This window comes from Janthinobacterium sp. FT14W, assembly GCF_009208755.1.
Lineage (GTDB): Bacteria > Pseudomonadota > Gammaproteobacteria > Burkholderiales > Burkholderiaceae_D > Janthinobacterium > Janthinobacterium violaceinigrum.
Map to the genome: position 1 here is coordinate 54698 of NZ_WFLL01000004.1, position 115343 is coordinate 170040.

The 115343-nt window shown below is 63.2% G+C and carries 91 protein-coding genes, 1 tRNA gene and 1 pseudogene (2 of these 93 running past the window's edge); 44 read left to right on the forward strand and 49 right to left on the reverse strand.

Annotated elements, in window-relative coordinates; translation table 11 throughout:
• Window positions 1-24, forward strand: partial view of a DUF418 domain-containing protein gene (locus GCN74_RS04795; RefSeq protein ID WP_152255584.1) — the final stretch only. It extends 1158 nt beyond the left edge of the window; 24 of the gene's 1182 nt are visible here — the last part of the coding sequence; its start codon lies off the left edge, out of view; its stop codon occupies window positions 22-24.
• A 1-nt stretch (window position 25) separates the two neighbouring features.
• Here the strand turns inward: GCN74_RS04795 and GCN74_RS04800 are convergent, their stop codons facing one another.
• Window positions 26-742: an SOS response-associated peptidase gene (locus GCN74_RS04800; RefSeq protein WP_152255585.1), complete on the reverse strand. Its 717-nt coding sequence runs from the start codon at window positions 740-742 to the stop codon at window positions 26-28.
• A gap of 143 nt (window positions 743-885) precedes the next feature.
• Between GCN74_RS04800 and GCN74_RS04805 the strand changes: the two genes are divergently transcribed.
• The gene (locus GCN74_RS04805) at window positions 886-1107 is read left to right on the forward strand and encodes a hypothetical protein (RefSeq protein WP_152255586.1); all 222 of its coding nucleotides are present in this window, start codon (window positions 886-888) and stop codon (window positions 1105-1107) included.
• Between the two features lie 13 nt (window positions 1108-1120).
• On the opposite strand, the gene GCN74_RS04810 is transcribed toward GCN74_RS04805, so the two are convergent.
• From GCN74_RS04810 to GCN74_RS04835, 6 genes are all read right to left on the reverse strand, one after another.
• Window positions 1121-1366, reverse strand: coding sequence for a hypothetical protein (locus GCN74_RS04810; RefSeq protein ID WP_152255587.1), 246 nt, complete (start codon window positions 1364-1366; stop codon window positions 1121-1123).
• A 73-nt stretch (window positions 1367-1439) separates the two neighbouring features.
• Window positions 1440-1757 (reverse strand): hypothetical protein, encoded by a 318-nt coding sequence (locus tag GCN74_RS04815; protein WP_152255588.1) that lies wholly within the window; start codon window positions 1755-1757, stop codon window positions 1440-1442.
• 232 nt (window positions 1758-1989) lie between these two features.
• On the reverse strand, window positions 1990-2196 hold the full coding sequence (locus GCN74_RS04820; protein ID WP_152255589.1) for a hypothetical protein: 207 nt from the start codon (window positions 2194-2196) through the stop codon (window positions 1990-1992).
• 104 nt (window positions 2197-2300) lie between these two features.
• The gene (mntP, locus tag GCN74_RS04825) at window positions 2301-2870 is read right to left on the reverse strand and encodes a manganese efflux pump MntP (protein ID WP_152255590.1); all 570 of its coding nucleotides are present in this window, start codon (window positions 2868-2870) and stop codon (window positions 2301-2303) included.
• A gap of 203 nt (window positions 2871-3073) precedes the next feature.
• The gene (locus GCN74_RS04830) at window positions 3074-3928 is read right to left on the reverse strand and encodes an undecaprenyl-diphosphate phosphatase (RefSeq protein WP_152255591.1); all 855 of its coding nucleotides are present in this window, start codon (window positions 3926-3928) and stop codon (window positions 3074-3076) included.
• Window positions 3929-4039: 111 nt separating this feature from the next.
• On the reverse strand, window positions 4040-4660 hold the full coding sequence (locus GCN74_RS04835) for a LysE family translocator (RefSeq protein WP_152255592.1): 621 nt from the start codon (window positions 4658-4660) through the stop codon (window positions 4040-4042).
• A gap of 171 nt (window positions 4661-4831) precedes the next feature.
• Between GCN74_RS04835 and GCN74_RS04840 the strand changes: the two genes are divergently transcribed.
• A complete protein-coding gene (locus tag GCN74_RS04840) occupies window positions 4832-5719 on the forward strand; it encodes a LysR substrate-binding domain-containing protein (protein WP_152255593.1) in 888 nt (295 codons plus the stop codon).
• A gap of 9 nt (window positions 5720-5728) precedes the next feature.
• On the opposite strand, the gene GCN74_RS04845 is transcribed toward GCN74_RS04840, so the two are convergent.
• The 5 genes from GCN74_RS04845 to GCN74_RS04865 all read right to left on the reverse strand — a co-directional run bounded on the left by GCN74_RS04845 (window position 5729) and on the right by GCN74_RS04865 (window position 10243).
• Window positions 5729-6607 (reverse strand): alpha/beta hydrolase, encoded by an 879-nt coding sequence (locus GCN74_RS04845; RefSeq protein ID WP_152255594.1) that lies wholly within the window; start codon window positions 6605-6607, stop codon window positions 5729-5731.
• Between the two features lie 88 nt (window positions 6608-6695).
• Window positions 6696-7337 carry a hypothetical protein gene (locus GCN74_RS04850; protein WP_152255595.1) on the reverse strand — a complete coding sequence of 214 codons (642 nt, stop codon included), beginning with the start codon at window positions 7335-7337 and terminating at the stop codon, window positions 6696-6698.
• 93 nt (window positions 7338-7430) lie between these two features.
• A complete protein-coding gene (locus tag GCN74_RS04855) occupies window positions 7431-7757 on the reverse strand; it encodes a hypothetical protein (protein ID WP_152255596.1) in 327 nt (108 codons plus the stop codon).
• A gap of 25 nt (window positions 7758-7782) precedes the next feature.
• Complete coding sequence (locus GCN74_RS04860) at window positions 7783-8475, reverse strand: hypothetical protein (protein WP_152255597.1); 693 nt, start codon at window positions 8473-8475, stop codon at window positions 7783-7785.
• Window positions 8476-8572: 97 nt separating this feature from the next.
• Window positions 8573-10243, reverse strand: coding sequence for a DUF6138 family protein (locus tag GCN74_RS04865; protein ID WP_152255598.1), 1671 nt, complete (start codon window positions 10241-10243; stop codon window positions 8573-8575).
• Window positions 10244-10676: 433 nt separating this feature from the next.
• On the opposite strand from GCN74_RS04865, the gene GCN74_RS04870 reads away from it, so the two are divergent.
• Window positions 10677-11369, forward strand: coding sequence for a DUF3334 family protein (locus GCN74_RS04870; RefSeq protein WP_152255599.1), 693 nt, complete (start codon window positions 10677-10679; stop codon window positions 11367-11369).
• Window positions 11370-11428: 59 nt separating this feature from the next.
• Here GCN74_RS04870 and GCN74_RS04875 read toward each other — a convergent pair whose 3' ends face one another.
• From GCN74_RS04875 to GCN74_RS04890, 4 genes are all read right to left on the reverse strand, one after another.
• Complete coding sequence (locus GCN74_RS04875) at window positions 11429-11887, reverse strand: GNAT family N-acetyltransferase (RefSeq protein ID WP_413541527.1); 459 nt, start codon at window positions 11885-11887, stop codon at window positions 11429-11431.
• 63 nt (window positions 11888-11950) lie between these two features.
• Window positions 11951-12619, reverse strand: coding sequence for a hypothetical protein (locus GCN74_RS04880; protein WP_152255600.1), 669 nt, complete (start codon window positions 12617-12619; stop codon window positions 11951-11953).
• Between the two features lie 105 nt (window positions 12620-12724).
• A complete protein-coding gene (locus GCN74_RS04885; RefSeq protein WP_193316969.1) occupies window positions 12725-13273 on the reverse strand; it encodes a DUF2939 domain-containing protein in 549 nt (182 codons plus the stop codon).
• 153 nt (window positions 13274-13426) lie between these two features.
• The gene (locus GCN74_RS04890) at window positions 13427-14521 is read right to left on the reverse strand and encodes a hypothetical protein (RefSeq protein WP_152255602.1); all 1095 of its coding nucleotides are present in this window, start codon (window positions 14519-14521) and stop codon (window positions 13427-13429) included.
• Between the two features lie 375 nt (window positions 14522-14896).
• Between GCN74_RS04890 and GCN74_RS04895 the strand changes: the two genes are divergently transcribed.
• The 5 genes from GCN74_RS04895 (at window position 14897) to GCN74_RS04915 (ending at window position 20694) form a co-directional block, all read left to right on the forward strand.
• Window positions 14897-16495 carry an ABC-F family ATPase gene (locus GCN74_RS04895; protein ID WP_152255603.1) on the forward strand — a complete coding sequence of 533 codons (1599 nt, stop codon included), beginning with the start codon at window positions 14897-14899 and terminating at the stop codon, window positions 16493-16495.
• A gap of 249 nt (window positions 16496-16744) precedes the next feature.
• Window positions 16745-17878 carry a quinolinate synthase NadA gene (nadA, locus tag GCN74_RS04900; protein WP_152255604.1) on the forward strand — a complete coding sequence of 378 codons (1134 nt, stop codon included), beginning with the start codon at window positions 16745-16747 and terminating at the stop codon, window positions 17876-17878.
• A complete protein-coding gene (gene nadC / locus GCN74_RS04905) occupies window positions 17875-18741 on the forward strand; it encodes a carboxylating nicotinate-nucleotide diphosphorylase (RefSeq protein ID WP_152255605.1) in 867 nt (288 codons plus the stop codon). The genes nadA and nadC overlap by 4 nt, the downstream gene beginning before the upstream one ends.
• The gene (locus GCN74_RS04910) at window positions 18741-19505 is read left to right on the forward strand and encodes a substrate-binding periplasmic protein (protein WP_152255606.1); all 765 of its coding nucleotides are present in this window, start codon (window positions 18741-18743) and stop codon (window positions 19503-19505) included. The genes nadC and GCN74_RS04910 overlap by 1 nt, the downstream gene beginning before the upstream one ends.
• A 109-nt stretch (window positions 19506-19614) precedes the next feature.
• Window positions 19615-20694: a TIGR03118 family protein gene (locus GCN74_RS04915; protein WP_152255607.1), complete on the forward strand. Its 1080-nt coding sequence runs from the start codon at window positions 19615-19617 to the stop codon at window positions 20692-20694.
• A gap of 78 nt (window positions 20695-20772) precedes the next feature.
• On the opposite strand, the gene GCN74_RS04920 is transcribed toward GCN74_RS04915, so the two are convergent.
• The gene (locus tag GCN74_RS04920; RefSeq protein ID WP_152255608.1) at window positions 20773-21666 is read right to left on the reverse strand and encodes a neutral zinc metallopeptidase; all 894 of its coding nucleotides are present in this window, start codon (window positions 21664-21666) and stop codon (window positions 20773-20775) included.
• Window positions 21667-21820: 154 nt separating this feature from the next.
• On the opposite strand from GCN74_RS04920, the gene GCN74_RS04925 reads away from it, so the two are divergent.
• Entirely contained in the window at window positions 21821-22714 is an 894-nt protein-coding gene (locus tag GCN74_RS04925; RefSeq protein WP_193316970.1) for a GNAT family N-acetyltransferase, read from the forward strand.
• Between the two features lie 9 nt (window positions 22715-22723).
• On the opposite strand, the gene GCN74_RS04930 is transcribed toward GCN74_RS04925, so the two are convergent.
• Window positions 22724-23428: a DAPG hydrolase family protein gene (locus GCN74_RS04930; protein ID WP_193316971.1), complete on the reverse strand. Its 705-nt coding sequence runs from the start codon at window positions 23426-23428 to the stop codon at window positions 22724-22726.
• A 107-nt stretch (window positions 23429-23535) separates the two neighbouring features.
• Here GCN74_RS04930 and GCN74_RS04935 point away from each other — a divergent pair, with 107 nt between their 5' ends.
• Complete coding sequence (locus tag GCN74_RS04935; RefSeq protein WP_152255610.1) at window positions 23536-24210, forward strand: TetR/AcrR family transcriptional regulator; 675 nt, start codon at window positions 23536-23538, stop codon at window positions 24208-24210.
• On the opposite strand, the gene GCN74_RS04940 is transcribed toward GCN74_RS04935, so the two are convergent.
• The 7 genes from GCN74_RS04940 to GCN74_RS04970 all read right to left on the reverse strand — a co-directional run bounded on the left by GCN74_RS04940 (window position 24173) and on the right by GCN74_RS04970 (window position 29718).
• Window positions 24173-24853: a DNA alkylation repair protein gene (locus tag GCN74_RS04940; RefSeq protein WP_226938867.1), complete on the reverse strand. Its 681-nt coding sequence runs from the start codon at window positions 24851-24853 to the stop codon at window positions 24173-24175. The two genes, GCN74_RS04935 and GCN74_RS04940, sit on opposite strands and share 38 nt — an antisense overlap.
• A 211-nt stretch (window positions 24854-25064) precedes the next feature.
• Entirely contained in the window at window positions 25065-25841 is a 777-nt protein-coding gene (locus tag GCN74_RS04945) for a peptidylprolyl isomerase (protein WP_034756072.1), read from the reverse strand.
• 115 nt (window positions 25842-25956) lie between these two features.
• Window positions 25957-26736 (reverse strand): peptidyl-prolyl cis-trans isomerase, encoded by a 780-nt coding sequence (locus GCN74_RS04950; protein WP_152255612.1) that lies wholly within the window; start codon window positions 26734-26736, stop codon window positions 25957-25959.
• Between the two features lie 112 nt (window positions 26737-26848).
• Window positions 26849-27151, reverse strand: a complete 303-nt coding sequence (locus tag GCN74_RS04955; RefSeq protein ID WP_413541525.1) for a BolA family protein — start codon at window positions 27149-27151, stop codon at window positions 26849-26851.
• On the reverse strand, window positions 27148-27777 hold the full coding sequence (locus tag GCN74_RS04960; protein ID WP_046682773.1) for a septation protein A: 630 nt from the start codon (window positions 27775-27777) through the stop codon (window positions 27148-27150). Before GCN74_RS04960 ends, GCN74_RS04955 begins: the two co-directional genes overlap by 4 nt.
• Before the next feature lie 87 nt (window positions 27778-27864).
• Window positions 27865-28266 carry a peptide-methionine (R)-S-oxide reductase MsrB gene (gene msrB, locus GCN74_RS04965; RefSeq protein ID WP_070218372.1) on the reverse strand — a complete coding sequence of 134 codons (402 nt, stop codon included), beginning with the start codon at window positions 28264-28266 and terminating at the stop codon, window positions 27865-27867.
• Between the two features lie 9 nt (window positions 28267-28275).
• Window positions 28276-29718 carry a protein adenylyltransferase SelO gene (locus tag GCN74_RS04970; RefSeq protein ID WP_152255677.1) on the reverse strand — a complete coding sequence of 481 codons (1443 nt, stop codon included), beginning with the start codon at window positions 29716-29718 and terminating at the stop codon, window positions 28276-28278.
• A gap of 298 nt (window positions 29719-30016) precedes the next feature.
• Here GCN74_RS04970 and GCN74_RS04975 point away from each other — a divergent pair, with 298 nt between their 5' ends.
• Window positions 30017-31654: a 3-(methylthio)propionyl-CoA ligase gene (locus tag GCN74_RS04975; protein WP_319633447.1), complete on the forward strand. Its 1638-nt coding sequence runs from the start codon at window positions 30017-30019 to the stop codon at window positions 31652-31654.
• A 135-nt stretch (window positions 31655-31789) separates the two neighbouring features.
• Here the strand turns inward: GCN74_RS04975 and GCN74_RS04980 are convergent, their stop codons facing one another.
• The 4 genes from GCN74_RS04980 to GCN74_RS04995 are packed head-to-tail and all read right to left on the reverse strand — an operon-like array spanning window position 31790 to window position 36667.
• Entirely contained in the window at window positions 31790-33316 is a 1527-nt protein-coding gene (locus GCN74_RS04980) for a chemotaxis protein CheW (RefSeq protein WP_226938869.1), read from the reverse strand.
• A complete protein-coding gene (locus GCN74_RS04985) occupies window positions 33303-33842 on the reverse strand; it encodes a chemotaxis protein CheD (protein ID WP_152255614.1) in 540 nt (179 codons plus the stop codon). Before GCN74_RS04985 ends, GCN74_RS04980 begins: the two co-directional genes overlap by 14 nt.
• Window positions 33839-34663 (reverse strand): CheR family methyltransferase, encoded by an 825-nt coding sequence (locus GCN74_RS04990; RefSeq protein WP_152255615.1) that lies wholly within the window; start codon window positions 34661-34663, stop codon window positions 33839-33841. The genes GCN74_RS04985 and GCN74_RS04990 overlap by 4 nt, the downstream gene beginning before the upstream one ends.
• 3 nt (window positions 34664-34666) lie before the next feature.
• The gene (locus GCN74_RS04995) at window positions 34667-36667 is read right to left on the reverse strand and encodes a methyl-accepting chemotaxis protein (RefSeq protein ID WP_226938870.1); all 2001 of its coding nucleotides are present in this window, start codon (window positions 36665-36667) and stop codon (window positions 34667-34669) included.
• 615 nt (window positions 36668-37282) lie between these two features.
• On the opposite strand from GCN74_RS04995, the gene GCN74_RS05000 reads away from it, so the two are divergent.
• Window positions 37283-39370, forward strand: a complete 2088-nt coding sequence (locus tag GCN74_RS05000; RefSeq protein ID WP_152255617.1) for a 3-hydroxyacyl-CoA dehydrogenase NAD-binding domain-containing protein — start codon at window positions 37283-37285, stop codon at window positions 39368-39370.
• Between the two features lie 84 nt (window positions 39371-39454).
• Here GCN74_RS05000 and GCN74_RS05005 read toward each other — a convergent pair whose 3' ends face one another.
• From GCN74_RS05005 to GCN74_RS05015, 3 genes are all read right to left on the reverse strand, one after another.
• The gene (locus GCN74_RS05005) at window positions 39455-40291 is read right to left on the reverse strand and encodes an alpha/beta fold hydrolase (RefSeq protein ID WP_193316972.1); all 837 of its coding nucleotides are present in this window, start codon (window positions 40289-40291) and stop codon (window positions 39455-39457) included.
• 116 nt (window positions 40292-40407) lie between these two features.
• Window positions 40408-40797 carry a VOC family protein gene (locus GCN74_RS05010; RefSeq protein WP_152255619.1) on the reverse strand — a complete coding sequence of 130 codons (390 nt, stop codon included), beginning with the start codon at window positions 40795-40797 and terminating at the stop codon, window positions 40408-40410.
• Between the two features lie 157 nt (window positions 40798-40954).
• Window positions 40955-41263, reverse strand: a complete 309-nt coding sequence (locus tag GCN74_RS05015) for a DUF2798 domain-containing protein (RefSeq protein ID WP_152255620.1) — start codon at window positions 41261-41263, stop codon at window positions 40955-40957.
• Between the two features lie 112 nt (window positions 41264-41375).
• Between GCN74_RS05015 and GCN74_RS05020 the strand changes: the two genes are divergently transcribed.
• On the forward strand, window positions 41376-42281 hold the full coding sequence (locus tag GCN74_RS05020) for a LysR family transcriptional regulator (RefSeq protein WP_152255621.1): 906 nt from the start codon (window positions 41376-41378) through the stop codon (window positions 42279-42281).
• On the opposite strand, the gene GCN74_RS05025 is transcribed toward GCN74_RS05020, so the two are convergent.
• Complete coding sequence (locus GCN74_RS05025) at window positions 42191-43108, reverse strand: nucleotidyltransferase domain-containing protein (RefSeq protein ID WP_226938871.1); 918 nt, start codon at window positions 43106-43108, stop codon at window positions 42191-42193. The genes GCN74_RS05020 and GCN74_RS05025 overlap by 91 nt on opposite strands.
• A gap of 130 nt (window positions 43109-43238) precedes the next feature.
• Here GCN74_RS05025 and GCN74_RS05030 point away from each other — a divergent pair, with 130 nt between their 5' ends.
• Window positions 43239-43442 carry a hypothetical protein gene (locus GCN74_RS05030; protein ID WP_152255622.1) on the forward strand — a complete coding sequence of 68 codons (204 nt, stop codon included), beginning with the start codon at window positions 43239-43241 and terminating at the stop codon, window positions 43440-43442.
• 109 nt (window positions 43443-43551) lie between these two features.
• On the opposite strand, the gene GCN74_RS05035 is transcribed toward GCN74_RS05030, so the two are convergent.
• Entirely contained in the window at window positions 43552-45252 is a 1701-nt protein-coding gene (locus tag GCN74_RS05035) for an MFS transporter (RefSeq protein ID WP_152255623.1), read from the reverse strand.
• Between the two features lie 253 nt (window positions 45253-45505).
• On the opposite strand from GCN74_RS05035, the gene GCN74_RS05040 reads away from it, so the two are divergent.
• The 4 genes from GCN74_RS05040 (at window position 45506) to GCN74_RS05055 (ending at window position 48704) form a co-directional block, all read left to right on the forward strand.
• The gene (locus GCN74_RS05040; RefSeq protein WP_152255624.1) at window positions 45506-46684 is read left to right on the forward strand and encodes an acetyl-CoA C-acyltransferase; all 1179 of its coding nucleotides are present in this window, start codon (window positions 45506-45508) and stop codon (window positions 46682-46684) included.
• A gap of 127 nt (window positions 46685-46811) precedes the next feature.
• Complete coding sequence (locus tag GCN74_RS05045; RefSeq protein WP_099377195.1) at window positions 46812-47114, forward strand: Dabb family protein; 303 nt, start codon at window positions 46812-46814, stop codon at window positions 47112-47114.
• An 85-nt stretch (window positions 47115-47199) separates the two neighbouring features.
• Complete coding sequence (locus GCN74_RS05050) at window positions 47200-48201, forward strand: NADP-dependent oxidoreductase (RefSeq protein WP_152255625.1); 1002 nt, start codon at window positions 47200-47202, stop codon at window positions 48199-48201.
• 77 nt (window positions 48202-48278) lie between these two features.
• Window positions 48279-48704 carry a GNAT family N-acetyltransferase gene (locus GCN74_RS05055; protein ID WP_152255626.1) on the forward strand — a complete coding sequence of 142 codons (426 nt, stop codon included), beginning with the start codon at window positions 48279-48281 and terminating at the stop codon, window positions 48702-48704.
• A 74-nt stretch (window positions 48705-48778) separates the two neighbouring features.
• Here the strand turns inward: GCN74_RS05055 and GCN74_RS05060 are convergent, their stop codons facing one another.
• The 6 genes from GCN74_RS05060 to GCN74_RS05085 form a co-directional block, all read right to left on the reverse strand.
• Window positions 48779-49789, reverse strand: coding sequence for an ABC transporter permease subunit (locus GCN74_RS05060; protein ID WP_152255680.1), 1011 nt, complete (start codon window positions 49787-49789; stop codon window positions 48779-48781).
• Between the two features lie 98 nt (window positions 49790-49887).
• Window positions 49888-51387: a sugar ABC transporter ATP-binding protein gene (locus GCN74_RS05065; protein ID WP_152255627.1), complete on the reverse strand. Its 1500-nt coding sequence runs from the start codon at window positions 51385-51387 to the stop codon at window positions 49888-49890.
• Window positions 51388-51460: 73 nt separating this feature from the next.
• A complete protein-coding gene (locus tag GCN74_RS05070; RefSeq protein ID WP_152255628.1) occupies window positions 51461-52396 on the reverse strand; it encodes an ABC transporter substrate-binding protein in 936 nt (311 codons plus the stop codon).
• 64 nt (window positions 52397-52460) lie between these two features.
• Window positions 52461-53411: a transaldolase gene (tal, locus tag GCN74_RS05075; RefSeq protein ID WP_152255629.1), complete on the reverse strand. Its 951-nt coding sequence runs from the start codon at window positions 53409-53411 to the stop codon at window positions 52461-52463.
• A gap of 6 nt (window positions 53412-53417) precedes the next feature.
• Window positions 53418-54899 (reverse strand): xylulokinase, encoded by a 1482-nt coding sequence (gene xylB / locus GCN74_RS05080; RefSeq protein WP_319633450.1) that lies wholly within the window; start codon window positions 54897-54899, stop codon window positions 53418-53420.
• 31 nt (window positions 54900-54930) lie between these two features.
• Window positions 54931-55938: a LacI family DNA-binding transcriptional regulator gene (locus GCN74_RS05085; protein WP_152255631.1), complete on the reverse strand. Its 1008-nt coding sequence runs from the start codon at window positions 55936-55938 to the stop codon at window positions 54931-54933.
• On the opposite strand from GCN74_RS05085, the gene GCN74_RS05090 reads away from it, so the two are divergent.
• Window positions 55937-56152, forward strand: coding sequence for a hypothetical protein (locus GCN74_RS05090; protein WP_152255632.1), 216 nt, complete (start codon window positions 55937-55939; stop codon window positions 56150-56152). The genes GCN74_RS05085 and GCN74_RS05090 overlap by 2 nt on opposite strands.
• A 54-nt stretch (window positions 56153-56206) precedes the next feature.
• Here the strand turns inward: GCN74_RS05090 and GCN74_RS05095 are convergent, their stop codons facing one another.
• From GCN74_RS05095 to GCN74_RS05105, 3 genes are read right to left on the reverse strand one after another with little or no spacing between them, the layout of a single operon-like run.
• Window positions 56207-56944, reverse strand: a complete 738-nt coding sequence (locus tag GCN74_RS05095) for an NRDE family protein (RefSeq protein WP_152255633.1) — start codon at window positions 56942-56944, stop codon at window positions 56207-56209.
• A complete protein-coding gene (locus GCN74_RS05100) occupies window positions 56935-57225 on the reverse strand; it encodes a DUF4936 family protein (RefSeq protein WP_152255634.1) in 291 nt (96 codons plus the stop codon). Before GCN74_RS05100 ends, GCN74_RS05095 begins: the two co-directional genes overlap by 10 nt.
• A gap of 7 nt (window positions 57226-57232) precedes the next feature.
• Entirely contained in the window at window positions 57233-58348 is a 1116-nt protein-coding gene (locus GCN74_RS05105) for a YgfZ/GcvT domain-containing protein (RefSeq protein WP_152255635.1), read from the reverse strand.
• A 176-nt stretch (window positions 58349-58524) separates the two neighbouring features.
• Here GCN74_RS05105 and mltG point away from each other — a divergent pair, with 176 nt between their 5' ends.
• The 10 genes from mltG to GCN74_RS05155 all read left to right on the forward strand — a co-directional run bounded on the left by mltG (window position 58525) and on the right by GCN74_RS05155 (window position 65899).
• Entirely contained in the window at window positions 58525-59511 is a 987-nt protein-coding gene (gene mltG / locus GCN74_RS05110; RefSeq protein ID WP_152255636.1) for an endolytic transglycosylase MltG, read from the forward strand.
• Window positions 59512-59546: 35 nt separating this feature from the next.
• A complete protein-coding gene (gene tmk, locus GCN74_RS05115) occupies window positions 59547-60188 on the forward strand; it encodes a dTMP kinase (protein WP_152255637.1) in 642 nt (213 codons plus the stop codon).
• Between the two features lie 15 nt (window positions 60189-60203).
• Complete coding sequence (locus GCN74_RS05120) at window positions 60204-61232, forward strand: DNA polymerase III subunit delta' (protein WP_152255638.1); 1029 nt, start codon at window positions 60204-60206, stop codon at window positions 61230-61232.
• 157 nt (window positions 61233-61389) lie between these two features.
• Complete coding sequence (locus GCN74_RS05125; RefSeq protein WP_152255639.1) at window positions 61390-61776, forward strand: VOC family protein; 387 nt, start codon at window positions 61390-61392, stop codon at window positions 61774-61776.
• Window positions 61777-61833: 57 nt separating this feature from the next.
• Window positions 61834-62466: a carbonic anhydrase gene (locus GCN74_RS05130; RefSeq protein WP_152255640.1), complete on the forward strand. Its 633-nt coding sequence runs from the start codon at window positions 61834-61836 to the stop codon at window positions 62464-62466.
• A 92-nt stretch (window positions 62467-62558) separates the two neighbouring features.
• Complete coding sequence (locus GCN74_RS05135; protein WP_152255641.1) at window positions 62559-63338, forward strand: TatD family hydrolase; 780 nt, start codon at window positions 62559-62561, stop codon at window positions 63336-63338.
• 16 nt (window positions 63339-63354) lie between these two features.
• On the forward strand, window positions 63355-64005 hold the full coding sequence (locus GCN74_RS05140) for an ankyrin repeat domain-containing protein (RefSeq protein ID WP_152255642.1): 651 nt from the start codon (window positions 63355-63357) through the stop codon (window positions 64003-64005).
• Between the two features lie 260 nt (window positions 64006-64265).
• Window positions 64266-65189 carry a methyltransferase domain-containing protein gene (locus GCN74_RS05145; RefSeq protein WP_152255643.1) on the forward strand — a complete coding sequence of 308 codons (924 nt, stop codon included), beginning with the start codon at window positions 64266-64268 and terminating at the stop codon, window positions 65187-65189.
• Window positions 65190-65289: 100 nt separating this feature from the next.
• A complete protein-coding gene (locus GCN74_RS05150; RefSeq protein ID WP_152255644.1) occupies window positions 65290-65538 on the forward strand; it encodes a hypothetical protein in 249 nt (82 codons plus the stop codon).
• Window positions 65539-65701: 163 nt separating this feature from the next.
• Complete coding sequence (locus GCN74_RS05155; RefSeq protein ID WP_034784591.1) at window positions 65702-65899, forward strand: hypothetical protein; 198 nt, start codon at window positions 65702-65704, stop codon at window positions 65897-65899.
• Window positions 65900-65964: 65 nt separating this feature from the next.
• On the opposite strand, the gene GCN74_RS05160 is transcribed toward GCN74_RS05155, so the two are convergent.
• Window positions 65965-67083, reverse strand: a complete 1119-nt coding sequence (locus GCN74_RS05160) for a phospholipase A (RefSeq protein WP_319633448.1) — start codon at window positions 67081-67083, stop codon at window positions 65965-65967.
• A 254-nt stretch (window positions 67084-67337) separates the two neighbouring features.
• On the opposite strand from GCN74_RS05160, the gene fusA reads away from it, so the two are divergent.
• The gene (gene fusA / locus GCN74_RS05165; RefSeq protein ID WP_152255645.1) at window positions 67338-69446 is read left to right on the forward strand and encodes an elongation factor G; all 2109 of its coding nucleotides are present in this window, start codon (window positions 67338-67340) and stop codon (window positions 69444-69446) included.
• A gap of 83 nt (window positions 69447-69529) precedes the next feature.
• On the opposite strand, the gene GCN74_RS05170 is transcribed toward fusA, so the two are convergent.
• From GCN74_RS05170 to GCN74_RS05185, 4 genes are read right to left on the reverse strand one after another with little or no spacing between them, the layout of a single operon-like run.
• On the reverse strand, window positions 69530-70699 hold the full coding sequence (locus tag GCN74_RS05170) for an HlyD family efflux transporter periplasmic adaptor subunit (RefSeq protein ID WP_152255646.1): 1170 nt from the start codon (window positions 70697-70699) through the stop codon (window positions 69530-69532).
• Between the two features lie 20 nt (window positions 70700-70719).
• A complete protein-coding gene (locus tag GCN74_RS05175) occupies window positions 70720-72171 on the reverse strand; it encodes an efflux transporter outer membrane subunit (RefSeq protein ID WP_152255647.1) in 1452 nt (483 codons plus the stop codon).
• 17 nt (window positions 72172-72188) lie between these two features.
• Window positions 72189-73763, reverse strand: a complete 1575-nt coding sequence (locus GCN74_RS05180; RefSeq protein WP_152255648.1) for a DHA2 family efflux MFS transporter permease subunit — start codon at window positions 73761-73763, stop codon at window positions 72189-72191.
• Window positions 73760-74194 (reverse strand): MarR family winged helix-turn-helix transcriptional regulator, encoded by a 435-nt coding sequence (locus GCN74_RS05185; protein ID WP_152255649.1) that lies wholly within the window; start codon window positions 74192-74194, stop codon window positions 73760-73762. Before GCN74_RS05185 ends, GCN74_RS05180 begins: the two co-directional genes overlap by 4 nt.
• A gap of 130 nt (window positions 74195-74324) precedes the next feature.
• Between GCN74_RS05185 and GCN74_RS05190 the strand changes: the two genes are divergently transcribed.
• The 7 genes and pseudogenes from GCN74_RS05190 (at window position 74325) to GCN74_RS05220 (ending at window position 81288) form a co-directional block, all read left to right on the forward strand.
• The gene (locus GCN74_RS05190; protein ID WP_152255650.1) at window positions 74325-74855 is read left to right on the forward strand and encodes an SRPBCC family protein; all 531 of its coding nucleotides are present in this window, start codon (window positions 74325-74327) and stop codon (window positions 74853-74855) included.
• A gap of 500 nt (window positions 74856-75355) precedes the next feature.
• Window positions 75356-75780: pseudogene (locus GCN74_RS05195) on the forward strand (IS6 family transposase); the annotation flags it as partial.
• A 154-nt stretch (window positions 75781-75934) separates the two neighbouring features.
• Window positions 75935-76008 (forward strand) — tRNA-Cys (locus GCN74_RS05200).
• A gap of 138 nt (window positions 76009-76146) precedes the next feature.
• Window positions 76147-77271, forward strand: coding sequence for an ACP S-malonyltransferase (gene fabD, locus GCN74_RS05205; protein ID WP_152255651.1), 1125 nt, complete (start codon window positions 76147-76149; stop codon window positions 77269-77271).
• Between the two features lie 78 nt (window positions 77272-77349).
• Entirely contained in the window at window positions 77350-77640 is a 291-nt protein-coding gene (locus tag GCN74_RS05210) for a hypothetical protein (protein ID WP_152255652.1), read from the forward strand.
• A gap of 47 nt (window positions 77641-77687) precedes the next feature.
• Window positions 77688-78629: an acyltransferase domain-containing protein gene (locus GCN74_RS05215; RefSeq protein ID WP_152255653.1), complete on the forward strand. Its 942-nt coding sequence runs from the start codon at window positions 77688-77690 to the stop codon at window positions 78627-78629.
• Between the two features lie 46 nt (window positions 78630-78675).
• Window positions 78676-81288 (forward strand): 50S ribosomal protein L11 methyltransferase, encoded by a 2613-nt coding sequence (locus GCN74_RS05220; protein ID WP_152255654.1) that lies wholly within the window; start codon window positions 78676-78678, stop codon window positions 81286-81288.
• Here the strand turns inward: GCN74_RS05220 and GCN74_RS05225 are convergent.
• Window positions 81285-82004 (reverse strand): 4'-phosphopantetheinyl transferase family protein, encoded by a 720-nt coding sequence (locus GCN74_RS05225; RefSeq protein ID WP_193316973.1) that lies wholly within the window; start codon window positions 82002-82004, stop codon window positions 81285-81287. The two genes, GCN74_RS05220 and GCN74_RS05225, sit on opposite strands and share 4 nt — an antisense overlap.
• Before the next feature lie 663 nt (window positions 82005-82667).
• On the opposite strand from GCN74_RS05225, the gene GCN74_RS05230 reads away from it, so the two are divergent.
• The 6 genes from GCN74_RS05230 to GCN74_RS05255 all read left to right on the forward strand — a co-directional run.
• Window positions 82668-84059: a TolC family outer membrane protein gene (locus GCN74_RS05230; RefSeq protein WP_152255656.1), complete on the forward strand. Its 1392-nt coding sequence runs from the start codon at window positions 82668-82670 to the stop codon at window positions 84057-84059.
• Between the two features lie 330 nt (window positions 84060-84389).
• The gene (locus tag GCN74_RS05235; protein WP_152255657.1) at window positions 84390-85601 is read left to right on the forward strand and encodes a hypothetical protein; all 1212 of its coding nucleotides are present in this window, start codon (window positions 84390-84392) and stop codon (window positions 85599-85601) included.
• On the forward strand, window positions 85598-86890 hold the full coding sequence (locus GCN74_RS05240; RefSeq protein WP_193316974.1) for an FAD-dependent oxidoreductase: 1293 nt from the start codon (window positions 85598-85600) through the stop codon (window positions 86888-86890). The genes GCN74_RS05235 and GCN74_RS05240 overlap by 4 nt, the downstream gene beginning before the upstream one ends.
• 84 nt (window positions 86891-86974) lie before the next feature.
• A complete protein-coding gene (locus GCN74_RS05245; RefSeq protein ID WP_152255659.1) occupies window positions 86975-87721 on the forward strand; it encodes an START domain-containing protein in 747 nt (248 codons plus the stop codon).
• Window positions 87722-87913: 192 nt separating this feature from the next.
• Entirely contained in the window at window positions 87914-103558 is a 15645-nt protein-coding gene (locus GCN74_RS05250; RefSeq protein WP_152255660.1) for an SDR family NAD(P)-dependent oxidoreductase, read from the forward strand.
• 16 nt (window positions 103559-103574) lie between these two features.
• On the forward strand, window positions 103575-115343 hold the 5' portion of the coding sequence (locus GCN74_RS05255; RefSeq protein WP_152255661.1) for an SDR family NAD(P)-dependent oxidoreductase. The gene runs 1863 nt beyond the window's last position; 11769 of the gene's 13632 nt are visible here — the first part of the coding sequence; its start codon is at window positions 103575-103577; the stop codon falls past the right edge of the window.

A 115343-nucleotide genomic window follows, 5' to 3' on the forward strand; every position in this document is an offset into this window, starting at 1 on the left:
CGGCTGGCGCGGCTGCCTCGCTGAATTAATCGCTGCCCCAGTCGAAGGCGCTCTGCGCGGCGGCCGGTGGCGGCGCCTTCGCCTTGGCGGACGGCACCAGCGGATTGTCGACGGCATGCCATTCGAACAAGTCCACGTCGAGCATGCAGGTGCGCGCCAAATGCAGCGCCTGCTCTGGCGTCGATGCGGGGTCCAGCCAGCGGCGGGCGTCTTCCAGGCTGACGGCCACGGGGCGGCGGTCGTGGATATCGACCATGCCGCCCATGCTGTCGGCCGTCACCAGCACGAAGCCCGCTTCCTCGCGGCTGTGCTTCCAGGGGCCGAACTGGGCCAGCACCAGCAGGAACAGGCGCGCGCGGTCCTTGCGGTGGATGTGCCACGGCTGCTTGCTGCCTTTTTCTCCCGTCCATTCATACCAGCCATCCACGCAGACGATGCCGCGGCCCCCGCGCAGCAGCGCTTTCCAGTAGGCGCCGGCCAGCTTTTCCAGCCGTGCGTTGATGGCGATGGGAATTTTCTTCTTGCCGGACGCGGGCGTGGCCTGCGCCGCCCAGGCGGGACGGTAGCCCCAGAACACATCGTCGACCCGCCGCACGCCGTCCTGTATGTGCAGCACGGGCCGGTAGGTGCCGGGCGACACGTTCAGGTGCGGCTCGGCCTCGCTGTCGAACAGCGCGTCGGTCCAGCCGAAGGACGACGCCAGCACGCGCGCCGTGTCATTTTGATCGAATCGTCCACACATGGCGAAATCATACCCGAACGCCACGGCGCACGGGGGCAGGCGCGCGCATGGCGCCGGTGTGGGCCAGCGTACAGACCTTGCGCGGCGCCGGGCGCATAGTGGAAGCCAGTCAGGTCCCTGACGCTTCTGGCATCGGAGGAATTATGCATTTTGAAAATCCCACCATCCACAAAGGCTTTACCATCAGCGCCACGGCCTGCCAGCGCCGCGATGGCCGCTGGGTCGGCTCGTACATCAGCGAGAACCAGGCGTGCGGCGCGTATGCGGACACCTGCGATTACGATGACTGCAGCAATGAAAAAGAAGCGCAGCAAGTGGCCTTGTCCGTGGGCTGGCGCCTGGCGGACGGCGTGCCGGCGCGCTGAAGCTGCCCGCTGCTCAGTTTCTGCGCCGCAGGGCCAGCAGCAAGCCTGCCACGGGGAAGAACAGGGCGGTGCCCAGCCGTACGGAAGTCAGTGTCGCGGCCTGCGCGCCTACCACATGGGGCAAGGCCAGCAGCAACAGGGGCGCAGGCACGGCGATGGCGAAGAAGAACAGGTACCACGAGTAGCCATTTCTCTTGGCCAGCAAGGCGATCAGGGCGCAGCCGATCAGGAAGACCAGCGGTAAATTCACAAATTCCATGGTTCTGAGTTTTCATCCGGGAAAGCGCGTCATTATACGCGCCGCCCGGGGTGGGCGGCCCCGCTTGCCGCCCTCAATTGCCAACGAAATCGGGCGGCTGCGGCGCCTGTGGATTCGTCTGTGCACCCGCCGGCGGCGCATCGGCCGGCAGCAGCGCCTTGATGGCGCCGTTATAGATGAGTTCCTGGGCATACGCCGACGCTTCGATCAAGGCCGCATGCACGGACTTGAAACTGCTTGGCGTTTCAATCAGCACGGGCTTGGCGTACACCTGCTGCGTATCGCCGCGCTTGGTGAGCAAGATCATGCCCCGGTAGCGCCCATCCTTCTCCAGCGCCCCCGCCACATGAAATTCATAACCCCTGATCTGGTGTTTTTGTTGCTGATCCATGTCTCCCGCCTCCAATTCCATTGTCACGGCATTGGGCCATCAACTCGATAGGAACGGCAGAGTGTTTGATCTGGGTCAATACGTTCCTTGAAAGCGTCCAACTAGCGTATCGACGCTTGCCCCAAGCGTAGCGAGCGGAGGCGATGTGCGGCCGAGAAGCGCAACCGCACTGACGTGCGGTGAGCATCGCAGGCCGCACAGCGCCCCGCGCAGTAGCTTGCGGCAAGTGTCATCACCCCGCGCGGATGGCGCGCAGTTGCTGGGCCGTTTCCTCTATCTCTCGATACGCTTCCTGGATATAGCCATCGATCGGGTGCCCATCCATCCACTCGAAATAGGCGCGTTCATCGTGTTTGATGGCGAAAGGGACATGGTGGTCGCGTATCGACTCGGCCGTTTCGCGCACCAGCGAGGCAAAAAGCAGCTCCAGAGTTTCCATGATGGTCACCTTGCGAGACATGAATGCAGAGTACTGAATGTAGCACAAAGCGGCCCGCCGCCATGGCGCCTGGCGTGCCGTGCGCGCCTCCAGCGGTCCCGTCCTCAGGCCGGATGGCCGATATGCTCGTACAGGATCACGCAGCCGATGACGATCAGCACCAGGCCGCCCGCCAGTTCGGCGCGCCGGCCCGCGATCGTGCCCAGCACGCGGCCCAGCATCACGCCCAGGGTGACCATGACGAAGGTGGAAAAGCCGATGGCGGCGGCCGTGACGACGATGTTGGCACCCAGCAAGGCCAGGCCCGCGCCCACCACCATGGCGTCGATGCTGGTGGCCAGGCCCGTGACGGCCAGCACCCAGAACGAATGCGACTGGGCCGGCGCTTCTTCCTCGTCCGCGTCCGACAAGGCATTGCGTATCATTAACAGGCCGATGATGCCCAGCAGGCTGAAGGCGATCCAGTGGTCCCACGCTTCCACATAGGGTGCGGCCACGCTGCCCAGGGCCCAGCCGATGACGGGCGTGATCGCCTCGATGACGCCAAAGATCAGGCCCGTGCGCAGCGCTTCGCGCCATTGCGGCTTGTGCAAGGCGGCGCCCTTGCCCACGGCGGCCGCGAAGGCATCGGTGGACATGGCAAGGGAAAGGGCGGCGGTGGCGGCGAAATTCATCGTTGGCTTCCTGTAAAACCTGGCTGGATAATAAAGCAACAACGCCGAAGAACACCGTAGCGAGCGGAAGGGAGGTCCGGCGCCCCGTTGGCCCGAGAAGCGCAACTGTACGGAGTACGGGGCCGCCGAGGCAGTGAGCATCGCAGGCCGTCAATCACGACGCGCAGCAGGTTTTATAGGCGTTTAATGCAAACCCGGCGATTTTACCCTACGTACAGCACCACCAAGGAGGCCAGCAGGCAATATGCGCCAAAGAAATGCCAGCGGCCCTGTTCCAGCCAGCGCGACAGCCAGCGCAGGGCCAGCAAGCCGGCCAGGAAGGACAGCAGCATGCCCAGCAGGCTGGGGCCGATCAGCTGCAGCAGGCTGTTGCCGTGTTCCAGGTGGTCCAGGCTGCCATTCGCGACGGCCTGGTAAAAGCGCCAGCCTTCCTTGACCAGCACGGCCGGCGTCAGCACCACGGCCAGGGCAAAGCTGAATTCCTCGGCGCGGCGCTGCGGCACGCCCATGGCGATGCCGGCTGAAATGGTGGCGCCCGAGCGGGAAAAGCCCCGGAAGGGCAGACACAGTCCCTGCACGGCGCCGATCACCATCGCCTTGCCGATGGACAAGGTGCCGCTTTCCCGCGCCTGCAGGCGCGACGAGACGATGATCAGCACGCCGGCGGCGGCCAGCGCGGCGGCCATCAGCTGCGCGTTGCCGAACAGGTGTTCGATTTCAAAGCCGGGCGCATCCTTGCTCATGATGTGCGTAATGCCCTTCAGCAAGCCGAAGCCGACGATGCCCGTCAGGGCCGTGGCGGCCACGAGCAGCAGCGCATTGTTGCGGAAGGCCGTGGCCGAGCTGAAATACGTGGCGCGCCAGGATTTCCAGAAATACACGATGACGGCAAACATGGTGCCCGTGTGCAGCATCACCAGCAGCATGGTCAGCTCGGGCGACGTGGGGTCCAGGCCCATCAGCTTTTCCGCCACGATGACGTGGGCGGAGCTGGACACGGGCAGCAGTTCGGCAAAGCCCTGGACGACGGAGAGGATGAAAAGTTGTAGGAAATTCATGGGCGATATGGTCGGGATGGTAGACGGGCGGGAAAATTGTCACGTCGGAAACAGAATGATCCGGCAGCGCAATTTTACAGGCCAGTTCCTGGCGGGCCGCCCCGCATACCATTACAGTTTGTCCATGTTGGCGCAGGCCAGCAGTACGCCCAGGGCGATCAACAGCGTGCCGATCAGCCGGTCTATCGTGCGCTGGCGGCGGATCATGCGGGAACGGAACGCGGCTTTTGAAAACAAGAGGGCGACCAGGGCGAACCACAGCAGATGGATGGCGGACATGCATAACCCATAGCCAAACTGGACTGTCAATGGCGTGCCGGCCTGCACCGCCTGGGTATAGGTGCTGATGACAAACAAGGTCGTTTTCGGGTTCAGGGCATTGGTCAGGAAGCCGCTGAGGAAGACCGTATGGCGGGGCGCGGCTGCGCCGTCTTGCAGGTCGAGCACGACGGCGCTGCGGCTGGCAAAGGTTTTCCAGCCGATCACGACCAGGTACATGGCGCCTGCAAACTTGATGGCAGTAAATAAGAGCGGTGAATTTGCGATGATCAGCCCGATACCGAACATGGTATAGAACACGTGGACCTGCACCCCCGTGGCGATGCCGAGCGCGGCCAGCAGGCCGGCGCGGCGCCCATGCAGATAGCTGTTGCGCGTGACCATCGCAAAATCGGGGCCGGGCACGATGGAGGCCAGCAGGGTAATGAGTGCAACGGCAAGCAATTCGATCATGCGTTTTCCTTCAATAGTGGTGGCGCCGTATGGCAATCGGCGAGTATTCATCGCCTGTTTGGCTGGCGTTGTGTACCCATCCCGGCGACCGGAAACGCAATTATCCCTATAATGGCGGACGGTGAAAAACGATGATATCTTGCGATTATGTGTGATAAAAAATGACAGATCATGACTAGACAGGTGGCGCTCGGAAGCTTGCGTTTCTTCGAGGCGGCGGCCAGGCTGGGCAGCTTTGTCCGGGCGGCCGATGAATTACATGTCACGCACGGGGCGGTGAGCCGGCAAATCCGGCTGCTGGAAACGTCGCTGGGCACGGCCCTGTTCGAACGCCGCAACCGCGGCGTGTTTCTCCTGCCCGCGGGCGTGCAGCTGCGCGATGCCGTCCAGCAAGCGTTCGACCGGCTCGATGCCGCCATCGAGGCCGTGCGCCAGCCGGCGCCGCAGGCGCCATTGGTGGTGTCGTGCGAGCCGACGATCGCCATGAAGTGGCTGATACCGCGCCTGGGCGACTTTTACCAGCGGCACCCCGAGGTGCCGCTGCACCTGTTTGCATCGGGCGGAGCGGTGGCGTTCCAGCGCGACGCGGTGGACGTCGCGCTGCGCCGCAATGATTTTTTGTGGGATGCGGGCCTGCATGCGGAAAAGGTGTGCGACGAATGGATTGCGCCCGTCTGCGCGCCGGCCTTGCTGCGGCATGGCCGGCTGGAGCTGTCTGCGCAAACGCTGTTGCACACGGCGTCGCGCCCGTCCGCCTGGGCACACTGGCGCGCCGCCGGCACGGACGAGGGCGGCTGGGGCCAGGGCCACAGCCAGACCTACGAGCATTTCTACCTGAGCCTGCAAGCGGCCTGCGCCGGCCTGGGCGTGGCCATCGGTTCCGTGTTCATGACGGCGGAAGACATCGACAGCGGGCGCCTGGTGGCGCCGTCGGGATTCCGGCGCGACGGCACAGGCTATTTTTTGCTGTCGCCGCTGCCATTCGACGGCGACGCGCGCCGGACCGCACTGCTGCACTGGCTGCGTGAGCAGATGGCGCAGGCGCTGCCAGCGCCGTAGCCGTCCCGCTTACTGGGCCGGCGTGGCCGGCTTGAAGACGTCGCGGAACGCTTTCAGGGCGGCCGGGTGATAGATGGTGCCATGGGTTTCGGCCGGCATCTTTTCCTGGTGCCACTGCAGGCCGGGCGGCGCCTGTTTTTCCAGCACCTCGGACAGGCGCTGCACTTCGACGGCAATGCCCGTTTCGCTGCTGGACGCCAGGTACAGGCTGCGCTTGCCCGGCTTGCCCTTGGCCAGCAGGGATGCCGCCTGGCGCGGCAGGGCGCCATGGTTCCACCACAGGCTGGGGTCGAACGCCAGGTAATGGTCGAACAGCTGCGGTTCCAGCAGATACGTTTCCACCACGAACAGGCCCGCCAGCGATTCGCCGACGATGGCCGTCTCGCCCGTCGTGCGGTAGCGCCGTTTGACTTCCGGCATCAGTTCATCGCGGATGAAATCGCGGTAGGCGGCCGCGCCGCCCAGCACGGGGGCGATCTTGCGGTCTTCCGCATTCTCCGTCGGCCCCGTCAGATCGCGCCGGCGCTGCGTGTTTTGCATGCCGACCAGCATGAAGGGACGCATCGTGCCATTGGCTACCGACACTTGCAGCAAGCCGGCCACGTGCAGGAAATCTTCCGCCACGCCCCCGTCCGGCATGTACAGCACGGGCAGCGGCGCATCGGGCGGGGTATCCCAGGCGCGCGCCATATACACGTTGATGTGGCGCTTTTCCTTCAGCGCCTTCGAATCGATGACAAAGCTTTCGCCGATGACCAGCGGCGTGGCCGCGCTGGCGGCGGCTGGCGCCGGTGTTGCGGCGCTGGCAAGCTGGAAGGCGGCGCTGCCGGACAGCAGCAAGGCGGTGGCGAGGTGCAGGCTGAGGCGGGTAGGGCTGAAACGGTGCATGGTGTCCTGTCAAAAAATAAAGGGATGGACGGCGTGCGATTTGTATAGACATGCCGTCCAGCAATTTTATCTTATCTTTGACGCAGCATTACTTGATCGTCAAGAGTTTTCGCTCGCGCACGATACCCGCCTTGTCGATCGTGTAGGCCACCAGCAGCGCGCCATCCTCGGCGCAGGCGTGGCAGGTGATCAGGGGCGTGGAAAACAGCACGCTCTGGCCGCCATCGCTGGTGGCCGTGCTGCCGACGAACTCGGCGGGCGCAAACGGCACGGTGTCCGGGTGGGCGGCGGCAAACGCTTGCCACGCAGGCGTGGCGCGGTCTTCCTCGCGCACGGCATCCTCGTCGACATCGATGGCCGCGCCATCGCTGCCGATCAGCAAGCTGCCTTCATTCGTGTTGGCGCGAAACGGATAGGTGACGGTGGCCAGCGCCGCCTTGCCCAGCGGGCGCCAGGCGGAGATGAAGCCCGCCTTGTTCGCCTTGACCAGCATCCTGGCGGCGGCGATGGCTTGCGGGTGCGCGCCGGAACGCTGCATGGTGCGCAGCAGGCAGACGTCGGGCGCGGAGGGCGATTGCCCGCTGCGGCAGGCGGACAGCGAGCGTTCCTGCCAGACGGCGCGCGCGTCGATGGGACCGATATGCCGGCCGCCGGCAGCCTGTGCGGTCGCCAGACCGGAGAGCGCAAGTACGGCGCAGCCGAGCAAGCGGCGGGAAAATCGTGTGGACATGGATGACGCCTTTCAAGAGCGGAAACGGAGAGCCTCCGATTATAGGAGGACGTCCGCGCACCTGCGCGCACGGCTGGCCGGCTTGCGCCTCGATTAACGCTTTTTTGCCGCCGCCTGGCGCAAGGCCTTGGCTTCCTGCTTGTTGGGCAGGTGCGGGCGCGTGGCCAGCTCGGCCTTGACGGCGGCGATGGCGGCGCCGAACAGCTGTTCGGCTTGCCCGACGCTGGCGCCCGCATAGTGCAGCTGGTTGGACTGGGCGGCACGCAGCCGGCGCAGCAGCGCCAGCAATTGCCTGCCGTGCAGGGCAGGCAAGTCTTGCGCCAGCACTTGCGCGCCCAACGTGACCTCCACATGGTCGGGGGCGAGCAGGCGCAGCAAGGCCAGGCCTGCGGGCTGCGGTACCGGAGTGACTTTGTTCATCCAGCCATTCTAAACGAGCCGTGGATTACAGGTAATCCCAGATTTCATCGAAGGTTTCGCGCGCGAAATCGTTGCGCCAGGCTTCCGAGTTCTTTTCTCGGCTGACTGCAAACACGGCGCGCCACGTCTGCTTCGGCGCGCTGGTGTAGGTCGCGGCGATCTTTTGCAGGCCCGCCTTGCATTGCTCGACCTTGCAGCCGCTCTTCGCCAGTTGCTGGGCGGCAGGCGCCCACGCTAGCGGTACCTTGACGACCTGGCATTCGAAGCTGACGGCGGCCGTCTGCATGCCGTTTTCCACCGTCACAGGGTCCGCCTTGGTGGCCTTGCAGGCGGCGCCATTCTTGGCGGCGATGACATTGGCGGCCAGCAGCTCGGCGGCCGGCGTCACGGCGGCGCGCATGGCGGCCGGGAACAGGTCGGCGATCAGCTTGCCGGTTTCGGTTGGGAACTGGGCGTCGGCTGCCTTCAAGTCGGTGTACGACGCGTATTCGGCGCTCTGGTGGCCGGCCAGGCGGGTGGGGCGCAGGTAGGCGTTGAGCTTGGCGACGCTGGCTTCATCCTGGTTGATGATGGTCTGGATGTACAGGTTGGCCACGTCGATGGGCGCCAGCTCCACGGCTGGCGCCTCGGCGGCGATGGCGGGCTGGGCCAGCGCCACGGCAGCCGTCAAGGCCGCTGCCAGCAGGGAGGCGCGCGATGTTTGTTGTGCTTGATGCATGTATTTTCTCCATGATTCGATGTCAGTCGCCAAAAGATGCTTTGAGGCAATTCTGGCGCGCGCATTATATATGGTGAAAGTCATAACGTTGCACACATTAGGCGTCTGTCTTGCTCGCCGCTTCAAGCAAGGCCAGCAGCAGTTCCTTGCGGGGCCCTTGCGCCTTGCGCGCCAGGGCCGCCAGTTTTTCCAGTCTGCCCCAGATGGGATACAGCATGTGTTCCACCAGATAGCCTTCCAGGCCCTGCAATTGCCGGTACAGGCAGTCGAGTTTTTCCACGTCCTCGAAGTCCGCCTGGATTTTCAGTTTCACGTTATCCGTGCAGGCGCGCAAACACGCCGTCAGCACGGGAATGGTGGCCGTCGTGACGCCGAAGGTGGCGGCGTAGGCCGTCGTGAACTGGTCCTGCACGGACTGGTGTTCTTCATCGACGTGCGCCATGTAGTGCTGCACCAGGGGGAAATGGCGGGCGTCGAGCAGGCCCAGGCCGAACACGGCATAGCTGCCGGGCATGCAATTCTTTTCGCCTTCCGTGTCGGCATAGAATTCGAATTGCTCGATGGCCGCGCGCGCATACGCTTCCAGTTGCGGCTGCAGGCTGGCATGGGCGAGGGCGTTGGCAAAGAAGCGGTGCGTATCGGATTTCGCCAGCCCCTTGATGGGCAAATATGTCTTGACCTTGGATTTGAGCTTGATCTGGTAGCTTTTAGGGAAACCGTTGTTCAGCAGGTGCGTGATGAAGGCCAGCGCCTGCGCATACGCGTCTGCTTCTTCCCGGGCGATGGCGATGGTGATGGTGGCAAACACATCGTTGGCACGGCATTCCAGCAGCGCATTTTTTACGTGGATGTCGGCGTCGGGGAAGGTGCCGCTGCCTTCCTTGAGCATGCGCACGGCCCGTTCGCTGCCCAGTTCGCGCGCGATTTCCAGGAATGTGAGGCCGCGGGACTTGGCGTAGCTGGGTTCGTATCGCAATATCATCACGGCGACGTACAGCAGCAGGTCAATCGGCTGCTGCGCCTGCCCATCGGGCAAGGCGCCCGCCTTCAGGGCGTATTCGGTGGCGCGGTAGGCGGACAGGCTGCGGTCGTAGTACAGGGGCAGGAAATCGTTTTCCGCCCATTGCGTGATGGCGCGGATGATGTGGTGGCGGTGCTCGGCCAGCGTGTCCGGGCGCGCCTTGTTCAAGGCCTGGATGCGCTCGAACTGCGCGATGATCCAGGCCACGTCCGCTTGCGGGAACAGCTGTTTGTCGAGCAGGTGGCGCGCCAGGAAGAACGTTTCCAGCGGTGGCGTCGGCTCGCTGCCTTGCGCCAGCGTGTGTCCGACGTATGCGTGTATATTCGACAGCAAGCTTTGCCGCTTGCCGTCGTTGACGTATTCCAGCAAGGTCAGGTGCAGCTTGCCCTGCGTCGTCTGGAACTTGCCGCGGAACGTGAAGCGGTAGTCGATCATCGGCGTGTCCACCAGCGGCGCCAGCCGGGCTTGCACCAGCGCCGTCAGCTGCGGCGCGATCAGCTCGCGCACTTGTGCATCGTCAAGGCGCGCCGGGGTCCTGGGGCGTTCCTCGTCGTCGTAGCCCAGGTCGAAATCGTCGGCCGTGGTACGGCCCGGCTTGTAGTCGAGGATGAAATCATTGAAGATACCTGCTTGCAAGGTCGTGCGCTTGATAGCCTGCTCCAGGTCCGTGCGCTGCAGGCGCTCATCGAACCAGGCATGGATGGCCGCGGTCATTTCGGCTGTTACCTGCTCTTGCAGTGTGCTCATCGTGTGTTGCCTCTCCATTCATGTTGCGTTTGCGCTATTGTTGCGCGGCAGTATAAAACATGCGGCGCCGGCGCGCCGTGCACAACGGTGTCCGGGGCGGGCGAAGAGCGTGATCTTTCGCGCAATGTTGCATGCCTGGCCGCTGTGCGGCGCATGGTGGCGCCATTTTTGTATTTCCGCACAGATCGTCAAGTAAATGCAGGTATGGCTGGACGGAAATGTTACATCTCGGTATTCTGCGCATCTGATACTTATTTCTATACAGAAAAAGGTAAGAGGGGGGCGAGCGGCCGCGGCAACGGGGCGCGCGCCGCCAGGCAAGGTCAGGCATGCAAAGGTGAAGTCGTCCGCTTGCCCAGCGATTTATCGTGGCGGGCCTCGCAGCGGGCAGGGAACAGTGCTGTCATCTTTAAAATAGTAGAAGAGGTTGCTCATGGATGCAGAAAAGGATGTTGTGTACGGTACAGAAGATTTGTTGATGAGTTTGTGCAACTCGGTGGTTCGGGTGCTCAACGTTGCAACGCAAAGTAAAGTCAATTATTCAGGCATGGTGCAGCGCATCACCAAGACGGGCCTGAAGCCGGACATCGGCTGTTTCGTCATGTTCGATGGCGGTTTCACGGGCCTCGTCGTGCTCAATTTTGCCGCCGATACGGCGATGGAAATCTACGAGCGCTACATGCTGCACATGGGCATGCCGAAGTCGGAGCTGGCCAGCTTCTACACGTCGGACGAAGTGTCGAACATCATGGGCGAGCTGATGAACCAGATCGTGGGCGATTTCACGGGCAAGGTGCGGCGCGAACTGCAAACGAATATTACCCAGAGCCAGCCGAAGATGCTGGTGCTGAACAAGCAGGTGATGCTCAGCGTCGACACGCCGCTGGACCGCCCGGAAATGCGCCGCGTCACCTTCTACACGGAAAAGAACAATATTTTCTATCTGGAACTGGCGATCGACCGCACCGAGTTCATCAAGCTGCACGATTTCGATTCGCGCGAAGTCGATGCCGACTCGCTGATGGATGGCGAATTTGCGAACCGCGAACGCGATGCCGCCCCGGCGCCTGCCGCGCAACCGGAAGACGACGACAACGCCGACCTGCTCAAGTCCCTGGGCATGTAAGCAACTGTTGCTGATAGCGGCCGGCGGCATGTGTGCTGCCGGCCGCTGTCGTTTACCGCCTACAATGCGGCCTGCAAGGTCTTGCTCATGAATACGCGGCTCGTCCCTTCGGGGCTGCAGGCAATCTCGCCGAAACGGCGCCAGCCCCGGCGCTCGTAAAATTCGGGCGCCTGGAAACTGATGGTGTACAGCACCGCCGAAGCGCAGCCGCGCCGGCGTCCTTCTTCCTCGAACTGTTCCAGTATCCGGCTGCCCAGGCCCCGTCCCCGCAAGGCCGCGGGCAAATAAAACAAGTCGAGAAACAGCAGGCCCAGCGAGGTCCGGCCCATGGCGCCGCCCAGCACCCGCTGGCTGTCGCGGTCGCGCACGACCACGCTCAATACCTGCCTGTCCTGGTATCCCGTGATGGCATCGTTGTAGGCATTCAAGCCCCCGAGGATGGTTTGCTCGACCTCCGCATCGATCATGTCGCTGACGCACATGGTGTAGGGGAGGTCGTTGGGCGGCGTGGCAGGCATGGCGGACAAGAAAAGAGTAAATAACTGTATGAATATACAGTATTTCAGCTGTTTGCGTCCATTTTATTGCGGCAACGTCAATGTTTCCATCCGGCGAGTGCCGACCATGCCCGCTTGCTGGCTGTCATCGAGCGACCAGTATTCGAGCGCATAGACATAATCGCCGTCGACAAAGGTCAGCGTTTCCTTCTGGCGGCCGCTGGGGGCCTTGTAATACAGGCGCCGCGCGGGCTTGCCAGCCACCGTCTGATGGAATGACTGGGGAGAAATGGTGACGCGCTTGCCCGTCTTGCCCGCCATCGACATGGCCGTGATCGTCACATAGGCCCGGTCCGGGCAGCGGGCCAGCAGGTGGGCGCCGCTCAGGACGGTAGGCTGCTTTTGTTCCAGCGGGAAGCCGAACGGTTGCACGCCGACGATATCGAGGCACCCCATCTGCTGCGCCAGGGCCGTCAGCGCGGCCGGATCGAGTGCGCTGGAAAAGTGCCTTGCTTCCGCCTGCGCCTGGCCCAGCGCCCAGCGGCGCTCCAGCTCGGCCAGCGAAATATCGCTGGGCACGGGCAAGGGCGCGGGGGCGTCGGGATCGGCGGCCCTGGACGTTTCCGCCCGCATGCGCGCGGCAATGGAGTGGCTGCGCTCGGCGGCAGTGGCCCCATCCAGGGCCTGGGCCTGGGCGAACGGCGCGGCGCTGGCCAGGCCGAGTGCCATGGCCAGCGATAAGTGTGTCAGCATGAAATCTCCTGCCATCTCCTAAAGATGGCACGCATTGTGTACCGGATTGCCTGCGCCTGCGCGCACGCGGTGCCGCGGCGTCGCATGTTCACGCGATGAGCACGATTAACGCGCGGCCATCGCCGACGCGATCTCGATCGAACTGAGTTTCCAGCCCCACACGCCATGGCGCTGCAGGACCAGCGCGCCATCCTGCGCATTGCCATCCTTCGCCCGCACGACGAAGGTGTTGACGCCCGTATAGCCTGCCGTATAGCTGGCCTTGTTCTGTGCGCCGCCGGCCGGGCCATCCGCACTGGCATCGGCTCCCCCTTGCGGGCTGACGGCGCTCTTGTTGACCAGCGCGACGACGCCGGCGGGCGAGACCATGGCGTCGACCATCTTGCCCAGCATGGCGCCGGCAATCGACTGGCCCAGGGCCGCCAGCGGGTTGTCGCTGCCGGCCGTCGCCTCGATGCTGCGGGCCATGCCCGCTTCCAGCTGCGTCTTGACGCTGGCGCGCAGGGCGGGGAAGTCCACGTGTCCGGCCAGGGCGTCGGCATTGCGTTCGGCCAGCGCGGTCTTGATCTGGTGCAAGGCATAGTACGGCGAAGCGTAGGCGGTGGCGGCGATGGCAATGGCGGCCACGGTGGCGGCGATGGTGATTTTTTTCAAGTGAAGCCTGGGATACTGAAATGGTTGAGAGGTTCCCGCACGGCGGCAATGCCGGGTACAGACGAGCACGCAGCCTACCTGCTAATGACGAATGCGGCAATAATTTATCGATCATTGCGCGATGTCCGGCGCCTGAACGGGTGCGTCGCCCGCCTATTGATGTGCACCCGACGTTGCCGCTTTGATCGCCGCATCGTTCAGATTGTCCTCCAGCGAAGCTGCGCTCTTGCCTGACTGGTTGGCCAGATCGAGGACCGCCAGGAATAGGCTGGCGCGACTTTGATAGCGCTGCACATCGGAAATTGCCTCGCTGATAGGGTAGGTATCTGTAGATTGCGTCATTTTCGAATTGATGACGGTCTTGTCGGAAGAGCGGCCTACTTCCATGGAGTTGATAATCGCCCGCATGGTTTGCTGGGCGAAGAAGTTCTTGTCTACCGTTGCGCGCGATCCCTTCAATAGCGTTGATGCGGCGCCCAGGTTGCTCTTGGCCATCAGCCCGCCGGTGAGCGTGGTTGCCGTGGATAAGAGGAGTTCAGAGATGTCGGCCGCCGTATCGCTGCGCACCCGTCCGGCCAGCAGATCGTTTTTGAACTGCAGGTAATTATGGTCCGCGATGGCCATGAAGTCCCGAACGATACCATTGCGTATGATTTTTCTTTTTGCTTCCGACGTGTCGTAAGTCTTCCCGTCTATCCTGTTGATTACCGACTTTTTTTCTTCGATGATCAGGCTTTGCAATGACTTGTCCGATTCCAGTTTTTTCAGGGTCGAGGCAATATCGGATAATTTTGTTTTTCTCGCATCGATTCTATCCTGTGCGGCAGCTATTTGCGCGTCGGGCGGCGAGGCTTTTCTGTTGAGCGCCAGAATCTCTTTTTCCAGGGATGCCAGGCGATTTTCTTCGATTGCCTTAAAGCTCAGGTATCTGGCGGTTTCAGCATCGATCGCCTGCAAGTCGCTGGTCAGTGAGCGGATGTCGGCATTGGCTTGCGCTCTGGCGAGCGCATCGTTTTTCCTGGCGTCCGTATCCAGGTCCACGCCCTCGAGGGCGTCGTATTCTTCCAGCCGTTGCCGCAGTTTCGGGCCCGTGGATTGATCGGCGGGTTGATATTTCTCTGTTAATGAATTCATGTAGGACGCGCCAAAATCGATTTGCGCCGCCTGATCTTTGGGGGTGGGGAGCATGCCTCCGCAGCCGGCCACGGAAAGCACAATGGGAAGCGCCAGGCGCACATGAAATTTCATATTCCCTCCCAATGGGTGAAATGGGTGAAATGAAAAGCCGGGGATTTTTTACTGCGTAGGATAATTCCTACTAATTGTAGTGTGTTTGATATTAATAATTCTCATCAATTGTCACGCATCGCGTGCGATCCCGGGGCGCGAGAGCGCGGCTGCCGCGTCTCGCGCCCGCCAGCACGGTAGTCGGCACTTGATGTGGGGCATCGCCAGGCGCCGCTCACCGGGCTGCCTGCCTGGCGCGCGCCGGTCCATCCACCGTTGAACATGCAAGCGGAATATGCAAGCGCCAGCAGGCGCTATACAGTAGCCCATGGCCGGTACTGTATAATGGGAGAAAAGTACTTAACTACCTGTTTTCACTGGATAAAGACCTCACTAATGCTTTCAACCGCAAATATTACGATGCAGTTTGGCGCCAAGCCATTGTTTGAGAATATCTCCGTCAAGTTCGGCGACGGCAACCGCTATGGCTTGATCGGCGCGAACGGCTGCGGCAAGTCGACGTTCATGAAGATCCTGGGCGGCGATCTGGACCCGTCGGGCGGCAACGTCATGCTCGATACCAACGAACGCCTGGGCAAGCTGCGCCAGGACCAGTTCGCGTTTGAAGACATGCGCGTGCTCGACGTCGTCATGATGGGCCACACGGAAATGTGGGCGGCCATCCAGCAGCGCGACGCGATCTACGCGAACCCGGAAGCGACGGACGACGACTACATGCAGGCGGCCGAGCTGGAAGGCAAAGTGTCCGAATACGACGGCTACACGGCCGAATCGCGCGCGGGCGAGCTGCTGCTGGGCGCCGGCGTCGCCATCGACCTGCATCAAGGCCCGATGAGCAATGTCTCGCCAGGCTGGAAGCTGCGCGTGCTGCTGGCCCAGGCGCTGTTCTCGAACCCGGACATCCTGCTGCTCGACGAGCCGACAAATAACCTGGACATCAACACGATCCGCTGGCTGGAAGACGTGCTCAACGAGCGCAACTCCACCATGATCATCATTTCCCATGATCGCCACTTCCTGAACCAGGTGTGCACCCACGTGGCCGACATGGACTACGGCACCCTGAAGATTTATCCGGGCAACTACGACGAATACATGTTCGCCTCGACCCAGGCGCGCAACCAGCAGCTGGCCAACAACGCGAAAGCGAAAGACAAGGTTGCCGAGCTGCAGGAATTCGTGCGCCGCTTTGCCGCGAACAAATCCAAGGCCCGCCAGGCCACGTCGCGCGCCAAGCAGATCGAAAAGATCAAGGTCGACGACATCAAGCCATCGTCGCGCGCCTATCCGTTCGTGCGTTTCGACGGCGAAAAGAAATTGCACCGCCTGGCCGTGGAAGTCGAGAACATCTCGAAAGGCTTCGACCGCCAGCTGTTCAAGAACTTCAGCATCCTGGTCGAAGCGGGCGAGCGCATCGCCATTATCGGCGCCAACGGCGCCGGCAAGACCACCATGCTGCGCTGCATCGCGGGCGACATCGCCGGCCTGCAGCCGGACCAGGGCCGCGTGAAGTGGGCGGAAAACGCCAACGTGGGCTACATGCCGCAAGATCCGACGGAAGATTTCGCCAAGGACACGAACCTGACCGACTGGATCGGCCAGTGGACGAAAGAGGGCGACGACGACCAGGCCGTGCGTTCCATCCTGGGCCGCTTGCTGTTCGGCGGCGACGACGTGAAAAAGGCCGTCAAGGTGCTGTCCGGCGGTGAAAAAGGCCGCATGATGTACGGCAAGCTGATGCTGGGCCGCCACAACGTGCTGATGCTCGATGAGCCGACCAACCACATGGACATGGAATCGATCGAATCCTTGAACATCGCGCTGGAAAAATACGCGGGCACACTGATCTTCGTGTCGCATGACCGCGAATTCGTCTCGTCGCTGGCCAACCGCATCATCGAGATCAAGGAAGATGAAGTGGTCGATTACCGCGGCAACTACGAGGACTACCTGAAGAGCCAAGGTATCGATTAAACACCTGATCAAACCTGCTGCGCGTCGCGCTTTGCGGCCTGTGATGCTCACCGTGCTTCAGCACGGTTGTGCTTCTCGGCCGCAAGGGGGCGCCGAGCCTCGCTGCCTCGCGCTACGGTTTTATCAGGCGTTTGGAAAGCTGGTGGTGTACTCTGGTATCACCACACCGACGCGCCGCGGTCCTTTCGTTCCGGCGCACCTGCTGTATTGCGTTCGTGCCGGTCTATCCCGTTTTTGTTTGACACAGCCATGCAAACTTTAGCCATCAAATCCGTCGAGTATGAACACCCGCAAGACGGAGCCAGCTGCACTGCCCACGCCTGGGCACGCACGCCAGCGACGCCGTCCCCGGCCGAAAAAGCCGAACTGATCACGCGCATCAAGCGCCTGCTGACCGAGCGCGAAGCCGTGCTCGTTGCCCACTACTACGTTGATGCAGACCTGCAGGACCTGGCGGAAGCCACGGGCGGCTGCGTCTCCGACTCCCTGGAAATGGCCCGCTTCGGGCGCGACCATCCGGCCAAGACCCTGGTCGTGGCCGGCGTGCGCTTCATGGGCGAAACGGCGAAGATCCTCAGTCCCGAAAAAACGGTATTGATGCCCGACCTCGATGCCACCTGTTCGCTCGACCTCGGCTGCCCGGCGGACGAATTCACGGCCTTCTGCGATGCCCATCCCGACCGTACCGTCGTCGTCTACGCCAATACCAGCGCGGCCGTGAAGGCGCGCGCGGACTGGATGGTGACGTCGTCCATCGGCCTCGACATCGTGGCCCACCTGCATGCGCAGGGCAAGAAAATCCTGTGGGCGCCCGATAAACACCTGGGTTCGTATATCCAGAAGGAAACGGGCGCCGACATGCTGCTGTGGCAGGGCAGCTGCCTCGTGCATGACGAGTTCAAGGGCATCGAACTCGATCTGCTCAAGGAAGAGTATCCGCAAGCCAAGGTGCTCGTGCATCCGGAGTCGCCCGCGAACGTGGTGGCGCTGGCCGACATGGTGGGTTCCACGTCGCAAATGATTGCGGCAGCGCAAACTATGGACACGGACACCTTTATTGTCGCCACCGACAACGGCATCCTGCACAAGATGCGCGCGGCCGCGCCTGGAAAACGCTTCATCGAAGCGCCCACGGCCGGCAACAGCGCCACGTGCAAGAGCTGCGCGCACTGCCCGTGGATGGCCATGAACGGCTTGCTGAACCTGGCGCAGACGCTGGAAAACATGCACAACGAAATCCACGTCGATCCCGCCGTCGGCCAGCTGGCCGTGCGCTCGATCAACCGCATGCTCGACTTCGCCGCCGCCAAGAAGGCGGGCCTCAAGCCGGGCGCGGACCTGGCAAAAGAAACTAAATTGTTCCAAGGAATCGGTCCAGCATGAGTACCCTCGTTAATTCTTTCGCTCCTTTCGATCCCGCCCTGGCGCGCGCGTTCGAAGGCAATTTGCTGGCCGCCTTGCTGGAAGACGTGGGCCAGTGCGACCTGACGGGCGAGCTGGTGCCGCCCGACCATCTCGTCACGGCCAGAGTCGTCGTGCGCGAAGCAGCCGTGCTGTGCGGCGCGCCATGGTTCGAAGGCATCATGAAAAGCCTGGACCGCAGCATCGACATCGCTTGGCATTACGCCGAAGGCGACATGATGACGGCCGACAGCGTCGTGTGCACGATCGAAGCGCCGGCGCGCGCCTTGCTCACGGCCGAGCGCAGCGCCCTCAATTTCCTGCAGCTGCTGTCGGCCGTGGCCACGGCCACGCGCCGGTATGTGGACGTGATCGCCGGCACCAGGGCATCCATTTTAGATACGCGCAAGACCTTGCCGGGCCTGCGCCTGGCGCAAAAGTATGCGGTGCGCGTGGGCGGCGGCAAGAACCAGCGCCTGGCCCTGTACGACGGCATCCTGATCAAGGAAAACCATATCGCGGCCGCGGGCGGCGTCAGCCAGGCCCTGGAAAACGCGCGCAAGCTCGACGCGGGCGTGCCCGTGCAGATCGAGGTGGAAACCCTGGCGCAATTGCAGGAAGCGCTCGATGCGGGCGCCGTTTCCGTGCTGCTCGATAACTTCAGCAACGATATGATGCGCGAAGCCGTGGCCTTGACGCATGGCCGCGCCTTGCTGGAAGCGTCGGGCGGCATCAATTTCGACACCGTGCGGGCCATCGCCGAAACGGGCGTGGACCGCATCTCGATCGGCAGCCTGACCAAGGACGTGCGGGCCACCGATTACTCCTTGCGCATCGTCGGCTGATGCGGCGGGCAGGGCGGCGCCTGCTGGCCTTGGCGCTGCTGTGGCCCGCGCTTGCCGCGCCTCTGCCGGCGCAGGCGCGCGAATTGCTGGCCGTGGGCGCCCAGTTTGCGCGCGTGTTCGAGTACCAGGATGGCGGCGAGTATGGGGGCCTGGGCGCGGAACTGCTGCGCCTGATGGCGGCGCGCACGGGCAATACCGTGCGTTTTCGCATGGTGCCGTGGGCGCGCGCGCAAGCCATGCTGGTGCAGGGGCAGGCCGATATCCTCATCGGCCCCTACAAGACGCCCGAGCGCATCGCCAGCATGGGCTTTTCCGACAAGCCGTTCTATCAGGACCAGATGGTCTTTTATACGCGTCAGGACGCCAGTTTCGCCTGGGATGGCGACTACGCGGCGCTGAAGAACCGCCGGGTGGTGCTGCTCAATGGCTGGGCCTATGGCGCGGACTGGGAACGCATGCGGCCCGGCTTGCAGGTCAGCGTGGCCAACAATGTGGAAAACGGCTTGAAGATGCTCGTGCATAACCACGTCGACGTGTTCGTCAGCAACCGCCGCAATACCGATCCCGTGATCGCCCGCCTCGGCTATGGGCGCCAGGTGAAACCCCTGCCCAGGGTCATCGAAGTGCAGAACGGCTACTTTGCCTTTCCCCGTTCGCCCGCCTTCGACAAGCTGCGCCTGCAGTTCGACCAGGAACTCAATACCCTGATCGAGACGGGCGAACTGAAAAGACTGGGCAAGCGCTACGACGTGGCCGTGCCCTGACACCTGCCTATCTTCGCCCCGTTTGACGCGCCTCAAGCGTCCGGTTAGGCCCGGTTATACCCTGATGACAGGCAGTGCAACGCTGCCCACCACGCGGAAGGGGAACGCCATGAGAACGCATACCAGCAGGCAGATCGTGTACGCCTGTCTCGCCGCGGTGCTGGCCGCCGTGCTGTTTGCCTGCGGCGGCCATCATCACCACAAGCCACCCGTGCTGAGCACGTATGCGGCGACCAGCCTCGTGTCCGATACGGCCGCCGTTCCCGCCGCGCACACGGACGCCAACCTCGTCAACGCCTGGGGCCTGGCTTTCAATCCCCGCGGCGTCGTCTGGGTGGCCGCGAACGGCACGGCGAAGTCCGCCTTGTACGACGGCAACGGCGTGCCCCAGGCGCTGGTGGTCAGCACGCCGGCGGGGCCGACGGGCATCGTATTCAACGGCACGCAAGACTTCAAGCTGAGCCAGAACGGCGTGACGGCGGCCAGTCCCTTCATTTTCGCCAGCGAGAGCGGCAGCGTTGCGGCGTGGTCGCCCACGCTCAGCCCGACGACCGCCGTGGTCGTGTACGATGGCAGCGGGGCCGGCAGCGTCTACAAGGGCCTGGCGATTGCCGCCTATGCGGGCGCCAACTACCTGTATGCGGCCGATTTCCACAACCAGCGCGTCGACGTCTTCGATGCCAGTTTCGCCAGGGTCAGCTGGTCTGGCGCGTTCAGCGATCCCGGCTTGCCGGCCGGCTATGCGCCGTTCGGCATCCAGGCCATCGGCGAGCGCATCTATGTCGCGTATGCCATGCGGCAGGCCAGCGGCGACGATGAACAGGCTGGCGCGGGCCTGGGTATCGTCAATGTGTACGACACAGGCGGCAAGCTGATCAAGCGGCTGGTGAGCGGCGGGGCCTTGAATGCGCCGTGGGGCATGGCGCTGGCGCCAGCCGGTTTCGGCACTGCCAGCGATATGTTATTGATAGGGAATTTTGGTGATGGCAGGATCAATGCCTATGACCCCGCCACGGGCGAGGCGTGGGGAGCGCTGCGCAAGGTGGACGGCACGCCGCTGGTGATCGACGGCTTGTGGGGCATTGCCTTTGGCAATGGGCTCAACAGCCAGCCCGTCAATACCCTGTTTTATGCGGCGGGCCCCAATGACGAGACGCACGGGCAATATGGGCGCATCGACCTGAAATAGGCGGCGCTCGCCGCCAGCCAGGTGACCCTGCGGCAGGCTGGCCTGCTGCAGGGAACGGTGCGCCGTCGCTACACGCCGTTACAGCTGGCGCGCTTCAAACGTGTTGCACTGGGAAATCTGGCCGCTCTCGATACCCTTGCTGAACCAGCGCACGCGCTGCTCCGAGGTGCCGTGTGTAAACGAGTCCGGCACGACATGGCCTTGCGACTGGCGCTGCAGCGCATCGTCACCGATGGCCGTGGCCGCCTTGAGGGCTGTTTCCACGTCGCCCTGTTCCAGGATCTTGCGGTCGGCATTGGCGTGATACGCCCACACGCCGGCAAAGCAGTCCGCTTGCAATTCCAGGCGCACGGACATGGCGTTGGCCTGGCGCTCCGATTGCGAGCGGCGTGCATTGTCGACCTTTTCGGACAAGCCCATCAGATTTTGCACGTGGTGGCCCACTTCATGGGCGATCACATACGCTTCGGCAAATTCGCCCGAGACCTTGAAGCGCTGTTGCATCAGCTTGAAGAAATCGAGGTCCAGGTAGACTTTCTGGTCGCCGGGGCAATAGAAGGGGCCGCTTGCGCTCTGGCCCGTGCCGCAAGCCGTCGGCGTGCTGCCCGAGTACAGGACCAGCTTGGGTTTCACATAGCTGCCGCCTTCCGCCTTGAACAGGGCGCCCCACGTGTCTTCCGTATCGGCCAGCACCGTTTTCACGAAGCGGGCCATCTCGTCCGATTCGGGCGGCTGGCGCGCGGGCGACTGGCTTTGCTGGGTGCTGATCTGGCCGCCACCGCCGCTGAGCATGTTGAGCAAGGTCAAGGGATTGACGCCCAGCACATACGAGCCGACGAGGGCGATGACGATGGTGCCGATGCCGACCGAGCGCCCGCCAAAGCCGAAGCCGCCCCCACCGCCGCCTCCGCCGCCATCTTCGCCACGGCGGTCTTCCACGTTGTCGCTTTCGCGATTGCCTTCCCATTTCATGATATTTACTCCTGCTGCGATTGTGCGATTGATTGTTGACGCCTCAAGATGCCTCTTGCGACGAATCTTGTTATTATCGCAGCAAACCGCGCCGCGACAGGGGCGACAATGTTACCCTTTGCAACTTTCCACCCACTCCACAACAGGTACACGCATGGCACTTGGCAACGATACACGCATTTCGCCCACGGCGGTGGTCCAGGCCCAACTGGACGCCTACAACGCCCACGATGTTGCCGCCTTGCTGGCCATCTATGCTGATGACGCGCAGCAATTCGAGCACCCCGATACCTTGCTGGCCACGGGCGGCGCGCAAATCGGTCCCCGTTTCACGGCCCGTTTCGCCGCCAGCCGGCCACGGGCGCAGTTGCTCAATCGCATCGCCTGCGGCAAGCTGGTGATCGACCATGAAATCGTCCATGGCGACACGCCGGACGGTGTTTCCGCGCAGGAGCTGGTAGCGACATATGAAGTGGTGCAGGGGCGCATCGCGCGCGCCTGGTTCAGCTTTGGTCCGCTGACGCGCTTGCGCGTGGCGCTGCCGGCCGATGTGCCGGGCATGAATGCGCTGATCGCCCGTTCCGGCGTGGAACTGAGCGCAGGGTTTTATACGCAGGAGCAGGCCCAGGCCGTCACGCGCCACGTGTTTGGCGTCGATACGCAGCTCGTTGCCGACCAGACGTATTTCGTGATCGAGCGCGATGATGCCATGCTGGCCTGCGGCGGCTGGAGCCGGCGCGCCACCCTGTATGGCGCCGACCGGGCCAAGAGCGGGCCGGACCCGCTGCTCGATCCGGCCAGCCAGCCGGGGCGCATCCGCGCCTTCTTTGTCGAACCGGCGGCCGCCCGCCAGGGATTGGGCAGCATGCTGATGCGCCATTGCGAGCGCCAGGCGCAGGCCGCCGGTTTCGGCGTGCTGGAACTGGCCGCCACCTTGCCCGGCGTGCCGCTATACCTGGCCTGCGGCTTTGCCGTGATCGAAGAGTTTCATCTGGACTTGCCTGATGACATCAAACTGCCGCTGGCGCGCATGCACAAGCGGCTGTAAGGACCTGCCTTACCAGGGCAACGGCGCCTTTTCGCCGTTGCCATGTTCGCCGTAGTACAGCGACGGCAAGAAGCGCGACAGATAGGTAAATTCGCTGTAGCAATGGCGCAGCAGGTTCAGGCCCAGCACGTCGGGCACGTCGCGCACGGGGTTCAGGCTGTTGCGGCCCAGCAGGAAGCGGCTGCGCAGCACGCAGCCCGTGGGCGTGTCGCGCGCCAGGTGCAGCATTTCGCCATCGAGCGGGTCGCCATGCGGGTCGAGCACCACATGGTCGCCAAAGCCGATGCGGGCGCAGACGGCCGCCGACAGGGCGCCGCTGTCCCTGGCCAGCTGCAGTTGCGCGGGATCGAACACGTGTTTCGGATCGTGGAACTTCAGCTTGGCCTTCACGGGTGGAATGTCGCCCAGCGATTCCACCGCCTCGATCGAGGCGCCGTAGTAACTCTCTCCTTTTTTCCACGCGCTGTTCCAGCCATGGTGCGCCACGTGGTCATGCGGATGCCACCATTTGATGTGCTGCGTCGTCTCGAAAAACGTAAACCACCAGTCCAGCATGCGCCCGCTGCAGCCGTGCAGTTCCGTGCGGGCCGCCACCAGCAGGCAGCCGTCGGGCAGGCGCGTGATGCCCGTTTCCAGGTGCAAGGGAAACGGGTCGAGCAAGTCGCCCGTGCCGGTGATGCTCCATGGGAATTGAATATGCGTGTAGCTCGTCATGTCGTTCTCCTTTGTTAGGGTGAGACAATTATATATTAAAGAAACGTTTAACGTTTCCAAAATATGTTTCAGTGTAAAATTGCCCATCGATCAAGATGGGAGCTGGCATGCAGCAAGAAGAGAGCAAGGCCGTGCGTGGACGGGGCCGCCCGGCGCGGCCGCCCGAGGAAGCGCGCGAGGCGGCCGTGCAGGCGGCCACGTGGCTGCTGCTGCACGAAGGCTATGCGGCCACCACCATGGAAGCGGTGGCACGCCACGCGGGCATGGCAAAGAAGTCGCTGTATCACTATGCGGCCAACCGCGAGGAACTCGTCGCCCTCGTGGTGCGGGGCTGGACGGATGGCTTCCTGCCGGCCATGGCGCACGACGCGGCCGCGCCCGGCGAGGTGCTGCCCTTGCTGAAGGAGATCCTGCAGGCGATGGCGGCGCGCGTGTTGACGGCCGATGCCGTGGGGCTGTTCCGCCTGCTGTGCACGGAGTTTCCCGCGCGCGCGGACTTGCTGGCCGTGTACCAGCGCAACGGCATCGAGCGGGGCACGGCCTTGCTGGCCGAGTGGCTGGGACGCCAGGCCGCGCGCGGCCACGTGACGGCCGGCAATGCGCCTGAGCTGGCCGGCTTGCTGCTGGCCATGGTGATAGCCGAACCGCTGCGGCAGATGGCGCTGGGTTTGCTGGCGCCCGTGCCGGCCTGGGATGCCGGGCCCCGCATCGATGCCGCGCTGCGCCTGCTGGGCGGTTCGGCGTTCAGCGCGGCTGGTGCTTCAGCGCCTCGCGGCGGGTGAGGGGAGACAGTTGCTGGCGGTGTAGGTCGGCAAACGCCGTCACGGCCTCGGGCGCGTGGCGTGCGTAGTCGCGCAAGGCCCAGCCGATGGCCTTGCGGATGAAAAACGCGTCTTCGTGGGCCAGCGCCAGCGCCGCGCCGAATAGCCAGGCCGCATCCGTGTCGCCGCGCCAGCCCAGCTGGTGCAGCATGGCGATGCGGCGCAGCCAGAAGTCGTCGTGGCGCAGGGCCGCATCCATGTGCGCATGGCCGTCGCCGCCGCGCCGCAACTCCGCCTGCAGCACGTCGCCGACGATGCCCGCCATGCCGTCGACGCTGTCCCACCACGCGCGCTGGCGCGCCAGAGCCAGCAGCGCGGGAATGTGTTCCGTCGTCAACTGTCGCCGGTGCAGGGCCAGCATGTCGAGCGCCACGTGCTGGTATTCGCGCTCCGGCTGCTGCCACAGCAGCTGCGCATGTGCCAGCAGCGCCCCCGCATCGATGCCCTTCAGGCCCGCCAGCAGGGCCCTGGCGGCCATCCGCCGCCGCGGCGCGGTCACGCCCAGGAAAACGAACTGGTCGCGCATATAGGCCTGCATGGGCGCCGCACGGCCCGGCTCGGCAGCCGCTTCCAGCGCGGCCTTCAGTGCTGCATGAAAGTCCATCGATTGGTCCATCGCATCCCGTTAAGTTTCAGACGTAAAAAAAGCGCCCCGAAGAGCGCTCTTGTCCAGCCATCCAAACGGCTGATAGAAGCGTAGCGAGCGGCAGCGATTTGTGGCCGAGACGCGCAACCGTACGAAAGTACGGGGCCGCCGAGGCGGTGAGCATCGCAGGCCGCAAAGCGCGACGTGCAGTAGCTTATATCAGGCGTTTTTACTGGATTTTGGCTTTTTTCATCAGTTCATCGCGGTAGGCGGCGAGTTTCTTCTGCTGCAGCGACTCGGCTACCTGGCCCTTGACTTCTTCCAGCGCCGGCAGCTTCGTCGGACGGGTTTCTTCCAGTTTGATCACGTGGAAGCCGAATTGCGATTGCACGGGCGTTTGCGTGACCTGGCCTGGTTTCAGGGCCACCATGGCGTCGGAGAATGGCTTCACGTACGACGCCGGGCTAGCCCAGTCCAGGTCGCCGCCATTGGCAGCGGAACCGTCTTTCGATACTTTTGCCAGTTCTTCGAACTTGGCGCCGCCTTTCAGCTTGGCGATGATGTCTTTCGCTTCCGCTTCGGTGGCCACCAGGATGTGGCGTGCGTGGTATTCCTTGTCGCCCGCCTGCGCCTTGAACTTGTCGTATTCGGCCTTGATTTCAGCGTCCTTGACGGGGTTCTTCTTCACGTAGTCGGCCAGCAGGGCGTTGATGATGATGCTTTGACGGGCATTGTCGATCTGCGATTTGACTTCCGGACGGGTGCCGTAGCCTTGCTTGTCGGCTTCCTGGATCAGCACTTCGCGGCCGATCAGGTCTTTCTTGATGGCTTCGCGCAATTGCGGCGAATCAGCTTGCTTGCCTTGGGCGACGACTTGCTTGACGACCTGGTCAACGCGCGACGATGGGATGGCCTTGCCATTCACGGTGGCCACGTTTTGCGCGAACGCAGGGATCGCGACAACGGCGACCAGGGCTAAGATCAGGCGGGCTGGCTTCAAAATCATGTTCATTCCTAATAAATATACAAAAACCGGTACGGAGAACGCGGCTGCCTTGCAGTTCGCATTCAGGCGCAGAATACACGACCGGCGCCGAAAAGGGCGCCGGGGAGGTCAGTTCTTATTGAACTTTCGCTTTTTTGATCATTTCTTCCTGATACGCTTGCAGTTTCTTTTGCTGCAGCGCTTCGGCGATCTGTGGCTTGACTTCTTCCAGGGTCGGCAGTTTTGCCGCGCGGGTGTCGTCCAGCTTGATCACGTGGAAACCGTTAGGCGTTTGCACCGGGGTCTCGGTGACCTGGCCTTTTTGCAGTTTCACGAAGGCGTCGGAGAAGACTTTCGGGAACGACGATGGGGCTGCCCAGTCCAGGTCGCCACCGTTGTCGGCCGAACCGGCATCTTTCGATTGCTTGGCCAGGTCTTCGAACTTGGCGCCGCCTTTCAGCTTGGCGATGATGTCTTTCGCTTCGGCTTCGGTGCCCACCAGGATGTGGCGTACGTGGTATTCCTTGTCGCCCGTCTGGGCCACGAAGCGGTCGTATTCCGCCTTGATTTCAGCGTCGTTGACGGGATTCTTTTTCAGGTAGTCGCCGACCAGGGCGTTGATGACGATGGCCTGGCGTGCGTTCTCGATTTGCTGTTTCACAGCTGCATCTTTACCGAAACCTTTGTTTTCCGCTTCTTGCATCAGCACTTCACGGCCGATCAAGTCCTTCTTGATCATTTCGCGCAACTGCGGCGAATCCGCTTGCTGGCCTTGGGCGACGACTTGCTTGACGACTGCATCAACGCGCGACGATGGGATAGGCTTGCCATTCACAACGGCAACATTTTGCGCAAAAACAGGTACCGCGACAACGGCGAGTAGTGCGATCAGCAAGCGGGCTGGCTTAAAAGTCATTATTAAATCCTGTTAGGGAAAGTTTCGTAAAAAACGCATGGACAGAAAACGCGTGCATGGCGTTTGCGGCCAGCGGCGTACCAAGTCGCCCCGGTACGCCAAAACGCCATCCTTACACTGCTTCGGACGGCGCCAAGGCCACAATCGCCAATGCATGTATCTCATTATGCATCATATCGTGCACGGAATCATACACCAGTCGATGGCGCATGACGAGCCTGAGCCCCTCAAATTGACTAGAAATAATGCGCAGATTGTAATGGCCACCGCCCGAGGCGGCGCCCGCATGGCCCCGGTGGCGCGCCGAGTCGTCTTCCAGCACGCATTCCAGAGGGGAAAGTGCCGTTTCCAGGCGGGTGCGGATGCGCTGCATGCGCGTTTCCGGCGAAGTATTTTCGGTTAGGGTATTCATCATGCGTCTTCCTTGATGTGTTTGGCCAGGAACAGGGTTTGCGCCACGATGAAGGCAAAGAAAATGCCCGTCGCGCCAAACGCCTTGAAGCTGACCCAGGCAGCCATGTCGCCCTTGTACAGCACGAAGGCCACGAACAGGTTCAGGGCGCCGATGGCGCCGAAGAAGATGATCCATGCGGCCAGCAACTGGTTCCATACGGCGTCGGGCAATTGCACCTGCGCTTCCATGGTCTTGCGGATCAGGTTTTTCTTGAAGCCCACGTGGGCGATCAGGAGGGCCAGGCCGGACAGCCAATAGATCAGGGTCGGTTTCCATTTCAGGAAGAAATCGTCATGCAGGTAAATGCTGGCGCCGCCGAAGACGACAAAGATGAACAGCGACAGCCACAGCATGCCGTCGACCTTGCGGCCGCGCAGCAGCAGATAGCTGACCTGGCAAGCCGTGGCGACGATGCCGACCAGGGTGGCGAGTATCCACGGGGCCTGGTCGGCCTTGATCAGGCCGCCAGACACGAAGCCGGACAGGTATTGCTGCACGAAATCATGCGTGGCCGCTTCATACATGCCGCCCAGCTTGAAGGCGGCGAAGAAGGCGATCAGGGGGAATAGGTCGAATAGAAATTTCATGGCGAGACTTTACTATGAGCGTGGTGTAAACATCTTAGGAATGACTTAGGAGCAACATCGCTGCTCCCATGCGTCATTCCCGTGCCATCAAGGCTGCGGATCGAAGCGCAGGGAGGCAGAATTGATGCAATAGCGTAAGCCGGTGGGCGGCGGACCGTCCGGGAACACGTGGCCCAGGTGGGCGTCGCAGACGGCGCAGACAATTTCCGTGCGCACCATGCCGTGGCTGCGGTCGACGATTTCCGTCACGTTGGCCGGGTCCAGCGCCTGGAAATAGCTGGGCCAGCCGCAGCCGGAATCGAACTTCGTGTCCGACGCGAACAAGGGCGTGTTGCAGCAGACGCAGGTGTAGATGCCGTGTTCGTGGTGGTCCCAGAACTTGCCCGTGAAGGCCCGTTCCGTGGCCGCGTGGCGCGTCACTTCGTATTGCATGGAATCGAGCATGGCGCGCCATTCGGCGTCCGTTTTCTTGACTTTATTCGTGGTCATAATGACTCCTTAGGATGAGCAGCTGACTTCAAGCTGGCTGGCCCAGTCGGGCGGCAGGGCCGCATAGTGCTGGTGTTCGGGCTGTTCGTCAAATGGCTTTTGCAATATTTCCAGCAGTTTCGCCACTTCCGTATAGTCCTGCTGCTGGGCTTTTTCGATGGACACTTGGGCCAGGTAGTTGCGCAGCACGTATTTCGGGTTGACCAGGTTCATGGCGGCGCTGCGCTCGGCATCGATGCTGTGTTCCTGCAGCAGGCGCGCGCGGTAGGCGGCGGCCCACGCATCGAATGCGGGGCGGTCGATGAACATGTCGCGCAGCATCGTGTCGCGTTCGGGGGCGGCCACCTGCAAGGTCGCCAGCGCGCGGAAAAAGTTGGTGAAATCCACGTGATTGGCTTGCATCAGCGCAAACATGCTGTCGAACAGGGCCGTATCGTCGTCTTGCGCCGTGCGCAAGCCCAGCTTGGCGCGCAGCAAGGCATTCATCTTGTCCGCAAAGGCGCCCTGGTAGGTGTCCAGCGCTGCCTGCGCCTGCTCCACTTCGCCGATCAGCGGCAGCAGCGCCTGGCCCAGCGCATAGCAGTTCCAGTGGCCTACCTGCGGCTGGTTGGCATAGGAATAGCGGCCCTGCTGGTCCGTGTGGTTGCAGATGTGTTCGGCGTCAAACGCTTCCATGAAGCCGAACGGGCCGTAATCGATGGTCAGGCCCAGGATGGACATATTGTCCGTGTTCATCACGCCATGCATGAAGCCCACGGCTTGCCAGTGCGCAATCATGTGCGCCGTGCGCACGCACACTTCGGCCAGCAAGGCCTGATATGGATTTGCCGCAGCGCGCAAATGGGGATAAAAGCCGTCGATGACGTAATCGGCAAGGATTTTCAGCTCGTCCGGCTTCTTGCGGTAAAACCAGTGTTCGAACGAGCCGAAGCGCACGAAGGAGGGCGCCATGCGCGTCACGACGGCCGCCGTTTCCACCGTTTCGCGCATGATGCCTTGCTGCGAACCCATGATGGCCAGCGCGCGCGACGTGGGAATGCCCAGCGCCGCCATGGCTTCCGAGCACAGGAATTCGCGGATGGACGAGCGCAGCACGGCGCGCCCGTCGCCCATGCGCGAATACGGCGTGGCGCCCGCGCCTTTCAGCTGCAGTTCCATCGGGCCATCGTCGGTGGCGATGTCGCCCAGCAAGATGGCGCGGCCGTCGCCCAGCTGGCCGGCCCAGACGCCGAACTGGTGGCCCGAATACACGGCCGACAGCGGTATCGAGCGCTCGGCAACCGTATTGCCGCTCAGCAGCGCGACGTAATCCGGCTCGGCCAGGCGCGCGGCATCGAGGCCGACCAGGCGTGCGGCCGGCCCGCTGGCAGCCACGAAATACGGGGCGGGCAGGGGCGTGGGCATCAAACGCGTATAGAACGCGGGCGGCAGGGCCGCAAAGGCATTATCCAGTGGTAAGGTAAGGGCGGTGATGGCAATTCCATTCAATAAGAGGTGCCGGCAGGAAAGGGAAGACAAGCGCCAGCCAAAATACGATTTTACCGCACAGCGCCAGGGCGTGCGCCGGGCGTCTTTCGGCCTGCCGCGGCGGGCGTGAACGCGAGGAAAAACGGAATCGAAAATTCCATGCTGCATTGCAATATCGAAATGCGTTGACGATTTCCGCACGACCGTACGAAACTAGGAAAAATCTTTAAATTCCAGCAATAAAATCCAGCATCCACTACCAGGAGACACGATGGCATTTCCCATGAGCCCAGTGATGGGCCAGATGATGAACCAGCCCCTGCTGATTTCCAGCATTATCGAGTTTGCAGCGCGTCATTATGGCAGCGGGGAAATCGTCTCGCGGCGCGTGGAAGGCGATGTGCACCGCTATACCTACCGCGATTGCCACCAGCGCACGCGGCGCCTGGCGAATGCCTTGCACGGGCTGGGCGTGGGCATGGGCGACCGGGTCGCCACGCTGGCCTGGAACGGCTATCGCCACCTGGAAGCGTACTATGCCGTGTCCGGCTCGGGCGCCGTGCTGCACACCATCAATCCGCGCCTGTTTCCCGAACAGATAGCCTACATCTCGAACCATGCGGAAGATCAGGTGCTGCTGTTCGACCTGACCTTCCTGCCCGTGGTGGAAAAGATCGCCGCCGACTGCACCTTTGTCCGCCATTTCGTGCTGATGTGCGACCGCGACCGCATGCCCGCCAACAGCAGCATCCCCGACCTGCTGTGCTATGAAGACTTGATCGACACGCATTCGGACGACTACACGTGGCCCCTGTTCGATGAAAACTCGGCCGCCGCCCTGTGCTACACCTCGGGCACGACGGGCAACCCCAAGGGCGCCCTGTATTCGCACCGCTCGACCGTGCTGCACGCGTATGCGTCGGCCATGCCCAGCGCCCTCAACGTGCGCGCCACCGACACGGTCCTGCCCGTCGTGCCCATGTTCCACGTGAATGCCTGGGGCTTGCCGTATTCCGTGCTGCTGTCGGGTGCGCGCATGGTGTTTCCCGGCGCGGCGCTGGACGGCAAGTCGCTGTACGAGCTGTTCGAATCGGAAAAAGTGACGTTCTCGGCCGGCGTGCCCACGGTCTGGCTGGGTCTGCTGAACTACGCCTTGCAGAATGATCTGAAATTTTCCACCTTCCGCCGCACGGTGATCGGCGGAGCCGCGTGCCCGCCGGCCATGATGGATACCCTGATCGACAAGTTCGACGTGGAAGTCATCCATGGCTGGGGCATGACGGAAATGTCGCCGCTGGGCACCACGGGCGGCTTGCAGACCAAGCACCTGGCCATGGACAAGGCGGCGCAGCGCGATATCCTGCACAAGCAGGGCCATGCGATCTATGGCGTGGACATGAAGATCGTCGATGACGACGGCAAGGAATTGCCGTGGGATGGCGCGGCCTACGGCCATCTGCTGGTCAAGGGGCCGTGGATCATCTCTTCCTATTACAAGAACGAGGGCGGCGAGGTGCTGCAGGATGGCTGGTTCCCCACGGGCGACGTGGCCACCATCGATGCGGACGGCTACATGCAGATCACGGACCGCAGCAAGGACGTGATCAAGTCGGGCGGCGAGTGGATCGGCACCATCGACCTGGAAAACCTGGCCATGGCCCACCCGGCCGTGCTGCAGGCGGCCTGCATCGGCGTATTCCACCCGAAATGGGACGAGCGTCCCGTGCTGGTGGTGGTGCTGCGCCCCGGCATGGAGGTCACGCGCGAAGCCTTGTTGCAGTTCTTTGAAGGCAAGATCGCCAAGTGGTGGACGCCCGACGACGTGCTGTTCATCGATGCCTTGCCCATGGGCGCGACGGGCAAGATCCAGAAGAACAAGCTGCGCGAGCAGTTCAAGGGGCACAAGCTGCCGGGGCTGTGATGCATCAGCGGGCCTGATCCAGCCGGCGGCAAGGACCCGGGGGCTGAGCTTCAGGGAACGCGACAGCAAGGGCCGGGGTCGGACCCTCAGGGTCCGACCCCGGTATTTTGATGCCGTTGGGTTAATGCTTGTTTGTCACGCCGCCTGCGGCAACGCCGAGCCCAGCTTTTCCAGCAGATGATCGCACTGGAAGACGGACAGGGTCTGGCGTTGCTCCTGCGTGCCGATATCGATCATTTCATCCATTTCGCTGCGCAAGTCGTCATGCGTGCCCGTGCGGATGATTTGCGGCGCCGCAAAGCGCTGGCTGTCGGAAATGGTCATGATGTTGTCGACATGGTCGACGAGGAAACCGTAGCGCTCGGCGCCCCGTTCCACGATGAGGATCTTGCCGGCGCCCGTGTCCGCCAGCGGCGGCATCGCATACAACTGGCGCAGATCGATGATGCTGATCATTTGCTGGCGCAGGTTCAGCATGCCGCGCATGCAGGCCGGCATGCCCGGCGGCGTGGTGATGGCGCCGCTGAAGTCGATGATTTCCCGCACTTGCCCGATTTCCACGGCGAACTGGGTTTCCACCGTAAACGTGATGTAGACGCGGCGCTGCGCCTTGCGCGTGGCGGCGGTGGCCGTTTCCGTGTCGGCCGGATACAGGCGCGCGTGGCCGTCGCGCATTTCGACGATCTCGGCTTGCGAGAGGATTTCCTTGTGGTCCAGAAAAATGATGTCGCCCAGGCCTTCCCTGGTGATGCAGCCGGCGAACATGGCGGCCCGTGCCTTGCTCAGCAGGGGAATCGGCAGCACTTCGTCGCCAAAGAAATGCACGATGCTGTCGACGGAATCGACGAGAAAGCCGATCGTCGTCTCTTCCAGGCGCACGACGATGATGCGCTGTTCGGGCGTGGCCGCCTTGCCGGAGCCGGCGGCCTGCAGCAGGGCGCCGAAGTCGACGACGGCCACCTGGCTGCCGCGGAAATGCATGCGTCCGAGGCACAGTTCGCTGTTCAGCAGAGAGCTGTGCAGTTCCGGCACCTTGATGATTTCCTGGATGGCCAGCATTTCGAAGGCAAACGTGGCGCCGGCCGCATGAAAGCTGACGCACTGGCGCCGCTCGCTCTGCGCATGGTAGCGGGCCGTGCTCAGCTTGGCGCCGCTCGCCTGCAGGGCCAGCACGTGCGGCACGTTCTCGATGCGCAGCAGCGCGTGCGGGTCGAGGATCTGCAGCAGGCGCGCGCCGCCGTCGAGCAGGATCGTGCCGGCGATGACGGCGTGCGCGTCGCCGGCCCCATACTGCAGCGCGCTGCGGGCGCTGGCGGGCACGCGCAGGATCTCGCCCGTGTCCTGGAACACGATGCCGATCAGCACTTGCTGAAAATCCAGGATGGCAATCTTGTCCGTGGCCACGGCGCGCGGCGCATCGGCGCGGAACAAGCGGCCCAGGTTGACCACCGGAATGACGCTGCCGCGCAAGGTGAACATGCCTTCCAGGTATGCGGGCGAGAGGGGCAGGGCCGTGACTTTCGCGGGGTAGTTCACCACCTCGCGGATGCAGCCGGCGGGCAGGGCGAATTCATCGCCGCCCAGCTGGAAGGAGCCGAACAGGTCGGCGGCCGCGTCGCCCTGGGCCTGGCTGTGCAAGCCCGTCGCTTCATGCATATCCATATGCGCCTTCCTTGCGTGGATTCAATCCGGGTTGCGCCACCACATCGGTGACGGCGTAGCTGTGGTGGGCGCAATCGATCAGCAGCTGGCGCCCGTGGCGTCCGCCCAGCGCGCAAAAACTCACGTGCAGGCCGCACTGGTCCAGGTATTTCTGCGCCGCTGCCGCATTTTGCCGCCCCACCTGCAGGCGGCCATTGCGGGGACCAAACATGCTGGCGCCGCCCGCCAGCACCACTTCGATATCGGCGTAGTCGGCCTGGCGCACGCCCATCAGGCGCAGCAGCGAGGGCACGGCCTGGCTCACATAACGCGCACCAGGCGCGCCCAGGCCCGCCTCGGCGCCGGGCGCTTCCGGCAGCAGGCAGTGGGCCAGGCCGCAGCAGGGGCCGTTCTTCCAGATGAAGCCGATGCCGATGCAGGAGCCCAGCAGCGCCTGCAGCTGTTCGCCGTGCATGCCCACGCTAAGTTGTCCCATGCCAACGTGGTGCAAGGGGGCGCCGTGTTCATTGAGCAGGCCGATGCTCATGCCGCGCCCGCCTTATAAATCATGGGAAACTCGAATTGGTAGCCGGTGCCCAGGCGGGCGATGGTTTCCGACTCGCCCAGGATCAGCCGGCCCTCGTCCTTCAGGCTCAGGCGCGCCTGGCGCAGCACGGTTTCCTGGTGTTCGGCGTCGAAATAGATGAGTACATTGCGCAGGAAGACCAGGTCGAAGCGCTGGGCCGGGCGCAGCGCTTCGAGCAGATTGTGCTGCGCAAAGCTGACGTGCTGGCGCAGTTCCTCGTTGACCTTGACGCCATACGGGGAGGGCGTGAAGTACTTGCGCAGCAAGTCCGGGTGCGACAGGCGGATGCGTTCGACGGAGCGGCCGCTGTACTGGCCGGCCCTGGCGGCGCCCAGGATCTGCTGCGAAATGTCGCTGGCCAGGATCTGGTAGCGGAAGGCCGGCGCCTGCAGCTTGAACTGCTCGCACAGCATGGCGATCGAATACAGCTCCTCGCCGCTGGCGGCGGCGGCCGACCAGATGCTCAGGCAGCCGCCCGGATGCGCGCGCGCCCAGGCGGGCAGGTAGCGGTCGCGGAAGTAATCCCAGATGGACGGCGTGCGGAAGAACAGGGTGTCGTTGGTGGTCACCAGGTCGATGAAATGGGCCACTTCGTCGCGGTCGCTGGCCACCCGGTCCAGGTAAGCCTGGTAGCTGGGCAGGGACAGCGCCTGCAGGCGTGGCTGCAAACGCCGTTCCAGCAAGACGCTCTTGCGCGCCGTCATGGCGATGCCCGTATGCTGGCGCACCAGTGCGATCAGGGTCATCAGCACCTCGGGCGTCAAGGTGGCCGCGTGGCTCATGGCCTACACCACGAAGCCGGAGACAGTCTGGTTCAGGCTGCCCGCGCGCTCGTTCAGGCCATCCGTCGAGCGGGCGATGCTGTCGCAGTTGGCGGCCGACTTTTCCGTTTCCTCGGCGATGTACTGGATCGCCGTCGACACTTCGCGCGCCGTCAGCAGCTGCTCGTTGGCCGCCTTCGAGATATCCGAGATGGCCAGGGTGGTCTTCGCCACGCCCGAGACGATCTTGTCGAAGGCGTCGCTGGCCTGGCGCGAGATTTCGCTGCCCGTGGAGACGCGCTTGACGGATTCGTTGATCAGCTTGGAGATTTCCTTGGTGGCCTGCGACGAGCGTTCGGCCAGCTTGCGCACCTCGTCGGCGACGACGGAAAAGCCCAGGCCGTGCTCGCCCGCGCGCGCCGCCTCGATGGCCGCGTTGAACGCCAGCATATTCGTCTGGTTGGCGATCTCGCTGATGACCTTGACGATTTCGCCGATGTCTTCCGACGAGCGGTTGATCAGGTCCATCGCCTCGATCGACTTGGCGACGGCGCGCGCGCCCGCTTCCGCTTCCTGCTGCGTGGCTTTCGCCAGGTAGTCGGCGTTCGAAGTGTTTTCCGCGATGGAATTGATGGAAAACGTCAGGCCGTCGATGGAGGCGTTCATTTCCTCCACCGTGGCGCCCAGCGCCTGCGTGCCCACGGCCACGCCCGTGGCCCGCTCGGCGATCGTATGCGAGGCGTCGGCAAAGCCGTTGGCCGCCGACACCACGTTGCCGATCACGCCGCGCAAGTCGACGATCATCTTGCTGATGCCGCCCGCCAGCAGGTCGATGGGCTCGTCGCCCTCGGGCACGATATTGCAGGTCAGGTCGCCTTGCGCCGCGCGCGCCACCGACTCGAGCAGGGCATTGACCTTGCGGCTGTCGTTGCTGGCCTTGGCCTGGATGCTGTTTTCCAGGTTCACCTGTTCGCTGATGTCGATGGCGAACTTGACCACCTTATAGGGCTTGCCGTTCAGGTCCAGGATGGGGTTGTAGGTGGCTTGTATCCACACCACCTTGCCATGGTTGCCCAGGCGCTTGTAGCGGCCCGCGTCGAATTCGCCGCGGTTGAGCTTTTGCCAGAATTTCTTGTACTCGGCACTGCTGGCGTATTCGGGCTCGCAGAACATGCGGTGGTGTTCGCCCTTGATATCGCTCAAGTCGTAGTCCATGACGGCAAGGAAATTCTCGTTCGCATCGAGCACATTGCCCTGCATGTCGAACTCGATCACGGCCTGCGCCTTGCCGATGGCGCTGACCTTGCCTTCGTATTCGGCGTTGCGCTTCTTCATGGCCGTGACGTCGCTGGCGAACTTGACCACCTTGAACGGCCGGCCCTCCGTGTCGAAGATGGGATTGTAGGTGGCGTTGAGCCAGATTTCGCGGCCGTCCTTGGTGACGCGCTTGTATTCGCCCGCGTCGAACTCGCCCTTGGCCAGTTTTTGCCAGAATTGCGCGTATTCCTCGCTCTGCGCGTAGTCCGCTTCGCAAAACATGCGGTGGTGCTGGCCTTCGATCTCGGCCAGCGTGTAGCCGACGGACTTGAGGAAGTTGTCGTTGGCGCGGATGACGGTGCCGTCGAGCCGGAATTCGATCACGGCCTGGGCCTTGCTGATGGCGTCGATCTTGCCTTCGTAATCGGCGTTGCGGCGTTTGCTGGCCGTGATGTCGGTGGCAAACTTGATCACTTTATACGGCTTGCCGTCGGCGTCGAGGATGGGGTTGTAGGAGGCGTTGATCCACACTTCACGCCCATCCTTGGCGCGGCGCTTGTATTCGCCCTGGTCGAACTCGCCGCGTCCCAGCTTGGCCCAGAAGTCGCGGTATTCGGCCGTTTTCACATACTCGGGATCGCAGAAGATGGCGTGGTGCTTGCCTTGCACCTCGGCAAGGGAATAGCCGACGACGCGCAGGAAATTGTCATTCGCATGCAGGATGGTGCCGTCGAGTTCGAACTCGATCACGGCCTGGACACGGTTCAATGCAGTATTTATCGCTTGTAAGTCCAGATCCTGGGAGTGGCTGACATGGCTGGCTGCGTCCATAGTATTTCCTTCAGTGTGGGAAGAGGAATGGGTGGCGCTAATACTGACAGGTAATGACGATATAAAATGCTTCTATAATTCCCCGCACATGATCCGCGTGATAATCGGTGAGAATCTGCGCGATATAAACGGGCGATAGCCGGCGGCACGGATCCCTGATAATAAATCAATTGCAGAGTATTGATTTGAATCAATAATTTTATTATTCCCCAGCCCCTGGCGAAAAACAAGGGGCATGAATAAATAATGTAAAAAGTGTCGTTATTGGCCCGCGCCCCCGATGGCGCAGAGCATTTCGCACATAATAAAACGGTGTTTTCCTTGTTATGTTTTAATTATTTAAAATGGATATGCATTCGATAGCTGCTGGCGCCTTCTGCCAGCGGTGCCACCGGCCGCAGCGGGCGATGTTGTACCATGGTGGCCGGCACCGGCGCCTGGCGCGCCGCGATAAAAATAATACGAGCGTTCTTTTATGCGGTATAGTGAAGCTTCATCCCTTGCAACCACCTCATCGCCAAGCAAAAACCGGTAAATCAATAAGGAAGAGACATGAGTGCTGAATATCAAGTGAACGGCGCCGTTGCCGTCATTACCCTGGCCAATCCCCCCGTCAACGGCCTGGGCCTGGCGACGCGCACGGCCGCCGTGGCCGGCATCCGCCAGGCGCTGGCGGACGAGGCCATCAAGGCCATCGTCATCACGGGCGCCGGCAAGGCGTTCTCGGGCGGCGCCGATATCAAGGAATTCAATTCGCCCAAGGCGCTCACGGAACCGACCCTGCATACCCTGATCAAGGTGGTGGAAAGCGCGACCAAGCCCGTCGTGGCAGCCATCCACAGCGTCTGCATGGGCGGCGGCCTGGAGCTGGCGCTGGGCTGCAACTACCGCGTGGCCGCGCCTGGCGCGCAAATGGCCTTGCCAGAAGTCAAATTGGGCATCTTGCCGGGCGCGGGCGGCACGCAGCGCCTGCCGCGGGTCCTGGGCCTGGAAACGGCGCTCAACATGATCGTCTCGGGCACGCCCGTGGCGTCGGAAAAGCTGGCCGGCACGGCCCTGTTCGACGAAGTGATCGCCCCCGGCGCCGACCTGCTGGCCGCCGCCGTGGCCTTTGCCACCAAGGTCGCCGACGTGCGCCCGCTGCCGAAAGTGCGCGAGCGCAAGGTCGACTACCCGAACCATGAAGCGTTCCTGCAGTTTTCGCGCAATACGGTCAAGGCCATGTCCGGCCCGTTCCCCGCGCCGCTGAAATGCGTCGATGCCGTGGCGGCCGCCGTGACGATGAAGTTCGACGACGGCTTGAAGTACGAGCGCGAACTGTTCATGCAGCTGGTGCAGTCGCCCGAGTCGAAAGCCCTGCGCCATGCCTTCTTTGCCGAGCGCGTGGCCAGCAAGGTGCCCGACGTGCCGGCCGACACGCCCGTGCGCGCCATTGCGACGGCGGCGATCGTGGGCGCCGGCACCATGGGCGGCGGCATCGCCATGAATTTCGCCAACGCGGGCATTCCCGTGATGCTGCTGGAAACGCAGCAGGAAGCGCTGGACAGGGGCCTGGCCACCATCCGCAAGAATTACGAGAACACGGTCAAGAAGGGCAAGTTGACGCAGGACAAGGCCGAGCAGCGCATCGCTCTCGTTTCCGGCACGTTGGCCTATGCGGACATCGCGCAGGCGGACATCGTCATCGAAGCCGTCTTCGAGGAACTGGGCGTCAAGGAAACCGTGTTCAAGCAGCTCGATGCCGTCATGAAACCGGGCGCCATCCTCGCGTCGAACACCTCCACCCTGGACCTGGACAGGATCGCCGCGTTCACCAAGCGCCCGCAGGACGTGATCGGCACGCACTTCTTCAGCCCTGCCAATGTGATGAAGCTGCTGGAAATCGTCCGCGGCAAGGAAACGGGCAAGGACGTGCTGGCCACGGCGCTGGCCCTGTCGAAAAAGCTGAAAAAGACGGGCGTCGTGTCCGGCGTGTGCGACGGTTTCATCGGCAACCGCATGATCGAACAGTACAGCCGGCAAGCCGGTTTCCTGCTGGAAGAAGGCTGCCTGCCCGAGCAGGTGGACAAGGCGGTGGAGAAATTCGGTTTCGCCATGGGCCCGTTCCGCATGGGCGACCTGGCCGGCAACGATATCGGCTGGGCCATCCGCAAGCGCCGCTACGTGGAAAAGCCGGAGGTCACGTATTCGAAGACGGCCGACTTGCTGTGCGAACTGGGGCGTTATGGCCAGAAGACGGGCGCCGGCTGGTATGACTACAAGCCGGGCGACCGCAAGGCCCATCCGTCGGAACAGGTCAACGCCATGATAGTCCAGCACTCGGCCGACATCGGCGTGGCGCGGCGCAAGATCGGCGACCAGGAAATCGTCGAACGCCTCGTGTATGCGCTGGTCAACGAAGGCGCGCGCATCCTGCAAGAGGGCATCGCCCTGCGCGCCTCGGACATCGACATGGTGTACTTGACGGGCTACGGCTTCCCCCTGTTCCGCGGCGGCCCCATGTTCTACGCGGACACGGTCGGCTTGCTGAACGTGCTCGATACGATCGCCGGCTACGCGAAAGGCCGCCACGGCGAAGCGTGGACCCCGGCGCCCCTGCTGGTGAAGCTGGCGGGCGAGGGCAAGGGTTTCAACAGCTAAGAAACCCAACGGCAGAGACCGGGGTCGGACCCTCAGGGTCCGACCCCGGATTTTGCTGCTGGGGTTAAATGCCAGCGATATTTATTACTTCTTCTTCGCCACCATCTTGACCGCCTCGTTGACGATGACGGGGTTGTCTTTCTGGATGTAATAGCCGGCGCCCGTGATGCGCTCGACGGCCGGCGCGCCGGACAGGCGCTGCCAATCCTTTTCCTGCGCCCGCACCACGTTCTCGAACGAGCCCATTTCCTCGATGCCGAACTTGTCGCGCACCAGCAGCATGGCGGGCACGCGCAGGGGGCTGGCCATGTCGACATGCTGCAGGCACTGTGCCTGGGCATCGAACTCGGCCGACTCCGCACTGTTGAACATCAGCTTGCGCCGCGTCTTGACGAGCATGGCGTAGGTGGAGGCGTCCGTCTGCAGGCGGCTCCATTGCTGCGGGTGCGTGGGGTCGAGCAGGACCAGTCCGGCCACGTCCTGCGGGTACAGCCTGGCATACACATACTGGTACAAGCCGCCCAGGCCTTGGCCGACCAGCACATACGGCGGTTTCAGGCCCGCTTGCGCCAGCAGCGCGCGCTGTTGCGCGGCAATGGTGCAGGGGTCGCGCGGCGTGGTGGTTTTCTGGCTGTCGCCGTAGCCAGGACGGTCGTACACGAGCACGCGGTGCTGTTTCACGACCTCGGGCACCACCTTGGCCCACACATCCTTGCCGTCGCCCATGGCCGACTGGAACACCACGGGCACGCCGGCCTGGCCGCTCACGGTGTAGGCGATGCTGGCGTCGGGCAGGGCCGCGGTGGCCGGTACGCCCGGCATCGCCGGGGTGGACGGCAGGAGGGAACAGCCTGCCAGCAGCAAGCCGGCGCTGGAGAGGAGCATGGTGCGCGCGGGGCGGCCGACGAATAGATGATGCATGAATCTCCTTCTTGGTGCAGGGACCGGGGACCGGTATGGCGTGCCAGCCATTATAGGCATTTCACGCAGAAGTGAAAATGCCGAACAGAGACGGATTTCCCGTCTTGCCCGCTGGCCTAGGCGCGATGGCAGACGGCTTCGATGCGGTTGCCGTCCGGATCGAACAAAAAAGCCGCGTAGTAGCTGGCATGATAGTGGCGCAGGCCGGGCGCGCCCAGGTCGATGCCCCCGTGCGCCAGTCCCGCGTGCCAGAACGCTTCCACGGCCGCGCGCGAGGGGGCCTTGAAGCAGCAATGGCGGCGCGGCGCATCGCCGGGCGCGGGGCCCAGGCGTACGGAAAAGTAGCTGCGTTCGGGGTGGCCGGCATCGCTGCGCTCGCCGTAGCCTATCCAGGCGTTGGCGTGGTCGCTGCCCACCTTGGGCACTGCCAGCGCGGCAAAGATGGCGTCGTAGAAGCGCTCGGCGCGTTCCAGGTCGGTAACGGTGAGGGAAACGTGATCGAGCATCGGCACTCCGCTGTAAAAACAAGGACGGCCATAGCATAGCCCGGATCGGGGCGGCTGTGGGCGCGAGTAACCGAGTGATACTGCCGATGGCCAACTGCCGGTTAAGGACGGCTGGGCGGGGAAGCGGAGAGAGGCGCTGGAAAGGGGCGGGCGCTGCTCAGCGGTTACACGAACAGGCGGCCGCCGGCGTGCCGGCCGGCGCAGCGGGCGAGCAGACGGGGCAGGCAGGCGCCGGGCGCGTCGTCCTGGCAACGATGGCGCGGCTGATCTGCTGCACGCGGGGCGCGAACAGCATCACGGCGCAAAAGGCCACGGGCCAGGCGGCAAAGAAGGCATGGCGCCAGCGGGGCAGGAAGTCCGCCTGCAGGCCGATATTGAGCCACGTGACCCAGGCGCTCATCAGCAAGGTCATGACCAGCGACATCAGGAAGGCAAATACGCAGCGCAGGCGCAGGGCTTCGGACATGGTGCACTTTCAGGAAAATTGAGAATAAGGCAGCGTAACGACTTGCAGCAATCTATACTAGCGCCATATTTTTAATTTCAAATTCCATAAATGCAATCATACATGACGCCCCATGCTCGATGACCTGGCCCTGTTTGTCGCCATCGTGGAGGCGGGCAGCCTGCATGCGGCAGCCGTCAAGGAAGAATTGCCGGCCGCCACCGTCACGCGCCGGCTGCAAAAGCTGGAAAGCCAGCTGGGCTACCGCTTGCTCAACCGCAGCGCGCGCCGACTGCAGCCGACGGCGGAAGGCTGGCAATACTACGAGCAGTGCCGTCCCCTCGTGCATGCGCTGCGCCAGGCGACGCAGCAGCTAGACGCCAGCCTGTCGGCCGTCTCGGGCAGCATCCGCGTGCTGGCGCCCGTCAACTTCGCCAGCGGCTTGCTGACGCCCGCCTGGATCAGCTTCATGCAGCGCTATCCGGATATCCGCCTGGAGCTGGAACTGTCGAACCAGCTGCAAGATCTGGTGGGCAGCGGCGCCGACCTGGCCATCCGCGTGGGGGCGCTCGACGATTCCTCGCTGATGCAGCGCCGCCTGGGCAGCGCTTCGCTGGTGATGGTGGCGGCGCCCGGCTACCTGGCGCGCGCGGGCGTGCCGCGCGACTTGCAGGACCTGGCGCAGCATGAGCTGATCGTGGCCGAGCCACTGCGCAGCTGGCGTCTGCGGCGGCCCGGCGACGGCGCCGACATGGCGATCGAACCGCAGGCGCGCCTGCGCGTCAATGAAATGCGCCTGGCCGTGGAGATGGCCGATGCGGGCATCGGCATCCTGCTGTGCCCGCTATTGCAGTGCCGCAAGGAAGTGGCCCGCGGTTCGCTGGTGCGCGTCTTGCCCGACTGGATGCCGCAGCCGCGCCACGTGTACGCCGTGTGGACGCAGCGGCGCTACCTGCCGGCCCGCGTGCGCGTGCTGCTCGAGCACCTGGCCGCGTTTGCGGCGGACAATCCCCTGTTGAACGAGGAACTGGACGTTTGATTCGCCTGCTGCTGCGCCAGCCACTGCGTGAACCGGCGCAGCGCCGGCGCAAAGCCGCTGGCCGGCGTGGCGCCGGGCCTGGCCTGGGCAAGAAAATAGGCCGCCTGCGCCTGCATGGCGGGATGGCGGCGCAGCAACAGCGTCACATGCTCGTCCAGGTCGGCGGGCCAGCCCGCCTCGCCATCGTGGCGCAGGATATTGGTGGAACGGATCAGCTTGCGCGACGCTTCCCTTTGCAGGCGGACGATGGCGCCAGGCGCGCGCTCCTCATCGAGGCGCCGCGCATAGTCTTCCAGCACGGGAACGAAGTCGCCGTTCACGGCCAGGGCGATGGCGCGCGACGGCGCGAAGGGCGCAAAGTGCGGGGCCAGGTCCTCGCCCCACACGCAGCGGCACTGGTGCTTGATCCAGTAGCCCCAGCTGTACAGGTTTTCCGGCGCCAGCACCTGGGCGCGGTGGCCGATATCGAAATCGATCTTGACCACCTCCCGGTGGCGCGCCTGCAAGGCCAGGCGCAAGGCCTCCAGTGCAGCCAGTTGCTGCGGCGCGGCTGGCTGGCGCAGCACCAGGGTCAGGTCCAGGTCGGACACGCCCGGCGTGGCGTCGCCGCGGGCGATGCTGCCGTACAGGTAAATGCCGCTTAGCAAGTTGCCGGCATGCGTGGACAGGCTGGCGCACACGTCCTGCAGCAAGGCGCCGAAGATGGCTTGCAGGGGGCCGTGCGGGGCGGCGGGCAGGGTGGCGGGAGCAATCGCGGGCATGCCTGGCATGAATCCGGTGGGAGAAACGTGCACCATAGCATGCGCCAGCGGGGCGTGCACGGTCATCCTTTCCATTAAGTAATACCGAGCGCTTGTACTTTCCGTCAAGATCGCGTTAAGATAAAGCTGCCCGTTTGTCGAGCGGGCAATCTGGTGTTTTTTTCGCGCAATTCCGTCCCTATCCATGAGAGTAGCAATGAAATATCTGATCGTTCCCCTTTTGCTGGCCATTACCGGCTGTGAAGTATTGTATGACGCGAACCGGGACAAGATCGGCGAGTATTGCAACAGCCTCAACAATTTCGACGACCGCAATGCCTGCCGCAAGCGCAACCAGACCAGCTACCAGGAATACATGCAGCAGCGCGACCAGCTGAAAAAGAGCAAGAGCGACAAATAAGCGCCGGCTCGCCACGCCATACGCCCTATAAATATAAAAAAACGCCGCTGACCAGTCAGCGGCGTTTTGCGTTGAACGCCCCGGCATGGCTGCCGGGGCATGCGCCAGATCAATCGTCGGCGTAGATATTGTTATCCTTGGTTTCCTTGACAAACAGGGTGCCGATCACGACGGTCGCCAGGGCGACGACGATCGGATACCACAGGCCGTAGTAGATGTCGCCCTTGAAGGCCACCAGCGCGAAAGCCGTGGTGGGCAGCAAGCCGCCGAACCAGCCGTTGCCGATATGGTAAGGCAGGGACATCGACGTGTAGCGTATACGGGTCGGGAACATTTCCACCAGCATGGCGGCGATCGGGCCATACACCATGGTGACGTACAGCACCAGGATGAACAGCAGCAGGACCACCATCGGCTTGTTGATCTGGTCCGGATCGGCTTTCGCAGGGTAGCCCGCTTCCTTGATGCCGGCGCCCAGTTCTTTCTTCAGTGCTGCTTCGTGGGCCTTGCTGTCCGCATCGAAGTTCAGGCCATCGGCCGTCATGACGGCGTTAAACGAGGAAAACTCCTTCGTGCCGATGCGTACCTTGGCGATGCTGCCGGCCGGCGCGTCTTCCTTCGTGTAGTTCACCGAACTGTTCGACAGGAAGCCCGTGGCGATGTCGCACGACGACGGGAACTTCTTGGTGCCGGTCATGTTGAACTGGAAGTGGCAGGATGCGGGATCGGCCACCACCACCACTGGCGAGTTCTTCAGTGCCGCTTCCAGCTGCGGATTGGCGAAGTGGGTCAGGCCGTTGAAGATGGGGAAGTAGGTCGCCGCGGCAATCAGGCAGCCGCCGAGGATGATGTACTTGCGGCCGATGCGGTCGGACAGGCTGCCGAAGAACAGGAAGAACGGCGTGGCCAGCAGCAGGGCGATGGCGACCAGCACGTTGGCCGTTGCCAGGTCCACTTTCAGGGTCTGGATCATGAAGAACAGGGCGTAGAACTGGCCCGTGTACCAGACGACGGCCTGGCCGGCGGTCAGGCCGATCAGGGCCAGGATGACGATCTTCAGGTTTTTCCACTTGCCGAACGCTTCCGTCAGCGGCGCTTTCGAGGTCTTGCCCTCGGCCTTCATTTTCGCAAATGCGGGCGATTCATTCATGGCCAGGCGGATCCACACGGAAATACCCAGCAGGATGACGGAGACCAGGAAGGGAATGCGCCAGCCCCACGCCTCGAAATCCTTCTCGCCGGTCGCCAGGCGGGTGCCCAGGATGACCATCAGCGACAGGAAGAAGCCCAGGGTTGCCGTCGTCTGTATCCACGCCGTGAACGCGCCGCGCTTGCCTTCAGGCGCATGCTCGGCCACATACGTGGCTGCGCCGCCGTATTCGCCGCCCAGCGCCAGGCCTTGCAGGATGCGCAGGATGACGAGAATGATCGGTGCGGCGATGCCGATGGACGCATGGCCCGGCAGCAAGCCGACGATGAAGGTGGAGCCGCCCATGATCAGGATGGTGATCAGGAAGGTGTACTTGCGGCCGATCATGTCGCCCAGGCGGCCGAAGACCAGCGCGCCGAACGGACGCACGATGAAGCCGGCGGCAAAGGCCAGCAGCGCGAAGATGAAGGTGGTGGTGGGGTCGCCGATGAAGAATTGCTTGGCGATGATGGAAGCAAGCGAACCGTACAGGTAAAAATCGTACCATTCAAAGACGGTGCCCAACGATGACGCAAAGATGACCTTGCGTTCCTCGGGCGTGATCGGCGTGCCCTTGGTGGATACTTTCCGTACGTCGGCCGGGCCGGATGATGATGCCATGGTTTGTCTCCCTATGTTTTATAGTGAACTGGTGCCGAGGTCTTTTTTGACCATTCTTGCAACAGCTTGGAGCCGAGTGTGTTCTCCGAACCTTACGTCATGCTTGCTTGAAACTTACACCAAGCTTACAGTGCGCGCCCTTTGTGCGGGGTAAAAAGACGGCGCAACTTTGCGAACGACCGTACTTAAATGTGCTATTCTGATTCCGTAGACCGACCACTGACCATACAACATTCCCACAAGGAGACACAGCATGAATGAAGCCGTCATCGTATCGACCGCCCGCACGGGCCTGGCCAAGTCCTGGAAGGGCGCGTTCAACATGACGCATGGCGCCACCCTGGGCGGCCATGTGCTGGCGGCGGCCGTCGAGCGCGCGCGCATCGAGGCGGAGGAAGTGGAAGACGTGCTGGTCGGCTGCGCCTTTCCGGAAGGCGCCACGGGCGGCAATATCGCGCGCCAGGTGGCGTTGCGGGGCGGCTGCCCCGTCACCACGGCCGGCATGACCGTCAACCGTTTCTGCTCGTCGGGCTTGCAGGCCATCGCCCTGGCCGCGCAGCGCATCATCGCCGGCGAAGGCGATATCTATGCGGCGGGCGGCGTGGAATCGATTTCCTGCGTGCAAAATGAGATGAACACGCATATGTACCGCGAGGTCTGGCTGCAGCAGCACAAGCCGGAAGTCTACTGGCCCATGCTGCAGACGGCCGAAACGGTGGCCAAGCGCTACCAGATTTCGCGCGAGCGCCAGGACGTGTATGGCGCGCAAAGCCAGCAGCGTGCCGCCGCGGCCCAGGCGGCCGGCCTGTTCGACGCGGAAATCGTGCCGATGACCACCGTCATGGGCGTGGCCGACAAGGCCAGCGGCATGCTGGTGTCGCGCGAAGTGACGATCTCAAGCGATGAAGGCATCCGTGCCGACACGACGTACGACGGCGTGGCCAAGATCCGCCCGGCCATCCCGGGCGGCGTCATCAGCGCCGGCAACGCCAGCCAGTTTTCCGATGGCGCCGCTATGGCCATCGTGATGAATGCGAAAGTGGCCGAAGCGAAAGGTCTGCAGCCGCTGGGCATTTTCCGCGGCTTTGCCGTGGCCGGCTGCGAACCCGATGAAATGGGCATCGGCCCCGTGTTTGCCATCCCGAAACTGCTGAAAAAAGCGGGGCTGACGGTGGCCGATATCGGCCTGTGGGAACTCAACGAAGCGTTTGCCGTGCAAGTGCTGTATTGCGCCGACACCCTGGGCATCCCCATGGACCGCCTGAATGTGAACGGCGGCGCGATTGCCGTCGGCCATCCGTACGGCGTGTCGGGCGCGCGCCTGACGGGCCACGCCTTGATCGAAGGCAAGCGCCGCGGTGTCAAATACGTGGTCGTCACCATGTGCATCGGTGGCGGGCAGGGCGCGGCCGGCCTGTTCGAAGTGCTGTGATGTTTGCGTGAACCCAGTCTGCGGGCGGCTTCCAGGGCCGCCCGTTTTACTTTCCGGCCCGCTTCCTGCAAGGCGCGCCGATAGCGGTTACAGTAATGCTTCATTGATAAACAACCAGCCTGCCACCATGATCAAGCACATCGTTTTCTGGAAACTGTTAGACCACGCCGAAGGTGCCGACCGCGCCACGAATGCCTTGAAACTGAAAGCCCTGCTCGATTCCTGTTCCGACCTGGTGCCCGGCATCCTGAAATTCGAGGCGGCAGTGGCCCAGCCGGGCCTGGAAGCCACCTACGACATCGTGCTGTACAGCGAGTTTGCCAGCCGCGAAGCGCTCGACGCCTACCAGAATCACCCCGAGCACGTGAAAATCAAGCCGTTCTTTGGGGCCGTGCGGGAAGCCAGGCAATGTATGGATTATGAGATTTAGTCGTTACGCAGCAGACACCCGGGGTCAGACCCGGCGGGTCTGACCCCAGCCTTCCGCTGATCCTATCTATTGATAAGGAGCATTCATGACCACCTACCAACGCATCGTCCTCGCCTCGCGCCCCGCCTCCAATGAGGAAGTGCAGCCGGCACATTTTCGCCTGGAAACCAAAGACATTCCCGCCATCGCGGATGGCCAGTTGCTGGTGCGCAACCAGTATCTGTCGCTCGATCCCTACATGCGGGGGCGCATGAGCGCCAATAAAAGCTATGCGGCGCCGCAGGCGCTCGATGAAACCATGATAGGCGGCACGGTGGGCGTGGTGCTCGAATCGAAGCATCCGAAGTTCGCCGCGGGCGATCTGGTGGTGGGCACCCTGGGCTGGACGGAAGTGGCCGTATCCGACGGCACCATGCTGCGCAAGGTCGACACGACGCACATCCCTGCCTCCGCCTACCTGGGCGCCGTGGGCATGCCGGGCATGACGGCGTGGTACGGCTTGAACCAGATCATGGCGCCGAAAGCGGGCGAAACGGTGGTGGTGTCGGCCGCCAGCGGCGCCGTGGGCAGCGTCGTGGGCCAGCTGGCGAAACTGAAAGGCTGCCGCGTCGTCGGTATCGCGGGCGGCGCGGAGAAATGCGCGTACGTGGTCGATGAGCTGGGTTTCGATGCCTGCGTCGACTACAAGGCGGGCAAGCTGGAAGCCGACCTGGCGGCGGCCACGCCGGATGGCATCGACGCCATCTTTGAAAACGTGGGCGGCGCCATCTTCGATGCGGCGCTGGCGCGCACCAATGCGTTTGGCCGCGTGGCCGTGTGCGGCTGGATCGCCGGCTACAACGGCGAGCCGACGCCGCTCGACAATGCGCGCCTGATCCTCACCAACCGCCTCACCGTGCGCGGCTTCATCGTTTCCGAGCAGCCGGACTTCTGGCCGCAGGGACTGGCGGAGCTGGGCAGCCTGGTGGCGACGGGCAAGCTGAAATTCCGCGAATCCGTGGCCGACGGCCTGGCCAGCGCGCCCGGAGCCTTCATCGGCCTGTTGAAAGGCCGTAACTTCGGCAAGCAGCTGGTGAAGCTGGCTTGAAGCGGCTGGGCTGAGTGCCCTGCTAAAGAAGGGCAGGCCGTGCGACAATAAGGGCCTGTCTTTTACTACTGCCTACCATGACCAAGCACACCATCCGCCTCGGCGACTGGGCCACCCTGGGCCCCGACGCCACCGCCATCCGTTTTGAAGTCTTCGTCGATGAACAGAAAGTGCCGGCCGAGATCGAACTCGACGACATGGACGCCGTCTGCCTGCACGCCGTCGCCTATGACGATGCCGGCAACGCCATCGGCACGGGCCGTTTATTGCCGGATGGCCACATCGGCCGCATGGCCGTGCGCCTGCCGGGCCGCGGCACGGGCGTGGGCGGCGCCATCCTGACCTTATTGATGGAAAAAGCGCGCGAACGGGGCGATGCCGCGGTGGTCCTGAACGCACAAAGCGTGGCCGCGCCATTCTATGCGCGCCACGGTTTCGTGCAGCAGGGGGAACAATTCGAAGAGGCGGGGATTGCGCATGTGGAGATGCGCTTGCGGTTTTAACTGCTGGGGTCAGACCCCCGATAACGTTGGCGCAGAGCTTTGCGTTAGCGGTGTTGAGGGTCTGACCCCGGATTTTAATTCTGCGCGTGCGACTGGCGCCATTTATCCAGAATCACGGCCAGCACGATCACGACACCCTTGGCCACATACTGCCAGAACGACGACAGCCCCAGGATCGTCAAGCCATTGTTCATCACGCCGATGATCAGGGCGCCGATGACGGTGCCCCAGACGGAACCCACGCCGCCCATCAGGCTGGTGCCACCGAGCACGACGGCCGCAATCGCGTCGAGCTCATAGCCCGTGCCCCAGTTGCCGTTGGCTGCATACAGGCGGCTGGCCGACATGGCGCCGCCCAGGCCCGCGAACAGGCCGCTGATCGTGTAGACAAACATCAGCACGAGGCCGACCTTGATGCCCGTCAGGCGGGCCGCCTGGATGTTGCCGCCGACGGCGTAGATATGCAGGCCCAGGGTGGTCTTGCGCAAAATAAACCAGGTCAGCAGCACCACGGCGGCCGCCAGCCAGATCAGCCAGGGCACGGCCAGGAAGCTGCCATTGCCCATCCATTCGAAGCTGGGGATTTCCGTGTTCAGCACGCTGGTGCCATCGGCCAGCAGATAGGCGGCGCCGCGCAGGGCCGTCATGGTGCCCAGGGTCACGACGAACGGGTTCAGGCCGACGAGGGCCACCAGCACGCCATTGAGCGCGCCCAGCAGCAGGCCCACGATCAGGAAGGCGGGAATCGAAAAGCCGGCGAACTGGGCCGACAGCGACATCAGCATGCCCGCCACGGCCGAGACGGCCAGCACGGAACCGACGGACAGGTCGATGCCGCTGGTCAGGATGACGAAGGTCATGCCGGACGCCAGCACGATGTTGATCGACACCTGGCGGAAAATGTTCATGGTGTTGTTGCTGGTCATGAAGGTGGACGTGCCGTCGGCCGAGAAATACACGGTCAGGCCGTACATGGCCAGGTACAGTACCACCAGCACGGGCAGCATGCCCAGGCGGCGCATCATATTCGAGGCATTGAAGGGTTCGCCGGCGCGCGCGGCGCCGCGGGTGGTGCTAGTTGTCATCATGAGTCTCCTGAATGATTATTTAAGACGTATTCTTGAAACGCCTGACAAAACCGTTGCGGGCGGCTGTGGGGCGCGGCAGGTTTTGACAGGTGTTTTTATGCCGCTTCCTGCAGGGTGGCATAGGCGAGGATGTTTTCCTGCGTGATGTCGTCGCCCGTCACTTCGCCCGTCAGGCGTCCCTCGCACATCACCATCACCCTGTCGCAGATGCCGACCAGCTCGGCCAGTTCGCTGGAAATGCACAGCACGGCCGTGCCCGCATCGGCCAGTTGGTGGATGATCTTGTAGATTTCGCTCTTTGCGCCCACGTCCACGCCCCGCGTCGGTTCATCGAGGATGAGGACCTTGGGCGCGATGGCCAGCCAGCGCGCCAGCAAGACTTTCTGCTGGTTACCTCCCGACAATCCCCCCACGATGCCTTCCGGCCCCGATACCTTGACGTTGAGGTTGCTGATCGCCTCGCGCGTGAGCTGCGTCAGGGCGCCGCGGTTGACCACGCCCGCCGTCGCATGCTGCGACAGGATATTCATCGACATGTTTTCCATGGCCGACAATTGCATGAACAGGCCCAGGCTCTTGCGGTCCTCGGGCAGGTAGCCGATGCCGTGGCGTATCGCCGCCAGGGGCCGCTGGATATGCACTTCCTGGCCGTCGAGCCAGACTTGCCCCGATGCTTTCTTGTCGGCGCCAAAGATCAGGCGCGCCAGTTCCGTGCGGCCCGCGCCCACCAGGCCCGCCAGGCCCGTCACTTCGCCCGCATGCAGGGAAAACGAGGCGGGCTTGACCTTGCCGCCGCCAACCTTGTCCACGCGCAGGCGCTCGGCACCCCGCGTGGTGCGCCGCTGGTGCGAATAAAAGTCGTCGGCGGGGCGGCCCACCATCATTTGCACGACTTTCTTTTGATCCAGTTCATCCTTGCCCAGCTCGCCCACGTAGGCGCCGTCGCGCAGTACCGTGATGCGGCGCGCCAGGCGCTCCACCTCGGCCATGCGGTGGCTGATGTACAGCACGGCCAGGCCCTTGTCGCGCTGCTCTTCGATGATGCGGAACAATTGTTCTGTTTCCCGGTCGGACAGGGCGGCCGTGGGCTCGTCCATGATCAGGATGCGGCTTTCGTGCACGAGGGCGCGGGCGATTTCCACCTGCTGCTGCTCGGCAATCGACAGGGTGGCCACCATGGTGTCCGCATCGAAGCGGGAACCGAGGTCGGCCAGGATGGCGTTCGTGCGCGCGCGCATCTCGCCGCCCCTGACGGTCCAGAACGGCCCCTGCGGCTCGCTGCCCATGAAGACGTTCTGCGCCACCGTCATGTTCTTGGCCACGCTCAGTTCCTGGTAGATCAGGTTGATGCCCAGCGCGCGGGCCTCGCCCGGGTTGCGGATCCTGATCGGCTTGCCGTCGAGGATGATCTCGCCCGCGTCGGGCGTGTACACGCCCGACAGGATCTTCATCAGGGTGCTCTTGCCGGCGCCATTCTCGCCCATCACGGCATGGATTTCGCCGCTGCGCACCGTCAGGTGCACGCCGCGCAGCGCGCGCGTGGCGCCAAAGCGCTTCTCGATGCCGCGCATTTCAAAAATAATATCGTCGCTCATGACTGTCCTTCCTTGCTGGTGAAACTGGCGCCGCCTGATCGCAGGCGGCGCCACGTGGTTCAGGTCAGGCAGATCAGTTCTTTACCCAGCCCGTGTAGGTGGCGACGTTTTCCTTGGTGATGGCCGGGGTCGGCAACAGCACCATCGTTTGCTTCGGCGTGCGGCCGTTCATGATGTCGTAGCCCATCTGCACGGCGTCCGTGGCCATGCGGTACGGGTTTTGCGCCGAGGTGGCGGCAAACAGGCCGGCCTTGTTTTTCAGGGCGTTCTGGCCATCGGGCGCGCCATCGACGGCCGTGATCAGTTTCACGTCCGTGCGCTTCGATTGCTTGATGGCCAGTTCGGCGCCGATGCCCGTCGGATCGTTGATGGCGAACACGCCGTCGATCTTCGGATGGGCCGTCAGCAAATTCGACATCACGGTCATGCCGCCGTCGCGGCTGCCGCCCGCGTTCTGGTTGTCGGACAGGATCTTGATATCCTTGAACGCGGCCAGGGTTTTCTTGCAGCCGTTGACGCGGTCGATCACGGACGTGACGGGCGGGCCGTTCAGGATCACCACATTGCCCTTGCCGCCGATCTGCTTGGCCAGGTAGGCGCACGACACGTCGCCCGCCATGGTGTTGTCGGACATCACGGTGGCCGAGGCGCCCACGGCGCCCACGTCGACGGCGATCACCACCACGCCCGCATTGCGCGCTTTCTTGATGGCGGGCGCGATGCCCTTGGAATCGACGGCGTTCAGGATGATGATGTCGGTCTTGTTGGCGATGAAGTTCTCGATCTGGTCCACCTGGGTGTTCAGGTCATACTTGCTGGAAACAGTCGTGACTTTCACGCCGGGGCCGCCCAGCTTTTTCGCGCTTTCGTCCGCGCCGCGGCCGATGGCGACAAAAAACGGGTTGGCCAGGTCGCCCACGCTGACGCCGATCGATTTCAGCGGTTTGTCGGCGGCGAAGGCGCCGCAGGCGGCGGACAGCAGCAGGGTGGCGGTAATGACTTTTTTCATGAGGATCTCCAAGGGTTTTTATTGTGAAAAGCAAAGGTGCTGCGGGTGAAACCTGAGTGAAAACTTAGTGACTGCGCAATTTCTCGATCATGGCGTCCAGCTTGCCCGCATCGACGGCAAAGCCGCGGATGCCTTCGGCCAGCTTTTCGGTGGCCATCGCATCGTCGTTCAAGGCGTAGCGGAAGGCCGCTTCGTCGTAGCTGACGGCCGGCTGCGCCGCGCCCAGGTCGCCGCCCAGCGCGCGCTCGAATGGCGCATCGAGCGTTTCGAGTTTCGCCAGCAGGTCCGGGCTGATGGTCAGCAAATCGCAACCGGACAGGGCCGTGATCTGCCCCGCGTTGCGGAAGCTGGCGCCCATCACTTGCGTGGCGATGCCATGTTGTTTGTAGTAATTGAAGATGCGCGTGACCGATTGCACGCCCGGATCGTTGGACAGGCTGCGCGCCGCTTCGTCCCATGCCGCACCTTGCGACTTCTTGTGCCAGTCGTAGATGCGGCCCACAAACGGCGAAATCAGGCGCACTTTCGCGTCGGCGCAGGCGACGGCCTGGCAAAACGCGAACAGCAGGGTCAGGTTGCAAAAGATGCCGTCCGCTTCCAGTTCGCGCGCGGCCTGGATGCCTTCCCAGGTGGCGGCGACCTTGATCAGCACGCGCTCGCGGTCGATACCTGCCGCTTCGTACAGGGCGATCAGACGGCGTCCGCGGGCCACGGTGGCGGCACGGTCAAAACTCAGGCGGGCATCGACTTCCGTCGACACGCGGCCCGGCACCACCTTCAGGATTTCCAGGCCGAAGCGCACCAGCACCTGGTCGACGATATCGTCGAGCGAGGCGCCCGGATGGGCGGCGACCGTGCTTTCCAGCAAGGGCGCGTAATCGGGCTGCAGCACGGCCTTTAAAATCAGCGACGGATTGGTGGTGGCGTCTTGCGGCGCGAAACGGGCCAGTTGCAGGAAGTCGCCCGTGTCGGCGACGACGGTGCTGTATTGCTTCAATTGTTGCAGTTGATTCATTGCTGCTTATCCTTCGCTAAGTTGGTGCAAGGCTTGCACGGCAGGAAACAGGCTACGGTATCGGCCGTAGCGGAGGCTCAAGGCTGCGCTGTGCGCGGCATCGGGCAGGAAAGTGTTTTTGATAGGCAAGCCGGTGGACAGCAGCTGGCGCTGGCCGATGGCGGCAAAGCCCAGCTTGGCAGCGCCCAGGCTGGCCGACAGTTCGCTGTTGTGCAAGGTGCGCATTTCGCAGCCCAGCACATTGGCCAGCAGCTGCGCCCAGTACTGGCTGCGTGCGCCGCCGCCCACCAGCATGCAGTGGGGTACGACGGCGCCTGTCGAGGTGACGGCCGCCATGGCGTCGCGCAAGGCAAAGGCCACGCCTTCGAGCACGGCGTAGCCCAGCTGCGCGGGCGTGCTGTCGTGGCCCAGCTGCAGGAAGGCGCCCCGCACTTGCGGGTCGTTGTGGGGCGTGCGCTCGCCCGACAGGTAGGGCAGGAACAGGGGCGCCGAGGGGGAAATGAGCGTATCGAGCGGCAAGCCCGCTTCCACCAGCGCCAGCAGGGACGCCTCGTCCGGCTGGCCCAGTATGCCAGTCGCCCAGCGCAGGCAGCTGGCACCCGACAGGATCGCCCCCATCGCGTACCAGCGGCCGGGCAGGGCGTGGCAAAAGCTGTGCACGCCGCCGGCCGGGTTGCCCTGCGGCGTTTCCGTCACGCTGACGATGGCGGCGCTGGTACCCAGCGAAATGAAACTGTCGCCGCCGTTGACGGCGCCGATGCCCACGGCCGAGACGGGATTGTCGCCGCCGCCGCCCGCCACCACCACGCCAGCGGGCAAGCCCAGCTGGTCGCCGATGGCGGCCAGCACGGTGCCCGTGGCCGCATCGCCTTCGGCCAGGGCCGGCATCTGTGCCATGGTCAGGCCGCAGGCGGCCAGCATGGGCGCGAACCAGGACCGTTTGGCCTCGTCCAGCCACAGGGTGCCGGCAGCGTCGGACATCTCGGTCACTTTGTTGCCCGTCAAGCGCAGGCGCAGATAATCTTTTGGCGACAGCACGCAGGCGATGGCGGCAAAGGCGGCCGGCTCGTGCGCTTGCAGCCACAGCAGTTTCGGCGCCGTCAATCCCGCCATGGGCAGGCTGCCCGTCACGTCCGCGTAGGCGGGATAGTCGCGCGCCAGGGCGGCCGCTTCGGCCTCGGCGCGTGCATCGTTCCACAGGATGGCGGGACGGATCACGGCCTGGTCCAGGTCGAGCAGCACGGCGCCATGCATCTGGCCCGACAGGCCGATGCAGGCGATCTGCGCATAGTCCTGCGGCCAGCCGGCGCGCAGCTGGCCCAGCGCCTTGACGCAGGCGTCCCACCAGTCCTGCGGCGACTGTTCGGACCAGCCTGCTTGCGGGCGGCTGGTGGCGATGCGCACGGAGGCCTGGCCGCGCACGCTGCCGGCGCTGTCCATCAGCACGGTTTTCAGTTCGGAGGTACCGAGGTCGATACCGAGGGAAATTGCTGGATGCATGTGTATGTACGGTAAAAGGTCAGGGGCAGCCGCAGGAGTTGCGCACGCGCAAGGCCGGCGACAGGCGCTGCACGTGCTGGGCGCGGCCCGGGTTGGCGATACGTTCGATCAACAGGTCGACGGCCATGGCGCCCAGCTCTTCCAGCGGCTGGGCCATCACGGTCAGGCGGGGGCTGAAATAATCGGCCCAGTCGAAATCATCGAAGCCCGCCAGCGCCACGTCTTGCGGTACCGCAATGTGCGCGTCGCGCAAGGCATGCATGGTGCCGATGGTCATCAGGTTATTGCCGGCAACGATGGCCGTCGGGCGCTTGTCCGATGGCAAGGCCAGCAATTCGCGCGTGGCCGCGCCGCTGCGCTCCAGGTTGGAGTCGCCCGAGCGCAGCAGCGCGGGATCAAAGACGATGCCGGCGCGCTGCAAGGCCAGGCGGTAGCCGTCGATGCGCTCGTCCGTCGTGGACAGGCCGGGCGCGCCCGCGATGAAGCCGATGCGGCGGTGGCCGTGGGCGGCGATCAGGTGGCTGACCAGCTGCGCCGTCGCCTCGATGTTTTCCACGCCCACCTGGTCGAACGGCTGGGGCGACATGCGGTCGACCAGCACGGAAGCGATCTTGTTGCTGGTCAAATAGTCGAGCGTGCGGTTGTGCACATCGCCCGACGGCGCCAGCACGATGCCGTCGACCCTGCGCTGGTGCAAGTTCTGCACCACTTTCAATTCCTGCTCGGGATCGTCATGCGTATCGGAAAACAGCATCATCAAGCCGTGGCGCGTGCAGGCTGCCTCGATGGCGCGCACGGTTTCGCTGAAGTAATGATTGGTGAAGGCGGATATGGCCACGCCGATGGTGCCCGACGACGAGCCGGCCAGCGCGCGCGCCAGCATGTTCGGCACATAGCCGATCTGCTGCATGGCTGCATTGACGGCGGCGACGGTTTTCGGGCTGACCTTGCGGGTGCCGTTGAGTACGTGCGAAACGGTCGACAGCGATACGTCCGCCGCCCGCGCTACATCTTCCATGGTGGCCATGGTGTCTCCTGATGGTGTTTTTATTTTTATGTGTTTGATGCACGGCTTTGTTGCCGCGTTTGCATGCATCGTAAACAAAAGAAAGCGCTTGCGCAAGCGCTTTCTTTTTTTGTGCGCCTGGATGATCGGTGATTTTTTTTATGGGGCAGGGAAGCTTGCGCAGGCCGGATCAGGGCGCCAATGGCGCGCTGATCCGGCATCGGGACGGCGGTGATGCCGCTGGAGTGTGGCGGGTGGTGTCGGCTTACGCGCTGCGCGCTAACCCGACCTACTGAATCACCAGTTCATGCAATTCCCCTGGAGAATCGGGGAACAGTTTCACGACGGTGGACGTGCGCGTGCCGTAGCCCGGCGTTTCGATGCAGACGGCGGACAGCACGCGCTCGAGGTCGAGCGGCACGCCCGTGTCCGGCAAGCGGAAGTCGGGTGCGCGCGTGGTGTCGGCCAGCATGTCGAAGTAGGCTTCGTCGGGCGCGCCCTGGCACAGCAGGCTGGCGAACTGGGCCTTGGTCTTCAGCACCTTCGGCCAAGGCGCGTCCAGCAGGGCGTTCGACAGGCCGTAGATGCCCGGCTCCAAAGGCTGGCCATTGCGCGCATCGCCATCGCCCCGGTTGGAAAACCAGATCAGGGTGTCCGCATCGCCCAGCACCAGGTTGAAACCGTTGTAGGCTTTGCAGCCGGGACGGATTTGCGCGATGTAGTCTTGCGGCGACATATTGCCTGCCAGATAGTCTGCCACCAGGGCGCCGCGCGAAGGGGCGTCCGGGTTGCGGTCTTGCGGGCTGCGGATATTCGTGATGGCGGCAAAGCGCGAACTGCCGCTGCCGGCCTGGGTGATGCCCATCCAGCTGCCGCCCGCCTGCAGGTCGCGGCCCGCATACACTTGCGGGTGCTCGGGCCAGGCGCCGGCGGGGGCGCTGGCGCGTTCATAGAATTCGTCGCGGTTGGCGGCGGCAATCAGCGGGACGTGCGGATTGACTTTCCAGGCAAAAACGATCAGGCACATGGAGGCAAATCCATGAACACTTCCGTATGGCGCGCGCCGGCCGTCAGGGCCAGCAAGCCTGCCTCGTCGGCGGCAGCGGCCAGCAAGTCCGCAAAACCTTCGCCCACGACGGGATAGATTTCCATCCACGTCTGCAAGCCGTCCTTGGCTTCCGGACGGCGCTTCAGTTGCGGCGCCACGCCGGAAGCGGCCGCCAGTTTCGCCTGCATGGCGCGGACCCTGGCTTCCAGCGCCTGGGCGTGCTCTTCCTTGACCTGATAGTAAATGTACAAATCTTTCATGGCATTCTCACAAGTCGAGTGCGTCGAGCACGTAAGGCATGGGCAGGAAATGCACGCTGGCGCCCTGGGGCGAGCCGTAGCGCACGGCACCGGCTGCGCTTGAACCTTCCGCTATCGCCCCCAGCTTCATCTCGACGAGAGCGTCGATGCCGCCGGCGCCGTTCGGCGCGGCGTTGACGACCATGCCGCAAGGCTGGTCCGGGTCGCTGACGGCAAACAGTTCGCCGCCCGCCGCGGCCGCCGCATCAGCGATGCTGACGAGCGTGGTGCGGCGCTTGAGCTTGCCCAGGTACTGGCTGCGGGCGACGATTTCCTGGCCAGGATAGCAGCCTTTCTTGAAATTGACGCCGCCCAGCAGTTCGAAATTGACCATCTGCGGCACGAATTGCTCCTGCGTGGCGGCCGTGATTTGCGGGATGCCCGCATGGATCTCCGACAATTGCCAGGCGTCGGAGCCGCCCTTGGCCAGCTGGGCCGTCAATTGCGGCCACGCGTCGCGCGCCGTGGCGGCCGACGTCAGCCATTCATAGCGGGCGCTGCCGAACGCGTCGGCCACGCGCAGCAGGGTGCCGGATGCATGCTCGACCTTGCTGAACGGCGCGGCGGGCAGCACGGGGAACCAGGCGGACAGGGCGGCGGTGGCTTGCTTGCCGCCCAGGCCCAGGATGACTTGATTGGCTTCATCGCCGGACGCATCGTGCAGCTTGGCCTTGGCGCGCAGCACGAACATCTGCAAGCGCTTCTGTATGGCGGGCTGTATGGCGTGCGGCAATTGCAGATAAATGGTGCTGGCATTGCGCCACATCAGGAAACTGGCCAGCAGCCGGCCTTTCGGCGTGCAGTAGCCGGCCAGGCGCACTTGCTCCTGGCTCAGGTGCTCCACATCGTTGGTCAGCTGGCCGTGCAGGAAACTGGCTGCATCGTCGCCATGGAGGCCGATCAAGCCCTGGTCCGTGATGGTCGCGACAAAACCGTCTTGCAGCTGGGGCACTGTCAGGGACTGGCCAAAATCATGGATGGGGGCGGCGGCGATGGGAGCGCCGCGGTCAGGCGCGCCATCGGTGGCAACGGGGCGGGCGCCTTGGGCGGTTAAAAATTGATTCCAGTTATTCATAATTTCCATTAGATCAGCGATTAAGCATTATCATTACGGGTTCATTATAGTGATGTCGCGCAGTTTGCGTCGGCAGCGGCAAGATTGCCAGTGTTGGCGCCGCTTTGCGCGCACTTGCTTCACAAATGAACGATCATAACAAGCGGGCGCTGCCCATCAGCGACCGCATCACAAGAATCGGAACAATGGCTTTCTTTAAAAAACTTGTAGTCAGTTCAGTCATCGCCGCCATCGGCGCCGGTGGTACTTTTGTGTACTGGGCGCAGCAGCCCATCACCACGGAAGGCGACGCGATCCCGTTTACGATCAGCCCGGGCAGCGGCGCGCATGCGGCCGGCCAGCAGATTGCCGATGCGGGCGTGCCCATCGTGCCCATCCTGTTCAACCTGCTGGCGCGCATCGAAGGCAAGACTTCGAAGATCAAGGCCGGCTCCTACGAATTGAAGCCCGGCACGACGCCGCAGCGCCTGATCACGCAGCTGGCGCGCGGCGAGTTCGCGCAGGAGTCGCTGACCATCATCGAAGGCTGGACGTTCAAGCAGATGCGCCAGGCGATGGCCAATCATCCGGGCCTCAAGCACGATACGGTGGGCTTGTCCGACAGGGAGCTGATGGCGAAGATCAGTCCCGAGTTCGTGCTGCCGGAAGGCCTGTTCTTCCCGGACACGTATCTGTTCGCCAAGGGCGCCAGCGAAATGCAGATCTTCAAGCAGGCGCACACGGCCATGATAGGCCGCTTGTCCGAAGCGTGGTTCAAGCGCGATCCGGCCCTGCCGTATAAAAACCCGTACGAGGCGCTGATCATGGCCTCCATCGTGGAAAAGGAAACGGGGCAAAAGTCCGAGCGGGCCATGATCGCCGGCGTGTTCGTCAACCGCCTGAAGACGGGCATGCTGCTGCAGACGGACCCGACCGTGATCTATGGCATGGGCGACAGCTACCAGGGCAAGATCCGCAAACGCGACCTGGAAGCGGACACGCCGTACAATACCTACACGCGCGGCGGCTTGCCGCCCACGCCGATCGCCCTGGCCGGCGCGCAATCGCTGACGGCGGCGCTGGCGCCGGCCCGCACGCAGGCCCTGTATTTCGTGGCGCGGGGCGACGGCACCAGCCAGTTCTCGGCCAACTTGCCCGACCATAACCGCGCCGTGAACCAGTATCAGCGCTAATCGCCGGCATTCATCATCACCAGATTAAGAGTTTCATGACACAACACTATCAACCCCGCTTCATCACCTTTGAAGGCATCGATGGCGCGGGCAAGTCGACGCATATCGGCTTTGTCGCCGACTACCTGCAGCAGCGGGGCGTGGCCCTCGTCTCGTCGCGCGAACCGGGCGGCACCAGCCTGGGCGAAAAGCTGCGCGAACTGCTGCTGCACGAAAAGATGCACCTGGAAACGGAAGCCCTGCTGATGTTCGCCAGCCGCCGCGAACACATCGCGCAAGTCATCGCCCCCGCGCTGGAGCGGGGCGAGTGGGTCATCTCCGACCGCTTCACCGATGCCAGCTTCGCCTACCAGGGCGGCGGCCGGGGCATGGACCTGGGCAAGATGGAGCAGCTCGAAGCGTGGGTGCACCCGCATCTGCAGCCGGACCTGACGTTCCTGTTCGACGTACCCCTGGAAGTGGCCCGCGCCCGCCTGGATGCCACGCGCGCGCTGGACAAGTTCGAGCAGGAGCGATCGGATTTCTTTGCCGCCACGCGCAACGAGTATTTGCGCCGCGCGGCCCAGTTCCCCGGACGTTTCCGCATCATCGATTCCACGCAAAGCATTGCTGACATTCAAGTACAACTGGCACACCTGCTTGATGTGTTACTTGAGCAAAGCGTCGCAACATGCTGATTTACAAAGAATAAAATGACAAGTTCCCTCTATCCTTGGCAGCAGGATGCCTGGCAGCAATTGCAAGCCCTGCGTCCGCGCATGCCGCACGCCATCCTGTTCCATGGCGCGCAAGGCATCGGCAAGGCCGACTTCATCGAGCACTTTGCGCAAGCGCTGCTGTGCGAAGACGTGCGTCCCGACGGCCACGCCTGCGGCGCATGCGCCTCGTGCGGCTGGTTTAGCCAGGGCAACCATCCCGATTACCGCCGGGTCCGTCCGGAAGCGCTGGAAGACGAGGTGGCCGATGACGGCGAAGAGGGCGAAGGCGCGAAGAAAAGCGCCAAGACCAAGACGCCGTCGAAAGACATCAAGATCGAGCAGATCCGCAACCTGGCCGACTTCATGAACATTTCCACGCACCGGCAAGGCTTGCGCGTGGTGGTGCTGTATCCGGCCGAGGCGCTGAACACGCCCGCCTCGAACGCCTTGCTGAAAACGCTGGAAGAGCCGCCGCCGGGCACCTTGTTCCTGCTGGCATCGAACAGCCTGGACCGGTTGCTGCCGACCATCCTGTCGCGCTGCCGCAAGTTCGCCTTGCCCATGCCCAGCCACGAGCAGGCCCTGGCCTGGCTCAAGGCCCAGGGTTTGAACGATGCGGACAGCTGGCTGCGCGAGCAGGGCGGCGCGCCGCTGGCCGCGCTGGCCCAGTCCGAGTCGGGCGGCCGCGAAGAAACGGAACAATTGCTGCAGGTGCTGGCCAATCCGGGCGTGGAAGCGGCCCTGAAGGCGGCCGACAAATTGCAGAAGGCGCCGCTGGCACCGCTGGTGGCGTCCCTGCAGCGCTGGCTGTACGATGTGTTTTCCGTCAAGCTGTCGGGCACCATACGCTACTATCCGCGCCACCGGCGCGAGCTGGAAGCGCTTGCCGGACGCATCAACGTCAGCCGTCTGATGGCGGCCATCAAGGCGGCAAACGAGCGCCGGGCCATTGCCGAGCACCCCCTGTCGCCCAAGCTGTTCCTGGAGGATATGTTGCTCGACTACGCATCAAGATGCCAATAAAATCAAGCACTTGCATCGTTAAGTTGATCTTGATTATGTGATTCTTGGCGCGCTTTCATTTTGCTGGACAGGCGTGCTGGCGCAGATTCGCCGCGCCGTTTGCCACGCTTGGCCCCCGGTGTTACAGTCAATGTACTGGACGGCAACGGAGGCATGCATGAAACGGGTCACTGGCATCGGCGGCATCTTCTTCCACGCGCAAGACCCGGCCGCGCTGCGCGCCTGGTACCAGCGCCACCTGGGCCTGGACGTGCAGCCCTGGGGCGGCGCCGCGTTTACCTGGACGGACGCCGACGGCCAGCCCACGGCCGGCACCACCATCTGGTCCGTGGCGGCACAGGACAGCGAGCAATTCGCGCCCGGCAAGGCCGCCTTCATGATCAATTACCGGGTCGATGACCTCGATGCGCTGCTGCAAGCCCTGCGCGACGAAGGCTGCAACGTGCTGGACAAGGCGCCCGATTCGGAATACGGCCAGTTCGGCTGGGTCATCGATCCGGAGGGCAACAAGGTGGAGCTGTGGCAGCCGCCAGAAGGACAATAGGCAGGGCAGGCGCCAGATCAGCGATAATACGGGTTCAGACAACCATCTTATTTATTTATGCGCGACATTATTGCTGGCTTCCTACGCTTCCAAAAAGAGGTTTTTCCCACGCGCCGCGAGTTGTTCAAGACGCTGGCCACGGGACAGACCCCCAAAGCCCTGTTCATTTCATGTTCCGACAGCCGCATGGTGCCGGAACTGGTGACGCAGCGCGAGCCGGGCGAGCTGTTCGTGATCCGCAACGCGGGCAACATCGTGCCGTCGTACGGCCCCGAGCCGGGCGGCGTGAGCGCCACGGTCGAATTTGCCGTATCCGCCCTGAACGTGACCGACATCGTCATTTGCGGCCATTCCGATTGCGGCGCGATGAAGGCGATCGCCACCTGCGCCTGCCTCGACCACATGCCGGCCGTGCGCAGCTGGCTGCACCACGCCGATGCGGCGCGCATGATCAACGAGTCGATCGACCATCCGACGGAGCAGTCGCGCATCGACGGCATGGTGCGCGCCAACGTGGTGGCGCAACTGAATAACCTGCGTACCCACCCTTCGGTGGCCCTGGCCATGGCGCAAAACAGGCTGACCCTGCACGGCTGGGTCTACGACATCGAGAACGGCTCCCTCGACGCGCTCGACGAATCGACCGGCCATTTCGTGCCGCTCGCCGACCATCCGGCCTCCCAGGTGTAATCGGCGGCAAGCAGTTGAACCGCCTCGGCAGGGGCTGCGCGGCGCAGCCGTTCCCCTGCCGGTTTTTCCCCGCTCCGGTACAATCCCGCCTTATGTATATCGATTCCCATTGCCATATCAATTTCCCCGAGCTGGCTGCTCGCATGCCCGAAATCCTCGCCAAGATGGCCGAGAACAAGGTGACCCACGCGCTGTGCGTGTCCGTCGACTTGCCGGACTTCCCGCAGGTGCTGGCCCTGGCCGAGCAGTATCCGCATATTTTCGCATCCGTCGGCGTGCATCCCGACTATGAAGACACGCCTGAACCGTCGGTGGAAGACCTGGTGCGCCTGGCGGACCATCCGAAGATCATCGCCATCGGCGAGACGGGCCTCGACTATTTCCGCCTGACGGGCGACCTCGAATGGCAGCGCGAGCGCTTCCGCACCCACATCAAAGCTTCAAGAATCACGCGCAAGCCCTTGATTATTCACACAAGAGCGGCCAGTGTAGACACGCTGCGCATCATGCGCGAAGAGGGCGCTGGCGTGTCCGACGGCGGCGTGGCCGGCGTCATGCATTGCTTTACGGAATCCCTGGAAGTGGCGCGCGCCGCCATCGACATGGGCTTCTATATTTCCTTTTCCGGCATCGTCACGTTCAAGAGCGCGAAAGACTTGCAGGCCGTGGCCCTGGAAGTGCCGCTCGAGCGCATCCTGATCGAGACGGATTCGCCGTACCTGGCGCCCGTGCCGTTCCGCGGCCGCATGAACGAGCCGGGCTACGTGGCCCATGTGGCAGAATACCTGTCCACCCTGAAAGGCATCCCGCTGGACCAGGTGGCGCGCCAGACGACGGACAATTTCTTCAAGTTATTCAATCAGTTGCCATAACTTCTTAAGGTCAGACATGATGAAAAAACTCGCGCTGGCGATGCTGCTGTGCTGGGCCGGCGCCAGCCACGCGGCGCCGGAACCGGACGCCTTCTTCCGCGCCGTGTCCGTCAACAACGCCAGCGGCGTGCGCAGCATGCTGGATGAAGGCATGAATCCGAACCAGCCTGACGCGCAGCGGGGCGACATTCCCCTCGTGCTGGCCCTGCGCGACGATGCGGACCGGGTGTTCCAGGTGCTGCTCGACGCTCCCGGCATCGACCTCGAAGCGCGCTCGGCCAATGGCAACACGGCGCTGATGATGGCCGCCTACAAGCACAAGCAGGACGCCGTGCAAGCCTTGCTGGCCAAGGGCGCCAAGGTCAACCAGAGCGGCTGGACGGCGCTCCACTATGCGGCCTCGGCCGGCGACTTGCCCATCATGAAGATTTTGCTGGACCGCGACGCCGTGGTCGATGCGCGCGCCCCCGCCAACATCACGCCGCTGATGTTTGCCGCCCGCGAAGGGCAGGAGGGCGCCGTCAAGCTGCTGCTGTCCTGGGGCGCGGACGCCAGCCTGAAAAGCAACCACGGCTGGACGGCCGTGCAGTTCGCCCGGGCGGGCGACAAGCCTGGCGTGGTGGCCATCATCACGGCCGCCCAGCAGGCGCGCGCGGCACGCAAGTAAATATCTCTTTGGTAATATTTTCCATGCCAGCGCTCAAACTGGCATGGAATTGCCTCTCACCTCAGCCCTTTGTTCCCGCTCCCGATTCACGATAATGATCGTGTCGCATTAATCAGGAGATACCTCGCATGGGCAATCATCACATCAACGTCAGGCGCCGGCTGGTTTGTCGCCGCCCCTCGCGCAGCCCGTGCGATATCACTGCTTTCTGGAATGACAAAACCGATCGGCCATCGGAGCCAGACTCCAAGAGGACAGACATGCTGAATGAACGAGAAATCGAGAGTTGTTACCTGGGGCAATTTATCCCCGTCCATTACCACCACAATATGTTGATGGACCAGAACCGCATGCACGGGTTCAAGTCGGCGATCGATTACGCGGTAAAACCCGGCATGAAGGTGCTGGAGCTGGGCGGCGGCACGGGCGTGCTGTCGTGGTTTGCGGCCGCGCGCGCCGACAAGGTGTGGTGCGTGGAGTTCAATCCGGACATGGTCAAGGAAGCGCGCAAGATGCTGGCGCTCAATCCCAACGGTGAAAAAGTCGAAGTGGTGCACGCGGACGCCTTCGAATACCTGCCGCCCGAGCCCGTCGACGTGGTCATCTGCGAAATGATCCATGTGGGCATGCTGCGCGAAAAGCAGGTGGAAGTGATCGAATCGTTCAAGCGCCGCTACCTGGCCCGTTTTGGCGGCCCGCTGCCCATCTTCCTGCCTGAAGCCGTGATCATGGCCGTGCAGCCGATGCAGCAGGAATACGATTTCGAGGGTTTTTATGCGCCCATCGTGCAATTCCAGGAAACCACGGCCATCCACCCTGGCGTGCAGGAACTGGCGCCGCCCTCCGTCTACAGCATCATCGACTTCAGCCAGCCGACGGACAGCGTGTTCGGCTTCGACGGCAAGTTTGTCGTCGAGCGCAGCGGCACCCTGAACGCCTTGCGCTTCGTCACCAAGAACATCCTGGCCGTGGTGCCCGAACGCTCGACCACCATCGACTGGCTGAACCACTACATGTGTTTGCCGCTGGCCACGCCCGTCGCCGTGAAGGCGGGCGACGTGCTGCAGGTGAGCTTCCAGTACCGCGCGGGCGGCTCGATCCCTTCGCTGGAAGCGTCGATCCGCGCGCAGGTGATCTATGACGTCAACCTGCAGCCGGTGATGCAGAGCGCGGTGTATGCTTAAGCATCATTAATACAAAGGCAACGCCGCAGCGATTTCGTCCTGCGGCGTTTGTCCATTCGGGGTATATTTCGTCTTTTACCCACTGGACAGCTTTACTATCATGGAACAGATCGATCAGCGTTACCTCGTGCAACAGAATAAAATCAGCGACGGCGAGACCAGGCCGCCCGTGTTTGCCAAGGTAATGCGCAGCAAGGAAGGCGTATTTGAAGGCGTGTCCTTCATCAAGTCCAAGGACAAGGCCACCGTCATGACCATCGAAGATGCCAACCAGGCCATCAAATGGGCCACCAGCAAGAAGCCGAACGCGCGTGAGTACGTCACGAAAGTGATTTGCGTCGGTCAATAAACGGGCCGCCAACTACCGTTCATCCCCGTTTTTATCCAGTCCATCCCCCCATCCTGCAGTTCATCGCATGGCCGTTGCCGCCGCGGCCGCGCTTTTATATAGTGCTGTCACGGTAGCGGGGCAAGCACGGCTTGCTCCGCACATTTCATTCTGGGGGAACGCGATGCTGGGATTTGTGCTGTGGCTGCTGCTCTTGCTGGTGTGCTGGCCCCTGGCCTTGCTGGCCCTCGTGCTGTATCCGCTGGCCTGGCTGCTGTTGCTGCCATTCCGCCTGATCGGCATCGGCGTGGAAGGCGTGTTCGAACTGCTGCGCGCCATCGTCATGCTGCCGGCCCGCGTGCTGGGCGGCGGCCGGCGCTGAGATTTACTTTCTCGCAATAAAAAATGGCGTCCATGGCGCCATTTTCATTTCCGTCATTGTGCTGCTTACAGGTCGACCATGAAACCGGCGCCGATCGATTTCTGCGAGTAGTTGTAGTCGATCAAGCTCTGGCCATAGCCGGAGAACAGCTGCAGATAGCCTTTCAGGTTGGCTTTCAAGGGGAAAGCCCAGCTGGCCTGCATGGAGCCGTGCTTCTTGCTGAAATTGCGGCGGGCCGTCACCGCGTATTCATGGCCCTTGTTGCGGTAGCTCAGGCGCAAGTCGCCATGGCCCATGTAATCGATGATGTCGATATTGTCATTATCCTTGGCGCTATTGTCGAGGCGGTGCCAGACGCGCGCCGTGATGGCCAGGTTGTCTTTTTCCATGCCCAGCTCGGCATACACGCGGTTCCAGCTGCGCGACAGGGTCGAGGTCTGGCCATTCGACTGGTGCACGAGGCCGAAGTTCAGGTAATTGAATTCCAGACCGGCCAGATTCTTGTTGATTGGCATGACCAGCATCAGTTCCGGCTGGTAATTGGTCTCGCGGAACGGGCTCGACGCCTTGCGGTTATACGCTTGCCAGAAACTTTGCTGCGTATAGCCGAACCACATGTCGATGGGCGTGCCGGCGATGTCTTCCAGCATCTTCATCTTGAAGCTCAGCTGGAACGTCAATTCCACGTGCTGGCTCTTGATGCCGCCCGGCGTGAAATCCTGGAACGGCTCGTCGTTCGAGGCATCGCTGTAATTGGCCAGCAACAGATAGGTGTCGCGGTGGGGACGGAAGTTGAACAGGCCCCGCTTCGACGCATCGTTGAGTTCCCAGGATTGTTGTGTACGCGAAATCGGCGCTTCCGGCGGCGCCGCGCCAGCCTGCGCGATGGCGGGAATGGCAGCATTCACCGCTTCCGGCGTGGCCACGCCAGGCGGGCTGACGGGTGTGAAAGGGGCGACCTCGGCGGCGGCTGCCAGGGTCACGGCGGCCGTGGCGGCATCACCGCCGGCGGCGATGGTGGCCTTTTCCGCCGCCTTGGCCAGGGTATCGAAGCAGCCCAGGCGGGCGCTGGCATCGCCAAGCACGGCGCAACGCTGCATTTGCTGTTCCAGTTCGCCGGCCATGGCCAGCGCCGGGGACGCCAGCAGGGAAGAGAGGATTATTTTTTTTAGTTGGATCGTCATAAAATGTGAGGGAATATTGTTCGGTGCGTACCCCAGCGATCCAGGATGCGTCTTGATTTTGATTAATTTTTGTTGAATTAATTGATAGGAAAGTATAGCTGAATCCGCCATTTATCCTGTGCGCCTAACGTGCGCGCGCATGTCGGTGTTGTATGCATGGTAAAAACCGCTCGCCCGTGCCGCCCAAATCGATGTCTGCTACACTGGAAAACCGGTGCAGACACTGGCGCGCCGGGCTAGCCATGGAGATTGTGATGACCCGCAAAACACCTATCGAGCGCTACCGCAACATCGGCATCAGCGCCCATATCGACGCCGGCAAGACCACCACCACCGAGCGCATCCTGTTTTATACGGGGGTCAACCACAAGATTGGCGAAGTGCACAATGGCGCCGCCACCATGGACTGGATGGAGCAGGAGCAGGAGCGGGGCATCACCATCACCTCGGCCGCCACCACGGCCTTCTGGAAAGGCATGGCGGGCAACTTCCCCGAGCACCGCATCAACATCATCGACACGCCCGGCCACGTGGACTTCACGATCGAAGTGGAGCGCTCGATGCGCGTGCTCGACGGCGCCGTGATGGTCTACGACGCCGTGGGCGGCGTGCAGCCGCAATCGGAAACCGTCTGGCGCCAGGCCAACAAATACCACGTGCCGCGCATCGCCTTCATCAACAAGATGGACCGGGTGGGGGCGGACTTTTTACGCGTGCGCCAGCAGATCGCCGACCGCCTGAAGGGCGTGGCCGTGCCCATCCAGCTGCCCATCGGCGCGGAAGAGCATTTCACGGGCGTCATCGACCTCCTGAAGATGCGCGCCATCACGTGGGACGACGCCAGCCAGGGCGTGCAGTTCAGCTATGGCGAGATTCCCGCCGAACTGCAGGCCCAGGCGCAGGAATGGCACGAGCACCTGGTCGAACATGCGGCCGAAGCCACCACGGAGATGACGGAGCGCTACCTGAACGGCGACACGTTTACGGAAGCGGAACTGAAGCAGGCCTTGCGCGCGCGCACCATCCGCAACGAGATCGTGCCCATGCTGTGCGGCAGCGCTTTTAAAAACAAGGGCGTGCAGGCCATGCTGGACGCCGTCATCGAATACCTGCCGTCGCCCATGGAAGTGCCGCCCATCATGGGCCATGACGAGCACGACAACGAGGTGGAACGCCACCCGACGGACGACGAGCATTTCTCGGCCCTCGCTTTCAAGATCATGACGGACCCGTTCGTGGGGCAGCTGACCTTTTTCCGCGTGTATTCGGGCGTGGTGAACTCGGGCGACATGGTTTACAACCCCACCAAGGGCGCGCGCGAGCGGCTGGGGCGCATCCTGCAGATGCATGCGAACGAACGCAAGGAAATCAAGGAAGTGTATGCGGGCGACATTGCCGCCGCCGTGGGCCTGAAAGCCGTCACCACGGGCGACACCCTGTGCGCGCTCGAGCACATCATCGTGCTGGAAAAAATGATCTTCCCGGAACCCGTGATCTCGCAGGCGGTCGAACCGAAGACCAAGCCGGACCAGGAAAAGATGGGCATCGCCCTGAACCGCCTGGCGCAGGAAGACCCGTCGTTCAAGGTCCATACGGATGAAGAGTCGGGCCAGACCATCATGTCGGGCATGGGCGAGCTGCACCTGGAAATTCTGGTCGACCGCATGCGCCGCGAATTCGGCGTGGAAGCGAACGTGGGCAAGCCGCAGGTGGCCTACCGCGAAACCATCACGCGCGCGGTGGAAGACGTGGAAGGCAAGTTCGTCAAGCAATCGGGCGGACGGGGCCAGTACGGCCACGTGGTGCTGAAACTCGAACCCTTGCCGCCCGGCACCGGCTACCAGTTCGTCGACGCCATCAAGGGCGGCGTGGTGCCGCGCGAATTCATTCCCGCCGTCGACAAGGGCATCGTCGAGACCCTGAAGGCGGGCGTGCTGGCCGGCTATCCCGTGGTGGATGTGAAGGCCACCTTGACCTTTGGCTCCTACCACGACGTCGATTCGAACGAGAATGCGTTCCGCATGGCCGGCTCCATCGCCTTCAAGGATGGCATGCGCAAGGCCCATCCTGTGCTGCTGGAACCGATGATGCAGGTGGAGGCGGAAACGCCGGAAGAGTTCATGGGCAACGTCATGGGCGACCTGACGGCGCGGCGCGGCATGGTGCAGGGCGTCGACGACATCCCCGGCGGTTCGGGCCGCATCGTCAAGGCCCTGGTGCCGCTGGCCGAAATGTTCGGCTATTCCACCACCCTGCGGTCGCTGACCCAGGGCCGCGCCACCTACACGATGGAATTCAAGCACTATGCGGCCGTGCCCAAGCATATCCTCGACCAGGTGGCGGCGGCGGGCAAGACGAAGTAGCGTCAAGCAAACCCAAGGGCCGACTGCCGGGGTCGTACCCTGCAGGGTACGACCCCGGATGTTGCTTGGGGCTGGCGCTTGTCTTAATGTGCCAAATTTTGCGCAATGATGGTATCAGCCATCTTCTCCGCCTCATCCACGGGCTGGCCCAGCGCCTTGGTCGTGTAGACGGTGGACGCCACCATCGGCTGGTCCAGGGTCGCCCCTTCGCCATGGCTGGTGTCGACCGTCACCGTGGTCGACAGGCCGATGCGCAGCGGGTGGGCGGCCAGTTCCTTCGGGTCCAGGGTAATGCGCACGGGCACGCGCTGCACCACCTTGATCCAGTTGCCCGTGGCGTTTTGCGCCGGCAGCAGGGAAAACGCGCTGCCCGTGCCGGCCGACATGCCCAGCACCTTGCCGTGGTAGACCACCTTGCTGCCATACAAATCCGTTTCGATGGTGGCCGCCTGGCCCACGCGGATATTGCGCAATTCGGATTCCTTGAAGTTCGCATCGACCCACAATTGGTCGAGCGGCACGATGGACATCAAGGGCGTGCCCGGCGTCACGTGCGTGCCCAGCTGTACGCTGCGCTTGGCCACATAGCCTGAGACGGGCGCGACCACGGCGTTGCGGCGCACGGCCAGCCAGGCCTGCACCACGTCGCCCCTGGCGGACAGCACGGCCGGATGGCTGGCCAGGTTCACGCCGGCCACGCCCGATTTGGCGGACTCGGCCTGGCGTTGCGCCACGGCCAGTGCCGCTTTCGCGTCGTCGACGGCCTGTTTCGCATGGGCCAGGTCTTCACCGGAAATCGTCTGGTCGGCGGCCAGCGGCGCGCGGCGCGTCAGGTTGCCCTGCGCCGTGGCCAGCGCCAGGCGGCGCTGCTCGATGACGGCGTCGTACTGCGCCACGCTGGCATAGCGCTCGCGCTCCTGGCGCACGACGTTGCCCAGCCGCGCCTGCGCCTGGCTCAGGGCCAGGTCCGCATCGATGCCGTTCAGGGTGATCAGGGGCGCGCCCGCTGTCACCATCTGCGTCTCGTCGGCGCGGATTTCATCGACATTGCCCGTCACTTGCGCGGACAGGGTGACCAGGTTGCCGCCCACGTAGGCGTTGTCCGTGACTTCTTCCTTGGCCAGCACCAGCTGGTAATAGGCGGCCCAGGCCACGCCGGCCACGACAAAGGCGGCCGTGATGGCGAGGAGGACGGCCTTGCGCTTGCCCGGCTGTTCGGTTGGGGTGGTGCTTGCTGTGGTATCGCTGCTCATGATGTGTTCCGTAGTCAGTGTTATTGTTGGGTGCTGCGTTTGCTGGTGCTTGCCGTATCGGCAAAGTCGCTGCTGCCCCGGTAGCCGCCGCCCAGTGCCACGTTCAGGTTGATTTCCGCGTTCTGGCGCTGGTTTTGCAGCTGCATGCCCAGGTCCACCTGGCCGCGCACGGTCATTTCCGCATTGAGCTGGGTGGCGCGGTCGGCCAGCCCCTGTTTCAAGCGGGCATTGGCGTTGCGCAGCTGCGCTTCGCTGGCGCGCAGGTTGTCTTCCTGCAGGCGCAGCTGGTTTTCCACGCCTTGCACCCTGGCGCCCGCCTGCGCCACGTCGCGCACCACATTGAAGACGTTCTGGTTGTAGTCGGCGATCAGTGCATTGCGTTCGCTGCGCGCGCCGGCCAGCTGCGCCTGCAGGCGGCCGCTGTCGAACAGGGGCAGCGACAAGGCGGGGCCGATGAACAGGGTGCGGCTGCCCGACTGCAGCAGCTTGCCCAGCTTGATGGCATCGAGGCCGAACGATGCGCCCAGGTCGATATCGGGGTAGAACGCCGCCTGCGCTGCCTCGATCGTGCTCATGGCTGCCTGCACCCGCCAGCGCGCCGCCTGCAAGTCGGGCCGGCGCGCCAGCAATTCCATGCCCAGCTTGCCGGGCAGGGCGTGCGGCAGCGCTTGCGCCTGCCTGGGCTGCAGGCTGGCCAGGGCCGAGGAGTCCGCACCGAGCAGGGCGCGCAGGGCTTCCCGTTCCGTGACGATCTGCGTTTCCAGCAGGGCGATCTGCTGTTGCAGCAAGCTCAAGCGCGTTTGCGCGGACAGATGGTCGTCGCTGATGCCCAGGCCATTGGCGATGCGCTTTTCCTTGTCCGTCACCAGCTGCTGCTGCAGCTTGACCAGCGCATGCAGGTTGCCCATGCGGGCCCAGCCATTTTGCATGCTGAAGTAGTGGCGGGCGATCTCGGCGGACAGCATCTGTTCCGCCATCGCATACTCGGCGCGGCGCGCGTTGACTTCGCCCAGGCTGGCGGCGATCTGCGCCTTGTGCCTGCCCCACCAGTCCAGGTCGTAGTGGGCTTGCACGCCCACGGTGACTTCATTGTAGTAATTGCCGCCGATGGGGGCGGGCATCAGGCCGTTGCCCGAATAGCGCTGGCGGCTGGCATTCGCGCCCAGGTCTACCCTGGGGCCGCGGTCCGCATGCTGGGCATCGAACGCGGACAGGGCCGAGCCGATGCGGGCATTCGCCACGTCCAGGTTCGGGCTGGCAGACAGCGCGTGTTCGATCAGCTGGTCCAGCTGGCTGTCCTGGAACTGGCGCCACCACTGGGCGGCGGGCCAGCCTTCGCTGGCCAGGTGGATGTCGGCCGCCAGCTGTAGCGTGGCCAGGTCTTGCTGCGGCAACGGTTGCGTGTCGGGCGGGATGCTGGCGCAGCCGGCCAGGGCCAGACTCAGCGCCAGGACGCTCAGGGAGAGTTTCATAGGTGTTTGCATGAGGGTTATTCCATGGCCGCGTGGTCGACCACGACGGGCGCATTCTTCTTCGGTGGTTTTATCAGGAGCAAGAGCGGCAGCACGAGGATGGTCAGCCACATCATCAGCCAGAAGTCGTCGAGGTAGGCGATCATCGATGCCTGCCGCGTGATTTCGCCATTCAGGGCCGCCATGCCCGTGCTTGTGCCCAGGTTGTAGACGCTGGCAATGCCCGGGTCATGCAGGGCCGGGTTGGCGATGGTGATGTGTTCCGTCAGGGACGCGTGGGCGATCTGCGTATTGCGCACCAACAAGGTCTGCACGAGGGCGATGCCAATGCTGCTGCCGATGTTGCGCACCAGGCTGTAGATGGCCGTGCCTTCCGCCCGCATCTGCGGCGACAGGGTGGCAAACGTGGCCGCGCTCAGGGGCACGAACACCAGGCCCAGGCCGATGCCCTGGATGATGCCGTTCCACACGACGGTTTTCGGCACCAGGTCCAAGGTGAAATTGGCCATCTGCCACAGTGAGAACGCGGTGATGGAAAAGCCCACGCCCAGCAGGATGCGCGTATCGATTTTGCCCGTCAGCCTGCCGACGATCAGCATGGCCAGCATCGTGCCCAGGCCGCTGGGAGCCGTCACCTGGCCGGCGATGGCCGCCGGGTAATTCATCAAGCCTTGCAGCATCGACGGCGTCAGCGCGCGGGTGGCGAACAGCACCATGCCGACGATGAAGATGAACAGCAGGCCGCTCACATAGTTCGAGTTTTTCAGCAGGCGGTAGTCGAGGAAGGACTTGCCGGCCGGACGCAGGGCCGTGTGGGCGATGAAGTAGCACAAGCTCATGGCCAGCACGATGGCTTCGATCCACGTCTCCGTGGACGAAAACCAGTCGTTCTGCTCGCCCCGGTCCAGCAGCATCTGCAGCGCGCCGATGGACAGGCTCAGGGTGGCAAAGCCGAACATGTCAAAGTTCATGCGGCGGTTCGGCGGGTCCTTGCGGATATAGCGCCAGATGCCATAGAAGGCCATGGCGCCGATGGGGATGTTGATGAAGAAGACCCAGCGCCAGCTGTAGCTGTCCGTCAGCCAGCCGCCCAGGGTGGGGCCCAGGATGGGGCCGATCATCACGCCCATGCCCCAGATGGCCATGGCCGAGCCGTGCTTTTCGCGTGGATTGATGTCGAGCAAGACGGCCTGCGACAGCGGCACCAGCGCCGCGCCGAACACGCCCTGCAGCAGGCGCGCGGCAACGATCTCGGACAGGGTGCCCGACAGGCCGCACAGCACGGAGGCGAGCGTAAAGCCGGCCACGGAAACAAGGAAGGTATTTTTCTGGCCGTAGCGGTCGCACAACCAGCCCGTCAGGGGCGTGGCGATGGCGGCGGCGACGATGAACGAGGTCAGCACCCAGGTGATCTGGTCTTGCGAGGCGGACAGGCTGCCCTGCATGTGGGGCAGGGCGACGTTGGCGATGGTGCCGTCGAGCGCCTGGATGATGGTGGCGAGCATGATGGAAATCGTGATCATGCGCCGGTTCAGGGTGGGGTCCTGTGAGGCGGGCAGCGCCGGTGCGGCGCTGGCTGTGGCCGAACTCATGCGGATTTCTCCGTGGCCGCCTGCAACGCTTCCAGCAGTTCGGTGGCGGCCCGCAGCTGATCGGGATCAATGCCTTGCAGCAGTTCCTTGCGGAAACCGTCCGCTTCCTTGCGCACCGTGTCGTACACCTGCATGCCCGCATCGGTGAGCACCACCAGCTTGACGCGGCGGTCCGTTTCCGATGGCTGGCGCTGCACGAAGCCCGATTTCACGAGCCGGTCCAGCATCGACACCATGGTGGGGTTTTCCACGCCCAGCTGGTGCGCCAGTTCGCTTTGCGAGGGCGGCTGCGGCGACTTGGCGATCATGGCGATGCACATCCAGCTTGCTTGCCCCAGGTCCAGGTCCTTCAGGCGCCGGTCGATCGCATGGCGCCAGCCGCGCGCCGTCTTGTGGAGCGCGGCGGAAAAACGCTCTTCGATAGAAGTCATAAGGTGAGTCGTCTAATAGTTAGGTATCGAACTAATATTCTAGCATGCCCGCTTGACGGGCGTACAGGCCTTCCCGTTTATCGGCGCCGCTGGTACATTAACAGCGAGCCCACCACCACCAGGAGACAGCATGACGACGGAAAAACAGAAGCAGGAAGGACAGCACCGCGACAGCAGCGACTTTGTCATCACGCAAACTTTCGACGCGCCCCGCGAACTGGTGTTCCAGTCGTGGGTGGAGCCGGAACGCCTGGCCCAATGGTGGGGCCCCGTCGGCTTCGAACTGAGCGTGCTGGCGCTGGACTTGCAGCCGGGCGGTGTCTTCCACTACGGCATGCGTGCCGACAATGGCTATGAGATGTGGGGCAAGTTCACCTACCAGGCCATCGAAGCGCCGGAAAAGATCGTCTCGATCCTGTCGTTCGCCGACAAGCAGGGCAACGCCGTGCAGCACCCTGTCAGCGCCACCTGGCCTTTGGAATCGTTCAATGTCATGACCCTCACGGAAGAAAACGGCAAGACGACGATGACCCTGCGCTCCACGCCGCACAAGGCCACCGATGAGCAGCATCGGACTTTCCTGGAAGGGCATGAGTCGATGACGCAGGGGTTCAAGGCGACGTTCGGCCAGCTGGCCGAGTACCTGGCGCGTGTGCAGTAATATTTAAGAGCGGCGGGCCGGACCCGCGGGCCTGAGAAAATGTCCATGGCCGCGTTGCTTGGGCTCGCCGTACCTTAGCACGGTCCATCGGTCTTTCATCTTCCACGGACGATGGATCAGGAGTGTCTAAACCGGCAGTGGCGATTCAGGTCGCAAAACTGCCGGGCGGCAGCGCGATAACGTTCAGGGTTGCCGGTGATGCGTCCGCCGCTCCCTCCGCTGCAACAGCTACAGTTGAGGTGAGCAGCGCAGCGGTTGACAGTATCACCTTCGTTCCTTTCCGCAATTCTAAAGCTTCGCTTTGAGGGCGCCCGCCTTTGGGGGAGGGACGATGTGCTGGCAGCAAAGGCTGAATCAGCGCCCACCGGCCGTCAGGAAGAATTGCTGTGGCCATGGCGCGGTCACCGAAAATGATGAGGTGGGTTTGACCAGCTTCGGGGCCGTTTGTTTCTCTGGACGACGTTTTGTTAGGCGTTCCAAGGCAGGTTTTTCCTGCGGCTGAGACCTGCATCAAGATCAAAGGTACCAGGAAGTATCTTTACCGCGCCGTCGACAAGCTGGGCAAGACCGTCGACGTCCTGCTCGCAGCGCTGCGTGACATGGCTGCCGCGCAGCGCTTCTTCAATAAAGCGATGGAGTCGAGCGGCGCCCCGGACAAGGTGGCGATGGACAAGAGCGGGGCGAACAAGGCGGCCATCAATACGATCAATGCCGGCCGGACCTGCTGATCCTGGTGCGCCAAATCAAATACCTCAGCAATATCGTGGAGCAGGACCGCCGAGCTATCAAGCGAGTGACCAAGCCGACGCTCAACTTCAAATCATTCCACTCTGCTGCATCCGTAATTGCAGGTATCGAGCTCATGCACATGATCCGCAAGGGCCAATTCGCAATGGGTCTCACCGAGAGTGGCGTTTCTAAATAAAATGAAAAAAAATGTGGCGTTGATGTTTTGAAAATTGTAAATTATGTCATAATGATTTTTTGAAAATAGACTATACAGGCTGTACCAGTGCATGGACTGTCGCATGCCGGACTGACGCGACGGTTCCATCTGATGCATTGAAGCAAGATCCTCAGGCGAGGTAGCAAAGAGGTTATGCCGCGGCCTGCAAAGCCGTTCAGACAGGTTCGATTCCTGTCCTCGCCTCCAAACACGTATGTGGCGCCTGTCAGCACCGAGCACTACTTTGTGCATGCCTTCAACGGGCATGCTCCCCGGACGCATCCGGTTTTCCGGACATCATGACGAAGCGAAGTGACAAAGTAATTCTACCTTGGAGATGCATCGATGAAGACGTACATGTTCCCTGGCCAGGGATCACAGGCGAAAGAAATGGGCGCCGGCCTGTTCGACCGCTACCCAGAGCTGACCGCTCAAGCGAACGCCGTCCTGGGTTACTCGATCAAGGAATTGTGCTTACAGGATCCGCGCGAAGAACTGGGCAAGACCCAATTCACGCAGCCGGCCCTGTACGTCGTCAATGCGCTATCGTATCTACGCAAGGTTGAGGAAGAGGGAACACCCGATTTTCTGGCCGGCCACAGCCTTGGCGAGTTCAACGCGCTCATGGCGGCCGGCTGCTTTGATTTTGAAACAGGCCTGCGCATGGTGCAGCGGCGCGGCGAACTGATGTCCCGCATCGCAGGCGGCGGCATGGCTGCGATCGTGAATGCTCCCAAAGAACACATCGCCGAAGTGCTCAAGGCCAAGGGACTGAATAACGTCTACATGGCAAACTTTAATGCGCCCATGCAAACGGTGATTTCCGGACTGTACGACGAGATTGTCAGCGCTGAGCAGCACTTCCAGCGACAGGGGAAAATTCGCTTCTATCCGCTGGCCACCAGCGGTGCCTTCCATTCACAGTACATGAATGAGGCAATGGAACAGTTCCGTGACTATCTGAAAGACATCCCATTTGCCGCGCCAGCCATTCCCGTAGTGGCCAATGTTACCGCGCGCCCCTACCAGGGCAACGCCATCCTCGACACGCTGGCCAGTCAGATCGCCGGCACAGTGCGCTGGTCGGAAAGCATGCAATACCTGATGGCCTTGGCCCGGCAGCGCGGCGAAACTGCCGAGTTTATCGAATGCGGCCATGGCGATGTACTGACGCGTTTGGCTTATACGATCCAGTCCCAGACAACAGAAACGGATCTGGCGCAGTTCGCCGCAGAACTGCCTGCCCGGGCTCCTGAACCGTCGATATCGCTGCACAGCGGGAGCGCCGAAGAAAAGGTATCTGCCTGGAAGAAAAACTATCCGATCGGCAGCAGGATGACGTCGACTATTCCAGGCTACGACGTGCTGGAGACCAGGACCGACGCGCTAGTGCTGTTTGGCCACCGGGCCGCAGTCTACATGCAGGGCTACAAAGGATACTTTGACCTGGACGAATTGACGCCCGTGTAAGAATCCCGCCCAGATTCTACGGCCCCGCCAAAAGACGGGGCCGCTTTTTAGTACAGCTTCTTCCGACAGGTGACTAAAATGAATAATGGTAATTTTCTAATTTTCGGCATGGGCGTGGGAACTGACCACCTTGGCTATATCGGCTGGACTCAGCGCACCCTCGGCGACGAAGAAGACATTATCTCGGATCTCAAAAAAGACAGTGGCGCTGCCATCACGCAGTGGATGGAACAGGCCGCCGGCAGCGACAAGATCACGATTTTTGAAATCGACTCGGCACCATCGCTGGAGAATGCGCGGGACACCGTTCAATTCTGGTGCCAGTATTACGGCATGCTCGGCGCGAAGGTATTGGCCGTTCCGGGTTGACTGTTGCACAAGAAAGACTGCCTGCAAAAGGGGAAAAGGGGTTATCGATGTCTGGTAAGACAGTGTTCATGTTTTCGGGTCAGGGATCGCAGTATTACCAGATGGGCAGGCAGCTATATGACGACAATCCGGTGTTTCGCCAATGGATGCACCGCATGGACGACCTGGCATATGCCATCGGAGGCAGGCGGGTGCTCGAGGCCATGTTTGCAGGCGCCAAGTCGGCAACCTTTGACCAGACGCGGCTGACCCACCCGGCCATTTTCATGCTCGAATACTCACTCGCGCAATGCCTGATCGCCTCGGGGATTGAGCCAGACATGACCTTGGGCGCGAGCATGGGCTCGTTTGCCGCAGCGACCGTGGCCGGTTACATCGAGGTTGGCGACGCCATGGCAGCCGTGCTTGAACAGGCGCAGGCGTTCGAGGCCATGTGCGCCCCAGGCAGCATGCTTGCCGTGCTCGCGCCCCTCGCGCTGTACGACGAACCATTCATGCGCCAACGCAGTGAGCTGGCAGGCATCAACTTCGACGGCCACTTTACGGTATCTGGCATGCCTGCCGATCTCGGGTCGATCGGTGCCGTCTTGAGCCAGCGCGGCCTGAGCCACCAGCGGCTGGCCGTCTCTTTCGCCTTCCACTCAACGGCCATCGACCCGGCCGAGCGCCCGTTTGCCACCCATATGCACAGCGTCCCGCGCCGCGCCGGCCACCTCCCGCTCGCGTGCTGCGAGCAAGGCGCTATCTTGCGCGACTTGCCAGACGATTTCTTTTGGCGCGCGGTACGCCGGCCCATGCAATTCCGGCAAACCATCGCATACCTCGAGCGCCAGGGACGCCAGCGTTACATCGATGTCGGGCCGTCGGGAACGCTGGCTACCTTTGCCAAATATAGCCTGCCCACCGCGTCCACATCAAGCATCCATGCACTGCTGACGCCCTTCGGGCGCGACAGCCAGAACCTGGCGGCCTTGCTGGCGGCGCGCTAAGCCACGGCACCCGCATCTTTACAGCAGAAACAACAACGGAGTAACAATGAGCGACTGGAGCACCAATTTGAGTGAAGCGCTCGCTTCGCGCAACCCGGCGCACATGCTGGCGATGCTGGCACAGGTGCCGTCCGAATTCATGCACATGGCCACCCCCTACCTGGAGCATGTGGCGCGCGACAGCGTCAGCCAGGGCCAGCTGGAACTGGCGTTGATGTACTACGACCAGCTGATCCAGGCCAATCCCGGCAATATTGACTGGCGCGCGGAACAGGTCCAGGTCCTGCTCGCCCTCGGCCGCTGCGGGCCTGCCCTGGCAGCAGCTGAACATATCAGCACCATGGCGCCAGAAAATCCTCTCGGGCTGGTGCTGCAAGCCGACGCGCGCGTGGCTGCAGACCAGTTGCCGCAGGCGCTGGAGGCCTTGCGCGGGGCGCTGCAGCGCGCTCCAGGCGATGCGCAGATCGCGCGACGGGCGGAGCTGCTCGGCGCCAGCCTGGGGCAGAGCGACGCACCCGCGCAAGCCCAGGGCATGCCCGCCATCGTGGCGACGCCGCTGGCCGGATTCGATCCTGCGCTGCTGCGCGATCCCGCCATGCCCGCATCCTTTGACACCCTGCGCGTGGAGGCGCTTCGGCAGCACCTGAAACGCCATAGTGCACAGGTCTCGCCCAGGCGCGCCATGGCCCGCCTCGAAGATCCGCTCTGGCTCGCCGCATGGGATGCCGCGCTGGAGTCAACGCGCGGCGAGCGGGTGCTGCTGCGAGGGAGCGAGCTTGGCGTATTTGCGCTGCGCGCATTGCACCACGGAGCGCAGCACGTGCTGTGCGCTGAAGCCTTTCCGATCGACGCCCGGATCGCCGGCGGCATTGCGCAGAAGCACTTCCTGCCGCGCTGGCATGCAAAACACGGGCCAGCACTGGCGGGCATGAGTGAAGAGCAGCGCCGCGCCAGCTTCGATGCCTTTGCCTCCGCCATCGATATTGTCACGCTTGACGGCGCCAAGCCGCCGCCGGCACCATGCGATTGCCTCGTTTTCCCGCGGATTGACCATACACTGCTTGGCACCGGAATCGTCCGCGCTGTGCGCGAATATTGCGCCTCCAGCGGCATGATGCCGGCGCGGCTCTTGCCAGCCAGGGCCACGGTATATGCCATGGGCATAGAGTGGGCCTATCCGGACGCGCCGTTCGCGCTCGCGGCCATCAATCGCCTGCGCTGGAACATGGCCCCGCAAGCGCTTGAGCTCGGCCCTGCGTTCTGGCAAGCGCGTACGGCACAGGTGCACTGCGGCAACATCGAGTTTGCCGATTTCTCCGAAACGACCTGGGACATCGAACTTCCCGTGACGGAGGATGGCTGCATCGATGCCATCGTTTTCTGGTTTGACCTCGACCTGGGCAGCGCGCAGCTGAGCAATGCCCCCAGCAGCGCGTTACGGTGCATCAAGCCGGCAGTGCAGTACACCGACTCCGTTGCAGTGCGGGCAGGCACGGCATTCAAGGTGCGCGCGAGCGTGGAGGAAAACCGCCTGCACTTCGCACCGCTGACGCCGCCATCTGCGCGGCGTGCCGGCACGCTGCCTGACTGGTACGTCCCGATGCTGGGCGACGGCGCCCGCAACGCAGCGTACGCCGCGGCGCTCAAGGCGGCGATGGCCGAGCAGCCGGCCGCGCTGGTGCTCGATATCGGTGCCGGCTGCGGCTTGCTGTCCATGATGGCGATACAGGCGGGCGCAAAACAAGTCATCGGATGCGAGCACAGTACGGCGATTGCCGCGGCAGGCCGCGAGGCCGTAGCCCTGGCAGGCATGGAACAGCAAATCGCCGTGCTGGACAAGGATTGCCGCAAGCTGAGCATTCCCGGCGACCTGCCGCGCCGCGCCGATCTCGCCTTGTTCGAGCTATTCGACTGCAGCCTGATCGGTGAAGGCGTCCTGCATTTCCTGGCCTATGCCCGCGAACATCTGCTAGCGCAGCATGCGCGCTATTTGCCAGCGGCAGGCCGGATCCGCGCCATGCTGATCGAATATCGCCACGAGCGAATCTGGGATATTGACACCAGCCTCTTCAACCCTTTCCGCAGTTCGCCAGCATTTGCCAATGTGGACGCAGCGACGCTGCCGCACCGTGTCCTCAGCGACGCCTTTGACGTGTTCGAGTTCGATTTTGCCACCGCAGGCCCGTTAGCGCAGGAGCGGCAGTGCCGTCCCCTCACACTGCTGCCGGGCACGGTAGGCGCCGTGTTATTCTGGTTCGACCTGAGGCTCGACGACAAGCACTGGATCTCGAACGACCCGCGCACGGCCAGCACATTCCACTGGAAACAGGGACTCAAGATCCTGCCAGAGGTGCGGGTCGACAGCGGCACTGAGATGGCGCTGGTGGCACGCCATGATGGCAGCGGCCTCGATTTCCATTGGAATGTAGAACAGTTACCCAAAGAGGGACTGTCGGCGGTTCCTCGTTGCGATCCACGCTGGCTCGGGGCCAGTGCTGAACTGGAGCAGCAAACCGGCGGCCTGCTCGAGCATTGTGCGCGCGATCATGAGGAATACGCCCAAGTGGCGCAAATCGCGCAGCGTTTCGCGGTCGACCCAGGAAGCCACGGACTCGACCAGATCATCGCGCAGCGCTTTGCGGCCATGTTCCTTGACTAGCGCCGCGACTGCTGCTGCATGGCGGCGCTGGTCCTGAGCCAAGTGGCGTCGACCAGCGATTCATTTACCAGTGGCAGTACCTTGCGCACCGTGATGGTGGGCGCGTTACCGCCATTGCACTCCGCGCACAGCGCGAGCAGATACCCGGGCGCCGGCCGCGACTGCCAGAAACACCAGCGTTGTGGGTCGGCATCGTCGAAGCCTTCGTCAAAGCTGATATGCACGGCTTGGGGATCAGGAAAGTGAAAACTGAATTGATCGAGCGGCAGGGATAGCCCCCTGCCGCGTGCCTTGATGTAGGATTCCTTGAACGTCCAGTACTCGAAAAACCGCTCCTGGCGCTGTTCTTGCGGCAGCGACGCCAGCGCGGCGGCTTCGACGGACGAGAAAAAATGGCTGGCGATGCCGCTGGCGCCGGCGCGCGCGGCCACATGTTCGACATCGACGCCGAGAGCGCGGCCGGCCGATACGGCCAGTGCGATCAGCCCACGCGTGTGCGAGATGTTAAAGCGCAGCGCGGGGATGCCGTGGTGCGCTGCGAGGCCAGGACGCCCATAGGCGTTGGTGGTGAATTCCCAAGCCGACGGCGCGACGGCGGCATAGCGCGACAGCACGGTGCGCACCATGGCCCGCGTGACGAGATAGCGCAGGCGATCATCGGCAAAGTGAAAGCGCGTTTGCTGGGCGCGCTCTGAATCGTTGAGCAGCTGGCGCATGCCGGCCTGTAGGCAGGGCGAGGACGCTTCGCTGTAATCAGCTAGCCATAGGTCGATGCCAGGCTGGCCGCAATCGAACGCTTGCGCGGATGGGGAGCAGGCGCTCATGTATCACGTCCGGGGCTTGTCGCCGCCCGGTGTCGGGAAATGCCATGCTGAATCACTGGCATGACGGGTCCGGTTTCCGAAAAATCATGTTGTTTGATGTCCAATTTCATCCGAAAAAATTGCCCATATTGCTCAGGGCGCGCCCCAGCCTCCGGGGGAGGGGCGCCGCTGGAAACGCCATGGACAACAGAATAACAGCGAAATTTGAAATGTTGTTTAAAAAGCGATATTTATCTTGAATTAATTTCGTCTCGATGGCAGTATCTGCATCGCATCATGCCGTAGATCAATTGCCAAATAGTCTTGATTTCCAAAGGACGCCACGTTCACGCCGCGGGCCCGACGGAACCATCACCATGGCAGCGATGGCAGTGGACGCCGTCGAGAGACTGCGTGCAGAAGGGATGCTTGAAAGCGATGCGTACTGCGAGGAAGGTGTGGACGTGGGCGTTTGCAGTGGCTCATGTTCGCTCGCAGCTTATTTTTTCTTACTCATATTATGTCGGGCGGATCAGTCGGCGATGACGCCGGCCGGCATGCCAGGCCGGATACCTGATGACGATTCCTTCCTGCAGCAAGTTTTGCGTATCTCTTCGCCTTTCCACGATCGTCATTCTGGGTGCATGCGCCATTTTGCCGGCCCCGGCCTGTGCCGAAGACCTGATCCAGGTGTTCGAGCTGGCGCGCCAGCATGACGCCAGCATACTGGCAGCCGATGCACAGTATCAGGCTGCCGCGCCGCGCCTGGCGCGTGCCAGGGGCGCCTTGCTGCCCGTCGTGAACATGGTGGCCTCGTCGACCGATGTGCGGGCCGGCGTACCGGGCGACGCGGACAGGGCTGGCGTTCATGCGGATAACCGAGCCAATGTAGTGACACTCCGGCTCCGCCAGCCCCTGTTCAACGCGGCGCTCGGGACCGATGTGTCAATCGCCAAGGTGGCAGAGCAAAGTGCCCAGATCGACTTTGACATCACGATGCAGGACTTTATCCTGCGGGTAGCGCAGGCCTACTTCGACGTGCTGGCCACACAGGACGTTCTCGAAACAAAGCAGTTGAGCAAGGCCTCCATCGACGCGCAGGTCGATGCGGCGATCCGCAGATTCAAAGCCGGGCTTGGGATTATCACGGACCAGGAAGATGCCCAAGCCCGCGCCAGCCTGGCCGAGGCAGAAGAGATGGCAGCCGGCAATGATGTGCGCATTGCCCAGCTGGCCCTGCAACGCCTGACCGGGCGGCCTGGCATTGTGGCCCAGAAGATGGCGGTGCAATCGGCTGCGTCACGCATTTCTGCCGGCAGGCTCGATCAATGGCTGCGCGATGCTGCCAGCCACCCTTCGGTCGAGCGCAGCAAGCTGGCACTCGACCGTGCCAAACTGGACACGCGCCGGGCACATGCGTCCGGCCTTCCCACCGTGGATCTGGTCGGCTCTGTGGCAAGGAACCGGGTAAGCGGCGAAGCCAGCGCGCTGAGTTCCCTCACGGTAGGGCGCAGCAATAACTCTTCGCTAGGCGTGGAAATGAACCTCCCCTTGTTCGCCGGTTTCACGCGCCATAACCTGGTCAAAGAAAATGTTCTGCTGCAAGAGCAGGCCCGCAATAATCTCGACGCAGCGATACAGGCCAGCGAAGGCAACGCCGAGCGTGCGTACTTTGAACTGCAGACCGCCATGGCACGGGCAACGGCGCTGGCGGCGGCAGAAACGGCCAGCCGCAGCTCGCTGGCAGGCACCCAGCAAGGATACAAGGCGGGCTTGCGGCCCAATCTCGATGTACTCAATGCGCAAGCTCAGCTGTACCAGACGCGCAGTGACCTGGACCGTGTCCGTTACGACGTCTTGCTGCGCAGCCTCAAGCTGAAGGCGGCGGCCGGCAAGCTCGACCTGGCCAGCCTGGCTGAGCTGAACCGGCTCATTGCAGCCAGCCCGCCGCCCGCCGCGGCACAGTAATCCAGGTCCGGCAGGGTGGGCCAGTCCCGGCCCGCCCACTGCCGAATGCAGGGCCGCAGGCGGCCGTGGGGCCTGATGCCGCACGCCATTCAGCAGCGCGCAATGCGTGCGCAGGGCAGCACTCAACCGTCCAGCTTGACCACATTTCCAGGCGAACATAACGGTGCGTCTCCTGCTGTTTTCACACCGCTGCGGCAGTTGCTGTGGCCATTTTACAAATGTTATAAAAATGCGCCCCGGAAACATGTTTTTCAATTACTATTGAGATTGAAGTTGCATAAAAAGACAGAATAATTATTTTCTAACAAAGCGAAGATAGAGGCCGTTTTCATGCAAGAAAAGCAAAAGAGGCGATTTCACAGGTTGTTCGGCGCCCGCAAGTATAAGCACAAGCCAAAGATCAACTATGCGAAGTCGGACTTTCTTGACTACGTGCTGATGATGCTCATGTGTGCTGCGGCCATCTACGGCGCCTACGGCCGGGAACCATGGCTTTGTGCCTTCGGCGTGGCGCTGTGCTTCTTCATGATCGTTTCATTTTCCGTGCGCCATGGCGTGCTCTTCAAGATGCCGCTGCTATTGCGCCGCCCCCAGGAAATCATCTATCTGTTCGCGCACAAGATTGAAAACCTGCCGCGCTTGTACTGGCCGGCCCTCGGCCTGGTATTGCTGGAGAACGTCCTGATTCAGGCTACCCCCAGCTGGCCGCACCATGTCGAGTTCATGCGCCAGGTCGGCTTTGGCTTACTGTATCTGCATCTGGGCGGTTTTTTCATTTATCGCACCGTCAGCTTGGTCGACCACTGGCGCAAACACGATGTCGTAAGCTCGGTGCTGCTGCAGTCGCCATGGAAGAATGTAGGTCTGGTGCGCGGCAGCATCCGCTATGAAATCGTGCACGCCTATGTTACGGGGCTGCTGGCACACCTGATCCTTGTCCTGCCCTGGTACCTCGTTCTTACCTACCTGCAGTTTTCGGTCCTGTTCACACCGCTTGTGTGCGTCCTCAACCTGGCACTCCATGGCCAGTTCTACAAAGCGATCAATGCGTGGTTTTATCGCGATCACTGGCTGGGACACAATTCGGAGCTCGATTTCCTCTACCTGCATGGCGGCCATCACGATGCCATCCCGCTCGGCCTGATCGCCGTTGGCGGCAATGGTTTTCTGGAAGGCCTATTCCGCAATGGCCTCGGCTACCCCTCGACTTTCTACAACCCGCTCATCGCATTCTTTACGCTGAGCATGGAAGTCAAGAGCGACATCGACGCGCACCAGTTCGTCCCGGGGATCTTTCCCAGGCTGCCGTTCGACTTCCGTAAGGCGACCCAACACTCGACCCATCATTTCGGCCATCTGGAGCCGTATGGCTTTGCCATCAATGCTGATTTGCCGGGCTTGCTGCCAGCCGTGGCGAAGGGACTCAAGACTTTCCCGGATGAGTTTTGTAATTCGATCGCGCTCGACGAAGAACTGGGCCAGTTCGAATGGGACAACCCGCGTCACGAGTGGTTCATCAAAGTGTGCGAGGAGCACGAATGAGCGTGGCTGCGCCGGCGCGCGCCGCTTCTGCGCAATTTGACGCCATCGTGGTCGGCTCCGGACCTGGCGGCGCAACCGTCGCACGCGACCTGGCCGGCAAAGGAAGGCGCGTCCTGCTGCTCGAACGCGGAGGCGATACAAGCCCGCGCGACGGCCTGATCTACCTCGCCTCGGTGGGCAATTTCATGCAGGTTGCCGAAGGTGCCGGCACGGCGCGGGCACTGACCACCGGCGGTACCACTTCGCTGTATTTCGGCATTGCCGACACCCCGCCGCTGGAACTGTTCCGTCCACTCGGCATCGATCTGTCCGAAGCACTCTCGGCGGCGCAGCGGGAACTGCCGATCACCTGCCCAATTCCCGACCGCCTGCTGGGCGCACAGGTGCGCAAGGTAGCCGAGAGCGCCACGCAACTGGGCCTGGCCTGGAACAAGGCAAAGTCGCTACTGGCCGAAGAATCGCTGTGTAAGGACGGCTTTTCGCATGGCGCCATCTGGCGCGCCAAACGCTATGTCGATGAGGCAGTGCAACGCGGCGCCACGCTGATCACGCGCGCCACAGTGCAAAAAGTGCTGGTGGAAGACGGGTGCGCCACCGGTGTCGAATATGAGATAAAAATCGGCCGCCGCCGCGAATTGCGCCAGGCTTTCGGACGCCGGATTGTCCTTGCCGCAGGATCGCTGGCCACACCGCAGATCCTGCGCGGCAGCGGTATCGTCAACGTAGGCTCACGTGGCTTCTATTGCGACCCGGCCATGATCGTCTTTGGCCATGTGGACGGCCTCAAAGGCGGCGACCTGTTTCCTGGCCTGATGACCATGGCGGAGGAGGACGGCCTGTTGCTCGGCGACGGCTGCCTTCCCCGCTCAATGTACCGCGGCCAGATGCTTTCCACCAGAAAATTCATGGATCTGTTCCGCCATCGCAGCCACATCGGCGTCGGCGTGATGGTGCGCGACGGGCTTGGCGGCGAATTACGGGCCGACGGCGGCCTGCACAAGGAATTCACCCGCGAGGAAAAGGCCAAGCTGGAAAAGGGCGCAGCACTGGCCGAGCGCATTGTTGCGCAAGCAGGCGGCAAGGGCATCACCCGCTCGGGCCTGTCGGCTGCTCACGTCGGCGGCCTGCTGCAGATTGGCGAACACATCGACGCCTCGCTGCAAACCGAACTTAAAAATCTCCATGTCGTCGATTGCTCGATCTTGCCGGTCAATGTGCGTTTGACACCAGTACTGACGCTCGTCTGTCTTGGCAAATATCTCGCCGCGCGGCTCGAGCAGGTTCTTTGAAGCGTGTAATTAGGTAGTGCATGGGTGGGGCCGTTGAGGCCGGATTGCTTTCTTTGTCGTGTGGGACTTTCTTTGGGGGAATAAATGAGTGCAGTAATACAAGACGTAAACCAGGGCGACGCGGTGGCGACACCCAAACGGGCAACCAGCTGGGGCCGCAAGCTGCGGCGCTTTTTACTGGGCGTCATCGCCCTGTTGCTCGTCAGTGGCGTGGTCGCACACTTTGCTTTTGTGTATTCTGGTTCGAGCAAGTGGGAGCTCATGAGTGATACCAATGGCGTCAAGGTCTATTCCATGAAGATCCCGGGCCAAAGCCTGGAAAAATTCCTGGCCGTCTTCAAGGTCAAGTCCACGCTGGGCGCCATGACGACCTTTATGCAAGATTACGACGCCAAGCTCGACGTCAATTTCTACGGCGGCAAGGAGTTGCAGCGCCATGGCCCGCAAGCGACGGTGACGACGTGGAAGGGTGGGTTTCCCGCCCCGTTCAAGGACCGCGATTTCGTTTCGCGCAATATTTTCATCCAGGATCCGCAGACCAAGAGCGTGCTCTACGTGCTCCAGGCGCTGCCCGACCTGACCCCGACCGATGACTGCTGCGTCCGCGTACGGCGCTCGGAGAACACTTGGCTGCTCACGCCACAGAAAAACGGCGAAATCGAAGTGCGCTGGACCATCGATATGGACTTGGGCGGCGCCCTGCCATACATCATCGCCAACTTGGCGCACCCTGACATGATGGCCTTCTTTGCCGCCAAGATGCAGGGCTACCTTGAACGGCCCAAGTACATCAATGCCAAAGCGGACTGGCTGGTGGAGCCGACGCCCTGACCACTGCCGGCGATCGTTTTACCGGCCAGTACACCTGGCTTTCCGTACGCAATGCATGCGGCGCGTTCACCGGAGGCGCGCCGTGCATCAGCCTCGCACCGATAAACGTTTGCGTGATGGCTCGCGCAAGCGGCCAGGCCTTCGGCTGATGCCGACACCAGTATCAAGCATGTGAGACCAGAGACTATCCAAATGAATGACGCCTTCAATCGATTTGCCCACGGTTTTGTTGCTATTCCAATCATCTTGGCATGCCGGCACCGCGGCCTGTTCACGGCCGTTACCGAACCAAAGGCGATGACTGTCGAAGAACTGGCCGGTATCACAGGCGCCAATGCTGGCCAGCTGGAAGTGGCGTTGCGCATGCTTGAGCCGCTTGGCTGGATCAAGACCGAGGGAGGCGGTTTTATTGCCGGCGAACACATGGACAGCCAGGCGCTCCCCGCTGATCTGGGCGACCTGTACCGCCTGTCGGAAAACGACATACTGGCGACGCTGGGCTACGAATGGCCGTTTGGCAAATGGGTCGCGCTGTCGCGTTCCGGCTGGCATGGGGCGTCGCCATTGACCCGCGACCTGCTTGACGGCGCAGCGCTGCTGCCGCTGCTGTACGCATTGCGCGGGGCAGCCGCTGACGAAGTGCCGTTCGCCGGACTGGATGCTCGGGTGCGCGAGCCGGTGACCGCACTCTTTCTAGACAAGGGCTGGTGCAGCCTAGCCGATGGCGTGGCGGCGCTCACGCAGACCGGCCGCGCTTTGCTGCAGCGCCTGCTTCTGGGCGACAGCCTGGTGTCGTACAAGCCAATGCTGGCCCGCATCGACGACGTGATGTTTGGCAACCCTCTTGCCGTTTCCGGGAGCGGCCGCGACGAGCAGGGCGCCGATGCCTTGCTCCGTCGTATGGCAAGAGCTTTCCAGCGTGAGATGTATTTCAACGAGATCTGCGATGCTGTGGTCGAGGTCTTCAACCAGGAACCGGTGGACGCGCAGCCGAGCTACCTGATGGACAGCGCCTGCGGCGACGCCTCGCTGCTGCGCGCGATTTATGATGCTGTGGCCGCCCGCTCACTGCGCGGACGTGTGCTCGGCAGCCATCCGCTGCACTTGCTGGGCGCCGCCTGCAGCGAACAAATGCTGCAGGCGGCAGCCCGCAACCTGTGCGGCGCTTCCCATTTCCTCTTATGCTGCGACATCGAAGAACCGCAATCCATCGTCGATGCCCTGGCAGGCCAGGGCATCACTGACCTGGATGCAATTTTGCATCTTCACCTATTCGTCGAGCGCCGCCAGGAGAGCGCCAAGACGCAGGACATGACGGGTTTTCTGCGTCGCTGGCAACAGATTACCGGCCGGCATGGCATTGTGGTCGCCCAGGCACATGCCGTCGATAGCGCTACTGCGACCCGCTTTCTTGACGAGCGGGAGAGCATCCACCAGGACGCGTTGCACAGTTTTAGTGGCCACCTTCTGGTGCAGCCCGAGGCATTTGTGCGGGCCGGCGGCCAGACCGGCCTGTTCCCGCGTCCGGGTGCCTCTCACCATTTGCCACGTCAGTTTCCTTACACCCGGGTCTCCATCCATCACCTGGAAAAACGGCCGTTTATCATCCGTGGCGCGCGGCCCGGCGACCTCGATGCGCTGGTTGACATCGACCAGCAATGCTGGGCCGATGCCATGCACACGCCGCGCGAAGAGCTGTTGCGGCGCGTGACCTGTCATCCCGATGAAATATTCGTGCTGGAGCTGGATGGCCTGCCCATCGGCGTGCTGTACACCCAGCCGATCGGCACCATGGACGATTTATACGGCCTGAACTGGCGCGAAATCGTCCGCGTACGCAAGGCAGACGGCCCGGTACTCGAGTTTATCAGTCTCAATGTCCACCCTGGCAAGCGCGCCAGCGGCCTGGGCGACCAGCTGATTGATTTCGCGCTGTCCTATGCGCGCAGCTGCAACCACATCGCGCGCGTCGCGGCGGTATCGCGCTGCAGCGCGTACGGCAGCCATCAGCCACCGCTGGCGCAGGAGGCCTATATCCGCCTGCGCAGGGCAGGAGGGCAACTGGTGGACCCCTTGCTGAACTTTCACGAGAGCCACGGCGCCGAGATCGTCGGACTGGTCGAGGATTTTCGCGCCGAAGATGTCGATAACCACGGCTGCGGCGTGCTGGTGCATTATGACTTGCGCGCCAGCGCCACGCCAGGCCAGCCGATTGTGCCTGCTGCAGAGCCGGAGCACCCGCTCGACCTGGAAGCGCTGGTCGACAGGCTGGTGCGCACGGCGCTTGAAGCCGAAGGCGGCACGCCGCCACAGAAGCTCTCGCGTACCCAGCCTTTCATGGAAATGGGGCTCGAGTCGATGCAACTACTGCAGCTGCGCTCCCTGCTGAGTGAACATCTGCGCCGCCCCCTCGACTCGACCTTCCTGTTCCGCCACAACACCATTGTCGCGGTCGCGGCAGCGATGGCAGGCAAGCCCCGGCCAGCCGTTTCCGCCATCGTCGCGCAGGCGCAGGAAACGCCTGCTGCCGCCAACACCCTGGCGCAGAAGACCGCATCAGTGGCGCCGGCCGCAACTGCACAGGCGGCATCGACCAGCCGCGCCCCTGCACTGGGCCAAGAGATCGCCGTGGTCGGGATCGCATGCCGCCTGCCAGGCGGAGCACCGGACGGTTTTTGGCAACTGCTGCGCGACGGCATCGATGGCATCAAGCCGGTCCCGGAGAACCGCTGGTGGTGGCCACACTCGGATGCCGCTGCACGCCGCTTTGAAGTGGCCGGCTATCTCGACGATATCGACACCTTCGACGCCAGATTTTTCCGCATTTCCCGTGCCGAGGCCGAATTGATCGATCCGCAGCAGCGTTTGCTATTGGAACTGACCTGGGAATTGTTCGAAGATGCCGGGTATAGCCCGCAATCGGTGCGCGACAGCGCCACAGGCGTATGGATCGGCGCTTGCCATTTCGACTATCGCGATATGGTTGCCCAGGGCGATACCGTCTCGGCCCACACTGCCACCGGTACCTACGGCTCGATTCTGCCCAACCGCATTTCGTACTTCTTCGACCTCAAAGGTCCAAGTTTGCTCATCGACACCGCCTGTTCCAGCTCGCTCGCTGCCCTGCATGATGCGGTCCAGTCGTTACGCAGGAGTGAATGCGCGCAAGCAGTGGTCGGCGGCGTCAATCTCATTTGCGCGCCCGGCAATACGCGCGCGTTCGTACGTGCCGGCATGCTCTCGCCAACCGGCCGCTGCCATACGTTCGACCGTGAAGCCGATGGCTATATCCGGGGTGAAGGGGCAGGTCTCGTGCTGCTCAAGCCGCTGACACAGGCACTGGCCGATGGCGACCAGGTCTACGGCACCATTGCCGGTTCCGCCGTCAATCATGGCGGCGAAGCGAGCTCGCTCACGGCGCCAAGCCCGCAGGCCCAGTGCGACGTCATCACCCGCGCGTATGCCGATGCTGGCATGTCGCCGCTCCAGGTCGACTATATCGAAGCGCACGGCACCGGCACCAGGCTAGGCGATCCGATCGAAATTTCCGCGCTCAGGCAGGCGTTCGACGGCCTGCTCAAGCAGTCGGGCCAGGCGGCGCCAACCGACTGGGTATGCCATATCGGCTCGGTCAAGACCAACGTCGGCCACCTGGAAGGCGCGGCGGGTATCGCCGGCCTGCTCAAGATCCTGCTGGCCATGCGGCACAAGACCTTGCCGGGCAATCTGCACTTCCGCGAGCTCAATCCACACATCGACCTCGAAGGCAGCCCGTTTCGGGTGGTGTCGGCGACGCAGCCATGGACCAAGCCGGCGTCGGCCGGGCCGCGCTGCGCCGGCGTCAGTTCGTTCGGCTTTGGCGGCGTCAGTGCGCATGTGCTGGTACGCGAGTTCATCGATGCCCGGCCGCTGGCCCCCGCTACGGCCGATGCACAGATCATTGTCTTGTCAGCAAAGAACGACGACCAGTTGCGCCAGTCTTGCACAGCGCTGCTCGCCTTTATCGCGCAGCGTGCCGCTGCCCCGCCTCGCCTGGATGACCTGGCCTGGACACTGCAATGCGGCCGTACCGCGATGGAAGGGCGGCTCGCCCTGGTCGTGCATTCGATGGAAGAATTGCAACGCAAACTCCAGGGATTCCTGGCCGGCGACAAGGATGATCACGTTCATTTCGTGAGCGCCAAGGCGGCGCGCCCTGACGAGCCACTGTTGGCGGGCGCCGAAGCACAGCATTATCTGCGTGCCGCGCTCGAACGTGGTGAAGTCCGGCAGGTGGCCCGCCTCTGGGCCAGCGGGGCGGCGGTCGATTGGGCCGCGCTGCTGACAGGCCAACAGCCGCGGCGGATCACGCTGCCGGGCTACCCGTTTGCGCGTGACCGTTATTGGGTTCCGCCGCCGGAACCGGCAGACCGCGCGCAAGCCAGCATGGCATCGGACAGCGTCCACCCGCTGCTGCATCGGAATAACTCCGATTTTTCCGTGCAGCGCTTCACCACCAAGTTCACCGGCAACGAATTCTTCCTGTCCGACCATGTCCTGCTGGGCAAGCGCATTCTGCCTGGCGTCGCTTACCTGGAAATGGCACGTGCGGCGGTAGCCGCCGCCGCAGGCCTTGACGATGGCAGCGGTATCTGCCTCAAGGATACCGTCTGGTTGCGGCCGGTCGTCGTGCAGGAAACCCCGGTCGAGATCGAGATCGTCATGTCGCTCGACGATCACGGCGAGATTGCCTTTGAAATTTGTGGCCCCGATGAAACTGGCGGGAAGGTGGTCTACAGCCAAGGCAGGGCCGGCTTGCTGGATGGGGTGCTGCCGCGTCAGATTGACATTGGCGAAGTGCGCGCCCGCTGCGAAGCCAACCATTTGGGTGCGGATGCCCTGTACGCGCGCTTTGACAGCGCCGGGTTTGCTTACGGCGCCGCGCTGCAAGGACTGGCTGACGTGTGGTGGAGCGACACCGAGGCCTTGTCCAGGCTGGTACTGCCCGCCATCGTGACGGCTGGAGCGGGAGCCTACCTGCTACACCCGAGCGTGATGGATGCGGCGGTGCAAGGCTCGACCGCCGCACTCAATCTGCTGGCCAACGGGCGCCAGTTCGCGGTCCCTTATTCCATCGAGCACCTAAAAGTGCACCAGGCCTGCTCCGCGTCGATGTGGGCGGTATGCCGCCGCAGCGAGGGCAGTCTGGCCGGCGCAGCCGTTGAAAAACTGGATATTGACCTGTGTGACGAAGAGGGCCGGGTCTGCGTCCAGATCGGCGGCATGAGCGTTCGTTCCGCCGATCTGGCTTCGCGCGATGCCGCCGCCATGCTGCTATGGCAGCGCGTCTGGCGTGCGCCGGTGCCGCTGGCGCCGGCGGCCAGGCCCGCGGTTGGCCAGAAGCTGGTCTTCTTGTGCGACCTGGGCGACGTGGCAGCCAGCGAGCTCGAACAGCGGCTCGGTGCGCGCTGCGTGGCACTGGCTGGAGCGGGAGAACTGCACGCACGCTACCAGGACTATGCGCAGCGCCTCTGGTCGGAACTGTATGCGCTGCTTGAGCATCGCCCGGCAGCGCCCGTCCTGGTGCAGGTGGTCGTGCCGGCCGAAGGCGACAATACAGTGCTGGCTGGCCTGGCCGGGCTGCTCAAGACTGCACGCATCGAACATTCGCAACTGATCGGGCAAGTTGTCGAAGTTGCCGCCGGCGAAACGGCTGAAAGCCTGGCGCTCAAGCTGGCCGAGTGCGCAACGGTGCCGCAAGCAACCCAGCTGCGCTACGCGCAAGGCCATTGCCTTGCAGAGGCATGGGAGGAGCTGGCCCCTGCGGCGAGCATGGCCGATGAGCTGCCGTGGCGCGACAAGGGCGTCTACCTGCTGACCGGCGGCGCCGGCGGCCTGGGACTGATTTTCGCGCGCGAGATCGCGGAGCAAGCACCGGGCGGCGTGCTGATATTGACGGGCCGCAATGCTCTTGATGGCAGCAAGCGGGCCCAGCTTGCCGCGATCGAGGCGCTCGGCACCCGGATCGAGTACCGCCAAGTCGATGTTGCCGATGCAAGCCAGGTGGCGCAGCTGATCTCGTACATTCATACGTGTTTTGGCAAGCTTCACGGCATCATTCATGGCGCCGGCGTGCTGCAGGATGGCTTGCTGGCCAAGAAGCAGACGCCGCAACTGGGCAAGGTCTTCGCACCGAAAATAGCGGGCCTGATCAACCTTGACAACGCCAGCGCGCATAGTGATCTCGACTGGATCGTCTGCATGTCGTCCACGTCGGGAGCCTTGGGCAATGCCGGCCAGGCCGACTACGCGGCGGCGAACGCCTTCATGGATCGCTACGCGGACATTCGTCGCACGGTGCAGGCAGGCACCCGTGGCGCCCGGCGTATCCTTGCCATCAACTGGCCACTATGGGAGCAGGGCGGCATGCGGGTCGATCCGGCCGTACAGCGCCACCTGCGCAGCCAGGGTATCGAGTCGTTGCCGACGCGCCAGGGACTGACGGCATTTTACCAGGCGCTCGCTGGCGTCCATCAACAAGTGCTGGTGACGTACGGCACCCCGAAGCGTCTGCGCCTGTCGATGGCGCATGGAGGCGACGCCGGCACTGTGTCTACCAAGGCGGCAGCCGGCGAGGCACAGGGAACTGCCGGCGCGCCTGAGCAGGGCACCGCGGCAGCGCGTGACGATCTGCGCCGCATCCTGCGCAGCATGGTCTCCAGGCTACTCAAGACGCCGGTGGAAGAACTCGACGATGAAAGTGAATTGAGCCAGTATGGACTCGACTCCATCAGCCTGACCGAACTGACCGCGTTGATCAACATGCGCCTCGGCGTGGGACTGACGCCGACTTTCTTCTTTGAAAACGCAACCTTGAAGGCAGTACTCGATCGTCTTGCGCCTGACTACGTGGCAACCCAGGCAAAGGCGGCGTTCCCCACCCCGGCCAGGCACGCGCTGGCCACTGGCGTCGCTGGCGCGCCTGCACGCCAGTCCCTGCGCCCGCATGAACGTCTGAGCATAATGCGGCCCGCCGCCGCCCCAGGCTCACCGGTGCCGGCGCCAAACCGCCCGGATGAAGCGATCGCCATCATCGGCCTGAGCGGACGCTATCCGCAGGCGCGCGACCTTGACGCCTTCTGGCACAACCTGCGCGAAGGCATCGACTGCGTCACCGAGGTGCCGGCCGCGCGCTGGGATTGGCGCGCGCACTACAGCACCGACCGCACCGAGCCGGGCCGCCACTACAGCAAGTGGGGCGGCTTCATCGAAGGCGTGGACGAGTTCGACCCGCTGTTTTTCAATATTTCGCCGCGCGAAGCGCGCAATATCGACCCGCAGGAACGGCTGTTCCTGCAGCATGCCTGGATGGCCATGGAAGACGCCGGCTACACCCGCGCCGCTTTGCAGGTCGCGCAGGCTGGCGACCTGTCCGGCCAGGTAGGGGTATATGCCGGCGTGATGTACAGCGAATACCAGCTGTTCGGCGCCGAAGCCGGGGTGAACGGCAAGGGCCTGCCCCTATTCGGCAGCTTCGCCAGCATCGCCAACCGGGTGTCGTATGCGCTCAACCTGCACGGGCCGAGCATGACGCTCGACACCATGTGCTCGTCATCGCTGACGGCGATCCACCTTGCCTGCCAGGATCTCAAGCTGGGCCGCACCGACATGGCCATTGCCGGCGGCGTCAACATCAGCATCCACCCGCAGAAATACCTGATGCTCAGCGCCGGCCAGTTCATCTCCAGCGACGGGCACTGCCAGAGCTTCGGTGAGGGCGGCGACGGCTATATCCCGGGCGAAGGCGTGGGCATCGTGGTGCTCAAGCGGCTGTCCGAAGCGCAGCGCGACGGCGACCAGATCCACGGCCTGATCCTGGGCAGCGGACTCAATCACGGCGGCAAGACCAACGGCTATTCGGTGCCGAATCCGCACGCGCAAAGCCAAGCGATTGCACGCACCCTGGCGGCAGCGAACGTCGACGCCCGCCACATCAGCTACGTCGAAGCACACGGTACCGGCACCAAGCTGGGCGACCCGATCGAGATCGCCGCCCTGAGCCGCGCCTTCGGCCACTACACGCAAGAGCACGGCTTTTGCCGTATCGGCTCGGCCAAGTCGAATATCGGCCACTGCGAATCGGCCGCCGGCATTGCCGGCCTGATGAAGGTGCTGCTGCAGATGCGCCATGGCGAGATCGTGGCCTCGCTCCATTCGAGCAAGCTGAATCCGCACATCGATTTCAGCCGCACGCCCTTTGTCGTCAACCAGCAGCGCGTTGCCTGGGAGCGCCCGCGCATAGACGGACGCGAGATCGACCGCATCGCCGGCCTGTCCTCGTTCGGCGCCGGCGGCTCGAACGCACACATGATCGTGCAGGAATACCGGGGCGGCGGCCAGCCCGCGTACAGCGCCACGGGACCGGCCGTCATCGTGCTGTCGGCGCGCACCGCCGAGCAGCTGCAGCACAAGGCGCAGGATCTGCTGGCCTATCTGGCGCGCCAGGGCGACAGCGCCGACCTGGCTGGCGTGGCCTACACCTTGCAGGTGGGACGCGAAGCGATGGACGAACGCCTTGGCCTGCTGGCCGGCAGCGCCGGGCAGCTGATGCAAAAGCTGCAGGCCTTCGTGCTGGGCGAACAGGATGGCGAAGACGCCTACCGCGGCCATGCCAGGCGCAGCCGGGAGGGCATGGGACTCATCAGCCAGGACGAGGACATGCAGGAAGCGGTCGACAAATGGATCGCCCGCAAAAAACTCGGCAAATTGCTCGAACTGTGGGTCAAGGGCCTGGAGGTGGACTGGAGCAAGCTGTACGTGAATGGCAAGCCAGGGCGTGTGAGCCTGCCGGCGTATCCGTTTGCGCGGGAACGTTACTGGGTCGACATCGCGCAGCAACGTGAGCCGCACAGCAGCGCTCTCCACCTAAGCATGCTGCATCCGCTGGTGCACGCCAACACATCGGACTTGAGCGAGCAGCGCTACAGCAGCAATTTCACGGGCCAGGAGTGGTTTTTTACGCAACATGAACTGACGCCGGCTGCCAGCCTGGAAATGGCGCATGCCGCGCTGGTGCTCGCGCTGCCGCAAGCGCAGCAGGGCGGGACGCTCGAATTGACGCATGCGGCTTGGGCGCTTGCGCCAGCGGCGACTGATGCCAGTACGGTGAGCGTGGCCCTCCATGCCAATGAAGATGGCTTTGTCGACTACGAGGTCTACAGTCAGGCCGATGATGGCACAGAACATGTCCTGTGCCAGGGCCGGGGTGCATACAAGGCGGCTGGAACCTCCCCCTTACTGAATGTCGACGGCCTGGAGCAGCGCCTGCAGGGCGAGCGGCTGACGAGTAAGGCATTCTATGATCAGCTCGCTGTCATGGGACAGGAAAGGGATGCCGCGCTCCGTGTTGTGGAGCGTATCACGCTTGCACAGGGGCAAGTGCTTGCCTGGCTGCAGCTGCCGCAGCAGATAGCGGCACAGTCGCATGCCTATGTGCTGCATCCAGCCCTGATGGACGCTGCCATGCAGGCATGCCTCGTTCTGGCAGCTGGCTCCCTCGGCATGACGGGACAGCCATCCATGCCGCATGCGGCCGCTTCGGTCCGCGCGCTGCACGGCTGCGCGGCCAGCATGCTGGCCTGGGTGCGCGTGGCCGATGGCCTGGATACACCGGCTGGCGTCATTGCGTACGATATCGACTTGATCGATTCGGCCGGGAAGGTGTGCATTCAGATAGCAGGACTTCAATATCGCCTGCATGGATCGGATCAGGCGCCGCGGCACATGCCACCGACCGACACAGTGTCTCAGGCACAGGCGCAGCCGGCCGGACCGGCGTTGTCCACGCCGGTGCCTGTCGGGTTCATGTACACGGCGCAGGCGGATCGGCTGCTACGCCGGCCCGGACCGGTCCTGAAACCGACGCGTATTGCGCTGGCCAGCTTGCAGCCTGCAGGCACGTGCATGTCCACCCCTCCCGTCAAGCGCCTGCCGCAGCCGTTCATCCAGCTCGCACCACCCGGCGCTCCATTATCTGGGCAGGCGGGTGCGCCGGCAACCGCGGCGGTACACTTGTTTGACGACGGAAACGGGATATTTTCCATCTTGCTGGGAACACTCGATGGCGCGAATGTGGCCAGCATGGATGTACAACAACAATTGCTTAGCGCCCTGTCCGAGGTAAAAAAGCAGGCGGGTGCCAAAGTAGTCATCCTGCAGGGTAGTGATTCGGTCTTCTTGCGCGGCGAGGAATGTCATGTGGATGCCGCGATCCAACTGGGACTATTTGACAGCATTGCAGCGTTCCCGCTGCCGCTCATCGCGCTCATGCAGGGCGATGCAACAGGCCTGGGACTGCTGGTGGGTGCCTTGTGCGACTTCATGATTTGCAGTACGGACGCATGCTACGGCGTTGGCATGCAACAGGCATCCCCACCGTCCACGGCCCAGTTCCGCTTGCTGGCCACGCGCTTCGGCGGCAGCAGGGCGCTCGATCTGCTGCATATGTCCGACGAAAGCACCGGCCGCCAGTTGCAGGCGCGCGGGCATACGTTCCCGGTACTGGCGCCGGAACTTGTAGTCGCCTTTGGGCGACAGCTGGGCGCGCAGCTGGCCGACAAGCCGCTTGATGCGCTACAGCTGCTGAAGCGCCATCTCAACCGTGACCTGTCGGCGCTGGCGGGCAAGCTGGCACGCGCCGAGCCTGTCGCGGTAATCAGCCATGCACCACTGGACGAGGATGATAAGTTGATCGGCGTGCATCTTGGCTATCGGCGCGAGCAGCTGCCTGGTAGCGGCGGCCATGTACTCGCGGTAACCGTGCGGGCGTCGTCGAGCGCGGATGTGCCTGCCTTGCTGGCGGAACTGTGCTCGCTGCTGGAGCGCATCAATGCCAGACACTCGTACGCCTGCCTGATCCTGGCCAGCGAAGTGGCCGGCTTCCTGCCGCTGAGCGAGCGCCACGCCGCCGCCTTCCTGCGTCTGCGCGGCCTGCTGCTGGCAGCGCCCATGCCCGTGATCGCCATCAACGAGACATCTACGCACGGTCTCGCATGGCTGCTGACGCAACATTGCGACGCAAGCGTGTATGGCAGCGAGGCGATGTATGCCGCCGATGCCGCTGATTGTCCCTGGCCTGCGATCGCAGCCGCAGCATTCGCGCGCAGCATGGGAGGCACGCTGGCCAAAGAGCTGCTTTTCCAGGGCACGGTATTCTCTGGCGCTGCGCTTTACGCGAAAAATGGCACGCTTACCGTGGCGCGTCCTGGCAAGAGCATGGCGGCAGCACTCGGACTGGCCACGCGCTGGGCCGCGGTCCCCGCAGCCACGCTGGCATTCTGGCGCGCGCCATGCAGCGCGCCCGTCGCCGATGGCGGTGCGCTCCCTGTCAGCACAGAAGACGCTCCGGCACCGCACGAGGGCGCTATCGCGCTCGCATCGCAGGTGGTGAGCGCGACGGTACTGGAGCACGGTATCGTGCTGGTCAGGATGGAAGACCAGCGTGCCAGGAACATGTTCTCGGAAAGCCTGGTTGCTGGCATGAACGAAGTGTTCGCCCATATCGCTGCCACCCCCGGGTACAAAACCGTCGTCCTGACCGGCTACGGCACCTATTTCGCCAGCGGCGGTACCAAGGAGAACCTGCTGGCGATCCAGGCCGGCACCGCGCGCTTTACTGACGCGGCCATTTTCGACCTCGCGCTGCATTGCCGGATTCCTGTGATCGCCGCCATGCAAGGACATGGCATTGGGGCCGGCTGGGCGCTCGGCATGTTTGCAGACTTCACTCTGTTCAGCGAACGCAGCGGCTACGTCAGTCCCTACATGAATTATGGCTTCACGCCTGGTGCCGGCGCCACGCTGGCATTCCCGGAAAGGCTGGGCTACGACCTGGCCCGCGAAACGCTGCTGACCGGTAATCAGTATACCGGAAGGGAACTGCGTGAGCGCGGCATCGCGCAGCCCGTGCTCACGCCTGACCAGGTAGTCGCGGAGGCCTTGCGGCTGGCCCGCGACTTGATCCGCCTGCCGCGCGCCGTGCTCATCGGCATCAAAGATCAGCTGGCGCAAGCAATGCGCCAGGCGCTGGACGACACCTATCGGCTCGAACTGGACATGCACGCCAGGACTTTTGTCGGGCGGCCCGACACGCTGCAGCGCATCCTGGAGCGGTTTGCCGGGAGCGGCGAGGGCGCGCCAGAGGCGCCGTCGCCGAAAGCGGCGCCGCGCCACGTCGGCACTGCGTCGGCCGGCAACGCCAGTGCAGGCGATATCGTTATGGCCATCAAGGCGCTGCTGGGCCAGGAACTGCAAATGAGCGTGCAGGACATCGGCGAGGAGGTGCAATTCGTCGACCTGGGGCTCGATTCTGTCAGCGGCGTCACCTGGGTGCGCAAGATCAATGAGCACTATGGCACCGCGATTGACGCCATCCAGATTTATAGCCACCCCACTTTGCGCCAGCTCGGCACTTATGTTCGGCAACAGATGCGTGCCGACGCCGTGGACATGCCTGCTGCTGCACCGCTTGAGAGGGAGCCGCAGCCGCCGGCCGCGCCAGCGCTAGAGTTGAGCACGCGGCCTGGCGGCCAGACCCGTGCCCCTGCCATGCTGGAAGGTATCAGGGCGCTGCTGGCCCAGGAACTTCAGATGCGCGAGGAAGACATTGATGAAGGAGTCCAGTTCGTCGACCTCGGGCTGGATTCCGTCAGCGGCGTCACTTGGGTACGCAAGATTAACGAACAGTATGGGACGGCGATCGAGGCGATGCAGATTTATAGCTACCCGACCCTTGCGCAGCTCAGTGCATATGTGGGGCAGAGGATGCCGGCGCAGCCGTTCCAGGCCGGCTACCCGGACGCGCCAGCCCCTGCACCTGCCGTGCTTGCCCATCCCGCCCGCTTCATGCCCGCGCCGCTCGCGTCACGCCGCGGGGCCGGCCGCAACGTTTCCCGGCCGGCGCCGCAGGCCGTCACGCGCGCGCAAACACCACCGCCAGCGCTGGACACCGCCGGACCCGCCGCGATTGCCGTGGTCGGTATGGCGGGACAGTTTCCGCAGGCGCGCAACGTCGACGAATTCTGGCGCAATATCGCTGCTAGCAAAGATTGCATCAGCGAAATACCGGCCGAGCGCTGGGACATGCATGCCTATTACCGTCCAGGTGCAGCGTTGGCAGGCAAGACCAACAGCCGTTGGATGGGAGCGCTGGAGGACTACGCCTGCTTCGATCCGCTGTTCTTTAACATCTCTCCGAGCGAAGCGGAAAGCATGGACCCGCAGCAGCGGCTGTTCCTGCAAACGTGTTGGCAAGCCATCGAGCATGCCGGATATGATCCGCAGGCACTGTCCGGCAGCAAATGCGGTGTCTTTGTCGGCTGCGCCGATGGTGATTATCACCACGGTTCGGCCCAGCAAAGGCTGAGCGCGCAGGGTTTCACCGGTTCCTCCAACTCAATCCTGTCAGCGCGCATCAGCTATTTCCTCAACCTGCAGGGGCCATCCCTGGCCATCGACACGGCCTGTTCGTCGTCGATGGTGGCACTTGCCAGCGCGTGCGACAGCCTGGTGTCCGGTAGTAGCTCAATTGCGCTGGCCGGCGGCGTGTACGTCATGAGCGGCCCGGAAATGCACATCAAGACAGCACAAACCGGCATGCTCTCGACCGAAGGACGCTGCTTTACCTTTGACCAGCGCGCAAACGGCTTTGTCCCCGGCGAAGCGGTAGCGGCGGTTGTGCTCAAGCGACTTGCCGACGCGCAGCGCGACGGCGACACCGTCTACGGTGTCATTCGCGGCTGGGGCGTCAACCAGGATGGTAAAACCAATGGCATCACAGCACCCAATCCGGAAGCACAGGCGAAGCTGCAACACGAGATTTACCAGCGCTACCAGATCGATCCGGGCGGAATTGGACTCATCGAAGCGCACGGCACCGGAACCAAGCTGGGCGATCCAATTGAAGTGCAGGCTCTGAGGAAATCGTTTGGCCATTACACGCACAAGGCTGGCTACTGCGCACTGGGTTCGGTCAAGAGCAACATCGGCCACTGCCTGGCGGCTGCCGGCATCACGGGTTTCATCAAGCTGATTCAGGCCCTGCGCCATCGCCAACTGCCGCCCACGATCCATTTCCAACAGCTTAACGAGCACATCGATCTCGCCGGCAGTCCGTTCTTCGTGAACGACCGCCTGCTTGCCTGGGAAGCCGATGGCGACAAGCGGCGACTGGCGGCAATCAGTTCATTCGGCTTCAGCGGCACCAATGCCCACATCGTGGTGGAGGAATACCGCGAGCACGGCGGCGCGCGCCCCGGCCTCCAGGTGCTGACGCAAGATGGCGAGATGCCCGTGCCGCTGTCGGCCAAGACCGCGGAACAGCTACGCCAGCTCGTATCCGACCTGCTGGGCATGCTGCTACGCCAGGAAGCGTCAGTGGATCTGGCGGACTTGGCGTATACGCTGCAGGCAGGCAGGACGGCGATGAATGAGCGGCTGGTATTCATGGTGGCCACCATCGACCAGCTGGTCCAGAAACTGCAGGGCTATCTGGACGGACGCAGCGATGCCGTTGGCACCTATCGCGGACAGGTAGGCGCCAACAAGGCCCAGGTCGCGCTGATCACCGAGGATCCCGACGTCAGGGAAGTGCTGATTGCCAATCACCTGGCCAAACGCCAGCTTGGCAGGCTGGCCCAGCTCTGGACACGCGGCGTGGACATGGACTGGGCTCTCTTATACGGCGACGCCAAACCCAGGCGCATTCCTGTACCGACCTATCCGTTCGCCAAGGAACGCTACTGGAACACCCTCAGCGCCGATCCTTTCGGCCAGCTCTCGGCGGATCGCAACAGCCCCTTCCTGCATCCGCTGGTCCAGGTCAATGTGTCTGATTTCACGACGCAGTGCTACAGCGCAACTTTCAGTGGCGAAGAATCATTTCTGTCCGACCATCGGGTCCGCATGCCCGACGGCGCAACGCACAAGGTCCTGCCGGGGGTTGCCATGCTGGAAATGGCCAGGATGGCCGTGACCGATGCCTTGCGCGGAAGTCTGGACACGCCCGAATTGTGCGACACCGTATGGATAAGGCCGGTCGTGGTGGAGGAACAGAAGGAAATTTTCATCTCGCTGGCCCCTGGCTCCCGCGCCGGCATGAACGATGAGATCGAATTTCGCATTCACAGCCGCAACAATGGCGAAGACGTCGTGCACTGCCAGGGCCGTGCGGCGGTCCGTCCGCAGCCAGTTCCCGCGCCCATCGATGTGAAATCGCTGCAGCACATGAACGGCGCCCGGCGCGACGCGGTTGAAATTTATGCCGCGTTCGACGCCATGGGCCTCTTTTATGGGGCCGCGCACCGCGGGATCGAATGGTTCCAGGCGGGGCAGCAGCAGTTGCTTGCCCGCTTGCGCCTGCCGCAGGAGGTTGTTGCACAAAAGCAACACTATGTACTCCATCCAAGCATGCTGGACAGTGCCTTGCAGGCCATGCTGGGGCTGACTGACAACTGGCAGGTGCTGCCGAATACCCCCCTCGTGCCTTTTGCCTTGAGCAGCCTGCGCATGGTAGCGCCCTGCACCGAGCAGATGTATGCGTGGGTACGCCGCGCAGCCGGGGCATCTGGTGACGGACCGGCCACCCAGGTCGATATCGACCTTTGCGACGATACCGGCAACGTTTGTGTGCAGATGCGCGGTTTCAGCTGCCGCTTTGTGCAGGCCGGCGCCAGCGCGCAGGAGGTGGAAGCCTCCGCTGCCGGCGATGACATGACTTTTGATGGCGAATTTTACGAGGCACTGATCGAGCAGATCGCGAACAAGGAAGTGTCCCTTGATGCAGCAGTGAAACTAGGATAATAGGATTTATAGGGAAATGGCTGATTTCATTAAGTACATCGTGTCTGAGCTGAAAAGCAAACGCCTGCCAAAGGATAGCGCGCGCGCGCTGCTCGAGCAATTTTCCAGGGGGGCGGGCGCGGGCCGGGCGGGAGTACTGCACCCGCTGCTGCATGCCAATACATCGGACTTGAGCGAACAAAGCTATGCCAGCTGGTTTGATGGCCAGGAATTCTTTCTTTCCCATCATGTAGCCAGGCTGGACGCTGACGCGGGCCGCAAGGTACTGCCGGCCGTGGCCTATCTCGAAATGGCGCGCGAGGCGATCCGGCTCGCGCTGCCGCCTGCCGCACCGGGCCTGGCACTGGAACTGAAGCAAACGGTATGGGCGCAGCCGATTGTGGTCGACAGGCGCAGCAAGATCAGCATCGCGCTGCACGCAAACGACAGCGGCGACATCGAATTCGAAGTCTTCAGCGAGGTAGACGGGCAGGAACGGGTGCACTGCCAGGGCAGCGGCGCCTACTTTGCCGCCGCCTCCCTGGATCGGCTGCCGCTCGCCGCGCTGGAGCAGCAGATGCAGGGCCACTGGCTGTCCGGTGAAACACTATACGCCCAGCTGTGGCAGATGGGACTTGAATACGGCTCATCGCATCAGGCAGTCGAAGGCATGGCGCGCGGCGATGGACAGGCTTTGGCGCGCCTATGCCTGCCCGCGGAACTCGAGGCCGACGCACCATCCTATGTACTGCACCCGAGCCTGATGGACGGCGCACTGCAGGCATGCATCGGCCTCATGGCCCCGGCCGAAGACACGGCCGCACAATTGCTGTTGCCATACGCTGTCGAATCGGTGCGCATTGCGCGCAGCTGCACCCAGCGCATGCTGGCCTGGGTCAGGCAAGCGCCAGGCTCCACTGACGCGCTGCGCAAGCTGGACATTGACCTGTGCGATGAACAAGGGCAGGTGTGCGTCCAGATGCGTGCCTTCAGCGCGCGCGCAGTCAATGCCAGTGTGGCCGCGCCGGTGATGGTCTGGGCCACACCCCAGTGGCAGGCAGCGCCGCTGGCAGTGCGAGCAGGCGCTCGGGAAGCGCAACAGCGCCATGTGCTGCTGTCGGGATTGGAGCACGTGCAGGCGCCAGTGCTGGAGCGCAACATGCAGGCACCAGGACAAGCCACGCGCTGCCTGCACCTGGCGCCGGGCCAGGCGCGGTCCGCCGATGCCGCCCATCGCTACACGGCCGAGGCGCTCGCTTGCCACGAACAAGTGCAGGCGCTGCTGCGCGCCATGCCACCAGGCGGCGCCCATCTCCAGCTGGTCATGGCCGACGACGCTGAAGCATCGCTGTCGGCGGGCCTGGCGGGCCTGCTGCGCACCGCAAGCCAGGAAAATCCGCAGCTGCGTGCGCAGGTCGTACTGGTCGATCCTGCCATGGAGAGCGGCGAACTGGCGCGCACGCTGCAAGCCGAGCAGGGACCGCAAACGCTGGTGCGCTACCGCGCCGGCCAGCGTGAGGTCCAGGGTTGGCAAGAACGGCCCTGGCAGGGTGAGCAGTGGCCGGTGGCCTTCAGGGATGACGGTGTGTACCTGATTACCGGCGGGTTGGGCGAACTGGGGCGGCTGTTTGCCGGAGAGATTCTGCGCCGGACGGCCAGGGGGCAGGTTTTCCTTACCGGCCGCGCACCACTTGACGCAGCGCGCAAGGAGCACCTGCATGGCCTGTCCGGCGGCGCCAGGGTGCATTACCGCCAGGTCAGCCTGGAAGACCTGGCCCAGGTCCGGGCCCTGGTCGACGCTGTCGTCATGTCGCATGGCCGTCTCGACGGCATCATTCATAGTGCGGGGCAAATTGCAGATAACTTCATCTTCAAGAAGAGTGCCGCCGAATTTGACGCGGTGCTCGCTCCCAAGGTCATTGGCACGCGCAACCTGGACCTGGCCAGCCAGACGCTGGCGCTGGATTTCATGGTGATGTTTTCCTCGCTCGCCTCGGCCATGGGCAATGTCGGCCAGGCCGACTATGCCAGCGCCAACGGATTCATGGACCAATATGCGTGGTATCGCAACGCACTGGTTGAGCAAGGTGCGCGCAAAGGCCGCACGGTCGCCATTAACTGGCCACTGTGGGCGCAAGGCGGCATGCAAATGGAGCAGGCCAGTGCGGCCTGGCTGCACAGCACAGGCCTGCAGGCCCTCAGCAGCGAGATGGGGCTGCAGGCGTTTTACGGCGCGCTCAACGAGGATGGCGGCCAGGTAATGGCCTTGCAAGGCGAGCGCCAGCGGCTGCAGCGGGTGCTCACCCAGGGGGCGTTCAGTGCGCAGCCGGCAACGGCTGGCGTAGTTCCGGCGGAGCAACGTGCCCCGGCAGCCGGCGACACCATGCTGGAAGAATCGACGCAGGGCTATCTGCGCCGGCAACTGTCGGACGTGCTGCAATTGCCGTCCAGCCGCATCGATGTTCACGCTGCGCTGGAAACCTATGGCATTGACTCGATCGTGACCATGAACCTGACGCGTGTACTGGAAAAGACCTTCGGACCGCTATCCAAGACCTTGTTGTTCGAATACCAGACGCTGGCCGCGCTGGCACAATATTTCGTCCTGGCGCATGGCGCGAAGCTGAGTGAGCTGTTTGCCCGGCCGGCGCCGGCCGAAAGCCTGGCGTCCCCGGCCGTTCAGGCAAACGCGGTGCCGCCGGCCTCCCGCAGGAAGAGCAGGCGCAATGTCAATGCGCAAGTTCCCGCGCCGGCGCCAAACCGCCCGGATGAAGCGATCGCCGTCATCGGCCTGAGCGGACGCTATCCGCAGGCGCGCGACCTTGACGCCTTCTGGCACAACCTGCGCGAAGGCATCGACTGCGTCACCGAGGTGCCGGCCGTGCGCTGGGATTGGCGCGCGCACTACAGCACCGACCGCACCGAGCCGGGCCGCCACTACAGCAAGTGGGGCGGCTTCATCGAAGGCGTGGACGAGTTCGATCCGCTGTTTTTCAATATTTCACCGCGCGAAGCGCGCAATATCGACCCGCAGGAACGGCTGTTCCTGCAGCATGCCTGGATGGCCATGGAAGACGCCGGCTACACCCGCGCCGCTTTGCAGGTCGCGCAGGCTGGCGACCTGTCCGGCCAGGTAGGGGTGTATGCCGGCGTGATGTACAGCGAATACCAGCTGTTCGGCGCCGAAGCCGGGGTAGCGGGGAGACACATACCGATTGCCAACAGCTTCGCCAGCATCGCCAACCGTGTGTCGTATGCGCTCAACCTGCACGGGCCGAGCATGACGCTCGACACCATGTGCTCGTCGTCGCTGACGGCGATCCACCTTGCCTGCCAGGATCTCAAGCTGGGCCGCACCGACATGGCCATTGCCGGCGGCGTCAACATCAGCATCCACCCGCAGAAATACCTGATGCTCAGCGCCGGCCAGTTCATCTCCAGCGACGGGCACTGCCAGAGCTTCGGTGAAGGCGGCGACGGCTATATCCCGGGCGAAGGCGTGGGCATCGTGGTGCTCAAGCGGCTGTCCGAAGCGCAGCGCGACGGCGACCAGATCCACGGCCTGATCCTGGGCAGCGGACTCAATCACGGCGGCAAGACCAACGGCTATTCGGTGCCGAATCCGCACGCGCAAAGCCAAGCGATTGCACGCACCCTGGCGGCAGCGAACGTCGACGCCCGCCACATCAGCTACGTCGAAGCACACGGCACCGGCACCAAGCTGGGCGACCCGATCGAGATCGCCGCCCTGAGCCGCGCCTTCGGCCACTACACGCAAGAGCACGGCTTTTGCCGTATCGGCTCGGCCAAGTCGAATATCGGCCACTGCGAATCGGCCGCCGGCATTGCCGGCCTGATGAAGGTGCTGCTGCAGATGCGCCATGGCGAGATCGTGGCCTCGCTCCATTCGAGCAAGCTCAATCCGCACATCGATTTCAGCCGCACGCCCTTTGTCGTCAACCAGCAGCGCGTCGCCTGGGAGCGCCCGCGCATAGACGGACGCGAGATCGACCGCATCGCCGGCCTGTCCTCGTTCGGCGCCGGCGGCTCGAACGCACACATGATCGTGCAGGAATACCGGGGCGGCGGCCAGCCCGCGTACAGCGCCACGGGACCGGCCGTCATCGTGCTGTCGGCGCGCACCGCCGAGCAGCTGCAGCACAAGGCGCAGGATCTGCTGGCCTATCTGGCGCGCCAGGGCGACAGCGCCGACCTGGCCGGCGTGGCCTACACCTTGCAGGTGGGACGCGAAGCGATGGACGAACGCCTTGGCCTGCTGGCCGGCAGCGCCGGGCAGCTGATGCAAAAGCTGCAGGCCTTCGTGCTGGGCGAACAGGATGGCGAAGACGCCTACCGCGGCCATGCCAGGCGCAGCCGGGAGGGCATGGGGCTCATCAGCCAGGACGAGGACATGCAGGAAGCGGTCGACAAATGGATCGCCCGCAAAAAACTCGGCAAATTGCTCGAACTGTGGGTCAAGGGCCTGGAGGTGGACTGGAGCAAGCTGTACGCAGGCAACAAGCCCACTCGGATCAGCCTGCCTCTCTACCCATTCGCCCGCGAACGCCACTGGCTCGATGCGGAACCAGCCGCAGAGGGCCAGGCGAGCAAGCTGCACCCGCTGCTGCATGCGAATACCTCGGATTTGAGCGAACAACGCTATACCAGCTGGTTTGACGGCCGCGAATCGTTCCTCTCCCACCATCAAGTTCGGCTGGGAGGAGACGCGAGCCGCAAGGTACTGCCGGCGGTGGCCTACCTGGAAATGGCGCGTGCCGCGATCAGGCTCGCTATGCCAGATGCGGCGCCAGCAGGCACCCTGGAACTGAAACAGGTCGTGTGGGCGCAGCCGGTCGTGGTTGACAGCCGCAGCGAGGTGAACATTTCGCTGCAGGCTGGCGCCGATGGCGAGATTGAGTTCGAGGTCTACAGTACGGCAGACGATGGACAGGAGCGCTTGCATTGCCAGGGCCGGGCGGCCCTGGCAGTGGCGCAGCCCCGGGCGCCGCTCGACCTGGCGGCGCTGGAAAGCCAGATGCAAGGCGATACGCTGCCGGGGATGACCCTGTACGAACGGCTACGCGACATGGGCCTGCTGTATGGTCCTTCGCATCAGGCCGTGGAAAGCTTGACGCGCGGCGAGGACCAATTGCTGGCCCGCCTGCGCCTGCCGCCGGAAGTGACAGGCCAGGCTGCGTCCTTCGTGCTGCATCCAAGCCTGATGGATGGCGCGCTGCAAGCCTGCATGGGCTTGATGACCGAGGCCGAGGGAGCGGCCGCAAGGCTGCTGCTGCCTTATGCCGTGGAATCGGTACGCGTCCTGGGTAATTGTTCGGCGCGCATGCTGGCCTGGGTCAGGCCTGCGTGCGGCTCGGCCAGCGCATTCAGCAAGCTCGATATCGACCTGTGTGACGAACTGGGCCAGGTGTGCGTCGAGTTGCGCGCCTTCAGCGTACGCGCGGCAGATGGCGCCGTGCTGGCGCCAGCGCCCGGTCTCCTGTGGACCACGCCGCAGTGGCAGGCAGCAGCTATCGAGGCAGCTGGCCAGCCGGCGCAACAGTGCCATGTGTGGCTGATCGGTCTGGCGCAAGTGCAAACCGGCGCCCTCGGCAGTGCCATGCAGGCAGCAGGGCAGGTCACGCGCTGCCAGCGCCTGGCGCAGGATGATCCGGCGGCCGATCCGGCGCGGCGCTACATGCGCGGTGCCGAGGCCTGTTTCGAGCAGGTCCAGGCTCTGCTCGGCACAAAATTGCACGGCCAGGTAAAGATCCAGCTGGTTGTCGCGGATGCGGCCGAAGCATCGCTGTCGGCGGGCCTGTCCGGCCTGCTGCGTACCGCCAGCCAGGAAAACCCGCAATTGTCCACGCAACTGGTATTGGTAGACCCGCTGATCGACACCGCCGACTTGGCCCGCACGCTGCAAGGCGAACAGGGGCTGCAGGCCGTGGTGCGTTACCGCGCCGGCCAGCGCCTGGTCCTGGGCTGGCAGGAGCAGCCGTGGCAGGGCGCGGGTTGGCCCGTCGCATTCAAGGACGATGGCGTTTATCTGATCAGCGGCGGGCTTGGCGGCCTGGGACGCCTGTTTGCCCAGGAAATCATGGCGCACACACGTACCGCGCAGGTCATTCTTACCGGCCGCGGGGCGCTTGACGCGGCCCGTCAGGCGCAGCTGAGCGGCATCTCCACGAGTGGGCGGGTGCAATATCGCCAGGTCGACCTGGAAGACCGAGTCCAGGTCGAGGCGATGTTCGACGCCATCGGGCGCCTTGACGGCATTATCCACTGTGCCGGCCAGACCAGCGACAATTTCATTGTCAAAAAAATATCTCAGGAATTGCGCGCAGTGCTCGCCCCGAAGGTGATCGGGACGATGAACCTGGACCTGGCCAGCCGCGCGCTGGACCTGGATTTCATGGTGCTGTTCTCATCGGTCGCCGCTGCGATGGGCAATATCGGCCAGGCCGACTACGCCTGCGCCAATGGCTTCATGGACCAGTACGCGCTGTACCGTAACGAACTGGTAGCCCAGGGGCAGCGCCATGGCCGTACGGTAGCGATCAACTGGCCGTTGTGGGAGCAGGGTGGCATGCAGATCGAGCCGGCCAGCCAGAGCTGGTTGCACAGCCTGGGTATCGACGCATTGCAGACGGCGGTGGGAGTGCAAGCGTTCCATGGCGCTCTGGCACTCGGCCACGCCCAGGTCCTGGTGATGCAGGGAGATCGGCCGAGGCTGGCCAGCATGTTGCTCCAAGGCACCGTCGCCGCTGTTCGCGACGATACGAGGCCGGCGCCATTGGCAAACCCGGCGCCGGCGCAAGACGGCATGCTCGAAGAACAAACCTGGCAGTACTTGCGGCAGCAACTGGCAGCAGTGCTGCAGGTGCCGGCGGAGCGCATCGACGTCCATGCTCCGCTCGACATTTACGGCATCGACTCAGTGCTGTCCATGAGCCTGACGCGGGAGCTGGAAAAAACCTTCGGCCCGCTGTCAAAAACGCTGCTGTTCGAATACCAGACACTCGGCGCGCTTGCACGCTATTTCATGAAAGATCACGCGCAGGTGGTGGGTGACAAAATAGGGGGCGGGCCGGCGTCGCCGCTGGCCGCTGCGGCAAAGCAGCCGGTTCTGCCTATGCCCGACAGTACCCACCGACGCAAGCGCCGCTTTGCCGCCGCAGGCGTAACGGATGGGGAAAACGCCACGGACACACAGCGCGTTGCAATCGCGATTATCGGCGTGAGCGGCCGCTATCCACACGCTGCCGACCTTGACGCCTACTGGGAAAATCTTAAACATGGCAGGGACTGCATAGGCGAAATTCCACCAGAACGCTGGGATCTCGCAGATTATTTCGACAGTAATCCGGCTCAGGCTGGAAAAAGCTACGGAAAGTGGGGAGGTTTTATTGCCGATGTCGACCGTTTCGATCCCCTGTTTTTTGGCATTTCCCCAAAAGAAGCCGAACGTATCGACCCGCAGGAACGCCTGTTCTTGGAAACCGCCTGGAAGGCCGTCGAGGACGCTGGCTATAGCAAGCAGAGCCTTGCAGGCAGCCGGGTCGGGGTATTCGTGGGCGTCATGTGGGGCCAGTATGAATTGCTAGGGCTGGAAGCGCTGCTCAAGGGGGGCACGACAGTTGCCAGCGCCTCGCACGCGTCGATTGCCAACCGGGTCTCATACATGTTCGACTGGCACGGTCCGAGCATTGCGCTCGACACCATGTGTTCGTCATCGCTGACTGCGATCCACCTCGCCTGCGAATCGATCCGCAGCGGCGACAGCGAGGCGGCGATCGCGGGTGGCGTCAACTTGTCGCTACATCCGAAGAAGTATCTGGGCCTGAGCCAGGGGAAATTCCTGGCCACCGATGGCCGCTGCAGGAGCTTCGGCGACGGTGGCGACGGGTATGTGCCGGGCGAGGGGGTTGGTGCCCTCGTGCTCAAGCCGCTCGAGCAGGCGCTGCGCGACGGCGATCACGTGTATGCCGTCGTGCGCGCCAGCGGCGTCAATCATGGCGGCAAGACCAACGGTTATAGCGTGCCAAATCCGACCGCGCAGGGGAATTTAATTCGTGAGGTGCTCAAACGCGGCGCGGTCGACCCAGCCAGTGTCAGCTATATCGAAGCCCACGGGACCGGCACCGCGTTGGGCGACCCGATCGAGATCAAGGGCTTGCTGGCTGCGTTTTCCGCCGATGCACAGGGCCGTCAGCCGTGCGCCATCGGTTCGGTGAAATCGAACATCGGCCATCTCGAGGCCGCAGCCGGGATTGCGGCGGTCACCAAGGTGCTGTTGCAAATCAAACATGGCCAACTCGTGCCGTCTCTGCACGCCGAGCCGGCCAATCAATACATAGATTTCGCAGCGACACCTTTCCAAGTGCAGACGGCACTGGCGGACTGGACGCCGCGCAACGGAGGCGCCCGGCGCGCATGCGTCAGTTCATTCGGCGCAGGCGGCTCGAATGCCCATCTCGTACTCGACGAGTACGTCGCCGCTCCCGTAGCGGTACGGCAAAGCGCGGCGCTGCCGGAAGTGGTCTTGCTGTCGGGGCGCGACACCGATGCGCTGCGCCGCTACGCGCACGATATGGCATGCTTCCTGGAGCGCGGCGCATTGCCCGCATTGGCCGACCTGGCGTACACCACGCAAGTGGGGCGCATGGCACAACATGTTCGCCTGGCGATTACCGCCGTGGATCATGCTCAGCTGGCACAACACTTGCGGCAATGGCTGGCACAACAGGACACAGGCGCCGGGGCAACGGCGCATTCTCTTGACGGGGTCTTCCAGGGCGACGCCAGAAGCTTGCGCGACAATACCGGCGACCTGTTCTCGGGCAGCAGTGACGCGTTTGCCAACGACCTGCTCGACAAGCGCGACCTGCCACGCCTGGCCCGGCTATGGGCGCTGGGTGTCGACTTGAACTGGCAGCGCCTGCCACGTGTCGCAGCGCCGCTGCGCGTGTCGCTGCCGACATACCCATTTTCCCGCGAGCGCTACTGGATCGAGAGCAACGATGCTCCGATTGCTCCGATTGCTCCGCCACCTCCGGCAGCGGCTATCGAAGCGGCCACATCAGTGTTCTACACACCGCAGTGGCGCACTGAAGCCGTCCCTGCGCATGTATCGCCAGGGCATCGGAAGCAAGTCATGCTGCTGCTGGGCGCGCCAGATACGCTCGCCGGCGCATTGCAGGAAAACGGCATCCAGGAGACGCTGATCATCCGCGTCAGCTGGGGCGACTCCTATGAAGGCGATGGCAGCAATTCCTTCCAGCTCGATCCGGCGCGGGCAGATCACTTCACGCGCCTGCTTGCCGCCCTGGGCGCGCAGCAAAGCCTGCCCGACATGATCGTGCATCACTGCCCCGACACGCTGGATCTGTCGGATTCGCCGGAAAATATCGCTGCGGTGCACGGCATTCTTCCACTATTTCATTTGTGTAAAGCACTGCTGGCGCAGCAGCTGCGACGACCGGTGCGCTTGCTGTCGATGTATGCCAGCCATGCGACCAATCCAGCACCGCACAGCGCCGCGATCGCCGGCTTTCTGCGCTCGCTAGTTCTGGAAAATCCGGTGTTTGCCGCCATCGCGCTCGACGTGCACGGTGCGGCACCGGCCGCTCCGGAGCAGGCCGGCGCCATCCTGGCCGAGTTGCGCGGCGCGCGCCCCGGCATGACAGCGGTACGGCTGTCATGCATAAATGCAACTTTGTCGCGCCAGATCCTGGAACTGGTGCCGTATGCGCCCCTGCCGGCGGCAGCCGCTGTAATGCCGGTGAAGCAGCGCGGCGTGTATCTCATCACTGGCGGCCTGGGCGGGCTAGGAGTGGTATTTGCCGAGTATTTGGCGCGCAGCTGCCAGCCAACGCTCATTTTGGTAGGCCGTAGTGAGCCGGGTACCGCGCAGAGGAGGACGATCGAACGGCTTAAGCAGCTTGGCGCGCAGGTACGCTACGTGCGCGCCGACGTCACGCGCCGCGAGAGCATGGCCGCACTCATGCGCACCGTCAAGCGCGACCACTCCGTCATCCACGGCGTGATTCACGCCGCCGGTGTCACGCGCGACGCGTTTTTGTTGAAAAAGACGGAGCAGGAACTGGCGCAGGTGCTTGCGCCCAAGGTCGATGGCACCATCCATCTGGACTGGGCCACGCGCGACGAACCGCTCGACTGGTTCGTACTGTTTTCCTCGGTTGCTGCAATAACCGGCAATCCGGGCCAGGCCGACTATGCCTACGCCAACCATTTCATGGATGCCTTTGCCCAGGCGCGCGATGACTGGCGCCGCGTGGGAAGGCGCTGCGGCCAGTCCTTGTCCATCAATTGGCCCCTGTGGGTGGAGGGCGGCATGGCCATTGCACCCGCTGATATGGCGCGCATCGAGCAAAAAACGGGCATTCGGGCTTTGCCCACGGCGGACGGCTTGCACTGTTGGGAGCAGCTACTCGCCTCTGGGCGAACACAGGCAGTGGCCCTGTACGGCAAGGCGGCTGACATCGATGCATTCATCCGGCCCGCCTGGCAGCAACCGGCGGCAGCGGCCTCTGTGCCAGCGCCGGGTCTTCTGCCGGACGACCTGACCGGAGCCGCCCAGCGTTATCTGCAAACGCTCATTGGCGAGGAAATGAATTTGCCCGCGCAACGCGTCGATATGCGGGAACGCTTCAGCGCCTACGGCTTCGATTCGGTGATGGTGGCCAGGGTGAATACCCGGCTGGAGCAGGATCTGGGGCCACTCTCGAAGACACTCCTGTTCGAGTACGAGACGGTCGAGGAGCTTGCGCGCCACCTGGTTGCGCACCTGCATCCTGCGCTGGCGCGCTTGCTTGCGGGCCCGAGCGCTGAAGCGACAATGGCGCCGGCTGCCATGCAAGCTGCCGTGCAGCCGCTGCCGCCGCCAGTGCAGGCGCAGGCCGCAGCGGCACACGAGCCAGGCGAAGCAATTGCCATCATCGGCATGCACGGCGAGTATCCTGGCGCAAAGGATCTCGATGCGTATTGGGAACATCTAAAACATGGAAACGATCTGATCGAACTTGTTCCTGCCAGCCGATGGGATCATGCAGCCCTCTACAGCGCCGATCCGGCCGAGGCCGCGCATGGCAGGATTTATTGCAAGTGGGGCGGCTTCCTCGACGACGTCGACCAGTTCGACCCGGCATTCTTCAACATCCCCACCGATGAGGCGCGCCTCGTCGATCCGCAGGAACGGCTGTTCCTGCGGTCGGTATGGTCGGCCATCGAGGATGCGGGGTACACCAGGGAGGCCTTGCGCCAGCGCCACCCGCGTGGCAAGGGGGCGGCGGTCGGCGTGTATGTCGGAGTGACAACCAATACCTATAACCTGCTCAAGACCGCAGGCACGGGCGACGATGCTGGCGTATCTGCCAGCGCCTTGCCATGGTCGATCGCCAACCGCGTTTCCTATTTCTTCGACTTCGAAGGCCCGAGTATGCCGGTCGACACGGCGTGCTCGTCCTCGCTAGTGGCCATTCACCTGGCGTGCGAAAGCCTGCGCAGCGGCGGCTGTGAAGTTGCCGTCGCCGGCGGTGTGAACCTGTACCTGCATCCGGCCAAATACCAGTCCCTGTGCAGCCGGCGCATGGTGTCGTCCGATGGACGCTGCCGCAGCTACGGTGCGGGCGGCGATGGCTTTGTGCCTGGCGAAGGCGTGGGAACGCTCATCCTCAAGCCGCTACGCCTGGCAATCGCTGACCAGGACCGTATCCACGGGGTCATCCGGGCCAGCGCGACGGCTCACAGCGGACGCTCAAACGGCTATTCAGCCCCGAACCCGAAT

Bases quoted from the DNA above. Each gene is read 5' to 3' on its own strand.
- GCN74_RS04800 (WP_152255585.1), bottom strand. From the start codon at position 742: ATGTGTGGACGATTCGATCAAAATGACACGGCGCGCGTGCTGGCGTCG.
- GCN74_RS04805 (WP_152255586.1), top strand. From the start codon at position 886: ATGCATTTTGAAAATCCCACCATCCACAAAGGCTTTACCATCAGCGCC.
- GCN74_RS04810 (WP_152255587.1), bottom strand. From the start codon at position 1,366: ATGGAATTTGTGAATTTACCGCTGGTCTTCCTGATCGGCTGCGCCCTG.
- GCN74_RS04815 (WP_152255588.1), bottom strand. From the start codon at position 1,757: ATGGATCAGCAACAAAAACACCAGATCAGGGGTTATGAATTTCATGTG.
- GCN74_RS04820 (WP_152255589.1), bottom strand. From the start codon at position 2,196: ATGGAAACTCTGGAGCTGCTTTTTGCCTCGCTGGTGCGCGAAACGGCC.
- mntP (WP_152255590.1), bottom strand. From the start codon at position 2,870: ATGAATTTCGCCGCCACCGCCGCCCTTTCCCTTGCCATGTCCACCGAT.
- GCN74_RS04830 (WP_152255591.1), bottom strand. From the start codon at position 3,928: ATGAATTTCCTACAACTTTTCATCCTCTCCGTCGTCCAGGGCTTTGCC.
- GCN74_RS04835 (WP_152255592.1), bottom strand. From the start codon at position 4,660: ATGATCGAATTGCTTGCCGTTGCACTCATTACCCTGCTGGCCTCCATC.
- GCN74_RS04840 (WP_152255593.1), top strand. From the start codon at position 4,832: ATGACTAGACAGGTGGCGCTCGGAAGCTTGCGTTTCTTCGAGGCGGCG.
- GCN74_RS04845 (WP_152255594.1), bottom strand. From the start codon at position 6,607: ATGCACCGTTTCAGCCCTACCCGCCTCAGCCTGCACCTCGCCACCGCC.
- GCN74_RS04850 (WP_152255595.1), bottom strand. From the start codon at position 7,337: ATGTCCACACGATTTTCCCGCCGCTTGCTCGGCTGCGCCGTACTTGCG.
- GCN74_RS04855 (WP_152255596.1), bottom strand. From the start codon at position 7,757: ATGAACAAAGTCACTCCGGTACCGCAGCCCGCAGGCCTGGCCTTGCTG.
- GCN74_RS04860 (WP_152255597.1), bottom strand. From the start codon at position 8,475: ATGCATCAAGCACAACAAACATCGCGCGCCTCCCTGCTGGCAGCGGCC.
- GCN74_RS04865 (WP_152255598.1), bottom strand. From the start codon at position 10,243: ATGAGCACACTGCAAGAGCAGGTAACAGCCGAAATGACCGCGGCCATC.
- GCN74_RS04870 (WP_152255599.1), top strand. From the start codon at position 10,677: ATGGATGCAGAAAAGGATGTTGTGTACGGTACAGAAGATTTGTTGATG.
- GCN74_RS04875 (WP_413541527.1), bottom strand. From the start codon at position 11,887: ATGCCTGCCACGCCGCCCAACGACCTCCCCTACACCATGTGCGTCAGC.
- GCN74_RS04880 (WP_152255600.1), bottom strand. From the start codon at position 12,619: ATGCTGACACACTTATCGCTGGCCATGGCACTCGGCCTGGCCAGCGCC.
- GCN74_RS04890 (WP_152255602.1), bottom strand. From the start codon at position 14,521: ATGAAATTTCATGTGCGCCTGGCGCTTCCCATTGTGCTTTCCGTGGCC.
- GCN74_RS04895 (WP_152255603.1), top strand. From the start codon at position 14,897: ATGCTTTCAACCGCAAATATTACGATGCAGTTTGGCGCCAAGCCATTG.
- nadA (WP_152255604.1), top strand. From the start codon at position 16,745: ATGCAAACTTTAGCCATCAAATCCGTCGAGTATGAACACCCGCAAGAC.
- nadC (WP_152255605.1), top strand. From the start codon at position 17,875: ATGAGTACCCTCGTTAATTCTTTCGCTCCTTTCGATCCCGCCCTGGCG.
- GCN74_RS04910 (WP_152255606.1), top strand. From the start codon at position 18,741: ATGCGGCGGGCAGGGCGGCGCCTGCTGGCCTTGGCGCTGCTGTGGCCC.
- GCN74_RS04915 (WP_152255607.1), top strand. From the start codon at position 19,615: ATGAGAACGCATACCAGCAGGCAGATCGTGTACGCCTGTCTCGCCGCG.
- GCN74_RS04920 (WP_152255608.1), bottom strand. From the start codon at position 21,666: ATGAAATGGGAAGGCAATCGCGAAAGCGACAACGTGGAAGACCGCCGT.
- GCN74_RS04925 (WP_193316970.1), top strand. From the start codon at position 21,821: ATGGCACTTGGCAACGATACACGCATTTCGCCCACGGCGGTGGTCCAG.
- GCN74_RS04930 (WP_193316971.1), bottom strand. From the start codon at position 23,428: ATGACGAGCTACACGCATATTCAATTCCCATGGAGCATCACCGGCACG.
- GCN74_RS04935 (WP_152255610.1), top strand. From the start codon at position 23,536: ATGCAGCAAGAAGAGAGCAAGGCCGTGCGTGGACGGGGCCGCCCGGCG.
- GCN74_RS04940 (WP_226938867.1), bottom strand. From the start codon at position 24,853: ATGGACTTTCATGCAGCACTGAAGGCCGCGCTGGAAGCGGCTGCCGAG.
- GCN74_RS04945 (WP_034756072.1), bottom strand. From the start codon at position 25,841: ATGATTTTGAAGCCAGCCCGCCTGATCTTAGCCCTGGTCGCCGTTGTC.
- GCN74_RS04950 (WP_152255612.1), bottom strand. From the start codon at position 26,736: ATGACTTTTAAGCCAGCCCGCTTGCTGATCGCACTACTCGCCGTTGTC.
- GCN74_RS04955 (WP_413541525.1), bottom strand. From the start codon at position 27,151: ATGATGAATACCCTAACCGAAAATACTTCGCCGGAAACGCGCATGCAG.
- GCN74_RS04960 (WP_046682773.1), bottom strand. From the start codon at position 27,777: ATGAAATTTCTATTCGACCTATTCCCCCTGATCGCCTTCTTCGCCGCC.
- msrB (WP_070218372.1), bottom strand. From the start codon at position 28,266: ATGACCACGAATAAAGTCAAGAAAACGGACGCCGAATGGCGCGCCATG.
- GCN74_RS04975 (WP_319633447.1), top strand. From the start codon at position 30,017: ATGAGCCCAGTGATGGGCCAGATGATGAACCAGCCCCTGCTGATTTCC.
- GCN74_RS04980 (WP_226938869.1), bottom strand. From the start codon at position 33,316: ATGGATATGCATGAAGCGACGGGCTTGCACAGCCAGGCCCAGGGCGAC.
- GCN74_RS04985 (WP_152255614.1), bottom strand. From the start codon at position 33,842: ATGAGCATCGGCCTGCTCAATGAACACGGCGCCCCCTTGCACCACGTT.
- GCN74_RS04990 (WP_152255615.1), bottom strand. From the start codon at position 34,663: ATGAGCCACGCGGCCACCTTGACGCCCGAGGTGCTGATGACCCTGATC.
- GCN74_RS05000 (WP_152255617.1), top strand. From the start codon at position 37,283: ATGAGTGCTGAATATCAAGTGAACGGCGCCGTTGCCGTCATTACCCTG.
- GCN74_RS05005 (WP_193316972.1), bottom strand. From the start codon at position 40,291: ATGCATCATCTATTCGTCGGCCGCCCCGCGCGCACCATGCTCCTCTCC.
- GCN74_RS05010 (WP_152255619.1), bottom strand. From the start codon at position 40,797: ATGCTCGATCACGTTTCCCTCACCGTTACCGACCTGGAACGCGCCGAG.
- GCN74_RS05015 (WP_152255620.1), bottom strand. From the start codon at position 41,263: ATGTCCGAAGCCCTGCGCCTGCGCTGCGTATTTGCCTTCCTGATGTCG.
- GCN74_RS05020 (WP_152255621.1), top strand. From the start codon at position 41,376: ATGCTCGATGACCTGGCCCTGTTTGTCGCCATCGTGGAGGCGGGCAGC.
- GCN74_RS05025 (WP_226938871.1), bottom strand. From the start codon at position 43,108: ATGACCGTGCACGCCCCGCTGGCGCATGCTATGGTGCACGTTTCTCCC.
- GCN74_RS05030 (WP_152255622.1), top strand. From the start codon at position 43,239: ATGAAATATCTGATCGTTCCCCTTTTGCTGGCCATTACCGGCTGTGAA.
- GCN74_RS05035 (WP_152255623.1), bottom strand. From the start codon at position 45,252: ATGGCATCATCATCCGGCCCGGCCGACGTACGGAAAGTATCCACCAAG.
- GCN74_RS05040 (WP_152255624.1), top strand. From the start codon at position 45,506: ATGAATGAAGCCGTCATCGTATCGACCGCCCGCACGGGCCTGGCCAAG.
- GCN74_RS05045 (WP_099377195.1), top strand. From the start codon at position 46,812: ATGATCAAGCACATCGTTTTCTGGAAACTGTTAGACCACGCCGAAGGT.
- GCN74_RS05050 (WP_152255625.1), top strand. From the start codon at position 47,200: ATGACCACCTACCAACGCATCGTCCTCGCCTCGCGCCCCGCCTCCAAT.
- GCN74_RS05055 (WP_152255626.1), top strand. From the start codon at position 48,279: ATGACCAAGCACACCATCCGCCTCGGCGACTGGGCCACCCTGGGCCCC.
- GCN74_RS05060 (WP_152255680.1), bottom strand. From the start codon at position 49,789: ATGACAACTAGCACCACCCGCGGCGCCGCGCGCGCCGGCGAACCCTTC.
- GCN74_RS05065 (WP_152255627.1), bottom strand. From the start codon at position 51,387: ATGAGCGACGATATTATTTTTGAAATGCGCGGCATCGAGAAGCGCTTT.
- GCN74_RS05070 (WP_152255628.1), bottom strand. From the start codon at position 52,396: ATGAAAAAAGTCATTACCGCCACCCTGCTGCTGTCCGCCGCCTGCGGC.
- tal (WP_152255629.1), bottom strand. From the start codon at position 53,411: ATGAATCAACTGCAACAATTGAAGCAATACAGCACCGTCGTCGCCGAC.
- GCN74_RS05090 (WP_152255632.1), top strand. From the start codon at position 55,937: ATGGTGTCTCCTGATGGTGTTTTTATTTTTATGTGTTTGATGCACGGC.
- GCN74_RS05085 (WP_152255631.1), bottom strand. From the start codon at position 55,938: ATGGCCACCATGGAAGATGTAGCGCGGGCGGCGGACGTATCGCTGTCG.
- GCN74_RS05095 (WP_152255633.1), bottom strand. From the start codon at position 56,944: ATGTGCCTGATCGTTTTTGCCTGGAAAGTCAATCCGCACGTCCCGCTG.
- GCN74_RS05100 (WP_152255634.1), bottom strand. From the start codon at position 57,225: ATGAAAGATTTGTACATTTACTATCAGGTCAAGGAAGAGCACGCCCAG.
- GCN74_RS05105 (WP_152255635.1), bottom strand. From the start codon at position 58,348: ATGGAAATTATGAATAACTGGAATCAATTTTTAACCGCCCAAGGCGCC.
- mltG (WP_152255636.1), top strand. From the start codon at position 58,525: ATGGCTTTCTTTAAAAAACTTGTAGTCAGTTCAGTCATCGCCGCCATC.
- tmk (WP_152255637.1), top strand. From the start codon at position 59,547: ATGACACAACACTATCAACCCCGCTTCATCACCTTTGAAGGCATCGAT.
- GCN74_RS05120 (WP_152255638.1), top strand. From the start codon at position 60,204: ATGACAAGTTCCCTCTATCCTTGGCAGCAGGATGCCTGGCAGCAATTG.
- GCN74_RS05125 (WP_152255639.1), top strand. From the start codon at position 61,390: ATGAAACGGGTCACTGGCATCGGCGGCATCTTCTTCCACGCGCAAGAC.
- GCN74_RS05130 (WP_152255640.1), top strand. From the start codon at position 61,834: ATGCGCGACATTATTGCTGGCTTCCTACGCTTCCAAAAAGAGGTTTTT.
- GCN74_RS05135 (WP_152255641.1), top strand. From the start codon at position 62,559: ATGTATATCGATTCCCATTGCCATATCAATTTCCCCGAGCTGGCTGCT.
- GCN74_RS05140 (WP_152255642.1), top strand. From the start codon at position 63,355: ATGATGAAAAAACTCGCGCTGGCGATGCTGCTGTGCTGGGCCGGCGCC.
- GCN74_RS05145 (WP_152255643.1), top strand. From the start codon at position 64,266: ATGCTGAATGAACGAGAAATCGAGAGTTGTTACCTGGGGCAATTTATC.
- GCN74_RS05150 (WP_152255644.1), top strand. From the start codon at position 65,290: ATGGAACAGATCGATCAGCGTTACCTCGTGCAACAGAATAAAATCAGC.
- GCN74_RS05155 (WP_034784591.1), top strand. From the start codon at position 65,702: ATGCTGGGATTTGTGCTGTGGCTGCTGCTCTTGCTGGTGTGCTGGCCC.
- GCN74_RS05160 (WP_319633448.1), bottom strand. From the start codon at position 67,083: ATGACGATCCAACTAAAAAAAATAATCCTCTCTTCCCTGCTGGCGTCC.
- fusA (WP_152255645.1), top strand. From the start codon at position 67,338: ATGACCCGCAAAACACCTATCGAGCGCTACCGCAACATCGGCATCAGC.
- GCN74_RS05170 (WP_152255646.1), bottom strand. From the start codon at position 70,699: ATGAGCAGCGATACCACAGCAAGCACCACCCCAACCGAACAGCCGGGC.
- GCN74_RS05175 (WP_152255647.1), bottom strand. From the start codon at position 72,171: ATGAAACTCTCCCTGAGCGTCCTGGCGCTGAGTCTGGCCCTGGCCGGC.
- GCN74_RS05180 (WP_152255648.1), bottom strand. From the start codon at position 73,763: ATGAGTTCGGCCACAGCCAGCGCCGCACCGGCGCTGCCCGCCTCACAG.
- GCN74_RS05185 (WP_152255649.1), bottom strand. From the start codon at position 74,194: ATGACTTCTATCGAAGAGCGTTTTTCCGCCGCGCTCCACAAGACGGCG.
- GCN74_RS05190 (WP_152255650.1), top strand. From the start codon at position 74,325: ATGACGACGGAAAAACAGAAGCAGGAAGGACAGCACCGCGACAGCAGC.
- fabD (WP_152255651.1), top strand. From the start codon at position 76,147: ATGAAGACGTACATGTTCCCTGGCCAGGGATCACAGGCGAAAGAAATG.
- GCN74_RS05210 (WP_152255652.1), top strand. From the start codon at position 77,350: ATGAATAATGGTAATTTTCTAATTTTCGGCATGGGCGTGGGAACTGAC.
- GCN74_RS05215 (WP_152255653.1), top strand. From the start codon at position 77,688: ATGTCTGGTAAGACAGTGTTCATGTTTTCGGGTCAGGGATCGCAGTAT.
- GCN74_RS05220 (WP_152255654.1), top strand. From the start codon at position 78,676: ATGAGCGACTGGAGCACCAATTTGAGTGAAGCGCTCGCTTCGCGCAAC.
- GCN74_RS05225 (WP_193316973.1), bottom strand. From the start codon at position 82,004: ATGCGCCAGCTGCTCAACGATTCAGAGCGCGCCCAGCAAACGCGCTTT.
- GCN74_RS05230 (WP_152255656.1), top strand. From the start codon at position 82,668: ATGACGATTCCTTCCTGCAGCAAGTTTTGCGTATCTCTTCGCCTTTCC.
- GCN74_RS05235 (WP_152255657.1), top strand. From the start codon at position 84,390: ATGCAAGAAAAGCAAAAGAGGCGATTTCACAGGTTGTTCGGCGCCCGC.
- GCN74_RS05240 (WP_193316974.1), top strand. From the start codon at position 85,598: ATGAGCGTGGCTGCGCCGGCGCGCGCCGCTTCTGCGCAATTTGACGCC.
- GCN74_RS05245 (WP_152255659.1), top strand. From the start codon at position 86,975: ATGAGTGCAGTAATACAAGACGTAAACCAGGGCGACGCGGTGGCGACA.
- GCN74_RS05250 (WP_152255660.1), top strand. From the start codon at position 87,914: ATGAATGACGCCTTCAATCGATTTGCCCACGGTTTTGTTGCTATTCCA.